The organism is Pseudomonas sp. TE36184, from assembly GCF_054060055.1.
Genome location: NZ_JBSSCU010000001.1, coordinates 1661021 through 1775862, shown reverse-complemented (window position 1 = coordinate 1775862; position 114842 = coordinate 1661021). Strand labels below are relative to the sequence as shown.

The following is a 114842-nucleotide window of genomic DNA, read 5'->3' as shown; positions in this document are numbered from 1 at the left end:
AGCACCAGGCCGGCGTTTTCATCCTCGATCTCGGCGATGCGTTTGACGTCTTCGGCCTTGGCGCGGATGGTCAGCCACAGCATCAGCACCAGGTAGATCCAGACGCCGGCATTCCAGCCGATCAGGATTTTGCTCACGAGTGTATCGGCGGGTACCAGGATGCCAACGGCAAGGCCCAGGACGGCGGCGCAAGAGAGGCGAGGGTGGGTGCGGGCGAGGAAGGGCATGGGTGCTCACAACAAGGGCGGTTGTGAGCACCATAGCGCATTTTTGCGCGGGTTATGGACGCTTGCGCACCAGCTTCATGACGACCACAAAGAACACCGGCACAAACACCACCGCCAGCGTCGCAGTGATCATCCCGCCGATCACCCCCGTACCGATCGCTTGCTGGCTCGCCGAACTGGCGCCGGTGGCAATCGCCAGGGGCACCACGCCGAGGATGAACGCCAGCGAGGTCATGATGATCGGCCGCAAGCGCAGCCGCGCGGCCTTCAAGGTTGCGTCGAGCAAGTCTTCGCCCTGCTCGTACAGGTCCTTGGCGAACTCAATGATCAGGATCGCGTTCTTCGCCGACAGGCCGATGATGGTGATCAGCCCGACCTTGAAGAACACATCGTTGGGCATGCCGCGCAAGGTCACGGCCAACACCGCGCCGAGCACGCCCAGCGGCACCACCAGCAGCACCGATGTCGGGATCGACCAGCTTTCATACAGGGCGGCCAGGCACAGGAACACAATCAGCAGCGACAGGCCCAGCAACAGCGGCGCCTGGGAGCCGGACAGGCGTTCCTGCAACGACAGGCCGGTCCATTCCTGGCCCAGGCCCGCCGGCAGTTGGTTGACCAGGCGCTGGATTTCTTCCATCGCCTCGCCCGTGCTGTGCCCCGGTGCCGCTTCACCGGAAATGGCGATGGCCGGGTAGCCGTTGTAACGGGTCAACTGCGTCGGTCCCTGGGTCCACTTGGCTGCGACGAACGCCGACAGCGGCACCATCTCGCCGGCCTTGTTGCGCACGTTGATCTTCAACAGATCCGCGACCTGGCTGCGTTGGTCGCCTTCGGCCTGCACCACCACGCGCTGCATGCGGCCCTGGTTGGGGAAGTCATTGATGTAGGCCGAACCGATGGCCGACGACAGTACATTGCCCACATCGGCGAAGGACACGCCCAGCGCGTTGGCCTGCTTGCGGTCGACCTGCAACTGCACTTGCGGCGCTTCGGCCAGGGCGCTTTCACGCACGTTGGCCAGGATCGGGCTTTTTCCCGCAGCGTCCAGCAGTTCGGTACGCGCCGCCATCAACGCCGCGTGGCCGACGCCGCCACGGTCCTGCAAGCGGAACTCGAAACCGCTGCTGGTGCCGAGGCCGTCCACCGGTGGGGGCAGGATCGCATAGGCAATCGCGTCCTTCAGTTCGGTGAACGCCATGTTGGCGCGGTCGGCAATCGCGGCGGCCGAATCGTCGCTGCTGCGTTGCGACCAATCCTTGAGCGTGGTGAACGCCAGCGCCGCGTTCTGCCCGGAGCCGGAGAAACTGAAGCCCATGATCATGGTGGTGTCGCCAACCCCGGGCTCTTCGGCGTTGTGCGCTTCGATCTGTTCGGCCACTTGCACCGTGCGGTTCTTGCTCGCGCCCGGCGGCAACTGGATATCGGTGATGGTGTAACCCTGGTCTTCCACCGGCAGGAACGAGGAGGGCAGGCGACTGAACATCACCCCCAGGCCCACCAGCAGCACCAGGTAGATCAGCAGGTAACGGCCGCTGCGCTTGAGGGCATACGCCACCCAGCCTTCGTAGCGGTCGGTGAGCCGTTCGAAACGCCGGTTGAACCAGCCGAAGAACCCGCCCTTGGTGTGGTGCTCATCCTTGGCGATCGGCTTGAGCAGGGTCGCGCAAAGTGCCGGGGTCAAGGTCAGGGCGAGGAACGCCGAGAACAGGATCGAGGTGGCCATCGACAGCGAAAACTGCTGGTAGATCACCCCCACCGAGCCTGGCATGAATGCCATCGGCAGAAACACCGCCACCAGCACCAACGTAATGCCGATGATGGCCCCGGTGATCTGGCCCATGGCCTTGCGCGTGGCCTCTTTGGGCGACAGGCCCTCGCTGACCATGATCCGCTCGACGTTCTCCACCACCACGATCGCATCGTCCACCAGGATACCGATGGCCAGCACCATACCGAACATGGTCAGCACGTTGATCGAGAACCCGAGCAACAGCATGGTGGCGAAGGTGCCCATCAACGCAATCGGTACCACCAGGGTCGGGATCAGCGTGTAGCGCACGTTCTGCAGGAACAGGAACATCACCGCGAACACCAGCGCCATCGCTTCGAGCAGGGTGTAGACCACCTTGGTGATCGAGACTTTGACGAACGGTGAGGTGTCATACGGGATCTTGTATTCGACATTGGCCGGGAAGTAGCGCGACAGCTCATCCATCTTCGCCCGCACCATGTTCGCGGTGCTCAGCGCATTGGCGCCCGGCGACAGTTGCACACTGACGGCGGTGGACGGCTTGCCGTTCAGGCGTGTGGAGAACTGGTATTCCTGGCTGCCGACTTCCACCCGTGCCACATCGCCGATACGCACGGTGGAACCGTCGGGGTTGGCCTTGAGCACGATGTCGGCGAATTCGGCCGGCGTGGACAACTGGCCCTTGACCAGGATCGCCGCGGTGATTTCCTGGGTCTTGGTGCCCGGCAAGTCGCCGATGCTGCCGGCGGAAACCTGGGCGTTCTGCGCGCTGATCGCGGCATTCACGTCGGCCGGGGTCAGGTTGAAACCGATCAGCTTCTGCGGGTCGATCCACACCCGCATGGCCCGCTCGGCGCCATACAGCTGGGCCTTGCCCACCCCGTCGAGGCGCTTGAGTTCGTTCATCACGTTGCGCGCCAGGTAGTCGCTGAGCGCCACGTCATCGAGCTTGCCGTCGCTGGAGGTCAGGGTCACCAGCAGCAGGAAAGCCGGCGGAGACTTTCTCCACCTGTAAACCCTGCTGGGTCACCGCCTGGGGCAAGCGCGATTCCACGGCCTTGAGGCGGTTCTGCACGTCGACCTGGGCCATCTCCGGGTTGGTGCCCGGCTGGAAAGTCGCGGTGATGGTGGCCGAGCCGAGGCTGCTCTGGGATTCGAAATACAGCAGGTGATCGGCGCCATTGAGCTCTTGCTCGATCAGGCTGACCACGCTTTCATCCAGGGTCTGCGCCGAAGCGCCGGGGTACACCGCGTGGATTTCGACTTTCGGCGGTGCGACGTTGGGGTACTGGGCCACCGGCAACTGCGGGATGGCGAGCGCGCCGGCCAGCAGGATAAACAGGGCGACCACCCAGGCGAAGATCGGGCGGTCAATAAAGAACTGCGGCATGGTCAAAGATCCTTATTGGCCGGAAGCCTGGGCGGGCGGTGGCGGGCTGTCATCCACTTGAACTTTTTCACCGGGACGCGCGTGTTGCACGCCCTCGACGACGATGCGGTCACCGGCCTTGAGCCCGGCGCTGACGACCCAGCGGTCATCGATCACCGCGCCCAATTCCACCGGTTGCAAACTCACGGTTTGTTCGGCGTCCAACAACAGCACCATCGGGATGCCGGCGCTGTCGCGGGTGATCGCGCGTTGCGGCACGCTGATGCCTTGGCGGTCGACCGCCTGTTCCAGGCGCACGCGCACGAAACTGCCGGGCAGCAGGTCGAGGTCCGGGTTGGGGAACTCGCTGCGCAGGATGATCTGCCCGGTGCCGGGGTCGACGCTGATCTCGGCGAAGAGCAATTTGCCCGGCAGCGGATACAGGCTGCCGTCGTCCTGGATCAGCGTGGCCTTGGCCTGGTCCTGGCCGACCTGTTTCAGGCTGCCGGCGCGGAAGGCGCGGCGCAGCTCGTTCAACTCACGGGTGGACTGGGTCAGGTCGGCGTGGATCGGGTCCAATTGCTGGATGATCGCCAGCGGCGTGGCCTCGTTCTGGCCGACCAGCGCGCCTTCGGTCACCAGCGCACGCCCGATGCGCCCGGAAATCGGCGCGGTGACGGTGGCGTAGCCCAGGTTCAGTTTGGCCCGTTCGACGGCGGCCTTGTTCGCGGCGACCTCGGCGTTGGTCTGGCGCAGGGCGGCGCGGGCGTTGTCGTAGTCCTGGCCGCTGATGGCGTTGCCTTCGACCAACTGGCTGTAGCGCTGTTCTTGCAGGCGCGCCTGGAACGCATTGGCCTCGGCCTTGCTCAGGTTGGCCTGAGCGCTGTCCAGATCGGCCTTGAACGGGGCTGGGTCGATGCGAAACAGCACGTCGCCCTGTTTCACGTCATGGCCTTCCTTGAACACCCGCTGCATCACCACCCCGGCGACCCGCGCGCGCACTTCGGCAATGCGCGGCGCGGCAATGCGCCCGCTCAGTTCACTGCTGATGGACAGGGGTTTGGCCTCGAGGGTTTCGATGCGGACTGTGGCCAGGGGCATTTCCGGTGCTTCGGCGGACGACTCGTCACACGCACTCAGGGCGAGTGTCAGTGCCAGCAAGCAAAACGGCGCAAACAGATTCTTCGACATGCTCTTATCCCAATATTGACTGGTGCATCCTAATGTCGCCGGCACTGCGCTGCTGTGAAGCTGTGTAGGTCGTCTGTGAAGAAATGTAAGGTGCAGCCCACGTTCGGCCGCGGGCGTATATCCTTGCACAACCTTGCAAACACTGAAGATCAAATGTGGCAGGGCGCAAGTCCCCTCCCACATGGGATTTGTGTAAGACCCATAACTGCATTATTTGGAAACACCATGCCCAACATCCTCCTGGTCGAAGACGACGCCGCGCTCTCCGAGCTGATTGCCAGCTACCTGGAGCGCAATGGCTACCACGTCAGCGTGCTGAGCCGGGGCGACCATGTTCGCGAACGCGCGCGGCTCAACCCGCCGGACCTGGTGATCCTCGACCTGATGCTGCCCGGCCTCGACGGCCTGCAGGTGTGCCGTTTGCTGCGCGCCGATTCGGCGGGCCTGCCGATCCTGATGCTGACCGCCCGCGATGACAGCCACGACCAGGTGCTGGGCCTGGAAATGGGCGCCGACGACTACGTCACCAAACCCTGCGAGCCCCGCGTGCTGCTGGCCCGGGTCCGCACGCTGTTGCGCCGCAGCAGCTTGTCCGAACCGCAGGTGGCCAACGACCAGATCGTCATCGGCAACCTGTGCATCGACCTGTCGGAACGCACCGCGACCTGGCGCGAGCAGGCGGTGGAGTTGTCCAGCGGCGAATACAACCTGCTGGTGGTGCTGGCGCGGCATGCCGGTGAAGTGCTCAGCCGCGATCAGATCCTGCAACGCCTGCGCGGGATCGAGTTCAACGGCACCGACCGCTCGGTGGACGTGGCCATCTCCAAGCTGCGCCGCAAGTTCGACGACCACGCCGGGGAAGCGCGCAAGATCAAGACGGTGTGGGGCAAAGGCTATCTGTTCAGCCGATCAGAGTGGGAATGCTGAGTCATGTTTCGTGTGCTGCTGCGTCTCTATCTGATCACGATCGTCACCTACAGCGCGGCGATCTTCCTGATTCCCAAGCTGGTGATCCAGGTGTTCGAGCACCGCTACGTGGACTACAACGTCGAACAGTCCCGCGGCCTGCAGAAACTCATCGTCAAGCAATACCAGCGGGCGCCGGTGGAGCGCTGGTCCCAGGTCACCGAACAACTGGGCCGTGACTTCGCGCCGCTCAAGGTCGAACTGCTGTTGCACCAGGACGCGCGCTACACCCCCGAAGAAGAGCAGCTGCTGGCCCAAGGCAAGCCGGTGATCCGCCTGGGCGAGTGGGGGTGGATGGCCGAGGTCAGCTCACCGATCAACCCGCAGTTTGCGGTCAAGCTGACGATCCCGCCGGACTCGCTGGACATGAACCTGCTGTACTGGTCGATGAACGTACTGATCGGTGCCGCGCTGCTCGCCTGCCTGCTGGTATGGCTGCGCCCGCACTGGCGCGACCTGGAGCGCCTGAAAAGCACTGCCACGCAGTTGGGCAAGGGGAATTTTGGCGAACGCACGCGCATTCCGCCAAGTTCCAATATCGGCAGCCTGGCGACGGTGTTCGACACCATGGCCGACGATATCGAACACCTGTTGAACCAGCAGCGTGACTTGCTCAACGCGGTCTCCCACGAACTGCGCACGCCCCTGACGCGCCTGGACTTCGGCCTGGCCCTGGCGTTGTCCGAAGACCTGCCCCAGGCCAGCCGCGAGCGCCTGCAAAGCCTGGTGGCGCATATCCGTGAGCTGGATGAGCTGGTGTTGGAGTTGCTCTCCTATAGCCGCCTGCAAAACCCTGCGCAGCTGCCGGAGCGGGTCGAGGTGGTGCTCGACGAGTTTGTCGACAGCGTGCTGGGCAGCGTCGACGACGAACTGGAGCACCCCGAGATTGTGATCGACGTGGCGCTCGACTGCAGCGTCGAGCGCTTCAGCCTCGACCCGCGCCTGACCGCCCGCGCCCTGCAAAACCTGCTGCGCAATGCCACGCGCTACTGCGACAAACGCATCCAGGTGGGGGTCAAGGTATGTCCCACGGGCTGCGAAATCTGCGTGGACGATGATGGCATCGGTATTCCGCCGGACCAGCGCGAACGCATCTTCGAGCCGTTCTATCGCCTGGACCGCAGCCGCGACCGCTCCACCGGCGGGTTTGGCCTGGGCCTGGCGATCAGCCGACGCGCCCTCGAAGCCCAGGGCGGCACCCTGACCGCGCAGGCTTCACCGCTCGGCGGTGCGCGGTTTCGTGTGTGGTTGCCGAGTGTGACGGATTAGAAAAACCGGGTGGGAAGGCGCACACTGTGTCCCCGCTTTACCCGAGGAGAGATTGGCAATGACCGGTGTTCACACGTCTGCGCAACAGGGTTTTTCGACCCAGGCCGTCACTTACGCCCAGGGCCGACCGAACTATCCGCGGCAACTCACGGGCTGGCTGGCTGACGTACTGCGCATCGACGCGCAGTCGACGGTGATCGACCTGGGTGCCGGCACCGGCAAGTTCACGCGCCTGCTGAACGCCCTGGCGCCGACGCTGATTGCCGTCGAACCCGTGCAGGCGATGGCTGCGCAATTGGCCAGGTTGTTGCCGGATGTGCGCTTGGTCAACGGCACCGCTGAATCCATCCCCCTGGCGTCCGCCTGCGCCGATGCGCTGGTCTGCGCCCAGTCCTTCCACTGGTTCTCCACCCAGGCTGCGTTGGCGGAAATTCACCGCGTGCTCAAGCCCGACGGGCGTCTGGGGCTGGTGTGGAATGTGCGGGATGAATCGGTGGACTGGGTGGCAGCGATCACCGCGATCATCACGCCTTACGAGGGCGATACGCCGCGCTTTCACAGCGGAAAATGGCGCGAGGCGTTCACCGGCGAGTATTTTTCCGCCCCCGAGATGACCTGTTTTCCCTACAACCACGTCGGCAGTCCGCAGGAAGTGATCATGGATCGCTTCCTCTCCGTCAGCTTTATCGCGGCACTGCCCGCCGCTGAAAAAGCCGAGGTCACCGCGCAATTACGCAACCTGATCGCCACTCACCCGGCGTTGAAAGGCCGCGATACCGTGGCCTTTCCCTATCAGACCCAAGCCTACGTTTGCCAGCGACTGACGTAAAAGGCATAAAGTCAGATCATATTGATATAAGTGGTTATAAGAAAAATCGCTATCCTGCGGCCAGAATTTTACAAGGCCGCAGGTAGCTGTGATGGATGTGGGTAACGTTGGTTTCGTAGTTGCAGGCCTGATCGTTGGTTTTATCGTCGGCATGACCGGTGTCGGCGGGGGCTCCTTGATGACCCCGATCCTACTGTGGTTCGGCATTAACCCGGCCACCGCCGTGGGCACCGACTTGTTGTACGCCGCCATCACCAAGTCCGGTGGGGTGCTGGTGCATGGCAAAAACAAGAACATCGACTGGACCATCACCGGCTGGCTCACCTTGGGCAGCGTGCCCGCGGTGCTGCTGACCCTGTGGTTCCTCGCCAGCCTGCACACCGACCCCAGCGCGATGAACGCGGTGATCAAACAGGCGCTCGGCGTGGTGTTGCTGCTGACCGCCCTGGCGATTCTGTTCAAGCATCGCCTGTTGGCCTTCGCCCAGCGCCATGCTGGCGACGATTACCACATGCACCCGCGCAACCTGAACGCGCTGACGGTGGTCACGGGGGCGGTCCTCGGCACCATGGTGGCACTGACCTCAATCGGCGCCGGAGCCCTCGGCACCGTGGCGCTGTTTATCCTTTACCCGTTCCTCGCCACGCGGCGCCTGGTCGGCACCGAGATCGCCCACGCCGTACCCCTGACGCTGGTAGCGGGCCTGGGCCACGCCGGCATGGGCAATATGGATTGGCACCTGCTGGGCTTTTTGCTGATGGGGTCGCTGCCGGGTATCTACATCGGTAGCCACATGGCCGGTAAAGTCCCGGACGGCGTGCTGCGCCCGTGTCTGGCGATCATGTTGATGAGCATCGGTTATAAGCTGGCTTTCTAAGGTACGCGGTCGCGTATTGCCGCTGCTCACCGCCTCGATCAAGCAGGTGGCTTGAACAGCACCACCGCCGCGCGCAATTTGTTGTTGCCGAACCGGCACATGCGCTCGAACTCCGCGTGGCTGACCGGCAGGTGCTGGCAGTCCAGGGGCTGGCGGTGCTGGCTGTGGTCCACATCCGGGTCGTGCAGGTAGACAAAGTCGTCGTCGCAGTCGGTGACCATCACCCAGTGCGGCGACTTGGAGCGGGTCAGCCGATAGCTGCTGATCAGCACCAACGGCTGCCCGCCGTCGCGCAGTACCCTGGGCAGATCCAGCGCGCCGCCGAGCACTTGCTCGACCGTGCTGGTGGCCAACTCTTCCTCGAAGGCGTCATGCACTAAACGCATGACGTCCTTTTTATGTTGATCGCGCACGCCGTCGAGAAACAACGGCCCGCGTACATTCACCTGCATCCGCACACGAAAGCCCCGACGCCAGGCGGCCAGCGCCAGGCCTTGAGGGCTGCAACCGCCATGGCCGGCGGTCATGAACACGGTGGTCGCTTCACGCCAGATTTGCAGTTCTTCGCGGCGTGTGGCGACGCGCTCCGGCACCAACGCGCCCATGGCCATCAGCAGGCAGGCGGCGCCACAGGTGAAGTCGGTGGTTTGCGGGTAATACGGCACACGCTCCACGCGCGCGTCCTGGTGCTGGACGATGCGTTTTTCCAGGCGCAGGGCGGGAGCGTGGTCTTCGTAGTAATCGTTGATCAGCGCAAAGCGCCGGTAGCCGTTGCGTTCATACAGGGCGAGGGCGCCGGGGTTGTCGCTGCGCACTTCGAGGCGCAGGTACGCACAGTCGTGCTCCACCGCGCAGGCCTCGATGCGACTCAGCAACTGCTTGCCCAGGCCGAGGCCGCGCGCGTGTTCGGCGATGGCAATCGAGTACAGCCGCGCCAGGGACGTGCCGCGATGGAACAACACCAGCGCATACCCGAGCAATTGGCCGTCCTGTTCAGCCACCAGCAACTCGCCATGGGCGCGGCTGATCATCCAGTGGAAGCTGCGCGGCGACAGTCGATCGGTGGTGAAACAGTGCTGTTCCAGTGCCACCAATGTCGGCACATCGCTGGGGGTTGCAACGCGAAAGAAAAGAGCCATATGACCGCCGTAAAAGTTGCGTAATGAAACGGGACTTCTCTAAAAGATCGTGCTTAATAGAAAAGGTCGAGTTCTCTAAAGCGGATCAAATATTATGTCGGCGGTACAAAGTCATTGGCGTGAAGTATCCGAGCAAACAGTCGCGGCGACAATAACTTCCAAAGGTTATTTTTCTGCTCCGCCCAGAGGCACGAGCCAAGTGGTGATCATTGTCGAACGCAAGGAAGACTGGGCCTCCTACTTCCCCAGCGAAGACATCGTCACGGCCCAGGAATATCTCGAACAAACCCGCGAAAGCGAGACCGGCAAGCGTGTGCAGGTGATCAACCTGTGTCGCGGCTACAAGTACCTGGGGCACGGTTACTACTGCTCACTGTTGGCCGAGGCTCGCGGGCACAAGGTGATTCCATCGGTGCGGACCATCAGTGAACTGACCAAGAAGTCACTGTACGGGCTGGCCCTGGACGACCTGGATAAAACCCTCGATAAAGCCTTGAGTCATCATCTTTACAGCAATACCGAAGGTTTTACGCTGACACTTTATTTTGGTCGAGCCAATATAGAACCGTTGCAGGAGTTGGCCCGCCAACTGTTTGAAGCGTTCCCGTGCCCGATCTTGTTAGTTGAGTTCAAAAAGAATAACGGCTGGCATATCGAAGGGGTCAAGTCTGGCATCTTGCACAAGTTGCGCGATGACCAGGAAGACCAATTCGCCCACGCCCTCGACAACTTCAGCCGCAAGATCTGGCGTCAGCCGCGCTCACGCCGATTGGCCCGCTATGACCTGGCGATCCTGCATGATCCCCAGGAGCAATTGCCGCCGTCCAACGCCAGGGCCCTGGAAAATTTCATCAGGGTCGGCAAGGGTTTGGGTATCGATGTGGAGCTGATCGAGCGCAAGGACTACGCGCGCCTGGCCGAATACGACGCCTTGTTGATCCGCGAGACCACCAGCGTCGACAACCATACCTACCGTTTCGCCAAGAAAGCCGAAAGCGAAGGCCTGGTGGTGATGGACGACCCCGCGTCGATCCTGCGCTGTACCAACAAGGTCTACCTCACCGACCTGCTCAACAGCCATCAACTGGGCATGCCGGCCACCGAGATTCTCTACAAGGAACGACCGGAAGACTTCGAACGGGTCGGCGAACGCCTCGGCTTCCCCCTGGTGCTGAAAATCCCCGACGGCTGTTTCTCCCGCGGGGTGATCAAGGTCGAAAGCCAGGAAGCGTTGCTCAAGGCCACCGCCGAACTGTTCGAGCATTCGGTGCTGCTGTTGGCCCAGGAGTTTTTCTACACCGAGTACGACTGGCGCATTGGCGTACTCAACCGCAAGCCGATCTTTGCCTGCCAATACTTCATGTCCAAGGGCCATTGGCAGATCTACAACCACAAGGCCATCGGCGCGGACATCAACGGCGAATGCCGCACCCTGGCGGTCCACGAGGCGCCCAAGGCCGTGGTGGAGCTGGCGGTGAAGACCGCCAACCTGATCGGCGACGGCCTCTACGGCGTGGACCTCAAGCAATCGGGGGACAAAGTGGTGGTGATCGAGGTCAACGACAACCCCAACCTGGATGCCGGTATCGAAGATGCCTACTTGCAGGACGACCTGTATGGCCTGGTGCTGGAGGAATTCGTCCGACGCCTGGAGTTGAAGCGTCAGGGCCAGGTCTGGTGAGTCGCGATGATCCAGCGCTTTGAATTGATCGATGGCAAGTTGCGCAGCGGGGACAGTGACGAGGCCCCGATCATGTTGTTCAGCAACCCTGACCATGCCGAGCGCAACTGGCTGCTTGAGCACCACAAACTGGACGAGCATGCCCTGGCCTCGGCGCTCGACCCCGACGAAGTCTCGCGCATCGAATTTCACCCCGACAACCTGTTTCTGATCTGGAAGCGCCCGGAGAACTACTCCGGCGGTGGCAACCTGGTGTTTGAAGTGTCGTCCTGCGGCCTGCTGTTTTCACCCGGCCGGCTGTTGGTGATCGCCACCGATGAAACCCCGCTGTCCGGGCTCGGCGCCCGCCGTCCGTTGCACACGCCGCTGGATGTGCTGCTCGATCTGCTGCTCAACAACATCCACCACTACCTCGGCCACCTCAAGGTGATCAAGCTGGTCGCGCGGGAGTTGCAGCAACAGTTCAACGCGTCCATGAGCAACCATCATCTGATGCAGATGTTCAACCTCAGCGAAAGCCTGATCTATTACATCAACGCGCTGCACAGCAATGGCGCCGTGCTGTCGCGGCTGCGCAACCACGGCGAGAAGGAGCATTTCAGCGCCGAGATTCTCGGCCTGATCGACGACCTGATCATCGAGAACCATCAGTGCTACAAACAGGCGGAGATTTATTCCAACGTGTTCTCCGGGCTGATCGACGCGCGCGGCAACCTGATGAACAACAGCATGAACAACCTGTTGCGCAAGCTGACGTTGATCAACGTGGTGTTTCTGCCGCTCAACCTGATCGCCAGCATTGGCGGCATGTCGGAGTTCAGCATGATGACGGCGGGTACGCCGTGGTGGGTGTCGTACCCGCTGTTTTTGTTGGCGATGGGCTTGGGCGCGGGGTTGATGGTGCTGGGGCTCAAGCGGATTGCAGGCGGCGCGAATGGGAGGTGACCCCCCATCCCTGGGGGGCCGGCTCAGGACGTGGCTTGCAGGGTCAGCACCTCGAACCCGTCCGCCGTCACCGCCACGGTGTGTTCCCACTGGGCCGACAGGCTGTTGTCCTTGGTCACCACCGTCCAGCCGTCCTTCAGGCTGCGCACCTTGGCGCTGCCCTGGTTCAGCATTGGCTCGATGGTAAACACCATGCCTTCGCGCAGCTCCAGCCCGGTGCCGGGGCGGCCGAAGTGCAGGATCTGGGGGTCTTCATGCATCTGCCGGCCGATGCCGTGGCCGCAGTATTCACGTACCACGCTGTAACCATTGGCCTGCGCATGGTGCTGGATCGCATGGCCGATGTCGCCCAGGCGGGCTCCGGGCTTGACCTGGCGGATACCGGCCCACATCGCCTCGAAGGTCATCTCCACCAGGCGGCGTGCCTTTGGCGAGACGGTACCGATCATGTACATCTTGCTGGAGTCGGCGATAAAGCCGCCTTTTTCCAGGGTGATGTCGATGTTGACGATGTCGCCGTCCTTGAGGACTTGCGTGGCGCTGGGCATGCCGTGGCACACCACTTCGTTGACCGAGGTGTTGATGGAGAAGGGGTAGTCGTATTGCCCGAGGCTCGCCGGGCGGGCTTTGAGCTCGTGGCGGATGAAGGCTTCGACGGCGCTGTCCAGCTCCAGGGTGGAGCGTCCGGCGGCGACAAAACCGTCGAGCATGCTGAACACCTGGGCCAGCAGGCGCCCGGATTCGCGCATCACGGCGAGTTGTGCGGCGGTTTTGATCATCAGCTGCGCCCCCGGATCAGGTCCGGCTTGTCCAGCAACAGCTTGTTGATCAGCTCGTTGTAGGGCAAATGCGGGTTGAGTTCGGCGAGCAGGCCGATCTTGATCCAGAACTCGGCCTGGGCGTTGATGGAACGGTCCATGGCCGCACTGGCCAGGCGTAGTTGTTCATGCAGTTGGTCGGTGATCTTGACGATGCCCATGTGCTTCACTGTGTCAGATGAATATACGGATCGTATACGTTTCGTATGTCCATCGTAAAGCCCGGTCAACGAAATGGCCCCTTGCCATTGACTTGACCGGCCACCGCCGGGTAATTTCGTGACATGACATTTCAAACCCTGCATTGCCAGCCAATTATTATTACCGCCATTCCTCATTTGGCGGGATAGCGCTCGGCTGCACCCAAACCCGCCCTAGAGGCGGGTTTTGTTTTTCCGTCTCCAGGTGCCCTTACCCAAGCCAGGAGACTCCCATGAGCACTTGCCCCGTCCCATCTACCGCTGTCTCGGGACTGCTTGAGCACTACGTCAAAAAGATCCTCGCCGCGCCGGTCTACGATTTGGCCGTGCGAACCCCCTTGCAGGTCGCCCCGGCGCTGTCGCTGTTGCTCGACAACCAGGTGTTGCTCAAGCGCGAAGATCTGCAGCCGACCTTTTCCTTCAAGATCCGTGGCGCCTACAACAAGCTGATGCAACTCAGCGCCGAGCAGAAGGCCTGCGGCGTGATCACCGCATCGGCCGGCAACCATGCGCAAGGCGTAGCGCTGGCGGCGCGGGAATTGGGGATCAAGGCCACGATCGTCATGCCGTGCAGCACGCCGGAGTTGAAGGTGCTGGGTGTGCGCTCGCGAGGGGCGCAAGCGGTGCTGCACGGTGAGAGCTTTCCGTTTGCCCTGGCCCATGCGTTGCAACTGGCCGAAGCCTGCGGTTGTACGTTTGTCTCGCCGTTCGACGATCCGGACGTGATCGCCGGCCAAGGCACGGTGGGCATGGAAATCCTGCGCCAGCAGCAGGGCGCGCTGGACGCGATCTTCGTGCCGGTGGGCGGTGGCGGCCTGATCGGCGGGATCGCCGCCTACGTCAAATACTTGCGGCCCGAGGTACGCATCGTCGGCGTCGAAGCCGAAGGCTCGAGTTGCCTGTTGGCAGCCTTGCGCGCCGGTGAACGCGTGGTGCTGCCCAGTGTGGACGGGTTTGCCGATGGCACGGCAGTGGCACAGATCGGCGCCTATGGCTTTGAGATCTGCCGGGATTGGGTGGATGACGTCATCACAGTCAGCAACGATGAACTGTGCAGTGCCATCAAGCTGATCTACGACGATACGCGTTCCATCGTCGAGCCGTCCGGCGCCTTGGCTGTGGCGGGCATTCGCCGCTATGTGGGGCAACACCGCGTGCGCGGGCAGACGCTGGTGGCGGTCAACTCAGGGGCCAATATCAACTTTGATAGTTTACGACATGTTGCTGAAAGAGCCGCAGCACACAGTGCCAGTTAACGCAAAGCCCAGGGTTAAACGTTTAATCGAAGCTGTTCGGCGATGATGTTCGTCGAGTGAATTTGAGTTGAACAAAGTTATACAAGACTGGGTACTGCTTATGAGGAAAGGTTACAACGAGAACGGATTTTGCCGAGTAGGCTTATTGATTGTAAACGTCTTCCAGGGTTGGCAGGACGTGGCGGGCGAGTGCCTGCAAGACTTATAACAATCGATTGGCAGTCTCAAGAAAGGAGAGGTTGACCATGCTTTCGGAATTAGAACTTCGCAGTATCATTGAAGGAAGTTTCCTGCCTAAACGGTGCGAATGCACCAAAGCTGAAGATGCCTCGTTGACGATCAAGGTCTATGACGATCGCGACCGTGATCGGGTGGATCTGGAAGTCAAAGGCATCAATGCTGACAAACTCGACAGCAGTCGAGCCATTTGCAACCTGATCACCGGGTTGCGCGAAGACCTCAAGCAATCGCAGGGGCCTGCACTGCAAAGAGCAGCAGGGCGCGGCCACTACTAGATAGCGAGCGTTGCTTTCACCGATCTGCGGGCCTGGTAAATACCAGGCCCGATGCTGTTGCTACCCGTCAATCCATGCTGAACGCCGCAGCCTGTGATCGTTTGTTCACCCCAACTGTTGCCGATAGGGCAGGTCCGGGCCCGTTTTGCCGCAGGTCATGGCGGCCGCACGGATCGCAAAGCCCAGCATCGCGTCGATCTGGGCGCGGGTCAGTTGCTGCAGGCCCTCTACCGAATCCAGTTGCTGCTCGGTCAGCCAGGCAATCAACGCCGCCTGGAAGGTGTCCCCGGCACCCACGGTATCGGCCATCACCACCTTCACCGCCGGTTGCGACCAGTGTCCGTGCTGGCGGCTGAACACGCTGGCGCCGTTACCGCCGCGAGTGAGGAAGACCAACTGGCAGCGGTGTTGCAACCAGCCCTCAAGCACGCTTTCCGGCGATTGGTCGGGGTAGAGCAGGTGCAGGTCTTCATCGCTGACCTTGATCAGGTCGGCGTACTTGACCAGTTCGGCCACGCGCTCGCGCCACAGCTGGATATCCGGCTGCGGGTTGAGCCGCACGTTGGGGTCGAGGCTGATCAAGCGCTTGCCGCTTTCGCGCTGGACCAGGGCCAGCAGGGTGTCGCCAATCGGTTGCACCACCAGGGAGAACGAACCCACATGCAGCCCGCGAACCTCATCGCCCAGGGTTGGCAGGTGTGCGCGCGTCAATTGGCGGTCGGCGCAGCCTTCGCCGCGAAAGCTGTATTGCGGGGATCCATCGGCGCCCACGGCGACCATCGCCAGGGTGGTCGGCGCGGCGAATTCCACCAGGAACTGCGGGTTGACGCCTTCGTCCCTGAGCACCTGCAACAAGCGCTGCCCGAGGAAGTCAGTGGACACGCCGCCGAACAGCGCGGCCTCGATGCCGAGCCGGCGTAAACCGACGGCGACGTTGAACGGCGAACCACCGGCAATCGCCTTGTAATTGAGTTTGGAGGCTTGCCCGCTGGGATCGTCCTCGCTGAAAAAATCAAACAGCGCTTCACCGCACACCAGATACATAGTCGTTCGCTCTTAAAGGGTTGCCACGTGCTGTTGATAGCGCTCGTAGGCGTGTTGATAGGCGCTGACATTGTCGGCCACCGGCAGGGTCCGGCTGGCCGGGTCGACGCTCACGCATTTTTCGCACAGGCTGGCCAGGGACTCGCCGGACTGGCTCCACGCCGCCTGGATCGCCGCGCCCAGGGCCGCCGCTTCGCTTTGTTCGGTGCAGATCACTTCGGTGTGCATGATATCGGCAACCATCTGCCGCCACACCGGGCTTTTCGAGCCGCCGCCGATCAGGCGGATGCTCTGGCTGTGCAGGCCGGTCTGGCGCAACAGATCAAGGCCGTAACGCAAGCCGAAGGTGGTGCCCTCGACCACCGCGCGACACAGGTTGGCGCGGGTCAGGTTGGTCATGGTCAAGCCATGCAGGCTGCCGGTGGCGTGGGGCAGGGCGGGCACGCGTTCGCCATTGAGGAACGGCAGCATGCTCACGCCGTCGGCACCGATCGGCGCCTGCTCGACCAGGGCGTTGAAGGCGTCGAGGTCGAGGTCGAACAGTTCGCGAATCACCCCGGTCGCGTTGGTCAGGTTCATCGTGCAGATCAACGGCAACCAGCCGCCGCTGGAGGAACAGAAGGTCGCGACCGACGCCTGGGGGCTGACGTTGGGCTGGTCGGCGAAGGCATACACGGTGCCCGATGAACCCAGGCTCATGGTGATCACGCCGGGGGCGATATTGCCGGTGCCGATGGCGCCCATCATGTTGTCGCCGCCGCCGCTGGACACGATGGCGTCGGGGTTGATGCCCAGGCGTTCGGCGATGGCCGGCAGGATCGTGCCGACGGCTTGGTCGGCTTCGATCAGCGTCGGCAAGGCAGCCCGCAGGCGGCCGCTGGGGTCGATGTGCTGGAGCAGCGCCACGTCCCAGGTACGGCTGCGCACGTTGAAGTAGCCGGTGCCCGAGGCATCGCCGTATTCCGCGACGGCGCGGCCGGTGAGCCAGTAGTTGAGGTAGTCGTGGGGCAGCAGGATATGCGCGATGCGCGCGAACACCTCGGGGTGCTGCTCGCGGGTCCACAGCAGTTTGGACACGGTGTAACCCGGCGCGATCGCGACGCCGAGACGCTCCAGCGAAGCGCTTTCGCCCCCCAGGTATTGCAACAGGCGCTCGTTTTCGGCGGCGGTTTCGGTGTCGCACCATAGCTTGGCCGGGCGCAGCACCTGGCCGCTGTCATCGAGCAACACCAGGCCGTGTTGCTGGCCGGACACGCCGATGCCGAGGATATCCTGGCCGTCCACGCCGGCCTGTTGCAGGGCGCGGTGGGTGGCTTCGGTAAAGGCGTCCAGCCACTCCTGGGTGTGCTGCTCGCGCCGGCCGTTGGCGCCGCTGATCAGTGTGTGTGCCGCGGCGCCCAGGCCCAGCACCTTGCCGCTGGAGGCGTCGAGGACGATGGCTTTGGTGCCTTGGGTGCCGCAGTCGATGCCGAGGAACAGGTTTTGCTGGGTCATGAGGGTTTGCTCAGCATTGTTGTTGGATTGTAAATGCGCTTCAAATGTGGGAGGGGGCTTGCCCCTGATGGCGGTGTTTCAGTGTAAATGTTCTTTACTGACCCACCGCTATCGGGGGCAAGCCCCCTCCCACAGGTTTAAACCGGTTTCTTCAGGAGTTGCTGCAGTGTTTTTGTGACGCCGTTGTCGCGCAGGCTCGCATAGCACCGCTCGAACGCTGCCACAAACGCAGCCGACTTGGGAATAGCTGTGCCGAAAATCTCCTCCACGCCGAGCAGGCGCTGACTGATTTGCGCATCGTCACTCACCAGGCCCTGGCAAAACTCGGCACGCGGGTCGGGAATTTTGTAGACCGCGCCAGTCTCGTCGACACCCTTGAGGTACAACGCCCACGCGGCCACCACCAACGCTGCGCGCTCGGTCTCGCGCCCATCGGCAATCAGGCGGTTGATCGTTGGCACGGTGAACTTGGGAAATTTCGATGAGCCATCGGAACACACGCGCTCCAACTGGTCGGCAATCGCCTGGTTGGAGAAGCGATCGACCAGGGTCTGCTTGTACTGCGTGAGGTCGATGCCCGGCACCGGCGCCAGGTTCGGCGTGACGTCCAGGTCCATGTAGGCGCGCATGTACGCGACGAACAACGGGTCATTCATGGTCTCGTGAACGAACCGATACCCCTTGAGAAACCCCAGGTAAGTCAGGGCCAGGTGACTGCCGTTGAGCAGGCCGATCTTCATTTCTTCATAGGGCGTCACGTCATCGGTGAACTGCACGCCGACCTTTTCCCAGGCCGGGCGGCCGTTGACGAAGCGGTCTTCCAGCACCCATTGCACAAACGGCTCGCACACCACCGGCCAGGCATCGTCGATGCCGTGCTCATCGTGCAATTGCAGGCGATGCGCGGTACTGGTCATCGGCGTGATGCGGTCGACCATGGCGTTGGGGAACGTCACGTTGGCCTGGATCCAGTCATGCAGTTCGGCGTCGTGCAGGGCGGCGAAGGCCAGCAGGGCCTTGCGCGTGACGGCGCCGTTGTGCGGCAGGTTATCGCAGGACATCACGGTAAATGCCGGGGTGCCGGCGGCGCGACGTTGGGTCAGTGCGGCGCAGATAAAGCCGAACACGGTTTTCGGCGCCTGCGGGTGTGCCAGGTCGTGCTGGATCTGCGGCAGGTGGGCCATGAACTCGCCGTTGCTGTCGTCGATGCAGTAGCCGCCTTCGGTGATGGTCAGCGAGACGATGCGGATGTGCGGGCTGGCCAGTTTGTCGATCAGCCCCTGGGCGCCGTCCTCGGCCAGCAGCATGTCGCTGATCGAGCCGATCACGCGCACTTCGGTGTCGTCGCTGTCGCCCAGTTCATACAGGGTGAACAGGTAGTCCTGGCCGGCCAGGTCGTCGCGGGCCTTGCGGTCCTCGCTGCGCAGGCCGATGCCGCAAATGCTCCAGTCCAGGCCCTCGCCGGTATTCATCAGCGCATCGGTGTAATACGCCTGATGCGCGCGGTGGAAACCGCCGACGCCGATATGGGCGATGCCCTGGCGGGTATCGGCAATGGCGTAGGTCGGGATTTTCACTTCCGGCGCCAATTGGGTGAGGTTGTGTTTATTCAGTTTCATCATAACTCTCGCGAAATCAGGCGGCGGCGCGCAGTGGTCGGGTGACGGCCACGCCGTCGGTGTCGAACAGGTGGCAGTGCGCCGGGTCCAGGTGCAGGTGCAGCGTCTCGCCATACTGGCTGGCCATGTCGCCGCGAATCCGCATGGTCAGCGGCTCGCCGTTGGCGGTGATGACGTGGCAGAAGGTGTCGCTGCCCAGGCGCTCGCCGACGTCGGCGGTGACGGTCAGGCCGGCCTGGCCCGGTGCGGCGATCTCCAGGTGTTCCGGGCGAATGCCCAAGGTCACCGCGCTGCCCACGCTCAAGGTGGCGCCGCTCAGCGGCAGGCTGATCAAGCTGCCGGCGTCCAGTTGCACGTCGCAGCCCAGGCCCTCGACCCGCGTGACCTTGCCCTTGAGGAAGCCCATTTTCGGCGTGCCGAGAAAGCCCGCGACAAACAGGTTGGCCGGCTGGTGATACAGCTCCAGTGGCGAACCGACCTGCTCGATGCGGCCGCTGTTGAGCACCACCACTTTGTCGGCCAGGGTCATGGCTTCGACCTGATCGTGGGTCACATAGATCATGGTTGCTTGCAGCTCTTTATGCAGGCGCGCCAGTTCCAGGCGCATCTGCACGCGCAGCGCAGCGTCGAGGTTGGACAGCGGTTCGTCGAACAGGAAGATCTTCGGGTTGCGCACAATCGCCCGGCCGATCGCCACGCGCTGGCGTTGGCCGCCGGACAGCTGCTTGGGCTTGCGCTCCAGCAGTGGGCCCAGTTCGAGGATGCGCGCCGCTTCGCTGACTTTGCTCTCTACCAGCTTTTTGTCGACGCCGGCCAGGTCGAGGGCAAACGACATGTTCTTGCGCACGCTCATGTGCGGGTACAGCGCGTAGGTCTGGAACACCATCGCCAGGTCGCGCTTGGCCGGGGTGACTTCGGTGATGTCGCGGCCATCGAGCTCAATGGTGCCTTCGCTGACTTCTTCCAGGCCGGCGATCAGCCGCAGCAGCGTGGATTTACCGCAACCCGACGGGCCGACGAAGACCACGAACTCCTTGTCGTTCACTTCCAGGTCGATGCCCTTGATGATGGAAAAGCCTTCGAAGCCTTTTTGCAGATTCTTGATTTTCAGGTTGGCCATGGGATGGGCCTCCGCTTCTGAATTCGTTTTTGTTAGAGAGAAGCCGTTATTTCACGGCGCCGAAGGACAACCCGCGCACCAGCTGTTTCTGGCTGATCCAGCCAAAAATCAGGATCGGCGCGCAGGCCAGGGTCGACACGGCCGACAATTTGGCCCAGAACAAGCCTTCGGGGCTGGAGTAGGAGGCGATCAGCGCGGTCAGCGGCGCGGCAGTCGACGAGGTCAGGTTCAGCGACCAGAACGCCTCGTTCCAGCACAGGATCAGCGACAGCAGCACCGTGGACGCCAGCCCGCCCTTGGCAATCGGCAGCAGCACGCGGACCATTTCCTGCCACAGGGTGGCGCCGTCCAGGCGGGCGGCTTCGAGGATGTCTTTGGGGATGTCCTTGAAGTAGGTGTAAACCATCCACACCACGATCGGCAGGTTGATCAGGGTGTAGATGATGATCAGCGCGATACGCGTATCCAGCAGGCCAAAGCTCTTGGCCAGCAGGTAGATCGGCATCAGCACGCCCACCGGTGGCAGCATCTTGGTCGACAGCATCCACAGCAGGGTGCCCTTGGTGCGTTGGGTCTCGTAGAACGCCATGGAGTAGGCCGCCGGCACCGAGATCAGCAGGCACAAGGCGGTGGCGCTGAACGAAATCAGCACCGAGTTCCACGCGTAGCTGAAGTAGTTGCTGCGTTCGTTGATGTGCAGGTAGTTCTCCAGCGTCGGCGTGAAGATGAACTGCGGCGGCGTGGCGAACGCGTCGATCTCGGTCTTGAAGCTGGTCAGCACCATCCAGAAGATCGGGAAGAAGATCAGGATCGCGATGGCCCAGGCCAGGGTGCCGAGCAGCAGGCTTTGCAGGCGGCGGGATTGTTGAAGCGTCATGGCGCGGCCCTCAAGGCTTGTCAGTCAGGTTTTTGCCGATCATCCGCACCAGGATGATCGCCGCGATGTTGGCGATGACCACGGCAATCAAGCCGCCGGCCGAGGCCATGCCCACATCGAACTGCACCAGCGCCTGGTTGTAGATCAGGTAGGCGAGGTTGGTCGAGGCGTAGCCGGGGCCGCCGTTGGTGGTGGTGAAGATTTCGGCGAACACCGAGAGCAGGAAGATCGTTTCGATCATCACCACCACGGCAATCGGGCGCGCCAGGTGGGGCAGGGTCAGGTGCCAGAAGATCGCGATGGCGCCGGCGCCGTCCAGGCGTGCGGCTTCCTTTTGTTCCTGGTCGAGGGACTGCATGGCGGTCATCAGCAGCAGGATCGCGAAGGGCAGCCATTGCCACGAGACGATGATGATGATCGACAGCAGTGGGTAATGCGCCAGCCAATCCACCGGCTGCGCGCCGAACAGCTTCCACACGGCGGCGAGAATCCCCGACACCGGGTGGAAAATCAGGTTCTTCCAGATCAGCGCACCGACGGTGGGCATGATGAAGAACGGCGAGATCAACAACACCCGCACCAGGCCGCGGCCGAAGAACTCACTGGCCTCCAGCAGGGCGCTGATCAATACGCCGAACACCACGCTGATCAGCAGCACGCTGCCCACCAGCAACAGGGTATTGGTGGCGCCGGGCAGGAAGCCCGAATCGGTGATGAAGTAGGTGAAGTTCTCCAGCCCCACGAACTGGTTTTCGCCGGGGTAGAGCAGGTTGTAGCGGATCAGCGAAAAGTACAGGGTCATGCCCAGCGGCACGATCATCCACAGTAGCAGCAAGGCTACCGAGGGGCTGACGAGAAACCAGCCGGGGTTGGCCAGGCGGCTTTTGCGTGTTGTATTCATGGTGATCAAGACCGATTAGAGGCAGGTGCGCAAAACTCCTGTAGGAGCGAGCTTGCTCGCGAAAAAGGTACATCCGACGCCGACATGCGCCTGAAATACCTTCGCGAGCAAGCTCGCTCCTACAGAATCGGGGGTTACTTGGGATAACCGGCCCGCTTCATTTCACGCTCGGTGGTGGTCTGCGCGGCGCTCAAGGCTTGATCCACGGTTTGCTGACCGGTCAGCGCACCCGAGAAGAACTTGCCGACCTGTGTACCGATCGCCTGGAACTCAGGAATGGTCACCAGTTGGATACCGATATACGGCACCGGCTTGAGCGTCGGTTGGGTCGGGTCGGCGACTTTCAGCGATTCCAGGGTGACCTTGGCGAACGGCGCGGCCTGCATGTACGCGTCGCTGTAGGTCGACTTGCGCGTCCCTGGTGGGACGTTGGCGATGCCGTCGGTCTTGGCAACCAGGGCGCCGTATTCCTTGGAAGTCGCCCAACTGGTGAACAGCTTGGCGGCGTCCTTGGCTTTGGAGCTGGTCGGGATCGCCAGGCTCCAGGAGTACAGCCACGAGGTGCCTTTGTCGGTCTTCTCGTGGGGGGCGAAGGTGAAGCCGACGTGGTCCGCCACCTTGCTTTGGGTCTTGTCGGTGACGAACGAGCCGGCCACGCTGGCGTCGACCCAGATCGCGCACTTGCCGCTGTTGAACAGCGCGAGGTTTTCGTTGAAACCGTTGCTCGAAGCGCCCGGCGGGCCGGATTTCTTCATGTTGTCGACGTAGAAGTTCAGCGCGTCCTTCCATTCGGGGCCATTGAATTCAGGCTGCCATTTTTCGTCGAACCAGCGCGCGCCATAGCCGTTGGCCAGGGTGGTGATCAGCGCCATGTTTTCACCCCAACCGGCTTTGCCGCGCAGGCACAGGCCGTATTGCTCTTTGGTTTTGTCGGTGAGTTTTGCTGCGTATTCGCCGATCTGCGTCCAGGTCGGGTGCTCGGGCATGCTCAGCCCGGCGTCCTTGAACAGGTCGGTGCGGTAATAGGTGATCGAACTTTCGGCATAGAACGGTAGGGCGTACAGCGAACCCTTGACGGACAAACCGTCACGCACAGAAGGGAACACATCGTCGAGGTCGTAGGACGCCGGTAGGTCCTTCATCGGTTCCAGCCAGCCCTTGGCGCCCCAGAGTGCGGCTTCGTACATGCCGATGGTCAACACGTCGAACTGCCCGCCCTGGGTGGCGATGTCGGTGGTCAAGCGTTGGCGCAGGACGTTTTCTTCGAGCACCACCCAATTCAACTTGATGTCCGGGTGCTCGGCCTCGAAGGTCTTCGAGAGCTTTTGCATGCGGATCATGTCGCTGTTGTTGACGGTGGCAATGGTCAGGGTTTGCGCGCCAAGGCTGACGGCGCTGAGGGTCATGCATGCCGTCATGCAAGAACAGGCAAGCAGTGTTTTTGCTGTGAACTTCATCGCGCACTCCTTTTCTGCGCCCAGGGGCTGCAGAAGGACAGTTATTGTTGTTGTGTCTTCCCACGCGGAGCCAGGAAGAGTGTGCGTTGATTACAGCCCTCAAATGGGGGGTGTGACAAATCCTTGGGTGCACTGGGACTGATACTTTTTTGTACTCGCTCACCAAAAGCCGAAACGATTAAGCCAGGTTCTGTTCGGTGAGCCGCTGCACCGCCAGGCGCCGGTAGTGGGAAGGCGTCATGCCTTTAAGTTGCTGGAAGCGGCGATTGAAGTTGGAAATGTTGTTGAACCCCGACTCGAAGCACACATCGGTGACGGCCTTGTCGCCATCGGCCAGCAGTTCGCAGGACTTGCTGATGCGCAGGCGATTGACGAATTCGATAAACGTGCGCCCGGTGGCCTGCTTGAACACCCGCGAGAAATACGTCGGTTTCATCCCCAGGTAATCGGCCACTTCCTCCAGTGACAACTCCCGTGCGTAATGCGCAAAGATGTAGTCCACCGCCCGGTTGGTGCGGTCGATGCTGTGTTCGTCGGCCAGTTGCGGCGTGGTCACGCCGGACAGCAGTTGGTAATCCTCACACGCGCTCAACACGTCCAGCAGGATAAAGAAGTGCCCCAGGCGCGCCATGCCCTGGGCGTCCTCGATGCGTTGCATGAGTGTCATGGCCTGGGCGATGGTCTTCTTGCAGCGAAACTCGATGCCGGACTGCGCCCGCTCCAGTAGCGGCGCGAGGGTCTTGAGCTCAGTAAAAATGTGACTGCCGTTCTCAAGCAGCTCATCGGTGAAATTCACCAGCATGTCGCGCTTGGGCACCACTTCGTCTTCCTCGACCTGGCTGATCCAGTTGTGAGGCAGGTTGGGGCCGGTAAGGAACAGGCTTTCCGGGTAGAAGTTGCCGATGTAGTCGCCGATGAACACCTTGCCGGAACTGGCGACGATCAGGTGCAGCTCGTATTCCTTATGGAAATGCCAGCGCACCAACGGGCAAGGGAAACCGTGCTGGCGATAGATGATGGACAGACCGTTGTGATCGTCCATCAGCTCGTAGGAAGGGTCGGTGATTCGCGTTGCTCGGGTCATGCTGCCGTCGCTTTATTGTGGTTGCGCTCCGCAATAATGCCCCCTTGTGTGCTGTCGCTGCCAGCGGCAAGTTGGTTGGAGTATCCCTGAAGGCCGTTTTGGGTTATCGGCGACTTAATATATTTCACTGGCCTGTGCTATTAACAAAAGCGTTTACGAGCAGGCGTCGTGCTAATCGAGAGGGCATGGTCGCTAGGAGCAAAGAAGCGTTTTATCTGAAACAGAACACGAACAAGGAGTTGGTTATGATTCGTGATGCGATGCCCAAGGACGCGAAGAGCATTGCTGATGTTCATGTCAGTAGCTGGCAACACGCTTATGCGAATCTGATGCCGGCTGATTTTTTGGCCTCGCTGACTGCGACATTGCCGAAAAGGGAGGCTTATTGGGCTCAGGCAATCGAAAGCAAAGACTCTGACGTTTTAGTTTCAGAGGTGGATGGAAACGTTGTCGGTTGGATTTCAGTGGGCCGTTGCCGTGATGAAGACAAGCCCGCAGCGGAGTCGGGAGAGGTCATGGCTATCTATATTTTGGCAGAGTATTGGGGTAAAGGAATCGGTGCCAAATTGTGGGAGTCAGGTTTAAACCGTTTGTTTGATCAAGGTTATAAAAATATTACCTTATGGGTTTTATCTGCAAACGAAAGAGCTGTTCGCTTTTATCAGGGGCTCGGCGGAAGAGAAGAGCCTGGCAGCCGTCGCACGCTGGTCCGTGGTGGCGTGTCGCTGGATGAGGTGAGGTATGTTTGGGGCCGTTAAGGTTTAGGGCTGCCCCGAGTGACGTGCCGCGCAGCGGCGGCACGTCGAAGTTACGATATTCACGCTTCCTGATGCGCTAAAGGTTACGGTTTTTTGCCTCGATCCACTGCGACATGTATTGCGTACTTTTGTGGGCATGGTGGCGCAGCATGCCGCCGGTGAAATTATTTCGGCGGTGGGCGGCGAGGTCGTTGCGGCACTGCTCCAGGCATTCCACCAACGCGGGGCCGTGGATGTTTTGGTCATACCGGCGGGCCAGGAGTTGGCGCCCGTGCTCCTGGGCCTGGGTCCAGCGTTCGCGGTCTTGGTAAAGGCTCACGGCGGCATCGGCCAACGCCATGGCGCTGTGGGCGATTGCCCCCGGCCACGGTTGCTCGTCGCCCATGGCTTCGGCGCCGACCGGTGTGGTGATATTCGGCGTGCCGCAGAGCATGGCATCCACCAGCTTGCCCTTGATCCCCGCACCGAAGCGCAACGGCGCCAGGCAGATGCGCGCCGCTGTCATCACTTGCAGGGCATCCTCGGCCCAGTTCATCACATGAAACCCCTGGGCCGCGTTGTGTAGGGCCGTCGCCTTGGGCGGGGTGTAGGCACCATAGATATGCAACTGGGCGCCTGGCAGTTGCTGGCGGATCAACGGCCAGACACTGTTCTTCATCCAGAGCACGGCATCCCAGTTCGGCGCGTGACGGAAGTTGCCGATGCTGAGGAAGTGCGCGCGCTCGTCAAAGGGGGCGAATGCTTCGGTTGGCGGCTCGAGCATCAATGGGCACCAGTGGAGCAGGGCGGCGGGCACCTTGAAGTGCTCGGTGAGCAGGCGGATTTCCACGTCGGAGATCATCAGGCTGATGTCGCAGCGATAGATGGCCGCGATCTCGCGCTTGGCCAGGTCGGTGTCGGCCATGCGCTGGAACTCGTCTTCCAGGCCCGGTGCGAACAAGGCGCTGAAGTCATCGTTGCCCGGTTGCGCCTTGAGGTCGTCCTTGAGCCGCTGCTGGCGTGCGTCGCGCAGGCTTTGCAGGTCGGAGGTTTCCAGCACCCGCAAGGCCGCGGGGCAGTGCTTCTCGACGCGCCAGCCGAACTGTTCTTCCATCATGAAGCGGTCGAACAGCACGATGTCCGGGGCCAGTTCGCGGATAAAGTCGTCGAAACTGCTGTTATTGAGTTCGATGGCGCACTCGGTGATACCGAGTGCCGGCAGGTCGGCTTTGTGCTCGCCGATGGTCGCCGGGCTGCTGAAGGTAATATCCCAACCTTGTGTAAGAAAAGTTTCGAGAATCTGCATCATATGCCCGCCGGCAGCCGAGGAGCGCGGTTCCGGCCAGACATAACCAATGACCAGGACTTTGGTGGCGGGCTGATTCATCAACAACAGATTCCTTGAGCGGGGACGAAAACCGCGCAATTAAACCACAACCGCCCGCGTGCCCGGCGAGACATGACAATTTGTGTCTGGCGGTAGGTCGCCACGGCACTTTGTGGTTAACTTCCGCCTCTCGAATTCGTTTAACCAAACCCAGCATAAGGATTCCGTTCATGGCTCAAGTCACCCTTCGTGGTAACCCCGTCCAAGTTGAAGGCGAACTGCCGCAAACCGGCTCCAAGGCGCCAGACTTCACCCTGACCGCCGGCGATCTGTCGGACGTGACCCTGGCCACCTTCGCCGGCAAGCGCAAAGTGCTGAACATCTTCCCAAGCGTCGACACCCCGACCTGTGCCACGTCGGTACGCACGTTCAACGCCCAGGCCGACAAAGTGGCCAACACCGTGGTGCTGTGCATCTCCTCTGACCTGCCGTTTGCCCAGAAGCGTTTTTGCGGCACCGAAGGCCTGGACAACGTGCAGAGCCTGTCGGACTTCCGCAACGCCGATTTCGCCGTTGACTACGGCGTTTCGATTGCTGACGGCCCGCTCCGGGCTCTGACCGCCCGTGCCGTCGTTGTGCTGGATGAAAACGACAATGTGCTGCACAGCGAACTGGTCCCTGAAATCGGCCAAGAGCCAAACTACGAAGCAGCCCTGGCTGTTTTGAAGTAACTGTTTCTGCGCATTACTGTCGTTATGCAGTAACACTGCGCGGTACATAATTGCGGCCTGGCCTAGTCCAGGCCGTTTTTATTTGCTGGTCAGATGTTTAGCGAAATAGCCGGTGGACTAAGCTCAAAAGTTAAAAGTTGTAAGCCCAAGGTAAATAGCCGGTAAAGGCGCTTTTCTTAACGCGCCCCAGTGCTTATCTTTCAGCCTCCCAAAGAAGAAGCCCTCGCGCCCAATGGTTGATCACTCCATGCAATCCTCCCCCCGCAACTCCCGTCGCTGGCTGTTCGGCCTGCTCGTGCTGCTGGTTATCGCCGGCCTGTGCTGGAAATTCTGGCCCACCGGCGCGCCCCATCCAGAAGCGCCAGCCGGCCGCACCGGTAAAACCGGCATGGCGCGCCCTGGTTTCGGCGGCTCCACCGGCCCGGTGCCGGTGCGCGTGGCGCCGGCGGTGCTGGGGGAGTTCCCGGTGTACTACAAGGCATTGGGGACGGTCACCGCGCTCAACACTATTAATGTACGCAGCCGGGTGGGCGGCGAGTTGGTGAAGATCGCCTTTGAAGAAGGGCAGATGGTCAAGGCCGGCGACCTGCTGGCGGAAATCGACCCGCGCAGTTACCAGAACGCCTTGCTTCAGGCCCAGGGCACGCTGATGCAGAACCAGGCCCAGTTGAAAAACGCCCAGGTCGATGTCGAGCGTTATCGCGGCTTGTATGCCCAGGACAGTATCGCCAAGCAAACCCTGGACACCGCCGAAGCGCTGGTCCTGCAATACCAGGGCACGGTCAAGACCAACCAGGGCGCGGTCGACGACGCCAAGCTCAACCTCGAATTCACCAAGATCCGCGCGCCGATCACCGGGCGCGTCGGCCTGCGTCAGCTCGACGTCGGTAACCTGGTGGCCGCCAACGACACCACGGCGCTGGCGGTGATCACTCAGACCCAGCCGATCAGCGTGGCCTTCACTCTGCCGGAGAACAGCCTGGAAACCGTGCTCGCCCGTTACCACGCCGGCAACAAGCTGCCGGTGGAAGCCTGGGACCGCGGCGACGCCAAGCGCCAAGCCACCGGCGTGCTGCAGAGCCTGGATAACCAGATCGACGTCACCACCGGCACCTTGAAGTTCAAGGCGCGCTTCGATAACAAAGACCAGGCGCTGTTCCCCAATCAGTTCGTCAACGTGCATCTGCTCGCCGACACCCTGCACAACGTCGTACTGGCACCGTCCGCCGCCATCCAGTTCGGCAACGCCGGCACCTTTGTCTACAAGCTCGACGGCGACAAGAAGGTCAAGGTCCAGCCCCTGGTGGTCGGCGATAGCGACGGCGACAACACCGTGATCAAGCAAGGCCTGGTCGCCGGCGATCGCGTGGTGCTGGAAGGCACCGACCGCCTGAAGGACGGCAGTGAAGTCGAAGTGGTCAACGACAGCAGTCAAGTCCCGACCACGCCGACCGAGCACCTGCAAGGCAAGCCCGCGGCCAAAGGGGAGACCGGCGCTGACGCCGGCAAGGCGCAAAAGGTCGGTTCATGAACCTGTCGCGGCTGTTTATCCTTCGCCCGGTCGCTACCACGCTGAGCATGCTGGCGATTGTCCTGGCAGGGATCATCTCGTACCGCTTGTTGCCGGTCTCGGCCTTGCCCCAGGTGGACTACCCGACCATCCGGGTGATGACCCTGTACCCCGGCGCCAGCCCGGATGTGATGACCAGCGCAGTCACCGCGCCCCTGGAGCGCCAGTTCGGGCAAATGCCCGGCTTGACCCAGATGGCCTCCACCAGCTCCGGCGGGGCCTCGGTGCTGACCCTGCGCTTCAACCTCGACATCAATATGGATGTCGCCGAGCAACAGGTGCAGGCCGCGATCAACGCCGCGACCAACCTGCTGCCCAAGGACTTGCCGGCGCCGCCGGTGTACAACAAGGTCAACCCGGCGGATACCCCGGTGCTGACCCTGGCGATTACCTCCAAGACCATGCTGCTGCCCAAGCTCAATGACCTGGTCGACACACGCATGGCGCAGAAGATCGCGCAGATCAGCGGCGTCGGCATGGTCAGCATTGCCGGTGGCCAGCGCCAGGCCGTGCGTATCAAGGTCAACCCCGAGGCCCTGGCGGCCAACGGCTTGAACCTGTCGGATGTACGCACGCTGATTACCGCGTCCAACGTCAACCAGCCCAAGGGCAACTTCGACGGGCCGACCCGCGTGTCGATGCTCGACGCCAACGACCAACTGGTGTCGCCGCAGCAATACGCCGAACTGATCCTGGCCTACAAAAATGGCGCGCCGCTGCGTCTGAAGGACGTCGCGCAGATCGTCGACGGCGCCGAAAACGAACGCCTCGCCGCCTGGGCCAACGAAAACCAGGCCGTGCTGCTGAATATCCAGCGCCAGCCCGGTGCCAACGTGATCGAGGTAGTCGACCGTATCAAGGCCCTGCTGCCGAGCATCACCGATAACCTGCCGGCCGGCCTGGATGTGACGGTGCTGACCGACCGTACCCAGACCATCCGCGCTTCGGTCACCGACGTGCAGCACGAATTGCTGATCGCGATTGCCCTGGTGGTGATGGTGACCTTCCTGTTCCTGCGCCGCGTCAGCGCGACGATCATCCCGTCGATCGCCGTGCCACTGTCACTGGTGGGCACCTTTGGCGTGATGTACCTGGCGGGTTTCTCGATCAACAACCTGACGCTGATGGCCCTGACCATCGCCACTGGCTTCGTGGTCGACGATGCGATCGTGATGCTGGAGAACATCTCGCGTTATATCGAGGAAGGTGAAACCCCGCTGGCCGCCGCGCTCAAGGGCGCCAAACAGATCGGCTTCACGCTGATTTCCCTGACCCTGTCGCTGATCGCCGTATTGATTCCGTTGCTGTTCATGGGCGATGTGGTCGGGCGGCTGTTCCGCGAGTTCGCCATCACCCTGGCGGTGGCAATCCTGATTTCCCTGGTGGTGTCCCTGACCCTGACGCCGATGATGTGCGCGCGCCTGCTCAAGCGTGAGCCCGAGGAAGCAGAACAGAGCCGTTTCTACAAGGCCAGCGGCGCCTGGATCGATTGGTTGATCGCGGCCTACGGGCGCAAGTTGCAGTGGGTGCTCAAGCACCAGCCGCTGACGTTGCTGGTGGCCATCGCCACCCTGGGCCTCACCGTGGTGCTGTACCTGGTGGTGCCCAAGGGCTTTTTCCCGGTGCAGGACACCGGGGTGATCCAGGGCATTTCCGAGGCGCCGCAGTCGATTTCCTTCGCGGCCATGAGCCAGCGCCAGCAGGAGTTGGCGAAGATCATCCTGGCCGACACGGCGGTGGAAAGCCTGTCGTCCTACATCGGTGTGGATGGCGACAACGCCACCCTCAACAGCGGTCGCTTGCTGATCAACCTCAAGGCCCATGGGCAGCGGAACTTGAGCGCGGCCCAGGTGATCACCCGCCTGCAGCCGCAAATCGACAAACTGGTGGGCATCCGCCTGTACATGCAGCCGGTGCAGGATCTGACCATCGAAGACCGCGTCAGCCGCACCCAGTACCAGTTCAGCATGTCGTCACCCGATGCCGAACTGCTGGCGTTGTGGAGCGAAAAGCTGGTCCATGCCTTGAGCCAATTGCCGCAGCTCACCGACGTCGCCAGCGACCTGCAGGACAAGGGCCTGCAGGTGTACCTGGTGATCGACCGCGATGCGGCCTCGCGTCTGGGCGTCAACGTGTCGACCATCACCGATGCGCTGTACGACGCCTTCGGTCAGCGGCAGATTTCCACCATCTACACCCAGGCCAGCCAATACCGCGTGGTGTTGCAGGCCCAGTCGGGCGAGACCCTGGGGCCGGATGCGCTGAACCAGATCCACGTCAAGACCACCGACGGCGGCCAGGTGCGGCTGTCGAGCCTGGCCCATGTGGAACAGCGCCAGGCGCAGTTGGCGATTGCGCATATCGGCCAGTTCCCGGCAGTGATGATGTCGTTCAACCTGGCCCCTGGCGTCGCGCTGGGCAAGGGCGTGGAGTTGATCAACCAGACCCAGAAAGACATCGGCATGCCGGTCGGCGTGCAGACCCAGTTCCAGGGCGCGGCCCAGGCGTTCGAAGCCTCGCTGTCGAGCACCTTGCTGCTGATCCTGGCGGCGGTGGTCACCATGTACATCGTGCTCGGCGTGCTCTACGAGAGCTACATCCACCCGGTCACCATCCTCTCGACCCTGCCTTCGGCGGCGGTGGGGGCGTTGCTGGCGTTGCTGCTCAGCGGCAATGACCTGGGCATGATCGCGATCATCGGCATCATTTTGCTGATCGGTATCGTCAAGAAGAACGCGATCATGATGATCGACTTCGCCCTCGACGCCGAACGCAACCAGGGCCTTGACCCGCAGACCGCGATCTATCAGGCGGCGCTGTTGCGCTTCCGGCCGATCCTGATGACCACCCTGGCCGCGCTGTTCGGCGCGGTGCCGTTGATGCTGGCCACCGGTTCCGGTGCGGAGCTGCGTCAACCCCTGGGCCTGGTGATGGTCGGCGGTTTGCTGGTGAGCCAGGTATTGACCTTGTTCACCACGCCGGTGATCTACCTGTACTTCGATCGCCTGGGGCGGCGCTGGCGCAAAGAGCCGCAACGCCTGGAGCCGGTTGAGTCATGAACCTGTCCGGACCTTTCATTCGCCGCCCGGTCGCGACCATGCTGTTGAGCCTGGCGATCATGTTGCTGGGCGGTGTCAGCTTCAATCTGCTGCCGGTGTCGCCGCTGCCGCAGATCGACTTCCCGGTGATCGTGGTGTCGGCCAGCCTGCCCGGCGCCAGCCCCGAGGTGATGGCGTCCACCGTGGCCACGCCGCTGGAGCGCTCGTTCGGCGCGATTGCCGGTATTACCACCATGAGCAGTTCGTCGAGCCAGGGTTCGACCCGGGTGATCCTGGCGTTCGATTCCGACCGTGATATCAACGGCGCGGCGCGGGAAGTGCAGGCGGCGATCAACGCTTCGCGCAACCTGCTGCCCAGCGGTATGCGCAGCATGCCGACCTACAAGAAGATCAACCCGTCGCAGGCGCCGATCATGGTGCTGTCGCTGACCTCGGACGTATTGCAGAAGGGCCAGCTGTACGACCTGGCGTCGACCATCCTGTCGCAAAGCCTGTCCCAGGTGCCGGGCGTGGGTGAAGTGCAGATCGGCGGCAGTTCCCTGCCGGCGGTGCGGATCGAACTCGAACCCAAGGCCCTCGACCAGTACGGCGTGGCCCTCGACGATGTGCGCAACACCATCGCCAACGCCAACCAGCGTCGGCCCAAGGGTTCCCTGGAAGACGCCGAGCGCAACTGGCAGATCCAGGCCAACGACCAGCTGGAAAAAGCCAAGGACTATGAACCGCTGCTGATCCGCTACCAGAACGGCGCGGCCCTGCGCCTGGGCGATGTGGCGAAGATCAGCGACGGTGTGGAAGACCGCTACAACAGCGGCTTCTTCAACAACGACTCGGCCGTGCTGCTGGTGATCAACCGCCAGTCCGGTGCCAACATCATCGAGACCGTCCGGCAGATCAAGGCGCAGTTGCCGGCATTGCAGGCGGTGCTGCCGTCCAGCGTCAAGCTGAGCCTGGCGATGGATCGCTCGCCGGTGATCACCGCCACCCTGCACGAGGCCGAGATGACCTTGCTGATTGCCGTAGGGCTGGTGATCCTGGTGGTCTACCTGTTCCTCGGTAACTTCCGTGCGTCGCTGATTCCAACCCTGGCGGTGCCGGTGTCGCTGGTCGGCACCTTCGCGGTGATGTATCTGTTCGGTTTCTCGCTGAACAACTTCTCGCTGATGGCGCTGATCCTCGCCACCGGCCTGGTGGTGGACGATGCCATCGTGGTGCTGGAGAACATTTCCCGGCATATCGACGAGGGCGTGCCGCCGATGAAGGCGGCGTACCTGGGCGCCAAGGAAGTTGGCTTTACCTTGCTGTCGATGAACGTGTCGCTGGTGGCGGTGTTCCTGTCCATCCTGTTCATGGGCGGGATCGTCACCAGCCTGTTCCGTGAGTTTTCCATCACCTTGTCGGCGGCGATCATCGTGTCGCTGGTGGTCTCGCTGACCCTCACGCCGATGCTCTGCGCGCGTTGGCTCAAGCCTCATATCAAAGGCCAACTGACCGGTTTGCAGCGTTGGAGCCAGAAGGTCAACGACCGCATGGTCTCGGCCTACGCCACCAGCCTGGACTGGGTGCTGCGCCATCGGCGCCTGACCTTGCTCAGCCTGCTGATCACGGTGGGGGTGAATATCGCGCTGTATGTGGTGGTGCCGAAAACCTTCATGCCCCAGCAGGACACCGGGCAATTGATCGGCTTTGTGCGCGGCGACGATGGGCTGTCGTTCAGCGTGATGCAGCCGAAGATGGAGATTTTCCGCAAGGCCGTGTTGCAAGACCCGGCGGTGCTCAGCGTGGCCGGTTTCATCGGCGGCAACAGCGGCACCAACAACGCGGTGATGCTGGTTCGACTCAAGCCCATCAGCGAACGCAAGGTCTCCGCCCAGGCGGTGATCGAGCGTCTGCGCAAGAACGTGCCCTTGGTGCCGGGCGGGCGGCTGTTCCTGATGGCTGACCAGGACCTGCAATTCGGTGGCGGGCGTGACCAGACCAGTGCGCAGTATTCCTACATCCTGCAAAGCGGTGATCTGTCTGCGCTGCGCCTGTGGTACCCGAAGGTCGTGGCCGCACTGCGTGCGTTACCCGAACTCACCGCCATCGACGCCCGCGAAGGCCGGGGCGCGGCCCAGGTGACGCTGGTCGTCGACCGCGACCAGGCCAAGCGCCTGGGTATCGACATGAACATGGTCACCGCGGTGCTGAACAACGCCTACAGCCAGCGGCAGATCTCCACGATCTATGACAGCCTCAACCAGTATCAGGTGGTGATGGAGGTCAACCCGAAATACGCCCAGGACCCGATCACCCTGAACCAGATGCAGGTGATCACCTCCACGGGCGCGCGGGTGCCGTTGTCGACCATTGCCCATTATGAGAGCAGCCTGGCGGACGACCGGGTCAGCCACGAAGGCCAGTTCGCCTCGGAAAACATCGCCTTCGACATAGCGCCCGGCGTGACGGTGGAGCAGGGCACTGCGGCCATCGAGCGGGCGATTGCCAAGGTGGGCTTGCCGGAGGACGTCATCGCCAAGATGGCCGGCACCGCCGATGCCTTCGCGGCGACCCAGAAGGGCCAGCCGTTCATGATCCTCGGCGCGCTGGTGGCGGTGTACCTGGTGTTGGGTATTCTGTATGAAAGTTATATCCACCCGCTGACGATCCTCTCGACCTTGCCGTCGGCCGGCGTCGGAGCCTTGCTCTCCATCTACCTGCTGGGCGGCGAGTTCAGCCTGATCTCCTTGCTCGGCTTGTTCCTGTTGATCGGGGTGGTGAAGAAAAACGCGATCCTGATGATCGACCTGGCGCTGCAACTGGAGCGCAATGATGGCCTGAGCCCGCTGGATTCGATTCGCAGCGCCTGCCTGTTGCGTCTGCGGCCGATCCTGATGACCACGCTGGCGGCGATTCTCGGTGCCTTGCCGTTGTTGCTCGGCAGGGCCGAAGGTGCGGAAATGCGCCAGCCCCTGGGCCTGACCATTATCGGCGGGCTGGTCTTCAGCCAGATCCTGACCCTTTACACCACCCCGGTGGTTTACCTTTATCTCGACCGCGCGCGCCATCGTTTCAACGCTTGGCGCGGCGTGCGTACCGATGCTGCCCTGGACACTGCGCTATGACCGATTCAATTTTCGCCACATTGGCCATGCCCCGTGGTTCCCGCGTCGCCAGCCTGGTGCTCTGCGGGGTGTTGCTCAGCGCTTGCGCCGTCGGCCCCGACTACACGCGCCCGGAGGTCATCGAGCCGGCGCAGTTCAAGCAAGCCCAGGGCTGGCGCCAGGCTACGCCGAGCGATGCGCTGGCCCGTGGCGCCTGGTGGGAGCTGTACGGCGACCGTCAGCTCAATGACCTCGTGGTCCGGCTGAACAACGCCAACCAGACCGTCGCCCAGGCCGAAGCGCGCTTCCGCCAGGCCCAGGCGCTGGTGCGCAGTTCCCGTGGGGCGTTTTACCCGACGGTGGACCTGAGCGTCGGGAAAACCCGCGCCAGCCAGGGCACCGGCAGCAGCAACGCCAGCCTCAGCAGTTCCAGCAGCGGCATCCGCGACACCCTCAACGCGCAGTTGGGCGTGAGCTGGGAAGCCGATGTCTGGGGCAAGTTGCGCCGGGGCCTGGAAGCCAAAGAGGCCAGCGCCGAAGCCAGCTCGGCGGACCTGGCCGCGATGCGCTTGAGCCAGCAGTCGGAGTTGGTGCAAAGCTACCTGCAACTGCGCGTCATGGATGAGCAAACCCGGTTGCTGCAAGCCACGCTGGACACCTACCAGCGCTCCCTGCAGATGACCGAAAACCAATACCGCGCCGGCGTCTCCGGCAAGGAAGCCGTGGCCCAGGCGCAAACCCAGCTCAAGTCCACCCAGGCCAGCCTGATCGACCTGATCTGGCAGCGTGCCCAGCTGGAAAACGCCATCGCCGTGTTGATCGGCGAGGCACCGGCCAACTTCAACCTGGCTGTGAGCAAGGACATTCCGGCGTTGCCGCAGATTCCGGTGAGCCTGCCGTCGCAATTGCTCGAACGGCGCCCGGACATCGCCTCGGCCGAACGCTCGGTGATCGCCGCCAACGCCAATATCGGCGTGGCCAAGGCCGCCTATTACCCGGACCTGAGCCTGAGCCTGGCTGGCGGTTATTCCAGCAGCACCTATTCAGACTGGATCAGCCTGCCGAACCGCTTCTGGTCGGTCGGGCCGAAACTGGCGATGACCCTGTTCGACGGCGGCCAGCGCTCGGCGGAAGTCGACCGCACCGTGGCCAGTTACGATGAAACCGTGGCCAAGTACCGCCAGACCGTGCTGGATGGTTTCCGCGAAGTGGAAAACTATATGGTCCAGCTCAAGGTGCTGGAAGACGAAGCCGTGGTCAGCAACGAAGCCCTGGAGGCCGCTCGCGAATCGCTGCGCCTGACCCAGAACCAATACAAAGCGGGGCTGATCGCTTACCTGGATGTGGTCACCGTGCAGGCAACGGCGCTGAGTAACGAACGCACCGTGCTGACCTTGCTGCAGACGCGATTGGTGGCCAGTGTGCAACTGATCGCCGCGTTGGGCGGTGGTTGGGATGGGCAGACTCAAGTGGCGGAAAAGGAGTGAAGTCCGGGCCTTTTTGAATGGGCAGATTGACCTCAAAATGCCGGTGCTGGTCCTATTATAATTAATCGCCTGTTCAATAATTATTCTCGCTACAATCCGCGGCTTTGCCACCCGGGGCGGGTGTTTACAACCCGTCGCTCTCGAGAAGTTCCATGCTCATCGGTAGTTATTCTCCCTCTCTGGTCGTGATCTCCCTGTTCGTCGCGGTGCTTGCTTCCTACACCGCGCTCGACCTCTCCGGTCGCATCGCCACGGCCAAGGGTCGCGCCATCTACTTGTGGATGCTGGGCGGGGCATTGGCCATGGGCGTGGGCGTGTGGTCCATGCACTTTATCGGCATGTTGGCGCTCAGGCTGCCGTTCGCCCTGGGTTTTGACCTGGACATTACCGCGTTGTCGCTGTTGATCGCGGTGTTGTCCTGCGGCTTTGCCTTGTGGCTGGTCAGCCAGCAGCGCCTGCCTATGTGGCAACTGGGGTTTGGCGCGCTGATCATGGGCGCCGGCATCAGCAGCATGCATTACACCGGCATGGCCGCGATGCGGATGCTGCCGGGCATCGATTACGACCCCGCGTTGTTTGGCGCCTCGTTGCTGATCGCGGTGGCGGCGTCTGGCGCGGCACTGTGGATCGCCTTCAATCTGCGGCGCAACACGCCTTATGTGCGTCTGGCGCGCGGTGGCGCCGCCGTGGTGATGGGCGTGGCCATCGTCGGCATGCACTACACCGGCATGGCGGCGGCGCGTTTTGCCGACGACAGTTTCTGCGGCGCCGCGCTGACCGGCTTGAGCGGCAAGGGCCTGGATAACCTGGTGTTGGTCACCAGCCTGGCCGTGCTGGTTATCGCGCTGCTCACGTCGTTGCTCGACGCGCGCCTGGAGGCGCGTACCGCGGTGCTGGCCGACTCGCTGACGTTGGCCAATCAGGAACTGACCCACCTGGCCCTGCACGACACCCTGACCGGCCTGCCCAATCGCACCCTGCTCGCCGACCGGATTCAGCAAGCCATGCAGGCGGTGAAAGAGCAGGGCGGTTGCCTGGCCCTGATGTTTATCGACCTGGACGGCTTCAAGCCGGTCAACGATGCCTTCGGCCATCACATGGGCGACCAGTTGTTGCGCGAAGTCAGCCAGCGCCTGCGTGAAGATCTGCGCAGCCAGGACACCCTGGCGCGTATCGGCGGTGATGAGTTTGTGCTGCTGGTGCAACTGACGCAGCCCAATGATGCCCTGGGCCTTGCCGAACGCCAGGTGGTGCTGATCAATCGCGCGTTCCAGGTGGCCGAACACGTGCTGAAAATTTCAGCCAGCGTGGGTATCGCGATGTTCCCGGGCAACGGCAGTACGCCCCAGGAACTGCTGATGAACGCCGACGCCGCGATGTACCACGCCAAGGGCATGGGCAAGAATGGCTACAGCTTCTTCGATGTGTCGATGAACTCTAACGCGCGCAAGCAACTGCAGTTGTTGCAGGACTTGCGCAACGCAGTCGAGCAGCAGCAGTTCCGCTTGTACTACCAGCCCAAGTTCGACGCCGTCAGCGGTGCCCCGATAGGCGCCGAAGCCTTGCTGCGCTGGGAGCATCCGCAAGAGGGCTTGTTGCTGCCGGCGGCCTTTATCGAGCTGGCGGAAAAGACCGGGCTGATCATTCCGATTGGCGAGTGGGTGCTCGACGAAGCCTGCCGTCAGATGCGCGTGTGGTACGCCCAGGGTTATGAAGACTGGCGAATCGCGGTGAACCTGTCGGCGTTGCAGTTTTGCCACGCCGGCCTGGTCAAGAGTGTCGCCACCGCGTTGGATCGCCACCAGTTGCCGGCCAACAGCCTGACGCTGGAGATTACCGAAACCACCGCCATGAGCGATGCCGATGCGAGCATGACGGTGTTGCAGCAGCTGTCGGAAATGGGGGTCGATCTGTCCATTGATGACTTCGGCACCGGCTATTCCAGCCTGATGTACCTCAAGCGCCTGCCGGCCAACGAACTGAAGATCGACCGTGGCTTTGTGCGAGACCTGGAACACGACGGCGACGACGCCGCCATTGTCTCGGCCATCGTCGCCCTGGGCCAGGCCCTTGGGCTGCGGATTGTCGCCGAAGGGGTGGAAACCGATGTCCAGCAGAGCTTCCTCACCCGCCTGGGGTGCAACGCGTTGCGGGGCTATTTGCTCGGGCATCCGTTACCGGCGGATGGCTTCATGGCCGACATCCTGCGGGCACAAGCAGCGCTGGCGCCTGACAAGCAGCGTGCTTGACGGGTATTCTTGGGGCCAACTCTAAACATTTGGTTGATTCAGGAGAGCGTAGGCATGGACAAAGTCCTCATCATCACCGGGGGCGGTCGTGGGATTGGCGCCGCGACGGCATTGCTGGCGGCTCGCCAGGGCTATCGCATTTGCATCAACTTCCAGTCGGACGAAGAGGCCGCTCATCGCGTGCTCGACCAGGTCCGTGCGCTGGGTGCCCAGGCCATTGCGGTGCGCGCCGATGTGAGCATCGAGGATGAGGTGATCGCGCTGTTCCATCGTGTTGACAACGAGTTGGGGCGGGTGACGGCACTGGTCAACAATGCCGGCACCGTGGGGCATAAATCCCGTGTCGATGAAATGTCCGAGTTCCGCATCCTGAAGATCATGAAGACCAACGTGCTCGGCCCGATTCTGTGCGCCAAGCACGCGGTGCTGCGTATGTCGCCCCGGCATGGTGGGCAGGGCGGCAGCATCGTCAATGTGTCGTCGGTGGCGGCGCGCCTCGGTTCGCCGGGTGAATATGTCGACTACGCCGCCTCCAAGGGCGCGCTGGACAGCTTTACCATCGGGCTGTCGAAGGAAGTGGCGGGCGAGGGCATTCGTGTCAACGCGGTGCGCCCCGGCTATATCTACACCGACTTCCATGCCCTGAGCGGTGATCCGGACCGGGTCAGCAAGCTGGAGTCCGGGATTCCCATGGCCCGTGGCGGCCGGCCGGATGAGGTGGCGGAGGCGATTGTCTGGTTGTTGTCGGACAAGGCGTCCTATGCCACCGGGACGTTCGTCGACCTGGGCGGCGGTCGTTGAGGCCCTCGGCCTTCAGCTCGGCAGATGGCGCAGCACTTCATAGCCTTTAAAGGAAAACGCCTTGAGCCGGCTGGCTTCGGAGTTTTCCAGGGTGCTGTAGCCGTCGTTGAAGAACCCATCGATACGCCCGTTGCGGGCATGGCTGCCATTCAAGGTGCGGTCGTCAAGGTTGTCGAGAAACTGCAGCACTTTTTCCAGGTTGTAAGCCGCGTCAGCACGCGCATCCGGGTCTGCGTTGGATGGGGTCCAGTCACCGACCTGCTGCTTAAGATCATCAGCGATCGCGTAACTGTCGCGGCCTTGCAGGAAGTGCGTCATGACCGGGCTCTGGTCGATGATCTGCTGTGCCGAGCGCAGGTCGCCGGCCGGTCGGTCCAGCGGAGCGTACATCTCGCGAACCTGCTTTTGTTCGACGGCACGCATGTAGTTGGGCGGGATGGGCAGGTGTGCAGGCCTTGGGGGCACAGAAACGCTCATAGTAAACCTCTGGTTCGAACCAGGAATAGTGAGTGTCCTGTGTGGTACGTGCGTCGATCTGGTTCCGCGTCAAAACGAGCGCACAATGCGTCCCAACGTCTCCATCGCTTTTTCCGATGCTTCCGACCACGGGCTGCCGTAGTTCAGGCGGATACAGTTCCTGAAACGCTGGGTCGCCGAAAAAATCGGCCCCGGCGCGATACTGATGCCCTGGGCCAAGGCCATCTGGAATAACTTCAATGAATCCGTCTGCTCCGGCAATTCCAGCCAGAGGAAATACCCGCCGGCCGGCTGGCTGACCCGCGTCTGCGCCGGAAAATACCGGGCAATGGCCGCGAGCATGGCGCTTTGCTGTTCTTCCAGGGCGTAGCGCAATTTGCGCAAGTGCCGGTCATAGCCGCCATGTTGCAGGTAGTCGGCAATCGCCGCCTGGGCGGGCATCGACGGGCACAACGAGGTCATCAGCTTCAAACGCTCGACCTTCTGCGCATAGCGCCCGGCCGCCACCCAGCCAATGCGATAACCCGGTGCGAGGCTCTTGGCGAAGGAGCCGCAGTGCATCACCAGGCCCTCGGTGTCGAAGGCCTTGGCGGGTTTCGGTGCCTGTTGTCCGTAGTACAACTCTGCGTAGACGTCGTCCTCGATCAACGGCACCTGATGGCGGCGCAGCAGCTCCACCAATTCCTGTTTCTTCGCTTCCGGCAGCGTGGCGCCCATGGGGTTCTGGAAACTGGTCATGGTCCAACAGGCTTTGATCGGGTAGCGCTCCAGGCTTTGCGCCAGGGCGTTGAGGTCGATGCCGTCACGCGGATGCACGGGGATTTCCACCGCTTTGAGTTTCAGGCGTTCGAGCACTTGCAGGCAGGCATAAAACGCCGGTGCTTCAATGGCCACCAGATCGCCCGGCTCGGTGACGGCCTGCAGGCACAAGTTCAGGGCTTCGAGGGCGCCGTTGGTGATCAGCAGCTCTTCCATCGGCAACATCAGGCCGCCGACCATATAACGCAGGGCAATCTGCCGGCGCAGTTGCGGGTTGCCCGGCGACATGTCGGTGACCACCAGGCGCGGGTCCATCTCACGGGCGGCGCTGGCCAGGGAGCGGGCCAGGCGGGGCAGCGGGAACAGCATCGGGCTGGGGAAGGCCGAGCCGAACGGTACGGTATTCGGGTCTTTGATGGACTCGAGCACCGAGAACACCAATTCGCTCACATCGACTTCGGTGGATTCATGCACGTGTTCACTCACCACCGGTTCGGAGAACGGGCTGGGCGCATGGGTGTTGACGAAGTAGCCGGAACGCGGTCGTGCCCGGATCAGGCCGCGGCGTTCCAGCAGGTAGTACGCCTGGAACACCGTGGACGGGCTGACGCCGTAGGTCTGGCTGGCATAGCGCACCGAAGGCACTCGCTGGCCAGGGCCGAGCACGCCGGAGCGGATCAGTTCTGCGATGTCGTCGGCGAATTTTTCGTAGCGTTTCATGGTAGCCAAATTAATCTTCTCAAGATGTACGCAGGGCGAAATGTGGCCGCCGGCTGAGCGGCTGCCACATTTGATCTCTTATGCCGGCCAACCCTCAGCGGTTCAACGGTGCCACGAAACGGCTGTCGGCAGCGCTGTAGACCCATGGTTCGTCGACGTCGGTGACCTTGAAGCGCAGGATCTGCGAACTGCTCGCCGGCTTGTCCGCCAGCAACGCCACCGACACCGGCACGTCGCTGATTTCCCCCGGGGCCAGGCTGATCTGGGTCTTGCCTTGCAGCTGGAAGCCTTCGCCATCCAGCAGTTCCAGGCGGTAGTCCTGGGGTTGCTGGGTCTTGTTGATGACCTTGAGGCTGTAGATGTTTTCGATCAGGCCCTGGCTGTTTTCGCGGAACATGCCGCGGTCCTTGGTCACGTCCAGCGACACCATCGGCCGCTGCACCAGTGCCACGACCAACGCCGCGATCATCACCAGCAGCACCGCACTGTAGCCGATCAGACGTGGTCTGAGCAGGTGGGTCTTGCCGCCTTGCAGTTGATGTTCGCTGGTGTAGCTCACCAGGCCGCGGGCGTAACCCATTTTGTCCATGATCGAGTCGCAGGCATCGATGCACGCCGCGCAGCCGATGCATTCCATTTGCAGGCCGTCGCGGATATCGATGCCGGTGGGGCACACTTGCACGCACAATTGGCAATCGATGCAGTCGCCGAGGCCGACGTCCGCCGGTTTGGCTTCACGCTTGCGCGGGCCGCGGTGTTCGCCACGGGCCGCATCGTAGGAGATGGTCAGCGTGTCTTTGTCGAACATCACGCTCTGGAACCGCGCATACGGGCACATGTGCATGCACACCGCTTCGCGCAGCCAGCCGGCGTTGAGGTAAGTGGCGGCGGTGAAAAACACCACCCAGAACAGGCTCACGCCGCCCATCTGCCAGGTCAGCAGTTCGCTGGCCAGCGGGCGAATGGGTGTGAAGTAACCGACAAAGGTCAACCCGGTCAGCACGCTGATACTCAGCCACAGCGTATGTTTGGCCGAGCGCCGTGCCAGTTTGTTCAGGCTCCAGGGTGCCGCTTGCAGCTTGATACGCTGGTTGCGCTCGCCTTCGGTGACTTTTTCGCACCACATGAACAGCCAGGTGAACGAGCTTTGCGGGCAGGTGTAGCCGCACCACACCCGGCCGGCGAACACGGTGATCGCAAACAGGCCGAAGGCGCAGATGATCAACAGCGCCGACAGCAGGATGAAGTCCTGCGGCCAGAACGTGGCGCCGAATATGTGGAACTTGCTTTCGGCCAGGTCCCACAGTACGGCCTGGCGACCGCCCCAGTTCAGCCACACCGTGCCGAAAAACGCCAGGAACAGAAAGCCTGCACCGGCCACGCGCAAGGTGCGGTACAGGCCGGTGAAGCTACGGGTATGGATCTGGTTATCGCTGGATTTGGCCGTCACCTTCTTCGGGTGCGCAGGCTCGTGGATTTCCACGGTTCGGACGGGGATCATTTCGCTCATGGTCGTTTGCTCATCAGCCTCCATCAGGCCGGTGAACTATGCTCGTCGTGCTGTTTGCATAACAGACTCAGGTGTGGCGATAAAAAGCGGATCAGATGCGCTGCAAAGGCCCTGCTGCGACAATGTGCTGCACCCCGTGGCGCCTGGGGCGCAGCTCGATTCAGCGTGTGCTGATACAGATCAATCAAATCACCGAATCACTGTCGCTGGCCTTCAGGTGTTTGCGCCCATCCTGGGCGCCGGCGACGGTCAGCGCGTCGGCCTCGACCTCGGTGATGTAGATCCGGTCGTCGTTCAGCGCCACAAAAGACATGGATTTTTCGCTGTCGGTACTGACGGTGACCTGGGACGCCGGCAGGCTTTGTTCCTGGCCGTTGTCATCGACCGTGAAGTAGCAGATCTGGTTTTCGATACGTACAGGCATGGTGAACTCCTTGTCATCGTCTGGTGATGGTGAGGGGATAGCATTGGGCTGAGGGTTCCTCCACCCGCACGGGCGGGTCTTGCGGCGGTTCCTCCTCAGGCGGCGCAGCCGGTTCGGTGGGCGGCAGGGTCGGCTTGTCGATATTCGGATCGGGCGTTTGCGCGGGAATCGGGATATTCATCGGTGTGGCCTCCTTTGTGCTTTGCTCTATCGGTGGACAGCCGCCCGGGGGAATTGATTCCCCCCGTCGATGGCGGCACATCCACCTGAACTTTTCACCCGGCCCCGGGCTCGGACCTTATGTGGCCCTGCTCAGGGAGAGCGGTGCCGTATCAGAATTCGGATCAAGCAAAGAGCGTCCACAGGGCGTAAGGGGAAGATGCTCGATGACTGCTGAAACACTGACTCCAGACGATTGTGTATTGCCGCTGTCCCAGGCGTTGTTGCTGCCTCGCATAGCGATTGAAAGCACCATGCCGGTGATCGACGGCGGCGAATTTGCGGTCAAGGCCGTGGTGGGCCAACGCATCAATGTCACCAGCAAGGTGTTCGCCGACGGCCACGACACGCTCGCGGTGCTGATCCGCTGGCGCGCCTTGCACGATGAAAGCTGGCACAGCGAGGTCATGGCCGATATCGGCAACGACGGTTGGGAGGGCGCGTTTACCGTCACCGCCCAAGGGCCCCATGAATATTGCATCGAAGCCTGGATCGATACCTTTGCCAGCTTCTGCTACGAACTGCGCAAGAAACATGAGGCTGGCGTGCCGGTCAGCCTTGAGTTGCAGGAAGGCCGCAGCCTGGTGCTGCTGGCCGCCGAGCGCAGTGACAGTGAGCTGCGCGAGCGCCTGATGCGCTTGCACCACGAGCTCTCTGGCCTGCTGGAAACCGAGCAGGTTGCGCTGTTCCTGCACGAAGACAGTGCGTACCTGATGACCCGGGCCGATCACCGCGCCTATTTGAGCATCAGTCCCGCGTACCCACTCGACGTGGAGCGCGAGCGTGCGCAGTTTGCCAGTTGGTATGAGCTGTTTCCGCGCTCTATCACCGACCATCCAGCGCGTCACGGTACGTTCCTCGACGTGCATTCGCGGCTGTCGATGATCCATGACATGGGGTTCGACGTGCTGTACTTCCCGCCGATCCACCCCATCGGCCGCAGCCACCGTAAAGGCAAAAACAATGCCTTGAGGGCCGAGCGGCACGATCCGGGCAGCCCCTACGCGATCGGCAGCGAGGAGGGCGGCCACGACGCGATTCATCCGCAACTGGGCAGCCGCGACGATTTTCGGCGCCTGGTCAAGGCCGCCGCCGACCATGGCCTGGAAGTCGCCCTGGACTTCGCCATTCAGTGCTCCCAGGACCACCCGTGGCTCAAGCAGCACCCGGGCTGGTTCAACTGGCGCCCGGACGGCACGATCAAATACGCGGAAAACCCGCCGAAAAAGTACCAGGACATCGTCAACGTCGATTTCTACGCCGCCGATGCGATCCCCAGCCTATGGACTGAACTGCGTGACATCGTGCTCGCTTGGGTCGAGGAGGGCGTGAAGACATTCCGCGTCGATAACCCTCACACCAAGCCGCTGCCATTCTGGCAATGGCTGATCAGCGATGTGCGGTCCAAGTACCCGGAGGTGATCTTCCTCGCCGAAGCATTCACCACACCGGCGATGATGGCGCGCCTGGGCAAGGTCGGTTACTCCCAGAGCTACACCTATTTCACCTGGCGCAACACCAAGGCCGAGCTGAGCGAGTACCTGGCGCAATTGAACGAGTCGCCCTGGCGCGAGTGCTACCGGCCGAACTTCTTCGTCAACACCCCGGACATCAACCCCGCTTTCCTGCATGAGTCCGGGCGCCCGGGTTTCTTGATCCGCGCCGCGCTGGCGAGCATGGGCTCGGGGTTGTGGGGCATGTATTCCGGCTTCGAACTGTGCGAAGCCGCGCCGGTGCCGGGCAAGGAAGAGTACCAGGACTCGGAAAAATACGAGATCCGCCCGCGGGACTTCACCGCACCCGGCAACATCATCGCCGAGATCGCCCAACTCAACCGCATCCGCCGGCAAAACCCGGCATTGCACACGCATTTGGGGCTGACGCTCTACAACGCCTGGAACGAGAACATCCTGTACTTCGGCAAGCGCAGCGAAGACGGCAGCAATTTCATCCTGGTGGCGGTCAACCTCGACCCATTCAATGCCCAGGAAGCGCAATTCGAATTGCCGCTGTGGGAGCTGGGCTTGCCGGACGACGCCCACACCCAGGGCGAAGATTTGATGAACGGCCATCGCTGGACGTGGTACGGCAAGACCCAATGGATGCGGCTGGAGCCGCAGATGCCGTTCGGGATCTGGCGCATCACCACGTACTAAGGATCGACATGTGGGCGGGGGCTTGCTCCCGAAAGCGCTATGCCAGCCAATGGATCAAGTGACTGTCCTGCCGCTATCGGGCGCAAGCCCCCGCACATCGACCCGCTTCAGTCTGCAAGAATCCTCGAGTTTTCAGGAGTTTCCAATGGCGAAGAAACCCAAGGCTGCCACCTTTATCAAAGACCCGCTGTGGTACAAGGACGCGGTGATCTATCAGGTTCACGTCAAATCCTATTTCGACTCCAATAACGACGGCATCGGTGACTTTCCCGGGCTGATCGCCAAACTCGACTACATCGCCGACCTCGGTGTGAACACCATCTGGCTCCTGCCGTTCTACCCCTCGCCACGTCGCGACGACGGTTATGACATCGCCGAGTACCGCGGCGTGCACAGCGACTACGGGACCATGGCCGACGCCCGGCGCTTTATCGCCGAAGCCCACCAACGCGGGCTGCGGGTGATCACCGAACTGGTGATCAACCACACCTCCGACCAGCACCCGTGGTTTCAGCGCGCACGCAAGGCCAAGCCCGGTTCGGCGGCGCGGGACTTCTACGTGTGGTCCGACGACGATCAGAAGTACGACGGCACGCGCGTCATCTTCCTCGATACCGAGAAGTCCAACTGGACCTGGGACCCGGTGGCCGGCCAGTACTTCTGGCACCGTTTCTATTCGCACCAGCCCGACCTCAACTTCGACAATCCGCAAGTGATGAAAGCCGTGCTGTCGGTGATGCGCTTCTGGCTCGACATGGGCATCGACGGCCTGCGCCTGGACGCGATCCCGTACCTGATCGAGCGCGACGGCACCAACAACGAAAACCTGCCGGAGACCCACGACGTCCTCAAGCAGATCCGCGCCGAGATCGACGCTCATTACCCCGACCGCATGCTGCTGGCCGAAGCCAACCAGTGGCCGGAAGACACGCAGATGTACTTCGGTGACAAAAAGGGCGACGACGGCGATGAATGCCACATGGCCTTTCACTTCCCGCTGATGCCGCGCATGTACATGGCGCTGGCCCAGGAGGACCGTTTCCCGATCACCGACATCCTGCGCCAGACCCCGGAAATCCCGGCCAATTGCCAATGGGCGATCTTCCTGCGCAACCACGATGAACTGACCCTGGAAATGGTCACCGACAAAGAACGCGACTACCTGTGGAACTACTACGCCGCCGACCGTCGCGCGCGGATCAACCTGGGCATTCGCCGGCGCCTGGCGCCGCTGATGGAGCGTGACCGGCGTCGCGTCGAACTGCTCAACAGCCTGCTGTTGTCGATGCCGGGCACGCCGACCCTGTATTACGGCGATGAAATCGGCATGGGCGACAACATCTACCTGGGCGACCGCGACGGCGTGCGAACGCCGATGCAGTGGTCCATCGACCGCAACGGCGGCTTTTCCCGCGCCGACCCGGCCAGCCTGGTGCTGCCGCCGATCATGGACGCGCAATACGGCTATCAGTCGGTCAACGTCGAAACCCAGGCCCAGGACCCGCATTCGCTGCTCAACTGGACCCGCCGCATGCTCGCGGTGCGCAAGCAGTCCAAGGCTTTCGGCCGCGGCAGCTTGAAGATGCTCTCGCCGAGCAACCGGCGCATCCTCGCCTATACCCGTGAATTCACCGGGGACGACGGCCGCACCGAGATCATCCTGTGCGTGGCCAACGTCTCGCGCAGCGCCCAGGCGGCCGAGTTGGACCTCTCGGCCTTCGCCGGCATGGTGCCGGTGGAGATGCTCGGCGGTAATGCGTTCCCGCCCATCGGCCAGTTGAATTTCCTGCTGACCCTGGCGCCGTATGGCTTCTACTGGTTCGTGCTGGCGGCGGAAAACCAGATGCCCAGCTGGCATGTGGAACCGGTGCAAAGCATGCCGGACTTCACCACCCTGGTTCTGAAAAAACGCATGGAGGAGCTGCTCGACGCACCGTGTCGCGCCGTCCTGGAGCACACCTCGCTGCCGGCCTGGCTGCCCAAGCGCCGCTGGTTCGCCGGCAAGGAGACGGCCATCGACAGCGTGCATATCGCCTACGGCGTGCGGTTCGGCGACCTGCAGCACCCGGTGCTGCTCAGCGAAATCGAGGTGAGCGCCGGGGGGCAGGTCAGCCGTTACCAGTTGCCGTTTGGCTTTCTCGGCGAAGACCAGTTCACCAGCGCCTTGCCGCAACAACTGGCCCTGGCCCGTGTGCGGCGCGTGCGTCAGGTGGGGTTGGTGACCGATGCGTTCAGCCTGGAACACTTTATCCGCGCGGTGATCCAGGCCTTGCAGGCCGGCACCGTGTTGAACAGCAGCGAGGGCGAGCTGCGCTTTGAAGCCACGCCGCAGCTGGCCAGGCTGCCGCTGACCGATGAGTCGCCCGTGCGTTACCTGGCCGCCGAGCAGTCCAACAGCTCGGTGGTGGTGGGCGAGAGCCTGGTGCTCAAGTTGATCCGCAAGGTCAGCGCCGGGGTCCATCCGGAGCTGGAGATGAGCGCCTACCTGACCGCAGCCGGTTACCCGAACATTTCGCCGTTGCTCGGTTCGATGATTCGGCGTGACGGCCAAGGCCAGGACAACCTGTTGATGATTGCCCAGGGCTACCTGAGCAACCAGGGCGACGCCTGGGGCTGGACCCAGAACAACCTGGAGCGCGCGATCCGCGACGAACAGGCCGAAGCGATGTCCGAACAGGAGCAGCATTACAACGCCTTGGGCGAGCTGGCCGACTTTGCCGCTTTGCTCGGGCAGCGCCTGGGTGAAATGCACGGCGTGCTGGCGGCGCCGACGGCCAACCCAGACTTCCAAGCCGAAGTCACCACCGCCAAGGATGCCGAGGCCTGGGCCAAGGACATCGCGGCGCAGATCGAGCGCGCCCTGCAATTGCTCAAACTGCATCAAAACCAATTGAACCCGGCCGATCAGGTGCGGGTCAGTGAATTGTTGGAGCAGAAAAAAGCCATCGGCGCTCAGGTCCGGGCGTTGGCGCAGGCCACGTTGGGCGGCTTGCGCATTCGCGTCCACGGTGACTTGCACCTGGGCCAGGTGCTGGTAGTGAAAGGCGACGCTTACCTGATCGACTTTGAAGGGGAACCGGCGCGGCCGCTGCACGAACGGCGCGGCAAGCACAGCCCGTATAAAGACGTCAGCGGCGTGCTGCGTTCGTTTGATTACGCGGCGGCCATGGCCCTGAATGTGCAAGGTGTGGACCACTCACCCGCAGCGGACGCGGCGCGCCAGCGTGTGACCGAGCGCTACCTGATTGAGGCGCGTCTGGCATTTATCAAGGCTTATCACGCGGCGACGGCTACACTGGCGCATGACTGGCAGGATGCCAAAGGCCAGGACGCAGCGCTGACCTTGTTCAGCCTGGAAAAGGCCGCGTATGAAGTGGCTTATGAAGCGGAAAACCGCCCGACCTGGCTGCCGGTGCCCTTGCAGGGTTTGCACGGTTTGCTCAGCGGGCTCATACCTGGATCGAAATCTGTACGCGGTGGGGAGACGTCATGAGTTTTACGAATAAAGAACCGCTGCAGCCGAAACTGACAGCAATGCCGGCGTCCAACGACGTCGAAGCGCTGGTGCGCGCCGAACACCATGATCCGTTCTCGATTCTCGGGCCCCATGGTGACGAGCAGGGCGGCCAGTTTGTCCGTGCGTTCCTGCCGGAGGCCTTGAGCGTCCAACTGCTGAGTCGCGACACTGGCGAGCCGATCGGCAGCCTCGACGCGACCCAGGTGCCGGGTCTGTTTATCGGGCATTTCAGCAGTCGCCAGGCCTACCTGTTGAAGATCCAATGGGCCGGTGGCGAACAGATCACCGAAGACCCTTACAGTTTCCAGCAACTGCTGCTGGGGGAAATGGACCTGTACCTGTTTGCCGAAGGCAATCACCGTGACCTCAGCAGTTGCCTGGGCGCCCAGTTGACCACGGTCGATGGCGTGCAGGGCGTGCGGTTTGCCGTGTGGGCACCGAACGCCCGGCGCGTGTCGGTGGTCGGTGACTTCAATATCTGGGACGGCCGCCGCCACCCGATGCGCCTGCGCCATCCGGCCGGTGTGTGGGAGATCTTTATCCCACGCTTGCAAGCGGGCGCGGCCTACAAATACGAGATTCTCGGGGCCCACGGCATTTTGCCGCTCAAGGCCGACCCGATGGCCCTGGCCACCCAGATGCCGCCCGACACGGCATCGAAAGTCGCGTCGCCGTTACAGGTCGACTGGCAGGATCACACGTGGATGCAGGCGCGTGCGCAAAAGCAGAAGCCCACGGCGCCGCTGTCGATTTATGAGTTGCACCTGGGCTCCTGGCAGTGCGAACTGGACGAGGCCGGTGAGGTTTCGCGCCAGTACGGCTGGGGTGAACTGGCCGAGCGGCTGATTCCGTATGTGCAACAGCTGGGCTTTACCCATATCGAGCTGATGCCGATCATGGAACACCCGTTCGGCGGCTCCTGGGGCTATCAAGCGTTGTCCCAGTTCGCGCCGACTGCGCGCTTCGGTTCGCCGCAGGCATTCGCCGAGTTCGTCAATGCCTGTCACCAGGCCGACATCGGCGTGATCCTCGACTGGGTGCCGGCGCATTTTCCCACCGATGCCCACGGCCTCGCGCAATTCGATGGCACGGCGCTGTACGAATACGCCAACCCGCTGGAAGGCTTCCACCAGGATTGGGACACACTGATCTACAACCTGGGTCGCACCGAAGTACATGGCTTTATGCTGGCCTCGGCGCTGCATTGGCTCAAACACTTCCACGTCGATGGCCTGCGCGTCGATGCCGTGGCCTCGATGCTGTATCGCGACTATTCGCGCAAGGCCGGCGAATGGGTGCCCAACCGCCATGGCGGCCGCGAGAACCTCGAAGCCATCGACTTCCTGCGGCACTTGAACGACGTGGTCGCCCTCGAAGCCCCCGGCGCGCTGGTGATCGCCGAAGAATCCACGGCCTGGCCGGGCGTCAGCCAGCCAACCCAACAGGGCGGCCTGGGCTTCAACTACAAGTGGAACATGGGCTGGATGAACGATTCCCTGCATTACATCCAGCAAGACCCGGTGTACCGCGCCCACCATCACAATGAACTGAGTTTTGGCCTGGTGTATGCCTGGTCCGAGCGTTTCATCCTGCCGATCTCCCACGATGAAGTGGTCCACGGCAAGCACTCGCTGATCGACAAGATGCCCGGCGACCGCTGGCAGAAATTCGCCAACCTGCGCGCCTACCTGAGTTTCATGTGGACGCACCCGGGCAAGAAGCTGCTGTTCATGGGCTGCGAGTTCGGCCAATGGCGCGAGTGGAACCACGACCAGCAACTGGACTGGTACCTGCTGCAATACCCCGAACACCGTGGGGTGCAGAAGCTGGTGAGTGACTTGAATCGCCTGTACCGCGAGGAACCGGCCCTGTATGAACAGGACGACGCGCCCCAAGGCTTCCAGTGGCTGATCGGCGACGATGCGATCAACAGCGTCTACGCCTGGCTGCGCTGGAGCAAGGACGGCAGGCCGGTGCTGGTGGTGGCCAACTTCACCCCGGTGCCGCGTGAAGCCTACAAGGTCGGCGTGCCGTTCGCCGGGCGTTGGAGCGAGGTGATCAACAGCGATGCGGACACGTATGCCGGTTCGAATTATGGCAATGGCGGAGGGGTCTTCACCGAGGATGAACCGCATCATGGTCAACCGGTATCGCTGTCGTTGAATCTGCCGCCATTGGGCGTGCTGATTTTGCGTCCGCAAGACAGTTAACGGCGCTAAGGTGCTGGCGTCTATTGTCCGCGCTAGTGGCAGGGTGCCACAATGGCACCTTTGTCGCGGCAGTCGAATCAGGCGGTTTTCATGAATGGCCTTGGGCATGAGCAAGACCAGGATTGCGTTATTGAGGAGCAGGTGCGAACCGACCGTTTGCATCAGCTGTTTCGTCAGTCATTTGCCGCCATTTTCGGCAGCTATCTCGCGGCGGCGATGCTTTGCTGGCTGTGTTGGGACCGTTTTGACCACCAGGTCATGCAGGTATGGCTGGCGGTGCTGGCGGCGTCATCGTTGCTGCGGGTGAAAATGTTCCTCGAATGGTTTCGCAGCCCCTACAGCGAGCGCACGCCGGAACGCTGGGAGCGCCGTTACTGGCTCACCTTGATACTGTCCGCGAGCATCTGGGGCGCCGGTGCCTTTGCCGTAATGCCCAGCGACGACCGGATGTCCCAAGTACTGGTGATGTTGTTTACCGTGGGCATGTCCGTCAGCGCTGTCTCGTGCTATTCGGCCTATCGCTACATGACCATGGTGTCCATGGGCCTGGTGTTGCTGCCGTGTACGCTGTGGCTGCTGTTTCAGCCGTCGTCGATGCAGGTCGGCGTGGCGATTGCGGTGCTGGTGTTTTCCTCGTTTGTGGTCAGTGCCACGCGCAAGTTGTCCGGCGCCCTGGAAAAAGCCTTCCGCCTGACCAGGCAGATGGAACGCGCCCACACTATTTCCGCGCGCGCCGCACAGACCGATGAACTCACCGGGCTGATGAACCGTCGCGCGTTTTTCGAACATGCACAATTGCTGTACGCGCAGTGCCGCCTCAACCGGCAGCCGCTGTGTGCGTTGATGATCGACATGGACCACTTCAAGCAAATCAACGACACCTACGGCCATCAGGCCGGCGACCAGGTATTGCGGCAGATCGGCGGAGTGATCACCGCGTCGTTTCGCCAGGCCGATGTGTACGGCCGCCTGGGGGGCGAGGAGTTTGCGGTGTTGCTGCCCAATACCTCGCTGGAAACCGCCCGGGGTATCGCTGAGCAGTTGATCAAGGCCATCTCCTGCATGGCTTCCGAACCTGTGCAGGGCATGACCGCCAGTCTCGGCGTGGCGTCGACCTGCACCTTGGATGGCGACCTGCACGCGTTGATGAACACCGCCGACAAGGCGCTGTACCGCGCCAAGGCCCTCGGCCGCAATCAAGTGGTCGTGGCGGAGTAGGGCTCAGTCCTTGAACATGGCCTTGGCCAGCACCCGCGCCACCTGGTCGGCGGAGTAGGGCTTGGCGAGGAACTCAAACCCTTCGTAGCCGCTTTCCGCGAGTTCTTCGCTGTAGCCGGAGGTGAGCACCACCGGCAGGTCGGCGCGACGTTGGCGCAGGAGCTTGGCCATCGCCACGCCGGTCATGCCCGGCATCACCACGTCGGAGAAAATCGCGTCGAAAGCCGCGGCATCCGGACCGGCCAGCGCCAGCGCCTGTTCGGCATCGGTCGCCCAAGTGGTCTGGTAACCGAGGTCCTGGAGGATCTGGTTGGCGAAACGGCCTACGTCCAGGTTGTCTTCCACGATCAGGATATTGCGCAGGCTCGTATCGTGGGGCGGTGCCGGGTCACTAGGGGAGGGCTCGTGGCGGGCGTCCTCCGGTTCGACCTCGGGCAGATACAGGGTAAACACCGTGCCCTGGCCAAGACGGCTGGCCACGTCGACATTGCCACCGGACTGCTTGGCGAAGCCGAACACCTGTGACAACCCCAGGCCCGTGCCTTTGCCCACGGCCTTGGTGGTAAAGAACGGCTCGAAAATGCGCTCGAACGTTTCCCCCGGAATGCCGCTGCCGGTGTCGGCCAGGGCCACCGTGACAAACGGCTGGCAGGCTTGGGCATCGCCCCGGATGCGCGGCATCGCGTCCACCGTGCCCACGCGCAGGGTCAAGGTGCCCTGGCCGTCCATGGCATCGCGGGCGTTGAGTGCGATATTGATCAGCGCGGTTTCGAACTGGCTCGAGTCGACCCGGACATGGCACGGCCGCTCGGGCAATTGAACCTGCACATGAATGCGCGCACCGGTGACACTCTCGAGCATCTCGCCAATGTCCTTGACCCGCTGCGCCACATCGAAGACTTCCGGGTTCAGCGGTTGGCGGCGCGCGAACGCAAGCAACTGGCTGGTCAACTTGCTGGCGCGCTCGACGGTGTCGGATACCGCGCGCATGTAGCGTTGGCGCCGTTCTTCGGGCAGCCCGGGCTGACGCAAAAAGTCCACCGACGAACGAATGATGGTCAGCAGGTTGTTGAAGTCATGGGCCACGCCGCCGGTCAATTGGCCGATGGCTTCGAGTTTCTGCGATTGACGCAACGCCGCTTCGGCCTGGGCCAGCGCAGCGGTGCGTTCTTCCACACGCTGCTCGAGGGTGGCGTTCAATTCGGTAAAGGCCGCCAACCCTTCGCGCACGGCGGCATCGGCGCGCACCCGTTCGATGTGCGCCCAGGACCGCTCGGTGACTTCGGCCAACAGCGCCAGGTCATACGGCGACCAGGTCCGCTCTGCTGTGCTGTGAACCGCCATCAAGGCCGTAAGGCGACCGTGTTTGATCAGTGGTATGCAGATCGTGGCGGTGATGCCCAGGGCCTGGAACGCCGCGGCTTCCTGCGCGGGCAGTTCAAGCCGGTTGTTGCCGATCACCAGTGGCTCACCGGCCCGCAGGCACTTGACCGCGGTCTGCCCGAAGGCCTGCAGGCGGTAGTGGCCGACGATGCTGGGCGAGCCGGGAGCCGTCCAGTTGTCACGGATGGTGAAGCCGTCTTCATCGGCGTCCATATCGGCGTAGGCGCAGATGGACACTTGCAGGTGCTGCGCCAGCAGGTGCGTGGTGGCGGTCATGATGGCTTCGGCATCGGTGGCATTGGCGACCGTGCTGCCGATGGTATCCAGCACCGCAAGGCGGCGCGAAAGGAACACCGTGGCGGTGGTTTCGGTCACGGTGTCGAGCATGCCGACGACGTGGCCCCGCGGGTCGCGGATCGGGCTATAGCAGAACGTGAAGTACGCTTGTTCCGGCGCCGCGCCGCGTTCGATCACCAGCGGGAAGTTTTCGATATAGGTCGCATGGCCCTGGAAAGCCGCATCGGCGATGGGGCTGATGTCGTCCCAGACCTCGCTCCAGATCTCACTGAACGGACGCCCCAGGGCATAGGGTTTATTGCCCAGTATCGGAATGAACGCGTCGTTATAGAGGGTCGTCAATTGAGGTCCCCACACGATGGCTTGGGGGAAACTTGAAGCAAAGCACAGCGCCACGGTGGTCTTGAGCACATCCGGCCAGTGTTCCAGCGGACCCAGGGGCGTACTGGCCCAGTCGTGCTGGCGTACCCGCTCGGCCATGTCGCTGCTGCTTTGCAGCCAATTCATCATCGGGTGAACACCTTGTTTGCCACGGTCTGTTTGGATGCCTGATGCGTCAGGCCAATAAGCAACAGACAGAAATGATTGCTGCCGGTTCAGCGCAATTATCCATGAGATGGCACTTTGATGCTTCACCCGCTGGGATAGATCTCATCGCGGGTGTTCACTTACTGTTGTGTTCCGAACACCGCTGTCCAATAAATGCCTGCATCGCTCTTCGGGTCCATCGCGTAGGCGGCGCCCACTTCACGGAATTGCGGGTTCATCAGGTTGGCGCAATGGCCGGGGCTGGCGAGCCAGCCGTCCACCACTTTGCGCGGGGTGTCGAGGCCGGCCGCGATGTTTTCGCCGATGTTCTTCGCGCTGTACCCGGCCAGCTCGGCACGGTCGCCCGGGGTGCGGCCGTCGTGGTCCAGATGGTCGAAGAAATTGCCGTTGGCCATGTTGCGTGTGTGGCTGTTGGCGGCACTGGCCAAGGTGTCGTTCCACGACAGTGGCGTGGTCGCGGTGAACGCCTGGGGACCGCATTGGCGCGGTTGTGTGCGGGCGGCGTTGATCAGGTTCAGCAATTGCCTGCCTTCGGTCTGCCAATCGCCCAGGCCGCTGGACAGCAGCGGGCGGGCGAGCACGATGCGCCAGTCCTGGCCGCTGTTGCTCACGCCGATGTCGACGAATTGCGGGTCCAGCACCACGCGGCAGAAACTCTCGCGCACGGCTTTCATGGCCGCCTGGGCATCCTTGGGCCCGGACAGGCTGATTGCCTGCACGTTGACCATCGGGTACGCCGCGCGGGCCAGGGCCTGCTGCAAGTCGCCGACATTACTGGCCGGCAGCACCAGGCGTGTATCGCTGGCCAGCGGTGGCAGTTCCTGGGAACCTTGGTCGCCGCAGCGTTGCACCTGGCTGCGGTAAGCGTTGATCTGTTGCACCAACTGACTTTCTTCATTCGCCATCGCGCTGGCGCAGAACACCAGGCTGGCGGCCAGCGTCGTCAGACCCATCATCAATGACAGCACGCGCATGGACGTTACCCTTGAACTTGAAAGTGCCCATGATGCGCGATGTAGGGGCGTCCATGCACCCGTTGGTCCGAACTTTTTTCCTCGGGTTTTGAATGCCGGATGTTCACGGCCCTGGTCATACAAGGCAAACGCCACCACCCGCCGCGCCGGCATGGTGAGGCTGATCAACCCGCCATGAGCGAGGATATTCGGCTCACGCCAGCTGACGCGCGGGCTGCCGCCGCCATGCCATGGCGCTGGCGAGCAGGATCAAAGCGAATGCCGCGGTAAAGGTTGCGTGCAGACCGTCAGCCACGGATTGTGGCGTGGCGTGGGTGACATCGGGAGTGGTCCAGGCAAACATCGCGCCCAATGCCGACGCACCGAAAATCAGCCCCAGGTTGCGTGACAGGTTCAGCAGGCCTGAGATCGTGCCTCGGCGTGCCGCATCGGCTTCGCTCATCACCGCAGTGTTGTTGGCGGCCTGGAACAGGCTGTAGCCCGCCGTCAGCGTAATCAGTGAGGCAAGATAAGTGACCAGCCCGGACGCCAGGCACAGCGACAGGGCGCCACTGCCGCAGACAGCCAGCCCCACGAGTGTCATGACGTGGCTGCCAAAGCGTTCGCTCAGACGACCGGCCGGAATGCCGGTGAGCGCCGCGACACCAGGGCCGACGGCCATTGCCAGGCCCATCCCGGCCGGATCGAGCCCAAGCCCTCGGGACAAGTAGAACGGCCCGACGACAAAGGTGGCCATGATCACCGCCGACACCAACGCACTCATCACCAGGCCGGCGCGCAACGAGGTCGACTGCAATAAGCGCCAAACGCCACCGCCGCCGACCAGTGGCGCGGGTGGCTGATCCACCGGCAAGTAGCGCCAGGCGAGGGCGGCCGCGAGCAAGCCCAGCGGCATCCCCACCAGAAACAGCGCGCGCCAGCCCCACACACTGAGCAACAGGCCGCCCACGCCGGGGCCCATGGCGGTACCGACGGCTGACATCGTGCCGAGCAAGCCCATGACACGCGCAATGCGCGCTTGGGGGACGGTGTCGCCGACCATCGCTAACGTCATCGCCATCATGATCGCCGCGCCCAAACCTTGCAGGCTGCGCGCTGCAATCAGCCACCGCAGGCCAGACGCGACACCGCATAGCCCGCCGGCCAAGGCGAACAGCAGCAAGCCAGCGATCAACAGCCGCCGTCGCCCCAGCCGATCGCCCAGGCGCCCGGCATTGACGATGACTGCCGTGATCGCCAGCAGGTAGGTGAGCACCACCCATTGCGTCGCGTGAAAGGATGCATTGAAGGCCTGCGCGAGGCTGGGCAGGCCGACATTGGCGATGCTGGTGCCAAGGGCGGCCAGCAACATGGACAGGCACAGGCTGACAAGACCGCCACGGGAAGAGGTATGCATGGAAGATTCCTTGAATGAACGTAACTGTCGCAAATCTACGGCGTGACCTAACATGGCGGAAGACGCATGAGTTGCACTAAATACCTGCATATGACGCCTGCCATGGAGCGCTGATGCCCGATCTCAATTTACTGATCACCCTGGATGTATTGCTCGCCGAAGGCAGTGTCGCCCGTGCGGCCAAGCGCCTGCGGTTGAGCCCTTCGGCCATGAGCCGGGCGTTGGCGCGCTTGCGTGCGACCACCGGCGACCCGCTGCTGGTCCGCGCTGGCCGTGGCCTGGTGCCGACGCCCCGGGCGTTGGCACTGCGCGAACAGGTCAGCCAACTGGTACAGGGCGCCCAGGCGGTGTTGCGCCCGGCACAGGCGCTGGAGATGGCCCACGTGGTCCGCACCTTCACCCTGCGAACCAGCGAGGAGTTTGTCGAAGGCTTCGGTTCGGCGTTGCTCGCCCGTCTCGCCGAGGACGCCCCCGGCGTGCGCCTGCGCTTCGTCAGCAAGACCGACAAGGACACTGCGCAACTGCGCGAAGGCCGCGTCGACCTGGACATCGGCGTGGTCGACCCCACGGCCAGCCCTGAAGTGCTGACCCAGGCGCTGTTTCGCGATCGCTTGATCGGCGTGGTGCGCAGCGGCCATCCCCTGAGCCAAGGCGAGATCAGCGCTGCACGGTTTGCCGAGGGCCGACACCTTTACGTATCGCGGCGCGGCCAGGACCGCGGCCAGATCGACGACGTCCTCGAAGCCCAGGGCCTGACGCGGCAGATCGGCAGCATCGTCGCGAGTTTTTCCAGCGCCATCGCCCTGGCACGCAACACCGACCTGATTGCCTCGGTGCCCGAGCGCTATACCCCAGACCGGCGCGACCTGTTCTGTTTTGCGCTGCCGGTGGCGTTACCCGCGTTTACCGTGGCAATGCTCTGGCACCCACGGTTGGACGCCGATCTGGCCCATCGTTGGTTGCGCGGGTGTTTGCGCGAGGTGTGCGGACGATGACAGTGCGGCCCGTCCCCGGGGCGATGTGCATGCGAGCCGCCAGGCGTGCAGAGCGTGGCGGGTATGCCTATCGATCCCGAACCTGCTGCAACAGGTACAATCCCATCTGCCTTGACGCGAAACTCCAGGAATTTGCATGTTCAGCCTTACCCGCTACACCACGCCGTGCCCCGAACCGATCAACAGCCAGATCCTGCAGATGGTGGTCGACAACCTCACCGACATCAGCAGCGTCGCGCTGCCGCCGAGTAACCTGCTCTACAACATTTACCAATATGCCATCGGCTTTGAGGTGCATTTGTACCTGCAGGCGCTGGACGGGTCGAAGGGGATCGCGGTCGAACTGATCGTCGCGACGTCTGCGCAAGACCCGGAAAAAGTCATTGGGTTTTTGCTGTACTTGCCGGTCAAGGACGACCCAGAAGCCTGCGGTGTGGCGTTCATGGCCGTACAGGCAGGCAGCCGGCGCCAGGGCGTGGCGCGGGGCATGATGCAAGAGGTGCTGGCACGTTACCCTCACGCCGAACTGGCCTGCGCCGTGGACAAAGTGCCGGCCTTCGCGGCGATGGGCTTTCAGGTGCGCGGCGCGCGCGGCACGCAGGTGCTGATGAACACCCGCGCCTACGCCACCGATGGCTTGATGGGCGTGCTGGATGTGGCCGCTATCTATAGCTCATTGGAAGTGCGGCAGATTCATACCTACCTGCTGCAAAAACATGGCAAGCGCGCCATGGTGGATGCCGAGAAGCAACGCGACCGGCACCTGGATCAACTGGCGCACAAGGTCCGCTTGTTTGTGCAGGGGCGAGGCTGAAAAACGCCTCTCAACGGGCGCTGTGCGCCCCGCGATTGACCATTGCCAGAATGCTCGCCAGCAACTCCTGTTGCGCCTCTTCACGGCTGAGCTCACCGCTGGCCGCCGCATGAGACAAGGCCTCCGCCGCCCCGAGCATGGCCCGCAGCCCCGCCTGGGACACGCTGCCGCCCGGCGCGAAGGGGGCCATGACGTCGCGGCACTTATCGAGAAAGAGTGCTTCGTACTTGCGCTTGAGGCTTTCCAACTCCGGCGAGCTGCTCAGCGCCGCGATCACCCCCGGAATTTCCCGGCCCTGCAACAACACGCAGTCGACATAGGATGAGGCGATCACCCACGCGCGATCTTCCAGGGTCGGGCTGCTGGCTTCGAGGGCGTCGGCAAGCACCTGATTCTGGCGCCCATCGAAATCCTCATACAACGCCGCCAGCAACCCCGCGCGGGTAACGAAATGGTCATAGACCACCGGCTTGGTCACGCCCGCTCGTTCCGCCAGGTGGCCGAGGGTCAGGGCTTCGGTGCCTTCTTCACGCACCAGTTGCCAGGCCACGTCCAACAATTGGCGCAGACGATCTTCACGCGACAGGCGACGACGTGGGGCAGGGGATTCACTGCTTGACATGCTTATATACCAAAAGTAACTTACCAAAGGTAACTTAAGCCCAGCATAAACCCAATGGGAGTCACTGTCATGCACGCACTGATCGTTGTAGCTCATCACGACCCGCAATCCCTCACCCACAGCCTCGCCGCGCAAGTCGCCGCCGGGCTGAGCGCGTCTGGCCATACGTTCGAAATCGCCGACCTTGCCGCCGAAGGCTTCGACCCGCGCTACAACGCTGCCGACCAGCGCGTACATCGCACCCGCGCCGAACCGCCGGCTGACGTCGCCGCCGAACAAGCCCGCATCGACCGCGCCGACGCCCTGGTCTTGGTGTTCCCCATTTACTGGTGGTCGCTGCCAGGCCTGCTCAAGGGGTGGATCGACCGCGTGTTCGTCAACGGCTGGGCGATCGACTACGGCCCCGACACTCCGGTGGTGAAGAAACTGCGGCACTTGCAGGTTCACCTGCTGGCCCTCGGTGCTGCAGATCAAAGCGCGTTTGAGCGCCATGGTTATGCCAAGGCCATGCACACGCAGATCGATTACGGGATCTTCGATTACTGTGGCGCGCAGGTGCTGACGTCAGCGTTGCTGCTGGAGTCGGAAAGCGGCCAGGTGCAGGTGCATCTGGATCACGCCAAGGCAGTGGGCCAGGGTCTGTTCGAAACCGAGACGGTCGCCGGATGATTTCGTTGCGAGCAGGGAACCAGAAACCGTTCGACGACCAATCAAGGCGTTCACAATCACTGGAGATTTGATAATGACTTCAATTTCTGCTGCATCTGGATCCGCACCGATTGCTCCTCCCATTGACACATCCCAGGGAAAACCCACGCAAGATCAAGTGAGACAAGAGCAGGAAAACAATGCGAACGAAGACAGTCCGTTTCCAAATCTATCGAATGGCGACCTGCAAAACTTGACCTTTGACCAACACAATACGCTCGATAAATATCCCAATATGAACTTTCAGCAAGTGGTGGATGCACATGGGAAAGAGTTTCCAAATATATCGCCTAGAGAAGTTCAAGATTTGAACTCCGAGCAAGTGGACAGGCTTATCAAGTATCCCACTATGACTTACCGGGACGTGCTTAATGGGCATGGCGTGAAAGGCGGCGATAATTTCATCTGGTAACTACGTTAGTTGCGGCACGCCTCAGGCCTGGAGCCGCAGCTTGGTGCCGATGCACTGAAAGGACCGACTAGAGTCCAAGCAGGTCATGTGCATCCAGCAGCCGGTAGGCAATCTCCGGTCGTTTCTCCAGGCCTCGGCGAATCGCCGCCGGGATCGATTGCCGGGTCTTGCGGCACAGGCCGGGCAGTTCGTCGATGACGATCTGAATCCCGCGCATGCTCTTGACCTCGGTGTGCCCCGGCGCGACCTGCACGCGGATACCCAATAGCGCGTACATGCGCTGCTGCATGTGTTCGAGGTCTTGCAGGCTTTGCAGGTCTTCCAGGCGTTCGATCAGGCGTTTTTCTTCCTGTCGCGTCAGGTTGAGGATGCGCAGGTCGGCGCCTGGGGTTTGCAGCAGCTGTTCGCGGTCACAGACACAGGCGCCGGGCGGGGCAGGGTTGGCGAATGTTCATGATCAAGCCCTCCCCATCTCGACGTCGCGGACTCAGTAGCGCAGGGCGACACCCAGGCTGCCCAGTGCCTTCCAGTAGTCAGGATAGGTCTTGGCCACGCAGTCCGGGTCCTGAATACGAATACCCGAGACCTTCAGCCCGGCCAGGGCGAAACACATGGCGATGCGGTGGTCGGCGTGGGTGTCGATCAGTGCAGTGCAGGCCGTGCCTGCCAGTGCCGGATCGCTGGCCACCAGCAGGTCATCGCCTTCGATGCGGGCCAGGCCTGGGCGGATCTGGTTGAGGCCGTCGTGCAGCGCCTGCACGCGATCACATTCCTTGACCCGCAGGTTGGCCAGTTCGGTGAAGCGCACCGGGCTGTTGTTGAATGCGGCCAGTACGGCAAGCGTCGGGATCGCGTCCTGCATTTGCGAACCCACCACTGTGGCCTGCATGTTCGGGAACTGCGCGATCAGCGCCTGGGCCTTGGCGTCCGGCTGGGTAAAGTCGTGTGCGGCGACGCCGATATCGATGTGCCCGCCGGTCAGCACTTCAGCCGCCCACAGGTAGGTGGCGGCGGAGGCGTCCGGTTCGATCAGGTAGTCATGGGCGGTGTAGCCGCTGGGAGCGACGCGCCAGGTGGTGTCGTCGACCACCTCGACCTGCGCGCCGAATGCACGCATGCAGTCGAGGGTCAGGTCCACATAGCCGCGGGCGCCGATGTCCTTGCCGGTCAGCGCCACTTCAATCGGCGCTGCGCCGCAGGCCGCGAGCATCAGCAAGGCCGATACATATTGGCTGGACAGACCACCGTCGATCTCAAAGCGCTTGGCCTGGACCTTGCCCACGCCATGCACGGTAACCGGCGGGCAACCGGTCGGGCTGTCGACCTGGATGCCGTTCTGGCCGAGGGTGGCGAGCAGCGGGCCGATCGGGCGTTTGCGCATGTAGTCGTCGCCGTCCAGCACCACGGTGCCTTGCACGGTGGCGACGGCGGCGGTGAGAAAACGCATCGCGGTGCCGGCATTGCCGAGGAACAGCGGCTGCGCAGGCAATTGCAGCTGGCCTTGGCCCGTGACCACGAAGGTGGTGTCGTCCGGCTCGTCGATGATCACGCCCATCTGGCGCAGGGCCACCGACATGTGCCGGGTGTCATCGCTCTTCAACGCGCCGCTGAGGCGGCTGGTGCCCTTGGCCAGGGCGGCGAGCAACAGCGCGCGGTTGGTAATGGATTTGGAGCCGGGGGGCGCGACCTTGCCATTGAGGGGGAAAGTGGGCGGTGTAACGGTCACGGTTTTCTGCGAACTCAAGGTACAAGGCTCCTGATTCAAGGCAAGGTGGCACGGAGTGGCCGACGGGCGGACCCGAATAATCGGGCATAGACGTCACGCTTGTCGAGGCTTAGCGCTGGGCGAGCGAGTAATCATGCAGCGCCCGCGCCGCCGGTTCGATCTCGCTGACGCGCTGCTGATGCGCCTGTACATCGAGGTCCGCCGGCAGTTCGAAGTTGTCCTGTTCGGCGCACCAGGAGATTTTCTCCAGCAGTGCGGCCTGTTCGGCAGGCAGTTCAGGCCAGTTGCCGATAGCGGCGCCACGGATATAGCCAAAGCACCATTCCTCGGCGAGGGTCAGGGTCTGGCCCTGATGCTCCGTGTCGTCGAAGCGCGCCCGGAAACCTTTGGCGTCGGTGGCCAGTTGGGCGGCGCGGGCGTTCATGTGGCGAACGCACAGTTCGAGGAACTGCTTGGCTTCTTCGGCACTTTCCCACTGCGGGTTCTGCCCGCCCCAGATCGCCGGGAACCACTCGGCGATATCGACCGGTGCCGGGCTGGACACCAGTGCGCAGAAGTAACCATCGAGTTCGGCGAGGTTCAGCACCGAGTGGTCGTCACCGTACTTGAGCAGGGTTTCTTCGATCAGGTCGAAATCGGCGGGGGCCAGAGGTTGGGTGAGCATGGGGCGTATCCTTTAAACGTCGAGCGCCGCTGCGGCAGCGGCTTAAAGCGCGAAGGATGGCGCCTGAGGCGGTTTTTATCCAGCCTTTTCCAAGGCCGACGGCCCGTCCCGGATGAATTTTAGCAGTCCCGTTTTTGGCTGATGCGCCGTGGCTCACCCTTGTTATAGTTCGGCTCTTATTACTCGCCAGTCAGGGATCACTGCCATGTCCGAATACCAAGCCTTCGTCGTCGAGCTCATTGGCAGCGTTGCCCATGTGCAGATCAACCGCCCGGAAAAGATCAACGCCATGAACGCGGCGTTCTGGACCGAGATCATCGATATCTTCCGCTGGGTCGACGACACCGACGCCGTGCGCGCCGTGGTGCTCAGCGGTGCCGGCAAACATTTTTCGTCCGGCATCGACCTGATGATGCTGGCCTCGGTGGCCAATGATTTTGGCAAGGACGTGGGCCGTAATGCACGCCTGTTGCGGCGCAAGATCCTCGAACTGCAAGCCTCGTTCAACGCCGTCGACACCTGCCGCAAGCCGGTGTTGGCCGCGATCCAGGGCTACTGCATCGGCGGTGCCATCGACCTGATCAGCGCCTGCGACATGCGTTACGCCGCCGAGGACGCGCAGTTTTCCATCAAGGAAATCGACATCGGCATGGCGGCCGACGTCGGCACCCTGCAGCGCCTGCCGCGCATCATCGGTGATGGCATGCTGCGCGAGCTGGCCTACACCGGTCGCCAGTTCGGCGCCGAGGAAGCGCGCAGCATCGGCCTGGTCAATCGCGTGTATCCCGATCAGGAAAACCTGTTGGCCGGCGTACTGGACATCGCCCGGGAAATCGCCGCCAAATCGCCGATTGCCGTGACCGGCACCAAGGCCATGATCAGCTACATGCGTGACCATACAGTCAATGACGGTCTGGAATACGTTGCCACCTGGAACGCGGCTATGTTGCAATCCAACGACTTGCGCGTGGCCATCGCGGCCCATATGAGCAAGCAGAAACCCGAATTCGTGGATTGACTGATATGACCCCAGGCTGGATTACCACCACACTGCTGGACAACCAAACCCCCGGCGGCTGGGCCGTCGCGCGCAGCCGCGAGGGTTTTTTACACGACACCAATGGCGCGCTGTTCCCGCGGGAATGGCTCAAGCGCCAGGACCTGGCGGTGTTCGCCGAACACGGTATCGGCCATCTTGACGGCGAGCCGGTGTACCTGCTCGAACTCAATGCCGCCAGCGACGTGCCCGGATGCAGTTGGCAAGGCCTGCGCGGCTTCATGCTGCAAGGCGATCACCGGCTGTACAAAGTGCTGGCCTATGCCGCGCAGATCGGCACCTGGGCGCGGGAACACCGTTTTTGTGGCAGTTGCGGCCAGGCCATGGTCCAGGTGCCTCGGGAGCGGGCGATGTTCTGCGAGGCTTGTGACCTGCGCAGCTACCCGCGCATCTCGCCGAGCATGATTGTGCTGGTGACCCGTGGCGACGAGATCCTGCTGGCGCGGTCGCCGCGCTTTGTCCCCGGGGTCTACAGCACGCTGGCGGGGGTTTGCCGAGCCGGGTGAGTCGGCCGAAGACTGCCTGATCCGCGAAGTTCACGAAGAAGTGCAGCTGGAAGTCCGCAATATCCAGTACGTGGGCAGCCAGTGCTGGCCGTTTCCCCATTCGATGATGCTGGGCTTCCATGCCGAGTACGCCGGTGGCGATATCGTGCCCCAGGCCGATGAGATCGAGGACGCGCAGTGGTTCAACATCCACGACTTGCCGCCGTTGCCGGCGTCACGCTCGATTGCGCGTTACCTGATCGACCTCTACGTGGCCCGCCGCTTAGGCCACGCTGAACCAGTGCTGCCAGGCTAGGCGCACCGTCAGGCCGAGGACCACGGTGATAAACACCGGGCGAATGAATTTGGCGCCGCCGCTGATTGCGCTGCGTGCGCCAAAGAACGCGCCCACCATCACCGACACGCCCATGGCCAGCCCGACGATCCAGTCCACCGAACCGTTGATGATAAACACCGACAGCGCCGCCGCGTTGCTGACGAAGTTCATGCTGCGCGCCACGCCGCTGGCTTTGACCAGGTCGATGGGGTGCAGCAGCATCGTGCTCACCGTCCAGAACGCGCCGGTGCCGGGGCCAGCCACGCCGTCGTAGAAGCCCAGGCCGAAGCCTTGGGTGGCCTGCCATTTCTTCTTGATCGGTGCGTCGCCCTCCAGCGGCGCCTTGGGCGTGCCGCCGAACAACAGGTACAGGCCACAACCGAAGACGATCACCGGGAGCATCTTGTTCAGGGTTTCGGCGGGCAGGTAGTGGGCGACGATGGCGCCGGCCAGGGCGCCGATAAACGTACCGACGATGGCATGTACCCACTGGCGCGGGTGAAACAGCTTGCGTCGGTAAAAGGTGAAACTGGCGGTGGCCGAGCCGAAGGTGGAGCTGAGTTTGTTGGTGCCCAGTACCAAATGGGGCGGCATGCCGGCGGTGAGCAGGGCCGGGGTGGTGAGCAAGCCGCCACCGCCGGCGATGGCGTCGATGAAGCCGGCGATGAACGCAACGACGGCCAGGATGGCGAGGGTAGTGAGGTCTACGCTGAGTTCGAAGGGCATGGGCAGGGCTTATGGTTGGCAGGGCGCTATGCGAAAGGCGGCCATCTTACCTGCCCGATGTACGCAAATCCAAATGTGGGAGGGCGCAAGCCTCCTCCCACATTCAAACGGTGCCGGCCTGGCTATTTGTGGGTGCCCAGCCACTCCAGCGCGGTGCGCCAGATGCAGATCCCGAGGAAGTACGCCGACATCAGCGACCACAACCCAAACGTCCACGGGTTGGTGTTCGGGTAATCCACCACCATCAAGAAGCTGCACAGCAACCAGAGCGTGGTCACCGCGATGTTGATCGGCATGAACCGCTTGACCCGGAACGGGTGCAGGAACTTCATCGGCGTCACGGTCAGCAGCGCCAGGCCAATCACCGTGAGCAACGTCACCCACGCGTCGGGCTGGATGATATACACGCAGAGGGCCACCACGTTCCAGGCGGCGGGGAAGCCGACGAAGTAGTTGTCCTTGCTTTTCATGTTCACGTTGCAGAAGCAGAACAGCGACGACACCAGGATCACCGACACCGTGAACAGGTGGGTAAAGTCCGGCAGGTCGATATAGCGGTAGATAAACAGTGCCGGGATAAACACATAGGTCAGGTAATCGATCACCAGGTCCAGCACCGAGCCGTCAAAGCTGGGCAGTACCGTGCTGACATTCACGCGGCGGGCCAGGGAACCGTCGACGCCATCGACCACCAGTGCCAGGCCCAGCCACAGCAGGCACGCCTTGGGTGAGTTCTCCAGCAAGGCCAGCGTGGCCAGGAAGGCCAACACCACTCCGGTGGCAGTGAAGCCGTGGGCGCCCCAGGCTTTCAGTCTGGCTACATGCAGGGTCGATATCACGGGCGGTTCTCCAAAGGGTGAAACGGGGCAGCCGACGCTGTGGCAGCGTCGAGTCTGGCCAGGGGATGCAGGTATCGACCGGGAAGGGGAGGATAAGGTTCACCACCCCGGTGATTGCTTAGCGTAGCAAGCGTCGGACGTTTCGGCATCAGCCTTGGCGGAACACCAAGGCTTTCAAGCCGCTTTGCCGATCGATATCCGGGAATTCCGGCGGGTTTTCCAGCCGCTCGACAAAGCGCAGGCCCGGTGCTTCGCGGGTCACGCCGTCGATCAGGAAGTCCTCGCCGAACGCCGGGTCATTCATGCACGCCAGCACCGTGCCTTGTGGCGTGAGCAAATCCGGCAGGCGGCGCAGCACGCGCTGGTAATCCTTGGTCAGCAGGAAACTGCCTTTCTGGAAGGACGGCGGGTCGATAATCACCAGGTCATAGGGGCCGCTGTGGATGACCTTGGCCCAGGACTTGAACAAGTCGTGGCCAAGAAAGGTAACGCGGCTCAGGTCATGCCCATTCAGGCGATGGTTGTCGCGACCCCGGCTCAGAGCGCCGCGGGCCATGTCCAGGTTCACCACATGCTCGGCGCCGCCTTCGATGGCCGCCACGGAAAACCCGCAGGTGTAGGCGAACAGGTTGAGTACCCGCAGCCCCTTGGCCTGTTCGCGCACCCAGTTGCGGCCGTAGCGCATGTCGAGAAACAGCCCGCTGTTCTGTTTTTTACCGAGGTCGATCAGGTAGCGCAGGCTGCCTTCGGTAATCGTCAGCTCATCGATCGCATCGCCCACCAGCCATTCGGTGGTGCTTTGCGGCAGGTATCGGTGCTGCAGGGCTACCGTGTGGGCGCCGGACTGCGCCCATTCGAACTGAACCAGCAGCTGTTTCAGCGCGTCGAGGTGCGCCGCCTCCGGCTCCTTGAACAGCGCGACCAGCACCACGCCCTGCAGCCAGTCCACGGTCAGTTGCTCCAGGCCCGGCCAGCAACGGCCGCGCCCGTGGAACAGGCGCCGGGTTTCGGTCGGTGGCGTGGCCAGGGCGGTCAGCAGGTGGGCGTGCAGTGTGGCGAGGGCGTCGGGGTTCATCGTTGAGCGTCGTTCGTTGAGCGGGCGGCATTTTAAACACAATGGCGAGGTTTCGGGGGGTTAGAGCACAACGTGCTGGGAAACGTCTGATTGGCAGCGATTCATGCTCAAAATACGCTTTGGTACGCCTGACATCAGGCAAAAAATCCTCAGTCATCGACATAAACTGGAAAAAAAGCCTGGAGGTGCCCATGAACGGTTTTGCGAGCGCAGTGAATCACACCACAACGGATCAGCTCGCCGGTGATCAAATCGAGCAGGACGAGTGGCGCGACGCCCTGGCCTCGCTGGTGGCCAACGCCGGCCCCGCGCGGGCGCGGCAGATCCTCGACGTACTGGCCCGTGAAGGCGGCGCCCCGCACATCGACTGGAAACCCCGTCACGGCACTCCGTATATCAATAGCATCAGCGTCGAGCAGCAGCCGGCGTTTCCCGGCGACCTGGCCACCGAAGAGCGCCTGGCCTCGCTGGTGCGCTGGAACGCCCTGGCCATGGTGGTGCGCGCCAACCAGGCGTATGGCGAACTCGGCGGTCATATCGCCAGCTACGCCAGCGCGGCGGATTTGTTCGAAGTGGGCTTCAATCACTTTTTCCGTGCCCGCCACGAGGGCTTTGGCGGCGACCTGGTGTTCTACCAGCCGCATTCCGCGCCGGGCATTTATGCGCGGGCGTTCCTGGAGGGGCGCCTGAGCGAGCAGGACCTGGCGCACTACCGGCAGGAAATCGGCGGGGCCAAGGTCGGCGCGCGCGGTTTGTCGAGTTACCCGCACCCGTGGTTGATGCCGGACTTCTGGCAATTTCCCACCGGCTCCATGGGCATCGGCCCGATCAGCTCGATTTTCCAGGCGCGCTTTATGCGCTACCTGCAGCACCGCGGCTTGCAGGACACCACCGAGCGCCACGTCTGGGGCGTATTCGGCGACGGCGAAATGGACGAGCCGGAAAGCATGTCGGCCCTGACCCTGGCCGCCCGCGAAGGCCTGGACAACCTGACCTGGGTGGTCAACTGCAACCTGCAACGCCTCGACGGCCCGGTGCGTGGCAATGGGCGGATCATCGATGAGCTGGAGGCGTTGTTCGGCGGCGCCGGCTGGAACGTGATCAAGCTGGTGTGGGGCTCGGACTGGGACGCCTTGCTCGCCAAAGACAGCGACGGCGCCCTGGTCAATACGCTGTCGCAGACCGTGGACGGGCAGTTCCAGACCTTCGCCGCCAAGGACGGCGCCTACAACCGCGAGCACTTCTTCGGCCAGAGCGCGTCCCTGGCCAAGCTGGTCGAGGGCATGAGCGACGAACAGATCGACCGCCTCAAGCGCGGCGGCCACGACATGGTCAAGATCCACGCCGCCTACCACGCGGCGCGGCGGGTCAAGGGCAAGCCCACGGTGATCCTGGCCCAGACCAAAAAAGGCTTCGGCATGGGCGAAGCCGGGCAGGGCAAGATGACCACCCACCAGCAGAAGAAACTCGATCGCGAGGCGCTGATCGCCTTCCGCAATCGTTTCCAGTTGCCGCTGACGGATGAGCAGACCGAGTCGTTGAGTTTCTTCAAACCGGCCGCTGACAGCCTGGAGTTGCGCTATCTGCATCAACGGCGCAACGCCCTGGGCGGCTATGTGCCCAGTCGCTGCCAGGCCGCCGCGCCGGTCAGTGTGCCGCCTCTGGCCGGTTACGCCGGCTTCGCCACGGCTGCCGCGGGTAAGGAAATGTCCACCACCATGGCCTTCGTGCGTATGCTCACCAACCTGCTCAAGGACAAGCACCTGGGGCCACGCATCGTGCCGATCGTCGCCGACGAGGCGCGTACCTTCGGCATGGCCAACCTGTTCAAGCAGATCGGCATCTACTCCAGCGTCGGCCAACGCTACGAGCCGGAAGATATCGGCTCGATCCTCAGCTACCGCGAAGCCACCGACGGGCAGATCCTCGAAGAGGGCATCAGCGAAGCCAGCGCCATCAGCTCCTGGGTCGCGGCGGCCACCAGCTATTCGGTGCATGGCCTGCGCATGTTGCCGTTCTACATCTATTACTCGATGTTCGGCTTTCAGCGCGTGGGCGACCTGATCTGGGCCGCCGCCGACCAGCGCGCCCGTGGCTTCCTGCTGGGCGCCACTGCCGGCCGCACCACCCTCGGCGGCGAGGGCCTGCAGCATCAGGACGGCAGCAGCCACCTGAGCGCCGCCAGCGTCCCCAACTGCCGTGCCTACGACCCGGCGTTCGCCGGGGAATTCGCAGTGATCCTCGACCACGGCATGCGCCAGATGCTGGAGCACGATGTCGACGAGTTCTACTACGTGACCCTGATGAACGAGAACTACCCGCAGCCGAGCCTGCCCGAGGGGGTGGAAGCGGCGATCATCAAAGGTATGTACCGCTTGCAGGGCGCGCCTGACGCCCAGGTGCGCCTGCTCGGTTCGGGTACGCTGGTGCGTGAAGCCCAGGCGGCTGCGCAGCTATTGGCGGACGATTGGCAGGTGGCGAGTGAGGTCTACAGCGTGACCAGCTTCAGCGAACTGGCACGGCAGGCGCGGGAGGTGGAGCGTTGGAATCGCTTGCATCCGCAGGCGATCCAGCGCGTCAGTCATGTGAATGATTGCTTGCCCAAGGGCGCCCCGGTGGTTGCGGTGTCGGACTACGTGCGGGCGGTGCCGCAGATGATTGCTTCGTATCTGGATTCCCCCTACACCGTGCTCGGCACCGACGGCTTCGGTCGCAGTGATACGCGGGCGGCGTTGCGGGATTTTTTTGAGGTGGATCGCCATCACCTCGTGCTGGCCGCGCTGACGGCATTGGCGGAGCAGGGCAGTCTGGCGCGCAAGGTGTGCCAGCAGGCGATTGAACGCTATGGCCTCCAGGCGGAGCGTGCAGCGTCCTGGACCTAAATGTGGGAGGGGGCTTGCCCCCGATTGCGCCGGGTCAGTGCGCCATAAGCTGACTGACACACTGCTATCGGGAGCAAGCCCCCTCCCACATTTAGAGCGTGGCGATCAGGGCTGGCCCAAAGGCCTCTTTCAAGAACACGGGGGCGATATACCGCTGGTAATGCGCCTCGGACAGCAGGAAAAACTCGCGATCAATTCCATCGCGCAAATCCGCCAGGCTGTGCTCGCGAAACTCCGGCAGCAACACCAGGCCATATGCATCCAGCCTGGTAATCACCCGCGCACCCCGGGCGATCAACTGGTAGGCCCAGCAGTACGGCGACTGGTGCGGCATAAAGCGAATCTTGCGGCTTTCCAGTTGCTGGCGCAGGCGCTGTGGGTCGAACACGTCCAGCTTGGAGGCCATCACCTGCACCAGCAGTTGCTCTAGGCGCAGCCACACCGCCTGTTTTTCCTCGGCGTTGTAGCCATTCCACTGGATGACTTCATGGTGATAACGCTTGCAGCCGCGGCAGACCAGATCACCGTAAACGGTGGAGCACAGGCCGACGCAGGGGGTCTTGATGGTTTGATTGGGCATAAAAAAACATCGACAGGTGAAACAACACGGCCCCTGAAGGGGCCGTTTTTTTCAATCAATCCCAGCTCAACGCACCGCCAGTCTGGTACTCGATCACACGGGTCTCAAAGAAATTCTTCTCTTTCTTCAAGTCCATGATCTCGCTCATCCATGGGAACGGGTTAGTCGTCCCTGGATACTCTTCCTTCAAACCGATCTGCGACAGACGACGGTTAGCGATGAACTTGAGGTAGTCCTCCATCATCGCCGCGTTCATGCCAAGTACACCGCGTGGCATGGTGTCGCGCGCGTATTCGATCTCCAGCTGGGTCCCTTGCAGGATCATCTGGGTCGCTTCTTCCTTCATCTCGGCGTCCCACAGGTGTGGGTTTTCGATTTTGATCTGGTTGATCACGTCGATGCCGAAGTTCAGGTGCATCGACTCGTCGCGCAGGATGTACTGGAACTGCTCGGCCACGCCGGTCATTTTGTTGCGGCGGCCCATGGAGAGGATCTGGGTGAAGCCGCAATAGAAGAAGATGCCTTCCAGTACGCAGTAGTAGGCCACCAGGTTGCGCAGCAGTTCTTTGTCGGTGTCGACGGTGCCGGTTTCGAATTTCGGGTCGGAGATGGAGCGCGTGTATTTCAGGCCCCAGGCGGCTTTTTTCGCGACCGATGGGATCTCGTGGTACATGTTGAAGATCTCGCCTTCATCCATGGCCAGCGATTCGATGCAGTACTGGTAGGCGTGGGTGTGGATCGCCTCTTCGAAGGCCTGGCGCAGGATGTACTGGCGGCACTCCGGGTTGGTGATCAGGCGGTACACGGCCAGGACCAGGTTGTTGGCGACCAGCGAGTCGGCGGTGGAGAAGAAGCCGAGGTTGCGCATGACGATGCGGCGTTCGTCGTCGGTCAGGCCTTCGGGGTTTTTCCACAGCGCGATGTCGGCGGTCATGTTGACCTCTTGCGGCATCCAGTGGTTGGCGCAGCCGTCGAGGTATTTCTGCCAGGCCCAGTCGTACTTGAAGGGCACGAGCTGGTTGAGGTCGGCGCGGCAGTTGATCATGCGCTTTTCGTCGACAGCGACGCGGGCGGAGGCGCCTTCGAGCTCGGCGAGGCCTTCGGCGATGTCGAGTTTGTCGAGGGCAGCCTTGGCGCGGATGATCGCGGCGGAGTCGTTGGCGGTGACGGCGCGGGCTTCGATGGCGGCAGCGGCGCCGGCACCGTCGAGGCGGTCCATGTTGGCTTCGGTGGCGTGGCCGGCGTTGGCGCCTCTGATCACCGCTGCACCGGTGTCTTCGTTGTCGACTTCATCCCAACTCAGCATTGAAATACTCCTTCCTGGTCTGTGCTGACGGTGTGTGAACCCGTCCAAAAATAAGTGATTTGCAGGCTTCAAGGCATTGAAATACTGCGCATAGTGTGGTCAGCGTTTTACGAGTTCGCACACTATGTAGTGGTTGTTTGTTGGTGTGGGCACACTATATGGGGTGTGATCAGCATGGTCAACGGACAACGTGTGCGGTTTTAGGTCGCTGCCAGGCACACCTGTGGTGGCAAAGCCTGGGTTCACTGGCCTTTGATGCCCGTATGAACGCCCCGTTGAAAAGAACGTGGTGTCTCGTCGCGATATTAATTAGAATTAATATCATTTGAGACTCAATCGCGCTGCGCAGGTTGCTTGCCATGAATGATGCTGTTGTCCCTTCGCACGCCGCCGAACCGACGTTGTCGAGCCTGTATCGCGACCATCGCAGTTGGTTGGAAAGCTGGCTGCGGCGGCGCCTGGGCAATGCCTGGGATGCGGCTGACCTGAGCCAGGACACTTTCGTGCGGGTGCTCGCCAGTGCCCAGCCGCTCGCGCAGATGCAGGAACCGCGGGCCTATCTGGTGACGGTGGGCAAGCGCCTGCTGGTCAATTTTCATCAGCGCCGCAGCCTTGAGCAGGCTTATCTGACGGCTCTTGGCAACCTGCCGCCAGCCTGCGTGCCATCTCCCGAGCAGCGCTGGCTGGTGTTGGAAACCCTGCAAGCCCTGGATGAATTGCTCGACGGCTTGCCTGCACTGGTGCGCCGGGCGTTTCTTTGGAGTCAGCTGGAGGGCCTGGGCTATCGAGAGATTGCCGAGCGGCTTGAGGTGTCGGAGCGCACGGTGAAGCGTTACATGGCGCAAGCCTATGAACATTGCCTGCTGGTGGACCTGTGAACCGTGAGGTTGCGCGAGCGGCCGCGCAATGGCTGGCGCTGCTGGAATCGGGGGCGGCCACTGAACGCGATCATGCCGCGTTGCAGCACTGGCGCGACAGTCATCCGCAGCACGAACACACCTGGCAGAAAGCCCAGGCCCTGCGCCAGCGCTTCAGCGCGCTGCCCCAGGCGTTGGCGATGGCCAGCCTCGACCGCCCGCAAGTGGGGCGGCGGGCGTTGCTCAAGCGTGCGTTGGGCGTGGCGGCGCTGGTGCCGACGGCCTGGTTGATCAGTCGCCAGTTACCTATAGATAGTTGGCGCGCCGACCTGCACACCGCCACCGGCGAGCGCAGACGCCTGCCGTTGGCCGAGGGCGGCAGCCTGCAACTGAACACCGCCACGGCCGTGGATGTGGACCCGGCGCAACGATGCATCACGCTGGTGGACGGCGAACTGGCGCTGAACGTGCCGGGCGCACACGCGATGACGCTACGCACGCGCTACGGCGAGGTGCGGGTCAGTCAGGCCGAGGTGTGCGTGCGCCAACTGGCCGCCGGCTGCCGGGTGTCGGTGCTCAAGGGCCGCGTGCAGGTGCGCGACGTGAACGGGCAACTGGCGACGTTGCAGGACGGCCAGCAAGCGCCATTGAGCGCCGGCGGGCTCGGTGCGCGGGTGCCGTTCGATGTGTTGCAACTGGGCTGGCGCGACGGCGTGCTGACCGCACAGAACCAGGCGCTGGGGGATTTTCTGCGTGAGCTGGCGCGCTATCGCCCAGGCGTGTTGCGCTGGGCGCCGAACCTGGAGACGTTGCGGGTGACGGGCAGTTTTCGCCTGGATGACACCGACCGCATCCTCAGCCTGCTGGCCTCGAGTCTAGGGTTCGAGGTGCAGGCGCGGACGCGGTATTGGGTCACACTCACTTGAAGACACTGGCGATCAAAAATGTGGCAGTTGTTTTGTTTCGTTTCGACGGAAGGTTTCAGACACTGGGGCCCAGCAGGCTGACGGCTTCGCGTGGTTGCAAGGCCGGCCCACGCATGTTTACGTGGTTTCGAGCGGAGAAGGCTGTAGCGGGGAGGGCAAGCTGTTGATCGACTGTTGGCGGTGAAACAGTCTTGATATACCCTTATGGAATAAACAAATAGTTATATATTCCTTTTAATGTTTTTGTGGGTGGCGCACTTTGAGGCTCTGCACATTCGTGCAGATCGACCTAACAGCCAAAAGGAAAGCCGACATGACCATTAAAGCGATCAACGTGCGTAATCAGTTCAAGGGCGTGATCAAGGAGATTCTGCTGGGGGAAGTGGTGTCGGAAATCGACGTGCAGACCGCGTCCGGCATCGTTACTTCAGTGATCACTACGCGCTCGGTGCGTGACCTGGAGTTGAAGGTGGGCAGTGAAGTGATTGCCTTTGTGAAATCGACTGAAGTTTCCATCGCCAAACTCTAAAGACTTGCGTAATTCACTGTAGGCGCCCGCTTGCCGGCGATGGCGGCGCTGTTGACGCCGAGGCTCTGGTCGCCGGCGTTATGGCTGGCAACTACGCCGCAGAGGGACTCGAAGTCCTGGCTGAGTCGAGCCTGTCGGAGTATTCAAAGGGTGCATGGTTTTTATGAGCGTTGGTGCAGGGTATAAAATAAGATAAATGCCTGGAACTTAGTGAGGGGGCGCTGCAGGTAGTCAAACAGTTTGGGAGTGTCGTTGTGGGTTTCGACCTTCTTACTGTTGGCGCTGTTTTTGAGCCGCGTATGGAGCTGCGTACCGATCTTGGGTGGAAGGGGGCAAGGGCATTGGTCGCGCGTATTCTTTAGTGTTTGAGTTTCAGGCGTTCAGTCGAAATATATTGTTATCAAACGATAATGACGGTAAACAGATAAGTCTGACAGTTGAATGCTTTTTGCTTTGCTAGTGTTTTCCGATCAAGGCATTCATCTATACAGGGAAGTTAAGTCGATAATATCATACTAACGACCCCCTATAAAGAAGATGGAGCGGACAAAGTAGCCCGATACGCGGGGCACGTCGTTAACTTCAAGACGAATACGATCTCGATAAAAACCCAGGAATCGAATACGGAAGGGGTGAAGAAAATCGCGCATTTCCAATCTTTTTCCAATGTGACTACGGTTGAACGACTGCAAAGTTTTATCCAGGGTGATGATGAGAACCATATGTTCACGCTCAACGGTCAACTCTGGCTGGCGTGTTTCGCCCACCGGTGATTTATCCGTTGATACGAGCGGCGATATGCCGTGGAATAGCCGCGCACTTGTCTTCAATAATGCCTTTTCCAGCGATACGGAGGATGATCGGGCACGACCAATGTTCATCACCAACGACGGTGTGACTATGGTGATAAATGCGCCACGCCAAGCGGGCTCATCCATCCGGACTGTGCAGGTGAGCAGCGTGAAGGTTGAAACTGGTCATCCTCAAACCTGACGCACGCCCAAGGGTGGGTCAACACCATCGAACGACTGGCCCCGGGAAGGAGCCAGTCAGTTTTAACGGGTGAGCAAGCTGCGCTCCATCCGCTGCAGACCCTCTTCCAGCAACGCCCGCGGGCAGCCGAAGTTCAGGCGCACGAACTGCTGGCAGTCATCGCCGAATTCGATCCCCGCGCTCAAACCGACCTTGGCCTGTTCCAGGAAGAACTGTTGCGGGTCGTCCAGGCCCAGGGCGCTGCAATCCAGCCACGCCAGAAAGGTGCCTTGAGGCGCATGCATGACCACGCCGGGCAGGCGGCTTTTTACCGCGTCGAGCAGGTAGTCGCGGTTGGCCTGCAGGTACTGCAGCAACGCCTCGAGCCAGTCGCTGCATTGGCTGTAGGCCGCGCGGGTGGCTTCCAGGCCCAGGGGGCTGACGCTGTCGACCATGCCGCAACGCGCCTGGTTGAAGCGCTCGCGCATCTCGGCGTTTTGCACTACGGCAAAACAGGTCTTCAGGCCGGCCACGTTGTAGGCCTTGCTCGCGGACATCAGCGTGATGGTGCGCTGGGCGATTTCCGGGCTGAGGCTGGCGGTGGGGATGTGGCGACGGCCGTCGAAGCACAGCTCGGCGTGGATTTCATCGCTGATGATCAGCGCGCCCTGTTCCAGGCAGGCATTGGCCACTGCGAGCAGTTCTTCGCGGGGGAAGACTTTGCCCACCGGGTTGTGCGGGTTGCTCAGCAATAATGCGCCGGCCCCTGTCAGCGCCTGGCGCAGCAGCGGCATCGGCGTGATGTACTGCGCGTTGACCAGCTTGAACGGCACTTCGATGCGCGGCAGGTTCCAGTTTCCGGGCGCCAGGCGAATCGGCCGATAGTTGGGGGTTTGCAGCACCACCGCTTGGCCGGGCTGCACGAAGGCATGCAGCGCCATATTGAAACCGGGTTCTACCCCAGGCAGAAACAGCAGCTCGTCCGGCTGCACGCGCCAGGCGTATTTGGCCCACAGGTCGGCAACGATGGCCGCGCGCACGTCCGGGCCGGCCACGCTGTAGCCGAGAATCTGCTGGTCGAGGCGCTGGTGCAGGGCTTGAAGCACGGCGGGTGGCGCGGCGATGTCCATGTCGGCGATCCACATCGGCAACACGTCGGGCGGGTAACGGTTCCACTTGGTGCTGCCGGTGCCGAGGCGGGGGTGGATCGTGTCGAAATCAAAGCTCATGGGGAGGCTCGTGTCGGAGAGTCAGGTGAAGAATGGCGCCGATTCTAGCGCCATTGGCCGTCGAGGCCAGCGCTGAATCGTTCCGTGACCGACAGGTTCTGTCATAAAAACGCCACTGCGCTGGGGATTGCATCCAAGTCGGGCTATTTTGGTGCATCTCAATAACCCGAGTAGCCAAGGATGAAATACCAACCCTTCAGCCGTACTTTGATTGCCACTGCGCTGGTGTTGACGGTCAGCGGCGTGCAAGCCGCCTCCCAGGCCCCGGTGGCCGGTGAAAATGGCATGGTGGTAACGGCCCAGCATCTGGCCACGCATGTCGGCGTGGATGTGCTCAAGGCCGGCGGCAACGCGGTGGATGCCGCCGTGGCCGTGGGCTACGCGTTGGCAGTGGTGTACCCGGCGGCGGGTAACCTGGGCGGCGGCGGCTTCATGACAGTGCAACTGGCCGACGGGCGCAAGACCTTCCTCGACTTCCGCGAAAAAGCCCCGCTGGCCGCCACCGCCGATATGTACCTGGACAAGGCCGGCAACGTCGTCGAAGGCCTGAGCGCCAAGGGCCACCTGGCCGTCGGCGTCCCCGGTACCGTGTCCGGCATGGAACTGGCCCTGAGCAAATACGGCACCCTCAAGCGCGCCCAGGTGATTGCCCCGGCGATCAAACTGGCGGAAAACGGCTTCGCGCTGGAGCAGGGCGATATCGACCTGCTGCACACCGCCACCGGCGAGTTCGAAAAAGACAAGGACCTGCGCGCAATCTTCCTGCACAACGGCCAGCCGTTGCAGGTCGGCCAGAAGCTGGTGCAGAAAGACCTGGCCAAGACCCTCAAGGAAATCTCCGCCAAGGGCAGCGACGGTTTCTATAAAGGCTGGGTCGCCAAGGCGTTGGTGGATTCCAGCCAGGCCGGCAAGGGCATCATCACCCAGGCCGACCTCGACAAGTACAAGACCCGTGAACTGGCGCCCATCGAGTGCGACTACCGGGGCTACCACGTGGTCTCGGCACCGCCGCCGAGCTCCGGTGGCGTGGTGATCTGCCAGATCATGAACATCCTTGAAGGCTACCCGATGGCCGACCTGGGCTACCACTCGGCCCAGGGCCTGCATTACCAGATTGAAGCCATGCGCCACGCGTATGTGGACCGCAACAGCTACCTCGGCGATCCGGACTTCGTCAAGAACCCGATCGAACACCTGCTGGACAAAAACTACGCCACGAAACTGCGTGACGCGATCGAACCGAACAAGGCCGGCGACTCCCAGGCGATCAAACCGGGCGTAGCGCCCCATGAAGGCAACAACACCACCCACTATTCCATCGTCGACAAGTGGGGCAACGCGGTCTCGGTGACCTACACCCTCAATGACTGGTTCGGTGCCGGTGTGATGGCGAGCAAGACCGGGGTGATTCTCAACGATGAAATGGACGATTTCACCGTCAAGGTCGGCGTGCCGAACATGTACGGCCTGGTCCAGGGTGAAGCCAACGCCATCGCACCAGGCAAGGCGCCGCTGTCGTCGATGAGCCCGACCATCGTGACCAAGGATGGCAAGGCGGTGATGGTGGTCGGCACGCCGGGCGGCAGTCGCATCATTACCGCGACCTTGCTGACCATCCTCAATGTCATCGACTACAAAATGAACATTCAAGAGGCCGTGGACGCGCCGCGTTTCCACCAGCAGTGGATGCCGGACACCACCAACCTCGAGACCTTCGCGGTCAGCCCGGATACGCAGAAAATCCTTGAGAGCTGGGGCCACAAGTTTGCCGGGCCACAGGATGCCAACCACTTGGCGGCGATCCTGGTGGGCGCGCCATCCCTGGACGGCAAGCCGGTCGGCAACAACCGTTTCTATGGGGCCAACGACCCGCGTCGCAATACCGGCCTGTCCCTGGGCTACTAAGCGCGGCAACTCACTGTAGGAGCGAGCTTGCTCGCGAAGAGCGTCAACGATAACGCGGGCATTCTGGATTAACGCGGTGTTCTTGCGTTTTTCGCGAGCAAGCTCGCTCCTACAGTATCTGTTTGACGGCTGCGAAGGCTTTGGCGCGGCGTTCTTCCCAATTTCCCCTGATCACCACCAGGGCCTGGCGATGCTGCTGCATCCAATCCAGGCTGTGCTGGAAAAACGCCTGGCGGTCGGCCAGTTCCGGCTGGCAACGCTGGCCGTCGGCGGTCCATTCCACGTCGTCGGGGGACAGCAGCAGGTGCAGGTCGTAGTGGCGGGCCAGCAGTTCGTCGTCAAGCCATGTCGGATAGTCGCCGAACAGGGTCTGGCTCCAGAGTCTGTTGGTCAGCAGGTGCGTGTCGAGGATCAACAGAGCAGGGCGCTCGGCGCGGGCGGCATCTTCCCAGGCCAGTTGTCCGCGGGCGATGGCCGGGATGTCGGCCAGCGTGGTGTCGTGCTGATGGTGGTCGATGAAGTGCCGCACGTACTCGCCCACCATCAGCCCGCCGAACTGCGTTTGCAACTGCGCGGCCAACCAGCTTTTACCGCTGGATTCGGGGCCGGCCAGGACCACTACCTTCATGCGCGCAACGCCGGGTCGGCACGCCATTCGCGCCAGCCTTGCACGGCGATCGCGGTGAACAGCGCATAGAGCGCGGCGGTGAGGTAGAGGCCTTTATAGAGGAACAGCCCGACGAAAATTACATCCACGGCAATCCACAATGGCCAGCACTGCACGCGCTTTTGCGCCATCCACATCTGCGCCACCAGGCTGAAACCGGTGAGGGCGGCGTCGAGCCAGGGTTGGGCGGCGTCGGTCCAGTGAGCCATGGCGGCGCCGAGCAACAGGCTGCCGACCGCGCCGATAGCCAGGCTGGTAAGGATCGCGGACCAGCCCAGGCTGGTGACTTGGCGACCTGGCTTGATGTCCCCGGCGCGTCGGGTCCACTGCCACCAGCCGTAGACTTGCAGGGCGGCGTAGACCACCTGCAACAGCATGTCGGAATAGAGTTTCACGTCGTAGAACACCCAGGTGTAGAGCAGCACCATCACCAGGCCGATGGGCCAGCACCAGGGGTTTTGTTTGACCGTCAGCCAGACAGCGATCACCCCCAGCGCGGCGGCGAACAGTTCAAGCCCGGACATGGTGGTTCCTTGGGAGAGAGGGAAAGGGCGGGGATTGTAACCAATCTTCAAAACACAGGAAGGCAAATGTGGGAGGGAGCAAGCCCCCTCCCACAGTTTGAGTGGCGTCAGACTTTGAATTGACGCAGCAGGCCGTCGAGCTGCTCGCTCAACCCGCGCAAGTGTGCGCTGGCCACGCTGGACTGTTCGGCCGCCACTGCCGTGTTGTGGGACAACCCGGCGGCCTGGGTCACGTTCTGGTTGATGTCCTCGACCACGTGGGCCTGTTGCAGGGTGGCGCTGGCGATCGAGGCATTCAGGCCATTGAGGTTGCGCAGGGCCTGGCCGATGGCGGTGAGGCTGGCCCCGGCCTGGCCGGCCTGTTCGATGGTCAGTTGCGACGCGCTGTGGCTGTCGCTGATGACCTTGACCGCCGCTTCCGAGTGACCTTGCAGACGCTCGATCATGACCTGGATTTCAGCAGTGGATTTCTGCGTGCGTTGGGCCAGCAGCCGTACTTCGTCCGCCACCACCGCAAACCCGCGGCCTTGCTCACCGGCACGCGCGGCTTCGATGGCGGCGTTGAGGGCGAGCAGGTTGGTCTGGTCAGCGATGGAGCGGATCACTTCGAGCACGCCACCGATCTGCGTGCTTTCGCTCGACAGGGTGCGAATCACTTCCACGGCCTGGCTGATGGTGGTGGACAGTTGGTCGATCTGCTGCAAGCTGCTGTCGATGTTCACTTGGCCTTGCTCGGCCTGGGCCTGGGCATCGCGCATTTCGCTGGCGGCGTGCTCGGCATTCTTGGCCACGTCCTGCACGCCGTAGGTGACTTCATTGACCGCGGTGGCCACCAGTTCCATCTGTTGCGACTGTTGCTGGCTGCGGTCGTGGGCCTGGCTGGCGTTGTTGCCCAGCTCAGTGGAGGACTGGCCCAGCGCATTGGCGCACATCTGCAACTGGCCGACGACGTGGCGCAGCTTGGCGGTGAAGCTGTTGAAGTGCTGGGACAGTTGAGTGACTTCGTCACGGCCATGGGTGTCGAGGCTGCGCGTCAGGTCGCTCTCGCCGCTGGCGATATTGGCCATGGCATTCACGGCGGCCTGCAGCGGGCGCACGATGCTGCGCACAATCAACGAGACCAGCAGGGCCATGACCACGGCGATGCCCAGGCCGACACCCGAGGCTTTCCACACTTGCGCGTTGAATTCGGCTTGCACGTCATCCACATACACGCCGGAGCCGATGATCCAGCCCCACGGTTCGAACAACTGGATATACGAGGTTTTTTCTATCGGCGTATCGGCACCCGGCTTCGGCCAACGGTAATTGACGATACCGGCACCCTTGGCCTTGGCCAGGCTCACGAACTCGTTGAATATCGCAAAGCCGTCCGGGTCGCGAATCGACGAGAGGTTCTGGCCATCGAGCTTGGGGTTGGCCGGGTGCATGATCATCACCGGCGTCAGGTCGTTGATCCAGAAATATTCGTCTTTGTTATAGCGCAGGCCGCGCACCGCGCTCAGGGCTTGTTTTTGTGCCGCTTCACGGGGCATGACGCCGCTGGTTTCGAGGCTGTGATAAAACGTCAGGATTCCACTGGCGGTCTGTACGACGTGTCGGGTCTGCAGGCTTTTGGCTTCATAGAGGTCGTCATGGATCTGTTTGAGCATCAGCAAACCCAGGGCCAACAGCATCAACACGGCAACTACCAGGATCAACCAGAGACGGCGGCTGATCGACATATTGCGTAAACTGTTCATCGTCCTGTCACTCCGTGCTTTTTATAATTGTCGGCGCTGCATCGACTTTTACGCCTTGTCTGATAGGCTTTCGGCCTGAAATCGAAAAACCTGAGTACTGCCTGATTTTTCACGGAATTTTTGCAGACCGGCGTTGATTATCAGCACCGGGCCTTTTTGTGCGCTCGTCGTCAGTGAACCATTAAAAAGACTAACGAGGCTTGTCTTAGAACAAGACCTTTGGGGGACGTATGGATTTGTGGACCGCCGCACAGGCGTTGATACTCGGCGTGGTAGAAGGGCTGACGGAGTTTTTGCCGATCTCCAGTACCGGCCACCAGATTATCGTCGCCGATTTGCTCGACTTTGGTGGCGAACGCGCCATGGCGTTCAACATCATCATTCAGCTCGGTGCGATTCTGGCGGTGGTCTGGGAGTTTCGCCGCAAGATCCTCGACGTGGTGACCGGTTTGCCGACCCAGCGCAATGCACAGCGCTTTACCGTCAACCTGCTGATCGCGTTCCTGCCGGCCGTGGTGCTGGGGGTGATTTTCGCCGACCTGATTCACCATTACCTGTTCAACCCGATCACCGTCGCCACGGCGTTGGTGGTGGGCGGCATCGTGATGTTGTGGGCCGAGCGGCGCGAGCATGAAGTGCATGCCGAGAGCGTCGATGAGATCAGTTGGAAGGACGCGCTCAAGGTCGGTTTTGCCCAGTGCCTGGCGATGATCCCGGGCACCTCGCGCTCGGGCTCGACCATTATCGGCGGCCTGCTGTTCGGCCTGTCGCGCAAGACCGCCACCGAGTTTTCGTTCTTCCTGGCCATGCCGACCATGGTCGGTGCGGCGGTGTATTCGGGCTACAAGTACCGCGACCTGTTCCAGCCGGCTGACCTGCCGGTGTTTGCCATCGGGTTTGTCACCTCGTTCATCTTCGCGATGATTGCGGTCAAGGGCCTGCTCAAGTTCATCGCCAGCCATAGCTATGCGGCATTTGCCTGGTATCGGATTGCATTCGGCTTGCTGATCCTGGCGACCTGGCAGTTTGGCTGGATCGATTGGTCCGCGGCCAAGGCATGATGATTCAGCACCCACGCCTGAAGGCGCTGATCTTTGCGCTGTTGTGCGCGGCGCCGTTATTGGGCTCGGTATTGGTGTGGCATCGCGGCGAGACCGTACTGCCGCTGGCGGCCTATGGCGTGGTCAGCGTGATCGCGTTTTTGCTGTACTGGAGCGACAAGCACAAGGCGCGCACCGACGCTCGGCGCATCCCCGAAAACATCCTGCACGCCGTCGAGCTGGCGGGCGGATGGCCGGGGGCGCTGATTGCCCAGCAGGTGTTCCGGCACAAGACGCGCAAGGTCTCGTATCAGGTGCTGTTCTGGGCAATCGTGCTGTTGCATCAGGTGTTCTGGCTTGACCAGTTGTTCCTCAGCGGCACGCTGGGGTCAGTCCTCTAGCAACAACCCGACCTGCGTGCGCTTGGGCAACTTGCTCACCACCAACTGGTGAGAGCGCTGCAACAGGCCACGCAACTCCTCGGTGCCCAGCGGGTAGGGCGTGTTCATGATGATCCACTGCGCGCGCGCCAGGTACGGCGCCGGGTGGATGCCCGGGCGGTCCACATGGCCGAGGAACAGTTCCTTGTCGACCTTGAACGCCAACGAGTCACCCCGCAGGTTCTGCAAGGCGAACATCTTGTTGCCGGCAATCGAAAACACTCGCACGCCACCCCATTTATAGTCTTCCCGCGCGCCGGGCAGGCTCAGGCAGAAGTGCGCGACTTGTTCTTCGGTCATGCTCATAACAGGCGGTCTCCACAGCTTTTAAAGCCTTCTTCCAGGTAATCGATCCACGCGCGAATCGCCGGCAGCACGCCACGGCGATGCGGGTACACGGCCTGCAACCAGCCGCCCGGCAGCGACCATTGCGGCAGCAGTTGCACCAGTTGGCCGCTGGCCAGTTCTTCTTCGCAATACATCATCGGCAGCACGGTGAAGCCCAGGCCCTTGAGTGCGCTGGCTTTGCGCACGATGAAATCATCGATGCCCAGGCGGGCTTCCATCACCAGGTCTTCGGCGTTGCCTTGGGGGTCGAGCAGGCGCAGGTGGACCATGCGGTCGGCTTCCAGGGCGCCGAGCACCGGCAATTGCTTGAGGTCGTCGAGGTTGTCGACCTGTCGGCCGCGCATGAAGTCCGGGCTGGCGACCAGCAGCGTCTGGGCCTGGCGCAGGCGCTTGGTGACCAGCAGCGGGTCTTCATCGCCGAGCTCGCGCACCCGCAACGCCACGTCAATGCCTTCGGCCACCAGGTCGACGCGGCGGTTGACCAGGGTCATTTCCAACTGCACCTGGGGGTGGGCGGCGAGAAACCCGGCGACCAGCTCCGGCAGGATGTGCTGGGCCATGCCCACCGGGCAACTGACCCGCAGCCGCCCGCGGGGTTCGCTGGACATGCTGGCCACGGCCTCGTCGGCCATTTCCGCTTCCAGCAGCATCGCCTGGCAATGGCGCAGGTAACGCTCGCCGACGGCGGTCAGGGTCAGTTGCCGGGTGGTGCGCTGCAGCAGACGCGCGCCAAGGCGTTCTTCCAGCTCGGCGATCCGCCGCGACAGGCGTGACTTGGGAATCCCCAGCAGGCGCCCGGCCGCCGCGAAGCCGCCGGCTTCCACGACTTTGGCGAAATAGTAGAGGTCGTTGAGGTCTTGCATGCTCAGCCTATTGTCCTGTCAGTAGGACGAACTATCGCATTTCAACTACCTTATCGGCTATTGGTTTCATGCGTAGGCTTAACACCATCTGATTCGCACCGCTGATCTTATTTGGAGCTTACCCATGAAACTGTTGCACATCGATTCCAGCATCCTCGGCGACAACTCGGCTTCGCGCCAGCTCAGTGCCGGCGTGGTCAAGGCCTGGCAAGCGGCCGAGCCGGGTGTGGAAGTGACTTACCGTGACCTGGCCAGCGAAGGCATCAACCACTTCTCCGGCGCCACCCTGGCTGCGCTGGGCACGCCGGCCGAACTGCGCGACGCCGCGCAGCAGCACGAAGCCGACCTCAGCGCGTCGACCCTGGCTGAGTTCCTCGCCGCCGACGCCGTGGTGCTGGGCGCGCCGATGTACAACTTCACCATCCCGTCCCAGCTCAAGGCCTGGATCGACCGCATTGCAGTGGCCGGCCAGACCTTCCGCTACACCGAAGCCGGCCCGGAAGGCCTGTGCGGCAACAAGAAAGTCATCATCGTCTCCACGTCCGGCGGCCTGCATGTTGGCCAGGCAACCGGCGTGGCCCACGAGGAATACTTGAAAGTCATGCTGGGCTTCCTCGGCATCACCGACATCGAATTCGTCCGCGCCCAGGGCCTGGCGTATGGCGATGAGTTCCGCAGCAAGTCCCTGAGCGACGCCAACGTTGTCATCAACGAACAATTGTTCGCCGCCGCGTAAGGCTTGTGTAAATTTCGCTGTTGCTCGGTTTCAATCTGAAGCCGGGCGCCTAAACTCTGTATTCTGCTCGCCTGAACGCGACCGGAGTACGGAGTTTTTTCGTTGGCCCGCTGTTTTTACTTTGGCCCAGGTTATGCACGCATGGGTTTATCACTCGGTGCGAGTACCTTGAACCATGGACATCTTGAATAGACATGCCGGTTATCGCGCAGCAAAGGTGGACATCCTCATGATGCGTCTTTGTGCTGTTTTGGTTCTTTCCCTGCTTGGTGGCCTGGTTTCAGTGCACGCCGCGCCTGCGCCGCACCCGCATTGGAGTGTGGGCTTCCACCGCATGAGTTTTCTCGACCCGCTGGATCTGCAGCCGATGAATGCCATCGCGTTCTATCCGTCCACCGACGTTGAGCACACCACCCGGGTGGGTGGGTATCACGTGGCCGCCACGGAAGATTCGAAGATCGCTATCGGCCGTTTCCCGATGCTGATGCTGTCCCACGGCAACACAGGGACGCCGCTGGCCCTGCATGACCTGGCGACCTCCCTGGCGCGCAAGGGCTTTGTAGTCGTGGCGGTGCTGCACCCCGGCGACAACTACAAGGATCACAGCCGCCTGGGCACGTTGAGCAACCTGTATGGGCGGCCGATCCAGATTTCCGAAGCGATCACCGCGACCCTGGGCGACCCGATGCTGTCACCGTTCGTCAACGTCGACCAAGTGGGTGTCATCGGCTACTCGGCCGGTGGCGAAACCGCGTTGATCCTGGCGGGCGCCAAGCCCGATTTCGACCGCCTGCGCCGCTATTGCCAGGAGCGTCCGGAAGACCGCGACGCCTGCACCACCAAAGGCGAGCTGGTGGTGGACCGTGATGACCTGCAGCCACAAGCCGACCCACGTATTCACGCGTTGATGTTGATGGCGCCGCTGAGCTTGATGTTCGGGCGCCACACCCTGGCCGACGTCCACGTGCCGGTGCTGCTCTATAGCGGTGATGGCGACAAGCTGGTGGCGGTGGACAAGAACGCCGCCGCCCTGGCGCGCAAGCTGCCCGAACCGCCGGACTTCAAATTGCTGGCCGGGGCCGGGCATTTCGTGTTCATGGCGCCCTGCGACAGCGATCAACTGGCGCTGATGCCGGCGATCTGCACCGATGCCGATGGCGTCGACCGCGAAGGCATTCACCGCGATCTGACCTCCGAAGCCGGGCGCTTTTTCGCTCACACCCTCGGGCGATCCACCCGTGCCGGCCTGCAGACGGCGGATCAGTAAGCGCGACGTTTGAGCAGCACGGTCACGCCCAAGGCGCTGAGCGACAGCAGTGCGGCGCAGAAGAAGATCCAGCCGTAGCCGAGGTTCAACGCCACCGCCCCCATCAAGGGCCCGGCAATCGCCAGGGCCAGGTCGAAAAACACGGCGTAGGCACTCAGCCCCGCGCCACGGCTGCTGTTGGGCACCTGCTTGATCGCTTCCACGCCCAGCGCCGGGTACACCAGCGACAAACCGAAGCCGGTCAGCCCTGCACCGATCAATGCCACGCCGGTAGACGGCGCGAGCCACAACAGCGTCAGGCCCAGGGTCTCGATGATCATGCACCCAATCGCCGCGCGGAAGCCGCCAAAGCGGCTGATGGCCGAGATAAACACCAGGCGCGAAACGATGAAACACACGCCAAATACCGTCAGGCAATAGGCCGCGCCTGCCCAGCCGCGATTGAGGTAATACAGGGTGATAAAGGTGGTCAGGGTGCCGTAGCCGATGGACGCCAGACACAGGCTGGCGCCAAACGGGGCGATACGCCCGAACACCGCCCAGAACGGCAGGCGCTCGCCGCGGACCACCGGCACGGACGGTTTATTGCGGATCAGCACCAGGCCCAGCGCCGCCAGCACCGACAGGGCGATGCCAAGGCTGTTGTAGCCGTATTCGGCGACCATTACCACGCCCAGCGGCGCGCCAATCGCGATGGCGCCGTAGGACGCAATGCCGTTCCAGGAAATCGAGCGCCCCGTATGCTCGGCGCCGACCTGGCCCATGCACCAACTGATGGTGCCCACGCCAATCAGGCCCTGGGCCACGCCGAGCAACAAACGAGCGACGATCAGGATGCCCAGGCTCAACAGCGGCAGGCTTTGCAGCAGTGTTGCCAGCAGCGTCAGCCCGCCGCTGGCCAGGATGCCGCCCAGGCCGAGCACGATTGCGCGTTTGGTGCCCACGTTATCGGACATGCGCCCGGCCATGGGGCGGCTGAGCAGGGTGGCGAGGTATTGCGAACCGATGGTCAGCCCGGCCACCACCGCACTGAAACCCAGTTGCTCGTGTACGTAGCCTGGGATCACCGCGATCGGCAGGCCGATGCAGATAAAGGCAATAAAGGTGTAGAAGACGATGGAGACGATCTGCAGGGTGATCGACAGTGAACTCGGGGCGGCGGCAGACATGAGCACTCGTTCGCGGGCGGGCGGTGAGGGCATCATCGCAAGGGCTCGGGGGAAAAGAAAGCACCCTAACTATCAACCCGGCTGACCGACAGATACAAAAAAGCCCCGTCGCAGTGGACGGGGCTTTTTCTTGTCGCTAACAGCTGATCGCAGTGCTTAGAAGACCACGCCTTGGCTGCGCAGGTAGTCGTCATAAGTGCCGCTGAAGTCGATCACGCCGTTGGCGCTCAACTCGATGATGCGGGTGGCCAGGGACGATACGAACTCACGGTCGTGGCTGACGAAGATCAGCGTGCCCGGGTAGTTTTCCAGTGCCAGGTTCAGCGCTTCGATGGATTCCATGTCCAAGTGGTTGGTCGGTTCGTCCATGATCAGCACGTTCGGCTTTTGCAGGATCAGCTTGCCGAACAGCATGCGACCTTGTTCGCCACCGGAGATGACCTTGACCGACTTGAGGATCTCGTCGTTGGAAAACAGCATGCGCCCCAGGGTGCCGCGGATCACTTGCTCGCCCTGTGTCCACTGGCCCATCCAGTCGAACAGGCTCATGTCGTCTTCGAAGTCGTGGGCGTGGTCCTGGGCGTAGTAGCCCAGTTCGGCGGCGTCGGTCCACTTGATGCTGCCGGCATCCGGGGTCAGTTCGTTGACCAGGGTACGCAGCAGGGTGGTCTTGCCGATACCGTTCGGGCCGATGATCGCCACGCGCTCGCCGGCTTCAACCTGAAAGCTGAAGTCCTTGAACAGCGGCTTGCCGTCGAAGCCTTTGGCCATGCGATCGACGATGACCGCCTGGCGGTGCAGCTTTTTGGTTTGTTCGAAACGGATGAACGGGCTCACACGGCTCGAAGGCTTGACCTCGGCCAGCTGGATCTTGTCGATCGCCTTGGCACGGGAAGTGGCCTGCTTGGCTTTCGAGGCGTTGGCCGAGAAGCGGCTGACGAAGGATTGCAGTTCGGAGATCTGTGCTTTTTTCTTGGCGTTGTCCGACAGCAGTTGCTCGCGGGACTGGGTCGCCACGGTCATGTACTCGTCGTAGTTGCCCGGGAACAGGCGCAACTCGCCGTAGTCCAGGTCAGCCATGTGGGTACATACGCTGTTCAGGAAGTGACGGTCGTGAGAGATGATGATCATCAGGCTGGAGCGCTGGGTCAGGATGTTTTCCAGCCAGCGGATGGTGTTGATGTCCAAGTGGTTGGTCGGTTCGTCGAGCAACAGCACTTCAGGGTCGGAGAACAGCGCCTGGGCCAGCAATACGCGCAGTTTCCAGCCGGGGGACACTTCGCTCATCGGGCCGAAGTGCTGTTCCAGCGGGATACCCAGGCCCAGCAGCAGTTCACCGGCGCGGGATTCGGCGGTGTAGCCGTCCATCTCGGCGAACTCGGTTTCCAGCTCGGCCACGGCCATGCCGTCGTCTTCGCTCATTTCCGGCAGCGAGTAGATGCGATCGCGCTCGGCCTTGACCTTCCACAGTTCTTCGTGACCCATGATCACGGTGTCGAGCACGGTGAATTCTTCGTAGGCGAACTGGTCCTGGCGCAGTTTACCCAGGCGCACATTCGGTTCCAGCATGACCTGGCCACCGGACGGATCCAGGTCGCCACCGAGGATTTTCATGAAGGTCGACTTGCCGCAACCGTTGGCACCGATCAAACCATAACGGTTACCGGCGCCGAATTTGACCGAGACATTCTCGAAGAGCGGCTTGGCGCCGAACTGCATGGTGATGTTAGCTGTGGATATCAATTACTTTACCTATCAATAGCTTAGGGTGCGCTTATTTGAGCTGGGACCAATTTGGGACCAATCTGGAGCTCTTCCGATTCGCTCCAGTCCGAGCTTGGGTTGATCCAACGCGCATAAGTCGAGAGCAGCATCTGCGCACGATGGCCGAGCTGCTGGGAAATGAAGGCGGGGTTCATGCCAGACATACTGCATATTGTCGCATAGGTGTGACGACAGTTGTATGGCGGTCGATGACGGATGTTCAATGCTTTCGGTGTTGGAACCCACTACGGTGCAGGTCGGTCGTCTGCTTCACGCACTCCGAGTGCGTCGGTGGCGAGAAAATCAACGGCATTTTCAAGTCGGATAAAAGGTCCAGTCGGAGTCGCAACTTTTTGGGCAGAGCGAAACGCGTACCGCTCAGTTGCTGCCGCATAAGTGAATCCCCGTTTAACCACACGTAGTCGATCGAGCAGAGTCGTATGGCTGGCTAAACCAGCGACTTTTGAATTTGATGATCAAATGTCTCTAGAAAGTCGTGCATGCTGAGTTCTCCGAGATCTACGGTTTTAGCGCCGCCGGCCGCGATAAAGGTCACGTCAGTGATACCCAGGACGTTCAGGATCAGTTTCAAATAGTGGGTCGCAATGTCACGGTCTTTAATCGGCGAGTCGTCGGTATATACACCTCCCGAGGCGAGCAGCACTGTTGCTTTTTTACCGGTCACCAGTCCTTTGCCATCAACGCCCAGGGTCAGGCCTTTACGCACCACATGATCGACCCAGGCCTTGAGTGCCGCAGGGACGTTATAGTTGTAGACGGGTGTTGAAATAACCAAGTGATCGGTTTCCAGCAACTCGGCCGCAAGTTCATCGGATAGTTGCAACACCGCTTTCATTTCAGGCGAATGTTGGGGGGCGGGGGTGAAGTAAGCCTGTAACCAGGGAGCTGTCACGAAGGCCAGCGGGGTGTCCGTTAGATCCCGTATTTTGATGGCACCTTTAGGGTGCGCAGCTTTCCAGGCGGCCACGAAGCGGCGAGTGAGCTGTCGGGAAATCGAAGCATCCCCACGTGGGCTGGTTTCAATGGTGAGAAGCCTGGACATGAAAGTAACTCCTGCGCGGTGAGGGGGCGGTATGTTTTGCGTTGTCGCGGTAGGCGATGTGCGACACACTCTACCCAATGCGATCTATAAGCAGGAGTGATGTAAATATGATTGAGTCCATCTGTTTAAGTGATGGAGCATGATCGGAAATCTCAGCCTGGATCAATTGCGGATCCTTGTAACCATTGCCGATACAGGTAGTTTTTCGGCCACGGGACGTCACCTGCGGCGCGCTCAATCTGCCATTAGCCAGTCGATTGCCACGCTTGAGTCAGTTCAAGGTGTGAGGCTGTTTGATCGCAGCGGTCATCGTCCAACGCTCACTGAGGTCGGTAGAGTGCTGGTGGTTCAAGCGCGCGCCGTGCTGGCGAGCGCTGCCCAATTTGAAGCAATGGCTGCAAGTACTGCAGCAGGGGTTGAGCCGGAGTTGGCGCTCGCCATAGACCCTTTAGTCCCCAGCGCCCCGCTCATCGAAAGCCTTGGCGCGCTCCGTGAGGCTTTTCCGCATCTGGCCGTGAGTTTCTCTACAGAAGGCTTAGGCGGCGCTGAGCGCCGATTGCGCAACGGCGATGCGGCACTGGCGCTTTGCACATTGATCCCGACGGTGCCCGACGATATCACCGCGCTGGCGCTGCTCAGCGTCGACTTGAGGCCAGTCGTCGCCAGCGGGCACCCCTTGGCCATGTTAGGCCGCCGGGCAACACGGGCAGACCTCAAGCCCTATGTGCAACTGGTGCTTTCCGATCCGGTTTCTCCCGACGGCCCTAGCTATGGGGTGACGGGCAGTCACCAGTGGCGGTTTGTCGATTTGGCACGGCGCCTGGATTTCTTACTCGCCGGGTTCGGTTGGTGCCGAATGCCAGAGCATCTGATTGCGGATCATCTGGCTTCAGGGCGCCTCCGGCCGCTTGAGTTAACCGCCGAACTTCAACGCACACCAGACACGCTTACGATCTATGCCGCGCACATGCAAAATCGCTCTTTAGGCAAAGCAGGCCGATGGTTGCTGAATGACCTGACCCGTCGTCTGTGCCTGTGAGGGTACGAAGATGACCGAGGTCGGCGGTTTGGTGACCTGGGCCGAGAGATAAGTTCGGCCGCAGGCGAGGGTTTCATCTGACGGGCAATTGGCTTATTTTCCGTAGCTCACTGTAACCGACTTTCTGGAGACGCAATGGACATGCCCTCAGCCCAACAGGCGATTGCCAGTAACAAGGACGCCTGGGACGAATCCGCCCGGCTGCACAAAGACACGGATACCTGGAGGACGCTGCTGGCCTCGGTCGCCGAACCGGATTTTTCGTGCCTGGACCCGACTCTCACCGCCTTGTTGCAAGATGTCGGTGTTGCCGGCAAAGACGTGGTGCAACTGTGTTGCAACAACGGCCGCGAAAGCTTGTCGTTATTCGGCCTGGGCGCACGCACGGTCGTCGGCGTGGACCAATCCCGTGCCTTTCTCGATCAGGCTCGGGAACTCGCGGCGCTCTCACCCTACAGCCCGGAATTCATCGAAACCGAGATCCACCATTTGCCCGAGCGCTTGCACGCACGCTTCGATATCGCCCTGGTGACCATCGGCGTATTGGGCTGGATGCCGGATGTGGCGCGGTTCATGCGCCAGGTCGCCACAACGCTGAAGCCCGGCGGCACCCTGGTGATGTACGAAACCCACCCGTTCCTGGAAGTGTTCGACCCGCTGGCAGCCAATCCGCTGTTGCCTGCCAGTTCGTACTTCCAGCGTGAGCCTTTTGTGCTGCAAGAGTCGATCGTCTATGAAGGGCAGAGCGCAGTCGCGGGGCCGACGTCCTACTGGTTTGTACACACGCTGGGCAGTGTGGTCAGCGCAGCGATTGCGGCGCGGTTGCAGATCGCTCATCTGCAAGAGTACCCGCATTCAAATCGCGAAGAACTCTACGACCAGTACGAGGATCAGGCGGCCCAGTTGCCGCTGTGTTTTACCCTGACGGCGACCAAGCGCCTGCCCTGAGCTGTTTTGCGCGTAAAAAAAGCCCGCCGGGGGAGGCGGGCTAAGGGATTCACTGGAGTAGGTAGGCTTCACCCTATAGACCGGAAGGTGAATGCTTTGTGAAAATCCCGTCGCAAGTTCAGATGGGCGCGGGGCTCAGGATCGACGCACGAATGTACGCATTGTCTGCCCGGGGCCGGTGCTGAATACACACGGTCGCGGCATGCCTTCATCCGCCGCGATGAATACGAACTCGTCTCCTTCCAGGCGGTAGCTGGCCGGCAGCAGCTTGCCCGCGTCATCCCCCATGGCATCGATCCAGGTGATGCTTTTGGGATGGGTGGTGCTGTCCAGGAAGAATCGGCCGGCCAGTAGTCGTTTGCCATCAACGGTGAGCACTTCAAAGTGGTCGTCGGTAATGGCGGTGATTGCACCGGGGGCGCTGTGGGCGTCGGGTGGGTTGAGTACGCCGCTGTCTTCGAGCGAGACCTGCTGCCATGTGCCCTGCAGGGCTTGGTAGTCCGAGTCGGAAATGGATGTCATACAAATTCCTTTTTGTTGGAGCTCATAGGCTGAATAGCGCGACCGAACGGTCAGAAAAAGCCGGGTATATACAGGTTTATCCGTAGGAAGCTTCGTGTTATCAGGCTTTTATCGCGATTTTTTCGAGTGAGAGCAGCTATTTAACAAACTTTTGACTACTCTTGTGACAAGAATATTCCTACTTGATGAACGCCAGTGGCAATGATCGCTTGAATGAAGGGAAACAAACTTTAATAGCGTGGGATTTTTCGGCTGACTGAGTGGTCAGATAGCGATTGGTTAGCCTGCTCTGTGGGCTTCAGGGCGTTGTCCCTGATTCTTTACTGGGGTATTCAGGTTTTTGACGGTGGTGGCCGTTTAGTATCATTTTTAAGGTGCTTTCATTTTGAATCGAACTTCCCCGCATACTGTTTCTAGCTCTTCAGATGAAATCGACCTGCTTGAACTGTTTCACTCGATTTGGCAGCAAAAAAAACTGGTAGTGGGGTGTACGATTCTGGCGGGCGTGCTGGGCGTCGGTTATGCCTTCCTGGCGCCGCGGACATATGAGGTCAGCAGTGTCTTGCGCCCGGCGGCGATCAATGAACTGGATGCATTGAACCGTTCCGAAGTCTACAAGTTGCCACCGGCCGATGCGTTGTCGAAGGTGGGCGCGCAGTTGGACTCTTATGAGGCGAGGCTGGGCTTTTTCAGATCCCATGAGCAATTGTTCACTGCGTTCCAGAAGCCTGGGCAAAGCCTGGAGCAGAGTTTTGAAGACTTCAACCGCAACTCGGTCAACTTGATTCTGCCGGACCCGAAAAAGTCAGACTCGTTGAGCAGTTATATCCGCCTGGAGTTGCAGTACCCGAACGATGTGGACGGTGTGGCGATTCTGAACGGCTTTGTCGACTACGCCATTGCGGCGGAGCGCGAACAAGTCGGTGCGGACCTCAAGGTGATCGTCAACAACCGCCTGAATGAACTCAAAGGCAAGATCGACGCTGCGCGCGCCAACTACGATACCGATAAGGAATCGAAGATCGCCAAGCTGTTGGAAGATGACCGACTCAAGCGCGCCCAGTTGCAAGATGAACTCAGTGCCCTGCGCCTGCAGATGAAAATGGAGCGTACCAACCGCCTGGCAGAGCTGTCGGAAGCCATTGCCATCGCCAAGTCCATGGGTATCAAAACGCCGACCACGCCATCGTCCATGGCGGATGCCGCACGAGGCGGTTCGAGCCAGGTGATGCGTACCGAGGTCAACAACCAGAAGATCCCGCTTTACTTCCTCGGCACCGAGGCCCTGGAGGCCGAGCGCGTTGCGCTACAACAGCGGACCAGCGACGACTTTACCAACCCTCGCGTCGCCGAAATCGGCAAGGAGTTGCAACTGCTGGAGGTCAACCGTGAGGTTGAAGTGCTGCGCAAGCGTGGGAATGAAGACATCTTCCTGCAGGATGTTGAACCGCTTCGTGCTGAAGTTGCGCGCTTGCGTAACCTCAACATCGACATGAGCAACCTCAAGCTGGTCACCGTCGACCGCCGCGCCCAGGAGCCACTGGCGCCGATCAAACCGAAAAAAGCCCTGGTGATCGCCTTGAGCCTGGTCGCGGGGTTGATCCTCGGCTTGTTCGTCGCACTGGTCCGCCATTTTGTGCTGACCCGGCGCGAAACCGTGCCTTATTCGAGCTTGGAAGACGGGCGCTTTTCCCGGCGTGAGCGCAAGGATGATCAGCCGCTGCCGTAACGTTTAATGCGCAAGGGCTTGTCCCATGACAAGCCCCCGTGCCCCCCTCCAATTACAATCAGTGGACAGCTTTTCACAATTCTTAGTTAACCTTTAGTTACAAATTGTGGCTAAATATCGGGCGATGGTTATGAACCGAAGGGCTATCCGCCGGTCGTGCCGCCTATATGTGAATTGTGATTTCATGTGCTGCTATCCAACCTCGGCCGTCGTGGGCCCGCAGGAGCAGCCTGTTTTCTCCTGACTTGTGACGAAATCCATTGAAACTCATTATTGTTTTCCTCTACGTTGCCTCTATTGCGTATGTCCACCTGCGTGGCCGGGTGCGGCATAAACTGAGACGCCAGCTCAGCGATCACTCTACGTTCCTGGCGCCGATCAACTGCTTTCTCTACTTATTCTCCAAGCTACCCAGCCGACCGTATCTCTCACCCAGCGACTTCCCGGACCTGAGCCCACTGCAGGAGCATTGGGAAGAAATCCGCCAGGAAGCCCATACCCTGATGCAGGCGGGCGCGATCAAGCGTTCGGACCAATACGACGATGTTGGTTTCAACTCGTTCTTCAAGTCGGGTTGGAAGCGCTTCTACCTGAAATGGTATGGCGACAGCCACCCCTCGGCGATGAAGCTGTGCCCGCGCACCACCGAGTTGCTGCAGAGCATCGGCTCGGTCAAGGCCGCGATGTTCGCCGAGTTGCCGCCGGGCTCCAAGCTGGTGCGCCACCGCGACCCTTACGCCGGTTCCTATCGCTACCACTTGGGCCTGGATACCCCCAACGATCCGGGGTGCTACATCAATGTGGACGGCGAGAACTACTCCTGGCGCGACGGCGAACCGGTGATGTTCGACGAGACCTATATCCACTACGCAGAAAACGCCACCCAGAAGAACCGCATCATTCTGTTCTGTGACGTCGAGCGGCCGATGAAGTACCGCTGGGCGGCCGCGTTCAACCGCTGGTTCAGCCGCACGGTGATGGCTGCCGCCGGCGCGCCGAACGACGCGGGCGACAAGACCGGCGGCCTGAACCGTGCGTTTAGCCGCTTGTACAAAATCCGCCTGCGCGGCAAGGAACTCAAGAAGCGTAACCGCACGCGCTACTACCTGGAAAAGTGGGCGATCTTCGCGGTGCTTGCACTGATCTTCATCCTGATCTGAACCTCGACGTGGCGCGACTCACTGCGGTGGCGTCGCGCCCAACGTGTCCCACATCTGTTTGCTGAGCCTCTGCCTGTTGGCATAACCGGCCCACGGGTCGCCCTTCAAACCCTGCAACCGCTGTTGCAGGTTGGCGACCGTCCACTGCTGGGCACCGCGCAACCCCTTCAACTCCTCGCGCCTGACCGGCACCGACACCGGCAGGCCGGGGCGTGCGCGCACTGAATAGGCCGCCACCGTACTGGCACCGCGCGCGTTACGCAGGTAATCGATGAAGATCTTGCCCTGTCGATTCTTCAGCCCGGAGGTGGCGGTGAAGCGTTCCGGCAGGCGTTGAGTCATGAACTGGGCGATCGCTTTGGCGAAGGCTTTCACGGTGGCCCAATCATCGCGGCGCGCCAGCGGGATCATCAGGTGCAGGCCTTTGCCGCCGCTGGTCTTGACGAAGGCTTGCAGGCCCAACTCGTCGAGCACCGACAAGGTCAACTGCGCCGCCTCCAGCATGGCTTTCCACGGCAGGGCCGGATCGGGGTCGAGGTCGAGGACGAACAGGTCCGGGGTTTCGATCTTGTCCGAGGTGGCACCCCAGGTGTGCAGTTCGACGGTACCCATCTGCACCGCACCGATCAGGCCGGCGAGGCTGTCGATCTGCATCAGGCGCGCATGGTCAGGGTCCAGGCGCTGGTCCAGTTGCTTGATATGGGGAATCGCCAGGTGCTCCGAGTGCTTCTGGAAAAATTGCTCGCCGTCGATGCCCTCCGGCGCCCTCAGCAAGGAAACGGGGCGGTGACGCAGGAAGGGCAGCAGCCATTCGCTGATGCTCTGGTAAAACTGCGCCAGTTGCAGCTTGCGGGTGCCGCTGGCGAGATCGATGACGCGCTCGGCATGGGTGATCTGCACACCGGCGAGGGTGACCGACGCGGCGGTTTTTTGCGGCGCGGGCGTGGGCCTGGCGTTCGCCACGCAGGCACCGCTGAGCACGCTTTGCGGCTGGGCTTCGGTGATGTCGTAGTCGCTGGTCGGGCGGGCGTGCCGGTCGTTTTCCTTGATCAGCAGCCACCGTTCCTTGTCGCCGCTGCCTTTGAGGTGGGTGCGTACCAAGACCCAATCGCCTGAGAGTTTTTCGCCGGCCAGGGTGAATTCCAGTTTGCCGGCGGCGTAGGCGGTTTGTGGATCGTCGTGGGGGTGCCAAATGCCACGGTCCCAGACGATCACATCGCCGGCGCCGTATTGGCCGGCCGGAATGCTGCCTTCGAAACTGCCGTAGCTCAAGGGGTGGTCTTCGACTTGCACCGCCAGGCGTTTCTGGCTGGGGTCGAGGCTGGGGCCCTTGGGCACCGCCCAGCTCTTGAGCACGCCATCGAGCTCAAGGCGCAAGTCGTAGTGCAGATTGCGTGCGTCGTGCTTCTGGATCACGAACGTCAGCGCCGATGCATTGCGCTGCGCGCCCGACGCGGCGCCGGAAGGTTCGGCGGTGATCTTGAAGTCGCGTTTGCGGTTGTATTCGCTCAGGGGCTTTGCCATATCGTGCTCCCTACCTTGGTCGGCTCAAGAGGCCTTTTCGCTGGCTTTTTACACACCTTGCACCCGTGCGATCGCGGGCGTGGAAGTTGCGGTGCGCGGATGCTCGGACAGAACGTGTTACATCTGATGAGAAACTATTTAGTTACCAAAGGCGAACCCAAAGCGTAGCGTGGTATCGAAAGCACGTACTCCTCGTCCCAAGAGGCTTTGTCATGATCACCTGTGTGCGACATCTTGCAGCGTTGGCGCTAGGCCTGGCACTTTGCGCCAGTGCCCAGGCGCAAAACCTGCCCGGCAGCAATGACGCCAACAATAGCCCGATCCACCGGGCCAATCCCAACAGTATGCAGGGCACCCAGCCCAATGCGCCGGCGATTCGCGGCATCCAGACCGGGCCGACCACGCGCACGCCGACCCTGGAAAACGGCGGCATCGGCAATCGCTATCCGCAACGCCAGGCTGCGCCCAGCCGCCCGGCGACGGAAACCAAAGCCCCCACGGTTGACGCCAACGGCAATCGCCGGCCTTGAGCGCCGGTAAGGACCCCGTCTTATGTCTCTACGCAAAACCCTGCTTGCCGCATGTTGCGCAAGCGCCTTCTTGCCGCTGACAACGCTGTATGCCGCCGAAGCCCAGCAGTTTCCCAGCGAACAAGGCAGCATCAGCGCCACGCCGATCGCCAAAGGCCTGGATCATCCGTGGGCCGTGGCGTTTTTACCGGACAAACAGGGCTACCTCGTCACCGAGCGTCCCGGCCACCTGCGGGTCGTCAGCCCGGATGGCAAATTGTCGGCGCCGCTGACCGGCGTGCCTGAGGTCTGGGCCAAGGGCCAGGGTGGTTTGCTCGATGTGGTGCTGTCGCCGGACTTCAAGCAGGACCGCCTGGTGTACTTGTCATATGCCGAAGGCGGCGGCAAGGGCGGCACAGCCGGCACTGCGGTCGGTCGCGGGCGGTTGGCGGATGACCTGAGCGGTTTGCGCGACTTCAAGGTGATCCTGCGCCAGGAGCCCAAGCTCTCCACCGGCAATCATTTCGGCTCGCGCCTGGCCTTTGACCGCGACGGCTACCTGTTCGTCACCCTGGGTGAAAACAACGACCGGCCCACCGCCCAGGACCTGGACAAGCTGCAAGGCAAGGTGGTGCGGATCTACCCGGACGGCCGCGTGCCGGATGACAACCCCTTTGTCGGGCAGCCGGGCGTGCGCCCCGAAATCTGGTCCTACGGCCAGCGCAATCCGCAGGGCCTGGCGTTGAACCCGTGGAACGGCACGCTCTGGGAAAACGAGCACGGGCCGCGTGGCGGAGATGAAATCAACATCATCGAACGCGGCAAGAACTACGGCTGGCCCATGGCGACTCATGGCATCAACTATTCGCTGACACCGATCCCCGAGGCCAAGGGCAAGGTGGTGGACGGTACTGTGGCGCCGCACCATGTGTGGGAGAAATCCCCGGCGATCAGTGGCATGGCATTCTACGATGCCGACCGCTTCCAGGCATGGCAGCACAATCTGTTCATTGGCGCCCTGGCCAGCCGGGAGCTGATTCGCCTGCAGTTCGACGGCGACAAGGCGATCCATGAAGAGCGCTTGCTCGGCGGCTTGAATGCGCGGATTCGCGACGTGCGGCAAGGGCCGGATGGCTTTTTGTATGTGTTGACCGATGAGGATGATGGGGTGTTGTACCGAGTGGGTTTGAACCAGGATTGAGCAATAAGCCGCAAGCTTCACGCTTGCGGCTACAGGCTAGAGTCCCAACTCCGACAGCCCCGGATGATCGTCCGGACGCCGCCCCAGCGGCCAATGGAACTTGCGCTCGCTGTCCTTGATCGGCATGTCGTTGATGCAGGCAAAACGGTTGGCCATCAGGCCGTGCTGGTCAAACTCCCAGTTTTCGTTGCCGTAGGAACGGAACCAGTTACCCGAGTCGTCGTGCCACTCATAGGCATAGCGCACCGCGATACGGTTATCGCTGAACGCCCACAACTCCTTGATCAACCGGTAATCCAACTCCTTGGCCCATTTGCGGCTGAGGAAGTCTTTGGCTTGTTCGCGGTTGTAGGCGAATTCAGCGCGGTTACGCCATTTGGTGTCCAGGGTGTAGGCCAGGGACACCCGATGCGGGTCGCGGGAGTTCCAGCCGTCTTCGGCCAGGCGGACTTTTTCGATGGCCGACTCGCGGGTAAACGGCGGCAGGGGTGGGCGGGTTTCTGCAGGGGATGACATTGGGCGGCTCCTTAAAACAATAAGGGTTGATCGAAAGTTGCGATGCCTGTGGGCTTAAAGCCCCAATAACGTTCGTGCCATGGATTGCGCCGTATCCGCTGCGATGGCATCGCCCGTCACCAGGGCCACGGTAATGGCGCCATCGATCAGGATCAGCAGTTGCGCGGCCTGCCGTTGCGGCTCGGGCGTGCCATGGGCTTGACACAGTTCGAGCAGGTACTCGAAGAGTTTGTGTTTATGCGCCTTCGCCAGCAGGCGTACCGGGGCTTGCGGGTCGCCGGTTTCGCCGCTGGTGTTGATGAATGCGCAGCCGCGAAAGTCCGCCGAACCGAACCAGGCCTTGAGCGCGTCGAACACGGCGAGCAGGCGCTCGCCGCTGTCTTCACGGCGTTCCACCTCGGCCCGCAGCCAGCGCATCCAGCGCGCGTCGCGACGTTGCAGGGCCGCGATCACCAGTTCGTCCTTATTGGCGAAATAGCGGTAGATGCTCTTTCGGGAGACACCGGCGGTTTTCACCAGGAAGTCCATGCCAGTAGCGGCGATGCCGTGGCGATAGATCAGCTTCTCGGTGACGTCGAGGATAATGTCGCGGGTAATATCGTTCATGTGTCATACAGTAGAACGATCGTTCTTCTTTCGCAACAAGGTTTTTCACTGACTGGCAACGAGACCTGAGCACCCCCATGGTGTAAGCTCTGGGCCTCTTCGGATTCGACCCATTGCGAGCCTTATGCCGTCGTTCTTCAAACGTTCCCTGTTGCCCAAACTGCGCGCTTTCCCACTCTCCACCGAGGCGATTGAGGTGCTGTCCGGCGCCGCTGCGTTTCGTCGTTGCCTGCTGGAGAAAATTTCCCAGGCTACCCAACGCATCTATATCGTCGCGCTGTACTTGCAGCAGGACGAGGCGGGGCAGGAGATCTACGACGCCTTGCACGCCGCCAAGGCCGCACGCCCGGAGCTGGACATCGTGGTGCTGGTCGATTGGCTGCGCGCCCAGCGCGGGCTGATCGGCGCCGGTAAACAGCCGGGCAACAGCGCCTGGTACCAGGCCATGACCCAAAGCCATGCCACCGAGGTGCCGGTCTACGGCGTGCCGGTGCAGACCCGCGAACTGTTCGGCGTGTTGCACCTCAAGGGCTTTGTGATCGACGACAGCGTGCTGTACAGCGGCGCCAGCCTGAACAACGTGTATTTGCACAAATTCGACAAGTACCGTTTCGACCGTTACCACCTGATCCACAGCGCACCGCTGGCGGATTCGATGCAACACCTGGTGGAGCACGGGCTGATGGCATCCAAGGCCGTGCATCGCCTCGACTTGCCCAACCCGCCGACGACCCGCAGCTTGCGCAACGATATCGGCGACCTGCGCAGCCGCCTCAAGCACGCGGCCTACGACACCACCAGCGGCCAGTTGCCCAACGGCCACCTGTCTGTCAGCCCCTTGCTCGGCGTCGGTAAGAACAACCCCCTGAGCCGGGTGATCCTCGAACTGATCGCCAGCGCCCAGCATCAACTGACCATTTGCACGCCATACTTCAACCTGCCGCTGCCGGTGACCCGGGAAATCAACCGCGCCCTGGCGCGCGGGGTGAAGATCGACATCATCGTCGGCGACAAGACCGCCAACGACTTCTACATTTCGCCCAGCGAGCCGTTCAAGGTGATCGCGGCCTTGCCGTACCTCTACGAGATCAGCCTGCGCCGCTTTGCCAAGCGCCATCAGCCGATGATCGACAGCGGCCAGTTGAACCTGCACCTGTGGCGCGACGGCGACAACACTTACCACCTCAAAGGCATGTGGGTCGACCAGCGTTATACGTTGCTGACCGGCAACAACCTCAACCCACGCGCGTTCCGCCTTGACCTGGAAAACGCCTTGCTGATCGATGACCCCAAGAGCGAGTGGCTGGAACCCCGGCGCACCGAGCTGGCGCAGATTTTCCAGCACACCACGCGCATCGAAGGTTATCAGCAGTTGCAGACCCTGGTGGATTACCCGCAGGCAGTCGGCAAGTTCCTGCGCCGCGTCAGCCGCGTGCGGATCGAGCGGTTGTTGTATCGCATTCTGTAACACGGGCATCGCGCAACGAACTCTCTTGCTGCCTTCAAAGCCTTGAGAGTTCGCCTACACGCAGCGCTGGCCCAGGCGGGTATGTTTTCTCTCGACAGTTCTTAAGGACAAGAACTCTTGCCATTCACTGGTAGAGAGGAACTAGAAATGTCGCCCGTCTCCCCAATCCTTCATGCCCGTTCGCCAATTCCGCTGGCGCTGAGCGCCGCGCCGGCGCCGATTGGCAGCATCATCCCCGAAACCGTTGTGCGCAACCGGCGCGCGGCGCCATCCGATCTACCGGCCAGTGCGGCGCCGCCATGGACCTTGCAGCCAGCCCCGGCCACGTCGGCGGAGGCCGATCATCAGTTACACACGGCGTTGAGCACCTCGGCCCTGCGTCAGTTAGCAGACTCGAGCGTCCAGATTCCCCATGGCGCCACGATTCGTCCAGGCTTCGAGGCGCTGCGCAGTGCCTTCAATACCGCCGAGATGCGGGCCTGGGTCGCCAGCAAAGGGATGGCCCTGGATACCGTCGTGGTCAAACCCGACTCGGTCAGTGGTTGGGTCGTCGACAGTGGGGTAGCGACACAAAAGACCTTCACCTTGAACGACACCTCGGGATGGTGGCAGGTCAGCACCAGGCTGCGCGCCGCCGCTGCCACCCTGGATGTGGCCGGCAACGGGCTTGCGTATGTGCATCCCGAGAGCGAAGGCTTGTCTCGCAACGCGGTGTTGCAGGGGTATGGTATGACCCCGCCGCACACCGCCGACGAACTGCACACCGTGCGCCAGGCACTCTCGACGGCGGATTGGTCTGCCTTGTCGCCGGAGGTCAAGGGGCGCCTGGAGCAGCGCAACCTGAGGGCTAGAAAAGTCATCGACGTGATGGACGAGCGCGTGCATCTGGCGGGCACCTTGAGTGAGCGCGTGCGGCACCTCTCCGATGAAGACGAGGTGCTGCTGGCCGACGTGCAAACGCCGATCAGCCGCACCTCGTCGCTGGCGATTGACGGCGCCGAGCAGGCAACGGTCAGCGAGGTGCTGGCGTCCCATGGGTTGTCGGTGCCGAAGACGGCGCGGGAGGTGCGCAATATCCTGCGCTGGCTCGACGCTGCGCTGCCACCAGCGCCGGCGCTGGGGGACTATACGCAGTTGATCGCGCGTCAGTGGGCCCCTGGCGTCTTGTCCGACGCCGACAAACGCTTCGTGGCGGAGTTGAGCGATGACGATACTCCTGGCAACAAGCCTGCGGTGAACCTGCTGCGCGTCCTGGATATCCGCGGGGTGCTTGCTCTCAACAGCGCAGGCACCTTGCGCGCCGACGCTGATCGCTTCCTCGAGCAGGTCCTGAACAGCCCCGTGGCGTTGAACTGGGGCAGGGCCGTGGCGCGCAATCGCCGGTTCCAGGGCGCGTCCGGCAGCGATCAACTCTCGACGCTCGAGGCCAAGCAGTGGGTGCTGGCGGCCATCATGCTGCAAATCGACCCCGACGCCCCGGGACGCCCCGGGACCATTGCCGGCTATGACATCTACCAACCTGCCAACAATGGGCGGACGCTGGCCTCGGTACGCACGGATATCGAAACGCACCTGTGGAAAAAAACCTCACTGGACCCCAAGGTCGCGCCCCTGTTGGCCCACCTGTTTCTGGCCGCTGCCGCCCCTGAGTTTCTGATTCGGGATGTTCCTTCCACGCTGCGCATGGGGTCTGCGGAATGGGCGGATTTGCGCCTGGGTGTGACCTTTGCCGAACGTCAAGGCGGCGCGGGCAGCTCGCGGGCGATGAGTTACCCGGAAATCATGGCGCTTGCCCGACTGGATGCACGCACTGCGGACGAGGCGGCAGTGCTGGATAACCACGGCGTCGACGTGTTGCTGGACTGGGGCTTGATGCAAGGGGTTTACGCCAAGACCGCCGACGGTCGCTATACACCGCAGCACTACGAGCAGGCCAGTGAAGCCTTTCAGGCCCAGCGCGAGCAACTCCTGCAGGCCCTGATGGCGTTCAAGACGCCGCTGCCGACACGCCGGGACCAGGCGGTCGCGAACCTGCAGAAGGTGTTCCCGGAACTCAGCGGGCCCCAGTTGCAAGCGTTGCAGGTCTACGTTGCGGACCCGGACGAGCGCCGCAACATGAAGGTCTCGGAACCCAAGATCCGTTCGCTGATCGAGACCTATATGACAGGCGACCTGGTCAGGGACCGCTGGATGCTGCTGGAGGCTGACACTCCCGGCGCCACTGGCGCTGCAAGAACGCCCTTTTCAAACGCACGCCCAAGTCGCACCGAACAAGCCGCCATCGTCAAAAACGTGCGCGCCCTGAATGCCAGGATCAACCGTTTGCCCAGCCTGCCGGGGCAAGTGGTGAGCGAAGTCGACGGCTACCTGGCGAGCCTCAAGCAAGGCTTGGGCATTACCACCAAGCGCATGATCGCCAACTTGCCCCTGGCTGATCGCCAGGCCCTGGAGTATGGCGCCGTCGAGCTGTTTACCCTGCGCGAACAGATCGACGGGGTGCCCACACTGGACCAGACATCCGCGCAAGTCGAAGCGCGACGAGGGCGCAAAGGCACGCTGATCCGCTGTGACTACAACGGGGAGATCAGCTACTTTGAAGTGTTCCCGGCCAAGATGATGATCGTTAAGCGCACGGACTTACCCGAGCAACTGGTGCTGGGCGGCACCCTCGAAGAGACGCAGCGCACCTACGGACGTTGGGCGCCCTCGACGGTCCTGTTGCAGAACGGCGCAGTGGAGCCGTTCGACTTCACCGCCTACACCTCCGATGCCTTGCCGCGATCGGACGTTTCGTCCGCCGGCATCATTATCGATAAGCTCGGTGATACCTTGCCGGCCGCTCCCGCGGCTGCGAATGGCCGCGTGAGCGCGGCGGTGCCCAACAGCTTTGCATCGCCCCGCAGCCAAACGATTGTCGACCGGATCCTGCAGGGCAATTTCATTCATCACCGCGACAGTGTGCTCAAGTATGCCCAGGGCCAATTACCCCTTGAGCAACAACGAGAAGTGTCGCAACGCAACGACAGTATTTTGCTGAGCATGATTCCGTTTGTCGGGGCCATCGTGGACCTGGCCAAGGGCAATATCATCGAGGGTACGCGGGGCTTGTTGATCGATACGGCCGGTGCGTTTCTAGGTGGCGCGGGAACGGCGGTGCGCTCGTTGGTCAAATCCACCAAGGTTGTCGCGCCTTTTGGCGCCAAGGCGTTCCGCGTGCTGGAAAAGGGCGTGAGCGTGGTCAGCGCGTTTTTGAATCCGGTAGATGGCGCTGCCGATCTGTTGGTCAACAGTGCCAAAGGCGTGCTCGCCTTGCCTCGCGCGTTGAACAGCGCGCCCAACGTGTCGGCGTTCGCGAACATGCTCGCGGCGCAGGAAAAGTTGCGCACATTCTTCGGCGTACACGCGGCAATAGATCGCGCGGTGGCAACGCACAATGGGCACCATCAAGGCGTGCCCATTCGAGCGGTGCAGATGGGCGCGCATTGGTATGCGGCCAATCCTGAAAGCGGCTTGCCGGTCGGTACGCCGTTGGAGGGGTACCGACCGTTGAGCGAGACCTAGAGGGCTCAGTTCAAACCCAGTTTGCCGCGCAGGGTCGACAGGTCTTCAGCCAGGGTATTGACCGGGCCGACCAAGGCTTTGCGGTCGTTTTCCTTGACCTTGTCGTAGGTCTGGAAACCGCCGTCCGCCGTCTTGTACTTGGCCAGGATCGTGTCCACGCTGGCGAAGTTCTTGTCGACCTTGGCCAGGAAGGCCGTGTCCTGTTTCTCGATCTGGCCGCGGAACAGGTCGACGATTTTCTTCGCGCCGTCGATGTTGCCCTGGAAGTCATACAGGTCGGTGTGGCTGTAGCGGTCTTCCTCGCCGGAAATCTTGGTGGCGGCGACTTCTTCGAGCAGGGCTGCGGCGCCGCCCACGACTTTTTCCGGCGGGAAGGTCAGGCCGGCCACGCGCGTCTGCAGGTCCTTGACGTTGTTGTTCAGGCCGTCGGCCAAGGCGTCGAGGCCGTGGGTGGTGTTTTCGGCGAACAGGCTGTACTCGATACGGTGAAAGCCGGTGAAGTCGTCGGCTTTCACGCCTTTTTCGTGGTCGTCGACCCGCGAGTCGATGGCCGCGTCGAGGTCGCTGAACAGCTCGGCGATCGGTTCGATAGCCTCATAATGCACGCGGGTCGGCGCATACAGCTGCTTGGCGGTGGCCAGGTCGCCTTTTTTCACCGCGTCGGTGAACGCCTGGGTCTGGGTCGCCAGCTCAGCGATTTGTTCGGTGACGTAGATCTTGTAGTCCGACACCGGGCCTACCAGGTCCAGCGGCGCCGTGGCGGCGAAGGCCGCCAGGGGGGAGAGGGTGATTAACAGCGACAGCGCGAGAGTCGACTTGTTCATGGGACAGTTTCCGCTTTAAGTGTTGGCAGGGGGTTGAACGTGCGTTGCAGCAAGTAGCGTGCGCCCGATGAAATCCTTCGGTCCCGTTGCCCCCGGCAAGGTGAAGAAATACCCGCCGCCGACTGGCTTGAGGTACTCCTCCAGGGGCTCGCCGTTGAGCCGGGTTTGTACGCTGATAAAACCTTTTTCCAGGTCGGCCTGGTAGCAGATGAACAGCAGCCCCATGTCCAGCTGACCGTTTTTGTTGACACCGTTGGAGTAGTTGAACGGCCGGCGCAGGATCAGGTTGGCCTGGGTCTGCGGCGTGCGCGGGTTGGCCAGGCGGATATGGGCATCGAGCTTGGTCAGCTTGCCTTGCGGGTCTTTGCTGTAATCGGGCACTTGGGCTTCGTGCTGGCCACCCATGGGCGCGCCGGTGGGCTTGATGCGGCCGATGATGCTTTCCTGTTCCTGCAGCGGCGTGCGGTCCCAACGCTCGACAAAATTGCGAATGATCCGCACCGCCTGGTAGCTGCCATTGGCCGCCCAGGCCGGTTCGTCACTGCCGGGCTGCACCCAGACCACTTGGTCCATGGTCTTGGCATCGTTGGAATTCGGGTTGGCCGAACCGTCACGAAAGCCCAGGAAGTTGCGCGCACTCTGCGCAGGCTCGCCGGGGCGGGCGGGCGCCTGTGGCGGCACGCTGCCTTCCTGCTTCCAGCGCACCAGCAGCAGGTCGGGCAGGTTCTTCACGATGTCGCGCAGGGCGTGGATATTGGTGTCCGGGGTGTTGGAGCAAAATTGCAGGCTCAGGTCGCCGTGGCACTGCGCCGCTTCCAACGCATCGTTGGGGAAACCGACCATGCGGATCAGACGCTTGGGTTTGGCTGCGCTGAGGCCGAAACGCTCATCGAACAGCGATTCGCCGACCGATACGGTGATGGTCAGGTTATCCGGCGTAACCACCGGGCCGAGGATGCCCGAATCGGTGGGCGGCAGTTTCGGGTCGACCTGCGGCACGCTGCCGCCGGTCATCAGGAAGCTGATGCGCTCGTTGAGGGTGCGGAACAGCCGCTCCAAATCGTCGCGATCACCAGCCAGGACATCGAAGGCCACCAGCATGCCGCAGGCCGGGCGCGGGGTGACGATGCCGCTTTGGTGCTTGCCGAAAAAATCGTGATGGTCCTGGGTCTTGTCGCTGCGCGGAGCGGTGGTCACTTGCTCGGCGGCAGCAGCCATGGCCGGGCAGCTCAAGGTGCTGCCGGCAAGCGCGGCACCGGTGGCGGCCATGCCCAGCAGGACGCGACGGCGTTGAAGGTCTAACGGTGGTAAATCACTCATGTATGCGGTCGTCTTCACTGTAGGCCGGAGAGGCCAAGGGCGGGGTCGATTCCATCGAGTGCGGCGGCCAGTACCTTGGCCTTGTCGGCGATCTGCTTGCGCTGATCGGCGGTAACACGGTCGTAGCGGCTGAACTGGCCGTCGACTTTCAAACCATCGAGCGCCGTCTCGAACGCGGCGAGGGCCGTGTCGATGTTCGGCAACAGGTCGGCGGCGGACTTGCTCAGCAGCGGACGCATCAGGTCCACCACCTTGCGCGCGGCATCCAGGTTGGCGGCGAAACCGTTCAGGTCGATATGGCTGTAGCGCTCCTCTTCGCCACTGACGGCGCGCACGTCGGCCAGGCTGTTGAGGTTGCGCACTACGATGCTCACCAGTTGCTCCGGTGGCAGCGACTGCGCCAGCAACTGTTGCTTGAGGGTGCCGACGTCGCTCACCAGGCGCTGCGCCAGCGGGGCCAGGCCATCGAGGCTGCGTTGCTGGAACAGGCCGTATTCGAGGCGGTGGAAGCCGCTGAAGGCTGGGTCCTGCTCGCGTTTTTCGAAATAATCGGCGCGGGCGTTGATCGCGTTGTCCAGTTGCGCCAGGCGTTGCGACGCCGCGGCGAGACGCTGATAAGCCTCGCGGGCCGGCACATACAGCGTCTGAGCCTGGGCCAGGTCACCGGCGTCGATCGCTTGTTGCAAGGCGGTGGTGGCGTTGATCAGAACGCTGGCCTGGCTGCTCAGGTACACACGGAATTCCGACAACGGCCCGATAAACGCCACCATCGACGGCTTGGCCTTGGCTTGGGCGTCGGATGCCGCCGTCGGCGTTACGTGCAAGGTGCCGCGCGGGTTGCTTAACAGGCCGCAGGTAATTGCATAGTCGCCGGGCAACAGATTGGCATTGATCACCTGGCTCAGGCCCGGCGCGATGTTTTCGCGTTCTTCGACCACCAGCACGCCGTCGAGGATCTCCCATTCCACCGCGCGGTCGGAGCGGTTGATGATGCGAAAACTCGCGCGCCCGGCCGCAACGGTCAGTGCGTTGGGTTCGCAGGCGTGGCCGTGAATGGTCACGACGGTTTCATCTTGGTGGGTCTGGCGCTTGGTCGCTGCCAGCTGCGAGGCATAGTAGAACAGGCCGCCGGCAGCGATCATCACGACCGCCGAGCCGGCCACCGCCCAGCGCAAGGCGCGTGGCGGCGAGGCCGGTTGAGGAGTTGGGTTGGACAAGGGACGGTCCTTACGGGTGAGAAACGGAAGAGGGCGCGGCGACCGGCTTGGCGGGTGCCGCGGGCAGGAAGAACATCGCCAGGGCCACCACCAGGTAGATCAGGTAGGCCCCCAGCGTGCTGACGGTCGGCGCATCCTGATAGCCGAACATCCCGGCGAGTACCGAGCCCACCGGGCCATCCATCGGCAACGTCGCGCTGACATCGAACAGCACGCTTTGCAGGTGGTTCCACACGCCGGCTTCATGCAGGGCCTGCACGGAGTTGGCGAGGATGCCGGCGGCCACCACCAGGATGAACAGGCCAGTCCAGCGGAAAAACGCGCCGAGGTTCAGGCGCATGCTGCCGCTGTAAATCAGGAACCCGACGATGATCGCCAGCACCAGGCCGAGCAGGGCACCCAGCGGTGCGCCGGGGCCTTCACTCTGCTGGAACACCGCCAACAGGAAAAACACGGTTTCCAGGCCTTCACGGGCCACGGCGAAAAACACCATCAGGATCAGCGCGGTGACTTGGTGGCGCGAGCCGGCCAGGGCATGGTCGAGGGATTGGTGCAGCGAATGTTTGATCGAGCGTGCAACCTTGCGCATCCAGAACACCATGGAACTGAGAATGCCCACGGCGACCAGGCCGACCACGCCTTCGAACAATTCCTGCTGCTTTTGCGGAAATTCGGCACTCATCAGTTCCAGGCCGCCACCGACCAGCAAGGCCAGGGCCGCGGCGAGGAAGACACCGACCCACACGGCGGGCATCCACTGGCCACGGCCGGTCTGTTGCAAGTAACTGGCGATGATGCCAACGATCAATGCGGCTTCAATGCCTTCGCGCAACATGATGAGAAAGGGAACAAGCATTCGACACCGCAGGGAAACTGGATAGGAAGCTAAGTTGTAACATAATGATACTCATTGCCAAACAAGAAACATTGACCTTTACTGAACGGCGGCTGAACGGTGGTGGCAAAACTCAAGCGCCCTTATGATGCACCCCACCTTTTGTGCCGTTGGATTGCCCCACACCCATGTCGGAAAAAGACACCATCTCCATCCATCTTGTGCGCGAAGCCCTGTTGCAGAGCTGCGCGTCGGAGGCAGCGAGCGTTGAGGCCTTGAGCAAGGCGGGCATTGCTCCCGAGCTGCTGTTGCAGCCTGGTGCACGTGTCTCGGCCACGACCTACGCTCGGTTGTGGCGCCTGCTGGCGCGGCGCCTGGACGATGAGTTTTTTGGCATGGACCCGCGCCCGCTCAAGTCCGGCAGCCTGGCGTTTCTGTGCCGCGTGGCCATGGCTCAACCGACGGTGGCGGCCGGGCTGGAAACCGGCTTGGCGTTCCTGTCATTGATGCTCGAGCATCTGCCTGCCCAATTGGTGCGCCAGCAAAGCCTGGCGGAAATCGTGCTGCTCGAAACCGAGCCCGAGCCACGCCGGGCGTTCAGCTATTTCACTTATTGGATGATCGTCCACGGCGTCGCCTGTTGGCTCGCGGGGCGGCGTATACCGATCCTGGCCATCGAACTGCGCTGCCCACAACCGGATTTTTGTGACGATTACCGGGTGATGTTCTCCGACAACCTGCGTTTCGACCGGCCGCGCACGCGCATGATCTTCTCCGCCGATTGCCTCGACCTACCGATCAAGCGCAGCGCCGAAGAACTCAAGCGTTTCCTTGGCCACGCACCGGCCAATATCCTGGTCAAATACCGCGACCCCGACAGCCTGGCCACGCGCATCAAGCACGACCTGCGCCAGATGCCGCCCGACACCTGGCCGGAAACCGACGGCCTGGCCGCCAACCTGTGCATCTCCGCCTCGACCCTGCGCCGCCGCTTGGCGGAAGAGGGGCAAACGTATCAGGGGCTCAAGGACAGCGTGCGCAAAGAGTTGGCGATTGTCTGGCTGGCCGAACCGCAGATCAGCTTTGCCGAAATTGCCACGCGATTGGGATTTGCCGATGCCAGTTCGTTCTACAAGGCGTTTCGTAAATGGGCAGGGTCGAATCCGGGGCATTATCGTAGTTTGATTTTGAACGAGACAAATCGCCTGTGATGGAGTGAGTGTACGGGATAAAGAGCCAAACTCAGGCACGCTCCTCTATCGAGAGATCACTGCGGGAAGAATTAACAAAAAATGCCCGTGCATTGATTGCATGATTGGCAGCGAACATGCCTTGAACATATTCGGGGATGCCTTGTGACCGCTTCACGTTGGGATGGCTTTCAAGAAACGAAAGGTAATCGTCCAGCTTTCGTTAAATAAGGCGATTGCATTGTATTTTACGTCTGTTTCAGCTTGCTGGCCGTTGGTATCAAAAGCACCCAGGCCAGATATGAACATATGAAACGCCTCGCCATCAATTACGTCGTTTTCATAAAACCGTCTGCCGACTTTTTTAGTTCGTTGGTGGTGATCGATGTCATGTCGTAGTCTTTCAAAAATGCTTTCAGATCATCAATCGACTCTTGTTTTCGAAGCTTCAACGCGTCCGAAGCTTTTGATTCTTCCGTTATCGTGAATGTATTGACAACTTGTTCCGGGTTCTTTATCTGGAACGGGTTAGACGCTTTGGCGTACCTCATTTGTTCCGCAGTCAATAAAACGGCCATAGTGAAATCCTCCATTAGTCGAAACGTATACTTTTATATCGGGCCACTCTTGTACCTACTTTAAAAAAGTGCCGTGACCGAATGGGCCGTGGGGCAAAGAATTGGCTGGATGCGACCAATCCAAGGAGATTTTTACATCAGAAGGCGCTGATGGCCTTCGTGCCCGTTGCATTACTGTGGTCATGTTATTTAACGAAAACAGTCTGTTGGAATAGATGCGAGGAAGTGTCTGACAGCGATTAGCTTGAGAGGGGTAGTCCATTTCCCAAATTGATCTACCGCGTGCAAATCCACCGGCTAAATCCGCGACAGCGCTTGAGCCGTTAATTAGATTACGACGCCATCTTCATTCAATCAGGAATGTATGCATGGCAAGCAACAGGCTCACATCAACCGGTTCCCTTCGCCCACTGCGGCTGAGAGGTTTTTAATGTCTCAGCCCTATGCGTTTATCAATGATTGGCAACAAACCTCAGTTGAACTCAAGGCAAGATTGCGCTTGAGCCAGCACGCCGAAGCCAAGTTCGACAGGCTCAATACCCATATTCGAAACGTTGTGGTGCTGCCGGGGCAGTTGGTCATCATCGGTGATGACTCCACGGTGTTGTGCAAGCCGGAAGAGCATCTGCTGATGCAATCCGCCTGGCGTATCCGCCATAGCGTGATGGCCGAAGGGGGCGACGCCTTTGCTTTGCAAAACTACGACCTGCTGCAGAAACTGCTGGGCTACACCTCGCTTGGGGTCGGTACGGCGGGGGATGCTTGGAATCGCCACTTGAAGGCGATCGTCAAAACCCTGGAAGAAATCGATGCCCTGCATAAACAGGCGTTGCGCCGAGGCGGTGGCGTAGCGCGGGATGAGTTTTTGGCGCGTCGCCAAACCCTGTTCAAAAAACTGGAGGCACAACTGCGCGGGTTCGCCCGTTACGGCACGGGTTTGCGTAATGAAGGCTCGATCAAGAAAATGCTCGGTATTTCCACCAAGAGTTATTTGCATACTGGAGAGATCAGCCGGTATGCCGAGAGGATTGCGCGGATTTCCAGGGTGGCGAAAGTGCTCAAGGCAGGGACGCCGTTGGGGATTGCTTTGAGCGCTGCGTCCACTGGGCTGGAGATCAAGGAAGCCTGTTCCACGGGGAGGGAGGAGCAGTGTACGAAGGCTAAGTATGTGGAGGTGGGGAAGCTGGCAGGAGGCGTTTCATTAGGCGCTGCCGGAGGGTTGATTGGATCGAGTTTGTGTCTTGCCGTACTGGTACCAACAACGGGTCCAGGTTCGCTGGCTTGTCTATTAATCGGTGGCGCGGCGGGCGGCGTCGCAGGAGGCGCGCTTGGCAGTAGGGGTGGGGAATTAGTGGGTGAAAAGCTCTATGAATATTAACGATTTCCTAAGTTCTCATATCATTTTCTGGTTTGAAATAGCGTTGTGTATTTCACTCGGCGTTGCCTTGCTGATCTATGTTTTTCTGGCCTATCGGCGTTTGGAATACATGGAGCGCCTTCTGAATAAATGCAGTTTCGTTGTGTTTCACGCCCAGTTTTGGGGCAACTCACCGCGAGGGAGAATGATGCGATTCGGCGCGGTCGCAGTAGCAGTATTGCTGCCAAAGCGGAACTTAAAACGTGGTGTCATTGACTGGCAGCAAGTCCAGGAATTTCCTCGCTGCCTGAAAAACTTGTTCCGTGGTATCTATTTCGTCATCGTCGTTGTCTTTATGTACGGCATCGTTTTTTGGCTGCATAAATGAAACAATGTTCAGTAGGACTATTTTTTTCAGTTGAGGAGCCAAAAAAAGCATCGTGATTGAATGGAGTGCGGGGCAAAAACTGGCTGGTTGCGACCAACCAAAGAAACTCTTTACATCATCTGGTGCTGCTGGTATTTCGCGTCAGTTACGTTGCCGCAGTCATATTGTTTAACGAAATTATTCCATTGGAATAGCTATTAGGAAGTGTCTGGCAGCTATTGGTAGGCGAGGGGAAGTCCATTTCCAAAGTTGATCGACGATGCGCGAATTTATCTGGTAAATCCGCGACAACGCTTGAGCCGTTAATTAGATTACGACGCCATCTTCATTCAATCAGGAATGCATGCATTGCAAGCAACAGGCTCACATCAACCGGTTCCCTTCGCCCACTGCGGCTGAGAGGTTTTTAATGTCTCAGCCCTACGCGTTTATCAATGGTTGGCAACAAACCTCAGTTGAACTCAAGGCAAGATTGCGCTTGAGCCAGCACGCCGAAGCCAAGTTCGACAGGCTCAATACCCATATTCGAAACGTTGTGGTGCTGCCGGGGCAGTTGGTCATCATCGGTGATGACTCCACGGCGTTGTGCAAGCCGGAAGAGCACCTGCTGATGCAATCCGCCTGGCGTATCCGCCATAGCGTGATGGCCGAAGGGGGCGACGCCTTTGCCCTGCAAAACTACGATTTGTTGCAGAAACTGCTCGGCTACACGTCGCTCGGTATCGGCACGGCGGGGGATGCTTGGAATCGCCACTTGAAGGCGATAGTCAAAACCCTGGAAGAAATCGATGCCCTGCATAAACAGGCGTTGCGCCGAGGCGGTGGCGCAGCGCGGGAGGAGTTTTTGGCGCGTCGCCAAACCCTGTTCAAAAAACTGGAAGCACAATTGCGCGGGTTCGCCCGTTACGGCACGGGTTTGCGTAATGAAGGCTCGATCAAGAAAATGCTCGGTATTTCCACCAAGAGTTATTTGCATACTGGAGAGATCAGCCGGTATGCCGAGAGGATTGCGCGGATTTCCAGGGTGGCGAAAGTGCTCAAGGCAGGGACGCCGTTGGGGATTGCTTTGAGCGCTGCGTCCACTGGGCTGGAGATCAAGGAAGCCTGTTCCACGGGGAGGGAGGAGCAGTGTACGAAGGCTAAGTATGTGGAAACGAGTAGGTTAGTAGGCGGGGTTGCTGGTGGTTTAGTGGGGGGGCTATGCGGCGGCCACGTTATGTTTCGTTGTGTTGGGGCCCACTACAGGACCGCTATCATTAAGTTGTTTGTTGATCGGCGGCGGGACCGTAGGCGCTGTCATGGGCAGTCGTGGAGGGGATCTGGGCGAGCATTTAGGAGAGAAACTATATGAGTATTGATTGTTTTATTTATCATCCGCTGAAGCTCTGGTTTGATTTGACTCTGTTTTTTTTGGTCTTCATCGCCTTTGTGGTTTTGATATACCTGGCTTATCGAAGACTCGACGAAATGGAATATCTTCTAAACAAATGCAGTCTTATCACACCCAATCAACGTGTTTGGGGTAATTCGATTCGAGGAAGAATGATTCGACTATCTGCCGTCACCGCAGCGGTTGTTCTACCAAAGTGGAACGTAA

96 protein-coding genes and 4 pseudogenes (2 of these 100 running past the window's edge) are annotated in these 114842 nt (G+C 61.6%); 48 read left to right on the top strand and 52 right to left on the bottom strand.

The genetic code is table 11. From position 1 onward, the window contains the following. From ACVWZP_RS07775 to ACVWZP_RS07765, 3 genes and pseudogenes are all read right to left on the bottom strand, one after another. On the bottom strand, positions 1-227 hold the 5' portion of the coding sequence (locus ACVWZP_RS07775) for a DUF1345 domain-containing protein (protein ID WP_017848412.1). 415 nt of this gene lie to the left of the window's left edge; 227 of the gene's 642 nt are visible here — the first part of the coding sequence; its start codon is at positions 225-227; its stop codon lies beyond the left edge, outside the window. Between the two features lie 52 nt (positions 228-279). Then, positions 280-3370, bottom strand: a pseudogene (locus ACVWZP_RS07770) (multidrug efflux RND transporter permease subunit). Positions 3371-3382: 12 nt separating this feature from the next. Next, entirely contained in the window at positions 3383-4540 is a 1158-nt protein-coding gene (locus ACVWZP_RS07765; RefSeq protein WP_046383181.1) for an efflux RND transporter periplasmic adaptor subunit, read from the bottom strand. Positions 4541-4765: 225 nt separating this feature from the next. Here ACVWZP_RS07765 and ACVWZP_RS07760 point away from each other — a divergent pair, with 225 nt between their 5' ends. The 4 genes from ACVWZP_RS07760 to ACVWZP_RS07745 all read left to right on the top strand — a co-directional run bounded on the left by ACVWZP_RS07760 (position 4766) and on the right by ACVWZP_RS07745 (position 8481). Further along, complete coding sequence (locus tag ACVWZP_RS07760; protein WP_017848415.1) at positions 4766-5467, top strand: response regulator transcription factor; 702 nt, start codon at positions 4766-4768, stop codon at positions 5465-5467. Between the two features lie 3 nt (positions 5468-5470). Further along, entirely contained in the window at positions 5471-6775 is a 1305-nt protein-coding gene (locus ACVWZP_RS07755; protein ID WP_046383182.1) for an ATP-binding protein, read from the top strand. Between the two features lie 58 nt (positions 6776-6833). Continuing rightward, positions 6834-7604 carry a class I SAM-dependent methyltransferase gene (locus ACVWZP_RS07750; RefSeq protein ID WP_017848417.1) on the top strand — a complete coding sequence of 257 codons (771 nt, stop codon included), beginning with the start codon at positions 6834-6836 and terminating at the stop codon, positions 7602-7604. 91 nt (positions 7605-7695) lie between these two features. Continuing rightward, the gene (locus ACVWZP_RS07745; protein WP_046383183.1) at positions 7696-8481 is read left to right on the top strand and encodes a sulfite exporter TauE/SafE family protein; all 786 of its coding nucleotides are present in this window, start codon (positions 7696-7698) and stop codon (positions 8479-8481) included. A gap of 38 nt (positions 8482-8519) precedes the next feature. Here ACVWZP_RS07745 and ACVWZP_RS07740 read toward each other — a convergent pair whose 3' ends face one another. Continuing rightward, on the bottom strand, positions 8520-9620 hold the full coding sequence (locus ACVWZP_RS07740; protein ID WP_046383184.1) for a GNAT family N-acetyltransferase/peptidase C39 family protein: 1101 nt from the start codon (positions 9618-9620) through the stop codon (positions 8520-8522). Positions 9621-9714: 94 nt separating this feature from the next. On the opposite strand from ACVWZP_RS07740, the gene ACVWZP_RS07735 reads away from it, so the two are divergent. Then, positions 9715-11301: a RimK family protein gene (locus ACVWZP_RS07735; RefSeq protein ID WP_457369632.1), complete on the top strand. Its 1587-nt coding sequence runs from the start codon at positions 9715-9717 to the stop codon at positions 11299-11301. Between the two features lie 6 nt (positions 11302-11307). Further along, the gene (locus tag ACVWZP_RS07730; RefSeq protein WP_057005248.1) at positions 11308-12246 is read left to right on the top strand and encodes a magnesium transporter CorA family protein; all 939 of its coding nucleotides are present in this window, start codon (positions 11308-11310) and stop codon (positions 12244-12246) included. Between the two features lie 23 nt (positions 12247-12269). On the opposite strand, the gene map is transcribed toward ACVWZP_RS07730, so the two are convergent. Next, complete coding sequence (map, locus tag ACVWZP_RS07725) at positions 12270-13025, bottom strand: type I methionyl aminopeptidase (RefSeq protein ID WP_046383187.1); 756 nt, start codon at positions 13023-13025, stop codon at positions 12270-12272. Next, a complete protein-coding gene (locus ACVWZP_RS07720; RefSeq protein WP_003190946.1) occupies positions 13025-13225 on the bottom strand; it encodes a ParD-like family protein in 201 nt (66 codons plus the stop codon). Before ACVWZP_RS07720 ends, map begins: the two co-directional genes overlap by 1 nt. Before the next feature lie 272 nt (positions 13226-13497). On the opposite strand from ACVWZP_RS07720, the gene ilvA reads away from it, so the two are divergent. Together ilvA and ACVWZP_RS07710 are read left to right on the top strand one after the other, a co-directional pair. Further along, positions 13498-14520, top strand: a complete 1023-nt coding sequence (ilvA, locus tag ACVWZP_RS07715; protein ID WP_198717867.1) for a threonine ammonia-lyase, biosynthetic — start codon at positions 13498-13500, stop codon at positions 14518-14520. 245 nt (positions 14521-14765) lie between these two features. Next, on the top strand, positions 14766-15035 hold the full coding sequence (locus ACVWZP_RS07710; RefSeq protein WP_017848424.1) for a DUF1652 domain-containing protein: 270 nt from the start codon (positions 14766-14768) through the stop codon (positions 15033-15035). A 105-nt stretch (positions 15036-15140) separates the two neighbouring features. On the opposite strand, the gene ACVWZP_RS07705 is transcribed toward ACVWZP_RS07710, so the two are convergent. The 8 genes from ACVWZP_RS07705 to ACVWZP_RS07670 form a co-directional block, all read right to left on the bottom strand. After that, positions 15141-16079: a carbohydrate kinase family protein gene (locus ACVWZP_RS07705; RefSeq protein ID WP_046383188.1), complete on the bottom strand. Its 939-nt coding sequence runs from the start codon at positions 16077-16079 to the stop codon at positions 15141-15143. Between the two features lie 12 nt (positions 16080-16091). Next, entirely contained in the window at positions 16092-17573 is a 1482-nt protein-coding gene (gene xylB, locus ACVWZP_RS07700) for a xylulokinase (protein ID WP_457369631.1), read from the bottom strand. 137 nt (positions 17574-17710) lie between these two features. Beyond that, positions 17711-19192, bottom strand: coding sequence for a mannitol dehydrogenase family protein (locus tag ACVWZP_RS07695; protein ID WP_457369630.1), 1482 nt, complete (start codon positions 19190-19192; stop codon positions 17711-17713). 16 nt (positions 19193-19208) lie between these two features. Further along, entirely contained in the window at positions 19209-20312 is a 1104-nt protein-coding gene (locus ACVWZP_RS07690; protein WP_457369629.1) for an ABC transporter ATP-binding protein, read from the bottom strand. Positions 20313-20358: 46 nt separating this feature from the next. Then, a complete protein-coding gene (locus ACVWZP_RS07685; RefSeq protein ID WP_012723930.1) occupies positions 20359-21189 on the bottom strand; it encodes a carbohydrate ABC transporter permease in 831 nt (276 codons plus the stop codon). A gap of 10 nt (positions 21190-21199) precedes the next feature. Then, positions 21200-22090: a carbohydrate ABC transporter permease gene (locus ACVWZP_RS07680; protein ID WP_046385260.1), complete on the bottom strand. Its 891-nt coding sequence runs from the start codon at positions 22088-22090 to the stop codon at positions 21200-21202. Between the two features lie 134 nt (positions 22091-22224). Continuing rightward, the gene (locus tag ACVWZP_RS07675; RefSeq protein ID WP_046383192.1) at positions 22225-23547 is read right to left on the bottom strand and encodes an ABC transporter substrate-binding protein; all 1323 of its coding nucleotides are present in this window, start codon (positions 23545-23547) and stop codon (positions 22225-22227) included. A gap of 178 nt (positions 23548-23725) precedes the next feature. Then, positions 23726-24631: an AraC family transcriptional regulator gene (locus ACVWZP_RS07670; RefSeq protein WP_017848432.1), complete on the bottom strand. Its 906-nt coding sequence runs from the start codon at positions 24629-24631 to the stop codon at positions 23726-23728. Positions 24632-24876: 245 nt separating this feature from the next. Between ACVWZP_RS07670 and ACVWZP_RS07665 the strand changes: the two genes are divergently transcribed. After that, positions 24877-25389, top strand: coding sequence for an N-acetyltransferase family protein (locus tag ACVWZP_RS07665; RefSeq protein ID WP_457369628.1), 513 nt, complete (start codon positions 24877-24879; stop codon positions 25387-25389). Positions 25390-25465: 76 nt separating this feature from the next. On the opposite strand, the gene ACVWZP_RS07660 is transcribed toward ACVWZP_RS07665, so the two are convergent. Then, positions 25466-26755, bottom strand: coding sequence for a glycosyltransferase (locus ACVWZP_RS07660; RefSeq protein ID WP_079443657.1), 1290 nt, complete (start codon positions 26753-26755; stop codon positions 25466-25468). Between the two features lie 170 nt (positions 26756-26925). Between ACVWZP_RS07660 and tpx the strand changes: the two genes are divergently transcribed. The 7 genes from tpx to ACVWZP_RS07625 all read left to right on the top strand — a co-directional run bounded on the left by tpx (position 26926) and on the right by ACVWZP_RS07625 (position 39675). Then, a complete protein-coding gene (gene tpx, locus ACVWZP_RS07655; RefSeq protein WP_017848435.1) occupies positions 26926-27426 on the top strand; it encodes a thiol peroxidase in 501 nt (166 codons plus the stop codon). 232 nt (positions 27427-27658) lie between these two features. Continuing rightward, entirely contained in the window at positions 27659-28957 is a 1299-nt protein-coding gene (locus tag ACVWZP_RS07650) for an MdtA/MuxA family multidrug efflux RND transporter periplasmic adaptor subunit (protein ID WP_046383194.1), read from the top strand. Beyond that, positions 28954-32055 (top strand): MdtB/MuxB family multidrug efflux RND transporter permease subunit, encoded by a 3102-nt coding sequence (locus ACVWZP_RS07645; protein WP_457369627.1) that lies wholly within the window; start codon positions 28954-28956, stop codon positions 32053-32055. The genes ACVWZP_RS07650 and ACVWZP_RS07645 overlap by 4 nt, the downstream gene beginning before the upstream one ends. Continuing rightward, complete coding sequence (locus tag ACVWZP_RS07640; RefSeq protein ID WP_057005254.1) at positions 32052-35159, top strand: efflux RND transporter permease subunit; 3108 nt, start codon at positions 32052-32054, stop codon at positions 35157-35159. The genes ACVWZP_RS07645 and ACVWZP_RS07640 overlap by 4 nt, the downstream gene beginning before the upstream one ends. After that, the gene (locus tag ACVWZP_RS07635; RefSeq protein WP_017848439.1) at positions 35156-36625 is read left to right on the top strand and encodes an efflux transporter outer membrane subunit; all 1470 of its coding nucleotides are present in this window, start codon (positions 35156-35158) and stop codon (positions 36623-36625) included. The genes ACVWZP_RS07640 and ACVWZP_RS07635 overlap by 4 nt, the downstream gene beginning before the upstream one ends. Before the next feature lie 152 nt (positions 36626-36777). After that, positions 36778-38874: a putative bifunctional diguanylate cyclase/phosphodiesterase gene (locus tag ACVWZP_RS07630; protein ID WP_457369626.1), complete on the top strand. Its 2097-nt coding sequence runs from the start codon at positions 36778-36780 to the stop codon at positions 38872-38874. Positions 38875-38928: 54 nt separating this feature from the next. Next, positions 38929-39675 carry an SDR family oxidoreductase gene (locus ACVWZP_RS07625; protein WP_046383198.1) on the top strand — a complete coding sequence of 249 codons (747 nt, stop codon included), beginning with the start codon at positions 38929-38931 and terminating at the stop codon, positions 39673-39675. A 12-nt stretch (positions 39676-39687) separates the two neighbouring features. Here the strand turns inward: ACVWZP_RS07625 and ACVWZP_RS07620 are convergent, their stop codons facing one another. From ACVWZP_RS07620 to ACVWZP_RS07600, 5 genes are all read right to left on the bottom strand, one after another. Further along, positions 39688-40152, bottom strand: coding sequence for a hypothetical protein (locus ACVWZP_RS07620; RefSeq protein ID WP_457369625.1), 465 nt, complete (start codon positions 40150-40152; stop codon positions 39688-39690). A gap of 69 nt (positions 40153-40221) precedes the next feature. Continuing rightward, on the bottom strand, positions 40222-41631 hold the full coding sequence (gene mapR / locus ACVWZP_RS07615; RefSeq protein WP_017848443.1) for a GntR family transcriptional regulator MpaR: 1410 nt from the start codon (positions 41629-41631) through the stop codon (positions 40222-40224). A 94-nt stretch (positions 41632-41725) separates the two neighbouring features. After that, positions 41726-43141 (bottom strand): cytochrome c oxidase accessory protein CcoG, encoded by a 1416-nt coding sequence (gene ccoG / locus ACVWZP_RS07610; RefSeq protein WP_457369624.1) that lies wholly within the window; start codon positions 43139-43141, stop codon positions 41726-41728. Between the two features lie 184 nt (positions 43142-43325). Continuing rightward, a complete protein-coding gene (locus tag ACVWZP_RS07605) occupies positions 43326-43565 on the bottom strand; it encodes a DUF3203 family protein (RefSeq protein WP_017848445.1) in 240 nt (79 codons plus the stop codon). 13 nt (positions 43566-43578) lie between these two features. Further along, on the bottom strand, positions 43579-43746 hold the full coding sequence (locus ACVWZP_RS07600) for a hypothetical protein (protein WP_164887046.1): 168 nt from the start codon (positions 43744-43746) through the stop codon (positions 43579-43581). A 205-nt stretch (positions 43747-43951) separates the two neighbouring features. On the opposite strand from ACVWZP_RS07600, the gene ACVWZP_RS07595 reads away from it, so the two are divergent. The 4 genes from ACVWZP_RS07595 (at position 43952) to ACVWZP_RS07580 (ending at position 52885) form a co-directional block, all read left to right on the top strand. Next, positions 43952-45940 (top strand): alpha-1,4-glucan--maltose-1-phosphate maltosyltransferase, encoded by a 1989-nt coding sequence (locus ACVWZP_RS07595; RefSeq protein ID WP_261754941.1) that lies wholly within the window; start codon positions 43952-43954, stop codon positions 45938-45940. A 145-nt stretch (positions 45941-46085) separates the two neighbouring features. After that, positions 46086-49433: a maltose alpha-D-glucosyltransferase gene (gene treS / locus ACVWZP_RS07590; protein ID WP_457369623.1), complete on the top strand. Its 3348-nt coding sequence runs from the start codon at positions 46086-46088 to the stop codon at positions 49431-49433. After that, positions 49430-51667, top strand: coding sequence for a 1,4-alpha-glucan branching protein GlgB (glgB, locus tag ACVWZP_RS07585; protein ID WP_457369622.1), 2238 nt, complete (start codon positions 49430-49432; stop codon positions 51665-51667). Before treS ends, glgB begins: the two co-directional genes overlap by 4 nt. A 51-nt stretch (positions 51668-51718) precedes the next feature. Beyond that, a complete protein-coding gene (locus ACVWZP_RS07580; protein ID WP_108526611.1) occupies positions 51719-52885 on the top strand; it encodes a GGDEF domain-containing protein in 1167 nt (388 codons plus the stop codon). Positions 52886-52888: 3 nt separating this feature from the next. Here the strand turns inward: ACVWZP_RS07580 and ACVWZP_RS07575 are convergent, their stop codons facing one another. From ACVWZP_RS07575 to ACVWZP_RS07565, 3 genes are all read right to left on the bottom strand, one after another. Further along, positions 52889-55075 carry a GAF domain-containing protein gene (locus ACVWZP_RS07575; protein ID WP_256823214.1) on the bottom strand — a complete coding sequence of 729 codons (2187 nt, stop codon included), beginning with the start codon at positions 55073-55075 and terminating at the stop codon, positions 52889-52891. A gap of 158 nt (positions 55076-55233) precedes the next feature. Next, the gene (locus ACVWZP_RS07570; RefSeq protein WP_017848452.1) at positions 55234-56088 is read right to left on the bottom strand and encodes a CAP domain-containing protein; all 855 of its coding nucleotides are present in this window, start codon (positions 56086-56088) and stop codon (positions 55234-55236) included. 193 nt (positions 56089-56281) lie between these two features. Beyond that, on the bottom strand, positions 56282-57484 hold the full coding sequence (locus ACVWZP_RS07565; RefSeq protein WP_057005259.1) for an MFS transporter: 1203 nt from the start codon (positions 57482-57484) through the stop codon (positions 56282-56284). 113 nt (positions 57485-57597) lie between these two features. On the opposite strand from ACVWZP_RS07565, the gene ACVWZP_RS07560 reads away from it, so the two are divergent. Both ACVWZP_RS07560 and ACVWZP_RS07555 read left to right on the top strand, forming a co-directional pair. After that, positions 57598-58479 carry a LysR family transcriptional regulator gene (locus ACVWZP_RS07560; RefSeq protein ID WP_017848454.1) on the top strand — a complete coding sequence of 294 codons (882 nt, stop codon included), beginning with the start codon at positions 57598-57600 and terminating at the stop codon, positions 58477-58479. Between the two features lie 136 nt (positions 58480-58615). Continuing rightward, complete coding sequence (locus ACVWZP_RS07555) at positions 58616-59293, top strand: GNAT family N-acetyltransferase (protein ID WP_046383207.1); 678 nt, start codon at positions 58616-58618, stop codon at positions 59291-59293. 10 nt (positions 59294-59303) lie between these two features. On the opposite strand, the gene ACVWZP_RS07550 is transcribed toward ACVWZP_RS07555, so the two are convergent. Further along, entirely contained in the window at positions 59304-59915 is a 612-nt protein-coding gene (locus tag ACVWZP_RS07550; protein WP_046383208.1) for a TetR/AcrR family transcriptional regulator, read from the bottom strand. 69 nt (positions 59916-59984) lie between these two features. On the opposite strand from ACVWZP_RS07550, the gene ACVWZP_RS07545 reads away from it, so the two are divergent. Then, positions 59985-60584 carry an NAD(P)H-dependent oxidoreductase gene (locus ACVWZP_RS07545; protein WP_017848457.1) on the top strand — a complete coding sequence of 200 codons (600 nt, stop codon included), beginning with the start codon at positions 59985-59987 and terminating at the stop codon, positions 60582-60584. A gap of 73 nt (positions 60585-60657) precedes the next feature. Beyond that, a complete protein-coding gene (locus ACVWZP_RS07540) occupies positions 60658-61035 on the top strand; it encodes a hypothetical protein (protein WP_102618714.1) in 378 nt (125 codons plus the stop codon). A gap of 67 nt (positions 61036-61102) precedes the next feature. Here the strand turns inward: ACVWZP_RS07540 and ACVWZP_RS07535 are convergent. The 3 genes and pseudogenes from ACVWZP_RS07535 to ACVWZP_RS07525 all read right to left on the bottom strand — a co-directional run bounded on the left by ACVWZP_RS07535 (position 61103) and on the right by ACVWZP_RS07525 (position 63425). After that, positions 61103-61490, bottom strand: a pseudogene (locus tag ACVWZP_RS07535) (hypothetical protein). A gap of 32 nt (positions 61491-61522) precedes the next feature. Next, positions 61523-62779: a 3-phosphoshikimate 1-carboxyvinyltransferase gene (gene aroA / locus ACVWZP_RS07530; RefSeq protein WP_017848460.1), complete on the bottom strand. Its 1257-nt coding sequence runs from the start codon at positions 62777-62779 to the stop codon at positions 61523-61525. 91 nt (positions 62780-62870) lie between these two features. After that, positions 62871-63425: a UPF0149 family protein gene (locus tag ACVWZP_RS07525; protein ID WP_017848461.1), complete on the bottom strand. Its 555-nt coding sequence runs from the start codon at positions 63423-63425 to the stop codon at positions 62871-62873. A gap of 205 nt (positions 63426-63630) precedes the next feature. Between ACVWZP_RS07525 and ACVWZP_RS07520 the strand changes: the two genes are divergently transcribed. Both ACVWZP_RS07520 and nudC read left to right on the top strand, forming a co-directional pair. Next, positions 63631-64443, top strand: a complete 813-nt coding sequence (locus ACVWZP_RS07520; protein WP_457369621.1) for a crotonase/enoyl-CoA hydratase family protein — start codon at positions 63631-63633, stop codon at positions 64441-64443. Positions 64444-64448: 5 nt separating this feature from the next. Continuing rightward, positions 64449-65283 (top strand): annotated as a pseudogene (nudC, locus tag ACVWZP_RS07515) (NAD(+) diphosphatase). On the opposite strand, the gene ACVWZP_RS07510 reads toward nudC, so the two are convergent. The 3 genes from ACVWZP_RS07510 to ACVWZP_RS07500 all read right to left on the bottom strand — a co-directional run bounded on the left by ACVWZP_RS07510 (position 65251) and on the right by ACVWZP_RS07500 (position 67944). Beyond that, positions 65251-66030 carry a TSUP family transporter gene (locus ACVWZP_RS07510; protein WP_046383211.1) on the bottom strand — a complete coding sequence of 260 codons (780 nt, stop codon included), beginning with the start codon at positions 66028-66030 and terminating at the stop codon, positions 65251-65253. The pseudogene nudC and the gene ACVWZP_RS07510 sit on opposite strands and share 33 nt — an antisense overlap. A 122-nt stretch (positions 66031-66152) precedes the next feature. Then, the gene (gene pcsA / locus ACVWZP_RS07505) at positions 66153-66869 is read right to left on the bottom strand and encodes a phosphatidylcholine synthase (RefSeq protein ID WP_017848465.1); all 717 of its coding nucleotides are present in this window, start codon (positions 66867-66869) and stop codon (positions 66153-66155) included. Between the two features lie 148 nt (positions 66870-67017). Then, positions 67018-67944 (bottom strand): class I SAM-dependent methyltransferase, encoded by a 927-nt coding sequence (locus ACVWZP_RS07500; RefSeq protein WP_457369620.1) that lies wholly within the window; start codon positions 67942-67944, stop codon positions 67018-67020. A 191-nt stretch (positions 67945-68135) separates the two neighbouring features. On the opposite strand from ACVWZP_RS07500, the gene mdeB reads away from it, so the two are divergent. Beyond that, a complete protein-coding gene (mdeB, locus tag ACVWZP_RS07495) occupies positions 68136-70826 on the top strand; it encodes an alpha-ketoglutarate dehydrogenase (protein WP_457369619.1) in 2691 nt (896 codons plus the stop codon). Positions 70827-70917: 91 nt separating this feature from the next. Here mdeB and ACVWZP_RS07490 read toward each other — a convergent pair whose 3' ends face one another. Then, positions 70918-71406: a DUF1289 domain-containing protein gene (locus ACVWZP_RS07490; RefSeq protein WP_017848468.1), complete on the bottom strand. Its 489-nt coding sequence runs from the start codon at positions 71404-71406 to the stop codon at positions 70918-70920. A gap of 55 nt (positions 71407-71461) precedes the next feature. Continuing rightward, entirely contained in the window at positions 71462-72712 is a 1251-nt protein-coding gene (locus ACVWZP_RS07485) for a ribonucleotide-diphosphate reductase subunit beta (RefSeq protein WP_079443666.1), read from the bottom strand. 359 nt (positions 72713-73071) lie between these two features. On the opposite strand from ACVWZP_RS07485, the gene ACVWZP_RS07480 reads away from it, so the two are divergent. The 3 genes from ACVWZP_RS07480 to ACVWZP_RS07470 all read left to right on the top strand — a co-directional run bounded on the left by ACVWZP_RS07480 (position 73072) and on the right by ACVWZP_RS07470 (position 75024). Continuing rightward, entirely contained in the window at positions 73072-73590 is a 519-nt protein-coding gene (locus ACVWZP_RS07480; protein WP_017847246.1) for a sigma-70 family RNA polymerase sigma factor, read from the top strand. After that, positions 73587-74495: a FecR domain-containing protein gene (locus ACVWZP_RS07475; RefSeq protein WP_256822977.1), complete on the top strand. Its 909-nt coding sequence runs from the start codon at positions 73587-73589 to the stop codon at positions 74493-74495. Before ACVWZP_RS07480 ends, ACVWZP_RS07475 begins: the two co-directional genes overlap by 4 nt. Before the next feature lie 313 nt (positions 74496-74808). After that, positions 74809-75024: a TOBE domain-containing protein gene (locus tag ACVWZP_RS07470; RefSeq protein ID WP_003173733.1), complete on the top strand. Its 216-nt coding sequence runs from the start codon at positions 74809-74811 to the stop codon at positions 75022-75024. A gap of 515 nt (positions 75025-75539) precedes the next feature. On the opposite strand, the gene ACVWZP_RS07465 is transcribed toward ACVWZP_RS07470, so the two are convergent. After that, positions 75540-75962: a hypothetical protein gene (locus ACVWZP_RS07465; protein WP_457369618.1), complete on the bottom strand. Its 423-nt coding sequence runs from the start codon at positions 75960-75962 to the stop codon at positions 75540-75542. 117 nt (positions 75963-76079) lie between these two features. Continuing rightward, positions 76080-77225 carry a MalY/PatB family protein gene (locus ACVWZP_RS07460; protein ID WP_457369617.1) on the bottom strand — a complete coding sequence of 382 codons (1146 nt, stop codon included), beginning with the start codon at positions 77223-77225 and terminating at the stop codon, positions 76080-76082. 180 nt (positions 77226-77405) lie between these two features. Here ACVWZP_RS07460 and ggt point away from each other — a divergent pair, with 180 nt between their 5' ends. Continuing rightward, positions 77406-79130, top strand: coding sequence for a gamma-glutamyltransferase (gene ggt / locus ACVWZP_RS07455; RefSeq protein ID WP_017847249.1), 1725 nt, complete (start codon positions 77406-77408; stop codon positions 79128-79130). A 109-nt stretch (positions 79131-79239) separates the two neighbouring features. On the opposite strand, the gene ACVWZP_RS07450 is transcribed toward ggt, so the two are convergent. From ACVWZP_RS07450 to ACVWZP_RS07440, 3 genes are all read right to left on the bottom strand, one after another. After that, positions 79240-79758 carry an AAA family ATPase gene (locus ACVWZP_RS07450; protein WP_457369616.1) on the bottom strand — a complete coding sequence of 173 codons (519 nt, stop codon included), beginning with the start codon at positions 79756-79758 and terminating at the stop codon, positions 79240-79242. Further along, the gene (gene pnuC / locus ACVWZP_RS07445; RefSeq protein WP_046383216.1) at positions 79755-80321 is read right to left on the bottom strand and encodes a nicotinamide riboside transporter PnuC; all 567 of its coding nucleotides are present in this window, start codon (positions 80319-80321) and stop codon (positions 79755-79757) included. Before pnuC ends, ACVWZP_RS07450 begins: the two co-directional genes overlap by 4 nt. A 107-nt stretch (positions 80322-80428) precedes the next feature. Then, entirely contained in the window at positions 80429-82063 is a 1635-nt protein-coding gene (locus ACVWZP_RS07440) for a methyl-accepting chemotaxis protein (RefSeq protein ID WP_079443668.1), read from the bottom strand. A gap of 230 nt (positions 82064-82293) precedes the next feature. On the opposite strand from ACVWZP_RS07440, the gene ACVWZP_RS07435 reads away from it, so the two are divergent. Both ACVWZP_RS07435 and ACVWZP_RS07430 read left to right on the top strand, forming a co-directional pair. Next, positions 82294-83124: an undecaprenyl-diphosphate phosphatase gene (locus ACVWZP_RS07435; protein WP_046383218.1), complete on the top strand. Its 831-nt coding sequence runs from the start codon at positions 82294-82296 to the stop codon at positions 83122-83124. Next, the gene (locus tag ACVWZP_RS07430; RefSeq protein WP_017847254.1) at positions 83121-83504 is read left to right on the top strand and encodes a DUF1294 domain-containing protein; all 384 of its coding nucleotides are present in this window, start codon (positions 83121-83123) and stop codon (positions 83502-83504) included. The genes ACVWZP_RS07435 and ACVWZP_RS07430 overlap by 4 nt, the downstream gene beginning before the upstream one ends. Here ACVWZP_RS07430 and ACVWZP_RS07425 read toward each other — a convergent pair. Together ACVWZP_RS07425 and ACVWZP_RS07420 are read right to left on the bottom strand one after the other, a co-directional pair. Continuing rightward, positions 83493-83849, bottom strand: coding sequence for an MmcQ/YjbR family DNA-binding protein (locus ACVWZP_RS07425; RefSeq protein WP_046383220.1), 357 nt, complete (start codon positions 83847-83849; stop codon positions 83493-83495). The two genes, ACVWZP_RS07430 and ACVWZP_RS07425, sit on opposite strands and share 12 nt — an antisense overlap. Then, positions 83846-84754 (bottom strand): LysR substrate-binding domain-containing protein, encoded by a 909-nt coding sequence (locus ACVWZP_RS07420; protein WP_017847256.1) that lies wholly within the window; start codon positions 84752-84754, stop codon positions 83846-83848. The genes ACVWZP_RS07425 and ACVWZP_RS07420 overlap by 4 nt, the downstream gene beginning before the upstream one ends. 124 nt (positions 84755-84878) lie before the next feature. Here ACVWZP_RS07420 and ACVWZP_RS07415 point away from each other — a divergent pair, with 124 nt between their 5' ends. Both ACVWZP_RS07415 and ACVWZP_RS07410 read left to right on the top strand, forming a co-directional pair. Next, positions 84879-85490 carry an FMN-dependent NADH-azoreductase gene (locus ACVWZP_RS07415; protein ID WP_046383222.1) on the top strand — a complete coding sequence of 204 codons (612 nt, stop codon included), beginning with the start codon at positions 84879-84881 and terminating at the stop codon, positions 85488-85490. A 229-nt stretch (positions 85491-85719) separates the two neighbouring features. Continuing rightward, a complete protein-coding gene (locus ACVWZP_RS07410) occupies positions 85720-86757 on the top strand; it encodes an alpha/beta hydrolase family protein (RefSeq protein WP_026140063.1) in 1038 nt (345 codons plus the stop codon). Here ACVWZP_RS07410 and ACVWZP_RS07405 read toward each other — a convergent pair. The 4 genes and pseudogenes from ACVWZP_RS07405 to ACVWZP_RS07390 form a co-directional block, all read right to left on the bottom strand. Then, complete coding sequence (locus ACVWZP_RS07405) at positions 86751-87926, bottom strand: MFS transporter (RefSeq protein ID WP_046383223.1); 1176 nt, start codon at positions 87924-87926, stop codon at positions 86751-86753. The genes ACVWZP_RS07410 and ACVWZP_RS07405 overlap by 7 nt on opposite strands. A 156-nt stretch (positions 87927-88082) precedes the next feature. Beyond that, positions 88083-89669 carry an ABC-F family ATPase gene (locus ACVWZP_RS07400; protein WP_026140064.1) on the bottom strand — a complete coding sequence of 529 codons (1587 nt, stop codon included), beginning with the start codon at positions 89667-89669 and terminating at the stop codon, positions 88083-88085. 20 nt (positions 89670-89689) lie between these two features. Then, positions 89690-90006, bottom strand: a pseudogene (locus ACVWZP_RS07395) (site-specific integrase); the annotation flags it as partial. Positions 90007-90138: 132 nt separating this feature from the next. Further along, positions 90139-90753 (bottom strand): FMN-dependent NADH-azoreductase, encoded by a 615-nt coding sequence (locus tag ACVWZP_RS07390; RefSeq protein ID WP_457369615.1) that lies wholly within the window; start codon positions 90751-90753, stop codon positions 90139-90141. Between the two features lie 139 nt (positions 90754-90892). Between ACVWZP_RS07390 and ACVWZP_RS07385 the strand changes: the two genes are divergently transcribed. Next, positions 90893-91792 (top strand): LysR family transcriptional regulator, encoded by a 900-nt coding sequence (locus ACVWZP_RS07385; RefSeq protein ID WP_177031508.1) that lies wholly within the window; start codon positions 90893-90895, stop codon positions 91790-91792. Between the two features lie 135 nt (positions 91793-91927). Beyond that, positions 91928-92740: a class I SAM-dependent methyltransferase gene (locus ACVWZP_RS07380; protein ID WP_046383226.1), complete on the top strand. Its 813-nt coding sequence runs from the start codon at positions 91928-91930 to the stop codon at positions 92738-92740. A gap of 135 nt (positions 92741-92875) precedes the next feature. Here the strand turns inward: ACVWZP_RS07380 and ACVWZP_RS07375 are convergent, their stop codons facing one another. Next, a complete protein-coding gene (locus tag ACVWZP_RS07375) occupies positions 92876-93262 on the bottom strand; it encodes a TIGR03067 domain-containing protein (protein WP_457369614.1) in 387 nt (128 codons plus the stop codon). A gap of 385 nt (positions 93263-93647) precedes the next feature. On the opposite strand from ACVWZP_RS07375, the gene ACVWZP_RS07370 reads away from it, so the two are divergent. Together ACVWZP_RS07370 and lpxO are read left to right on the top strand one after the other, a co-directional pair. After that, positions 93648-94991: an LPS O-antigen chain length determinant protein WzzB gene (locus ACVWZP_RS07370; protein ID WP_046383228.1), complete on the top strand. Its 1344-nt coding sequence runs from the start codon at positions 93648-93650 to the stop codon at positions 94989-94991. A gap of 260 nt (positions 94992-95251) precedes the next feature. After that, the gene (gene lpxO / locus ACVWZP_RS07365) at positions 95252-96151 is read left to right on the top strand and encodes a lipid A hydroxylase LpxO (RefSeq protein ID WP_017847265.1); all 900 of its coding nucleotides are present in this window, start codon (positions 95252-95254) and stop codon (positions 96149-96151) included. 18 nt (positions 96152-96169) lie between these two features. Here lpxO and ligD read toward each other — a convergent pair whose 3' ends face one another. Next, positions 96170-97675, bottom strand: coding sequence for a DNA ligase D (gene ligD, locus ACVWZP_RS07360; RefSeq protein ID WP_457369613.1), 1506 nt, complete (start codon positions 97673-97675; stop codon positions 96170-96172). A gap of 212 nt (positions 97676-97887) precedes the next feature. Here ligD and ACVWZP_RS07355 point away from each other — a divergent pair, with 212 nt between their 5' ends. Beyond that, the gene (locus tag ACVWZP_RS07355; RefSeq protein WP_017847267.1) at positions 97888-98205 is read left to right on the top strand and encodes a hypothetical protein; all 318 of its coding nucleotides are present in this window, start codon (positions 97888-97890) and stop codon (positions 98203-98205) included. 22 nt (positions 98206-98227) lie between these two features. Then, positions 98228-99385, top strand: coding sequence for a PQQ-dependent sugar dehydrogenase (locus ACVWZP_RS07350; protein ID WP_372813039.1), 1158 nt, complete (start codon positions 98228-98230; stop codon positions 99383-99385). A gap of 36 nt (positions 99386-99421) precedes the next feature. Here the strand turns inward: ACVWZP_RS07350 and ACVWZP_RS07345 are convergent, their stop codons facing one another. After that, complete coding sequence (locus tag ACVWZP_RS07345; protein ID WP_046383231.1) at positions 99422-99901, bottom strand: nuclear transport factor 2 family protein; 480 nt, start codon at positions 99899-99901, stop codon at positions 99422-99424. Between the two features lie 54 nt (positions 99902-99955). Continuing rightward, complete coding sequence (locus tag ACVWZP_RS07340; protein ID WP_457369612.1) at positions 99956-100507, bottom strand: TetR/AcrR family transcriptional regulator; 552 nt, start codon at positions 100505-100507, stop codon at positions 99956-99958. 124 nt (positions 100508-100631) lie between these two features. Here ACVWZP_RS07340 and pssA point away from each other — a divergent pair, with 124 nt between their 5' ends. Both pssA and ACVWZP_RS07330 read left to right on the top strand, forming a co-directional pair. After that, the gene (pssA, locus tag ACVWZP_RS07335; RefSeq protein ID WP_017847271.1) at positions 100632-101975 is read left to right on the top strand and encodes a CDP-diacylglycerol--serine O-phosphatidyltransferase; all 1344 of its coding nucleotides are present in this window, start codon (positions 100632-100634) and stop codon (positions 101973-101975) included. 147 nt (positions 101976-102122) lie between these two features. Continuing rightward, complete coding sequence (locus ACVWZP_RS07330) at positions 102123-105536, top strand: hypothetical protein (protein WP_457369611.1); 3414 nt, start codon at positions 102123-102125, stop codon at positions 105534-105536. Positions 105537-105541: 5 nt separating this feature from the next. Here the strand turns inward: ACVWZP_RS07330 and efeO (ACVWZP_RS07325) are convergent, their stop codons facing one another. From efeO (ACVWZP_RS07325) to efeU, 4 genes are read right to left on the bottom strand one after another with little or no spacing between them, the layout of a single operon-like run. Then, positions 105542-106360: an iron uptake system protein EfeO gene (efeO, locus tag ACVWZP_RS07325; RefSeq protein WP_017847273.1), complete on the bottom strand. Its 819-nt coding sequence runs from the start codon at positions 106358-106360 to the stop codon at positions 105542-105544. A gap of 15 nt (positions 106361-106375) precedes the next feature. Further along, on the bottom strand, positions 106376-107680 hold the full coding sequence (gene efeB, locus ACVWZP_RS07320) for an iron uptake transporter deferrochelatase/peroxidase subunit (RefSeq protein ID WP_026140066.1): 1305 nt from the start codon (positions 107678-107680) through the stop codon (positions 106376-106378). 14 nt (positions 107681-107694) lie between these two features. Then, a complete protein-coding gene (efeO, locus tag ACVWZP_RS07315) occupies positions 107695-108897 on the bottom strand; it encodes an iron uptake system protein EfeO (protein ID WP_457369610.1) in 1203 nt (400 codons plus the stop codon). A gap of 10 nt (positions 108898-108907) precedes the next feature. Then, a complete protein-coding gene (efeU, locus tag ACVWZP_RS07310; RefSeq protein WP_017847276.1) occupies positions 108908-109753 on the bottom strand; it encodes an iron uptake transporter permease EfeU in 846 nt (281 codons plus the stop codon). Between the two features lie 167 nt (positions 109754-109920). Here efeU and ACVWZP_RS07305 point away from each other — a divergent pair, with 167 nt between their 5' ends. Next, complete coding sequence (locus tag ACVWZP_RS07305; protein ID WP_457369609.1) at positions 109921-110943, top strand: AraC family transcriptional regulator; 1023 nt, start codon at positions 109921-109923, stop codon at positions 110941-110943. 308 nt (positions 110944-111251) lie between these two features. Here the strand turns inward: ACVWZP_RS07305 and ACVWZP_RS07300 are convergent, their stop codons facing one another. Then, a complete protein-coding gene (locus ACVWZP_RS07300; RefSeq protein WP_256822970.1) occupies positions 111252-111500 on the bottom strand; it encodes a hypothetical protein in 249 nt (82 codons plus the stop codon). A gap of 430 nt (positions 111501-111930) precedes the next feature. On the opposite strand from ACVWZP_RS07300, the gene ACVWZP_RS07295 reads away from it, so the two are divergent. The 4 genes from ACVWZP_RS07295 to ACVWZP_RS07280 all read left to right on the top strand — a co-directional run. After that, the gene (locus ACVWZP_RS07295) at positions 111931-112878 is read left to right on the top strand and encodes a hypothetical protein (RefSeq protein WP_457369608.1); all 948 of its coding nucleotides are present in this window, start codon (positions 111931-111933) and stop codon (positions 112876-112878) included. After that, entirely contained in the window at positions 112868-113245 is a 378-nt protein-coding gene (locus ACVWZP_RS07290; protein ID WP_079443681.1) for a hypothetical protein, read from the top strand. The genes ACVWZP_RS07295 and ACVWZP_RS07290 overlap by 11 nt, the downstream gene beginning before the upstream one ends. A gap of 409 nt (positions 113246-113654) precedes the next feature. Continuing rightward, positions 113655-114596: a hypothetical protein gene (locus ACVWZP_RS07285; RefSeq protein WP_457369607.1), complete on the top strand. Its 942-nt coding sequence runs from the start codon at positions 113655-113657 to the stop codon at positions 114594-114596. After that, positions 114593-114842, top strand: the 5' portion of a protein-coding gene (locus tag ACVWZP_RS07280; protein WP_079443682.1) for a hypothetical protein. 140 nt of this gene lie beyond the right edge of the window; only the first 250 of its 390 coding nucleotides appear in the window; the start codon lies at positions 114593-114595; its stop codon lies beyond the right edge, outside the window. The genes ACVWZP_RS07285 and ACVWZP_RS07280 overlap by 4 nt, the downstream gene beginning before the upstream one ends.

Coding starts and splice junctions, on each gene's coding strand:
- efeO (WP_017847273.1), bottom strand. CDS start 106,360: ATGAACAAGTCGACTCTCGCGCTGTCGCTGTTAATCACCCTCTCCCCC.
- ACVWZP_RS07435 (WP_046383218.1), top strand. CDS start 82,294: ATGGATTTGTGGACCGCCGCACAGGCGTTGATACTCGGCGTGGTAGAA.
- ACVWZP_RS07710 (WP_017848424.1), top strand. CDS start 14,766: ATGCTTTCGGAATTAGAACTTCGCAGTATCATTGAAGGAAGTTTCCTG.
- ACVWZP_RS07510 (WP_046383211.1), bottom strand. CDS start 66,030: ATGCCCTTCGAACTCAGCGTAGACCTCACTACCCTCGCCATCCTGGCC.
- ACVWZP_RS07520 (WP_457369621.1), top strand. CDS start 63,631: ATGTCCGAATACCAAGCCTTCGTCGTCGAGCTCATTGGCAGCGTTGCC.
- ACVWZP_RS07660 (WP_079443657.1), bottom strand. CDS start 26,755: ATGAATCAGCCCGCCACCAAAGTCCTGGTCATTGGTTATGTCTGGCCG.
- ACVWZP_RS07690 (WP_457369629.1), bottom strand. CDS start 20,312: ATGGCCAACCTGAAAATCAAGAATCTGCAAAAAGGCTTCGAAGGCTTT.
- ACVWZP_RS07755 (WP_046383182.1), top strand. CDS start 5,471: ATGTTTCGTGTGCTGCTGCGTCTCTATCTGATCACGATCGTCACCTAC.
- mdeB (WP_457369619.1), top strand. CDS start 68,136: ATGAACGGTTTTGCGAGCGCAGTGAATCACACCACAACGGATCAGCTC.
- ACVWZP_RS07735 (WP_457369632.1), top strand. CDS start 9,715: ATGTCGGCGGTACAAAGTCATTGGCGTGAAGTATCCGAGCAAACAGTC.
- ACVWZP_RS07490 (WP_017848468.1), bottom strand. CDS start 71,406: ATGCCCAATCAAACCATCAAGACCCCCTGCGTCGGCCTGTGCTCCACC.
- ACVWZP_RS07290 (WP_079443681.1), top strand. CDS start 112,868: ATGAATATTAACGATTTCCTAAGTTCTCATATCATTTTCTGGTTTGAA.
- ACVWZP_RS07430 (WP_017847254.1), top strand. CDS start 83,121: ATGATGATTCAGCACCCACGCCTGAAGGCGCTGATCTTTGCGCTGTTG.
- ACVWZP_RS07640 (WP_057005254.1), top strand. CDS start 32,052: ATGAACCTGTCCGGACCTTTCATTCGCCGCCCGGTCGCGACCATGCTG.
- ACVWZP_RS07285 (WP_457369607.1), top strand. CDS start 113,655: ATGTCTCAGCCCTACGCGTTTATCAATGGTTGGCAACAAACCTCAGTT.
- ACVWZP_RS07545 (WP_017848457.1), top strand. CDS start 59,985: ATGCACGCACTGATCGTTGTAGCTCATCACGACCCGCAATCCCTCACC.
- ACVWZP_RS07525 (WP_017848461.1), bottom strand. CDS start 63,425: ATGCTCACCCAACCTCTGGCCCCCGCCGATTTCGACCTGATCGAAGAA.
- ACVWZP_RS07385 (WP_177031508.1), top strand. CDS start 90,893: ATGATCGGAAATCTCAGCCTGGATCAATTGCGGATCCTTGTAACCATT.
- ACVWZP_RS07670 (WP_017848432.1), bottom strand. CDS start 24,631: ATGACCCGAGCAACGCGAATCACCGACCCTTCCTACGAGCTGATGGAC.
- ACVWZP_RS07620 (WP_457369625.1), bottom strand. CDS start 40,152: ATGAGCGTTTCTGTGCCCCCAAGGCCTGCACACCTGCCCATCCCGCCC.
- ACVWZP_RS07345 (WP_046383231.1), bottom strand. CDS start 99,901: ATGTCATCCCCTGCAGAAACCCGCCCACCCCTGCCGCCGTTTACCCGC.
- ACVWZP_RS07550 (WP_046383208.1), bottom strand. CDS start 59,915: ATGTCAAGCAGTGAATCCCCTGCCCCACGTCGTCGCCTGTCGCGTGAA.
- ACVWZP_RS07300 (WP_256822970.1), bottom strand. CDS start 111,500: ATGGCCGTTTTATTGACTGCGGAACAAATGAGGTACGCCAAAGCGTCT.
- ACVWZP_RS07745 (WP_046383183.1), top strand. CDS start 7,696: ATGGATGTGGGTAACGTTGGTTTCGTAGTTGCAGGCCTGATCGTTGGT.
- ACVWZP_RS07720 (WP_003190946.1), bottom strand. CDS start 13,225: ATGGGCATCGTCAAGATCACCGACCAACTGCATGAACAACTACGCCTG.
- ACVWZP_RS07680 (WP_046385260.1), bottom strand. CDS start 22,090: ATGAATACAACACGCAAAAGCCGCCTGGCCAACCCCGGCTGGTTTCTC.
- ACVWZP_RS07575 (WP_256823214.1), bottom strand. CDS start 55,075: ATGATGAATTGGCTGCAAAGCAGCAGCGACATGGCCGAGCGGGTACGC.
- ACVWZP_RS07305 (WP_457369609.1), top strand. CDS start 109,921: ATGTCGGAAAAAGACACCATCTCCATCCATCTTGTGCGCGAAGCCCTG.
- ccoG (WP_457369624.1), bottom strand. CDS start 43,141: ATGAGCGAAATGATCCCCGTCCGAACCGTGGAAATCCACGAGCCTGCG.
- ACVWZP_RS07685 (WP_012723930.1), bottom strand. CDS start 21,189: ATGACGCTTCAACAATCCCGCCGCCTGCAAAGCCTGCTGCTCGGCACC.
- ACVWZP_RS07580 (WP_108526611.1), top strand. CDS start 51,719: ATGGCACCTTTGTCGCGGCAGTCGAATCAGGCGGTTTTCATGAATGGC.
- ACVWZP_RS07565 (WP_057005259.1), bottom strand. CDS start 57,484: ATGCATACCTCTTCCCGTGGCGGTCTTGTCAGCCTGTGCCTGTCCATG.
- ACVWZP_RS07480 (WP_017847246.1), top strand. CDS start 73,072: ATGAATGATGCTGTTGTCCCTTCGCACGCCGCCGAACCGACGTTGTCG.
- ACVWZP_RS07695 (WP_457369630.1), bottom strand. CDS start 19,192: ATGAAACTGAATAAACACAACCTCACCCAATTGGCGCCGGAAGTGAAA.
- ACVWZP_RS07705 (WP_046383188.1), bottom strand. CDS start 16,079: ATGTATCTGGTGTGCGGTGAAGCGCTGTTTGATTTTTTCAGCGAGGAC.
- ACVWZP_RS07410 (WP_026140063.1), top strand. CDS start 85,720: ATGATGCGTCTTTGTGCTGTTTTGGTTCTTTCCCTGCTTGGTGGCCTG.
- ACVWZP_RS07350 (WP_372813039.1), top strand. CDS start 98,228: ATGTCTCTACGCAAAACCCTGCTTGCCGCATGTTGCGCAAGCGCCTTC.
- ACVWZP_RS07420 (WP_017847256.1), bottom strand. CDS start 84,754: ATGCAAGACCTCAACGACCTCTACTATTTCGCCAAAGTCGTGGAAGCC.
- ACVWZP_RS07740 (WP_046383184.1), bottom strand. CDS start 9,620: ATGGCTCTTTTCTTTCGCGTTGCAACCCCCAGCGATGTGCCGACATTG.
- glgB (WP_457369622.1), top strand. CDS start 49,430: ATGAGTTTTACGAATAAAGAACCGCTGCAGCCGAAACTGACAGCAATG.
- ACVWZP_RS07750 (WP_017848417.1), top strand. CDS start 6,834: ATGACCGGTGTTCACACGTCTGCGCAACAGGGTTTTTCGACCCAGGCC.
- ACVWZP_RS07380 (WP_046383226.1), top strand. CDS start 91,928: ATGGACATGCCCTCAGCCCAACAGGCGATTGCCAGTAACAAGGACGCC.
- ACVWZP_RS07340 (WP_457369612.1), bottom strand. CDS start 100,507: ATGAACGATATTACCCGCGACATTATCCTCGACGTCACCGAGAAGCTG.
- ACVWZP_RS07375 (WP_457369614.1), bottom strand. CDS start 93,262: ATGACATCCATTTCCGACTCGGACTACCAAGCCCTGCAGGGCACATGG.
- ACVWZP_RS07470 (WP_003173733.1), top strand. CDS start 74,809: ATGACCATTAAAGCGATCAACGTGCGTAATCAGTTCAAGGGCGTGATC.
- mapR (WP_017848443.1), bottom strand. CDS start 41,631: ATGAAACGCTACGAAAAATTCGCCGACGACATCGCAGAACTGATCCGC.
- ACVWZP_RS07355 (WP_017847267.1), top strand. CDS start 97,888: ATGATCACCTGTGTGCGACATCTTGCAGCGTTGGCGCTAGGCCTGGCA.
- ACVWZP_RS07560 (WP_017848454.1), top strand. CDS start 57,598: ATGCCCGATCTCAATTTACTGATCACCCTGGATGTATTGCTCGCCGAA.
- ACVWZP_RS07675 (WP_046383192.1), bottom strand. CDS start 23,547: ATGAAGTTCACAGCAAAAACACTGCTTGCCTGTTCTTGCATGACGGCA.
- ACVWZP_RS07600 (WP_164887046.1), bottom strand. CDS start 43,746: ATGAATATCCCGATTCCCGCGCAAACGCCCGATCCGAATATCGACAAG.
- pnuC (WP_046383216.1), bottom strand. CDS start 80,321: ATGTCCGGGCTTGAACTGTTCGCCGCCGCGCTGGGGGTGATCGCTGTC.
- ACVWZP_RS07460 (WP_457369617.1), bottom strand. CDS start 77,225: ATGAGCTTTGATTTCGACACGATCCACCCCCGCCTCGGCACCGGCAGC.
- ACVWZP_RS07625 (WP_046383198.1), top strand. CDS start 38,929: ATGGACAAAGTCCTCATCATCACCGGGGGCGGTCGTGGGATTGGCGCC.
- ACVWZP_RS07390 (WP_457369615.1), bottom strand. CDS start 90,753: ATGTCCAGGCTTCTCACCATTGAAACCAGCCCACGTGGGGATGCTTCG.
- tpx (WP_017848435.1), top strand. CDS start 26,926: ATGGCTCAAGTCACCCTTCGTGGTAACCCCGTCCAAGTTGAAGGCGAA.
- ilvA (WP_198717867.1), top strand. CDS start 13,498: ATGAGCACTTGCCCCGTCCCATCTACCGCTGTCTCGGGACTGCTTGAG.
- ACVWZP_RS07500 (WP_457369620.1), bottom strand. CDS start 67,944: ATGAACCCCGACGCCCTCGCCACACTGCACGCCCACCTGCTGACCGCC.
- ACVWZP_RS07730 (WP_057005248.1), top strand. CDS start 11,308: ATGATCCAGCGCTTTGAATTGATCGATGGCAAGTTGCGCAGCGGGGAC.
- ligD (WP_457369613.1), bottom strand. CDS start 97,675: ATGGCAAAGCCCCTGAGCGAATACAACCGCAAACGCGACTTCAAGATC.
- ACVWZP_RS07650 (WP_046383194.1), top strand. CDS start 27,659: ATGGTTGATCACTCCATGCAATCCTCCCCCCGCAACTCCCGTCGCTGG.
- map (WP_046383187.1), bottom strand. CDS start 13,025: ATGATCAAAACCGCCGCACAACTCGCCGTGATGCGCGAATCCGGGCGC.
- ggt (WP_017847249.1), top strand. CDS start 77,406: ATGAAATACCAACCCTTCAGCCGTACTTTGATTGCCACTGCGCTGGTG.
- xylB (WP_457369631.1), bottom strand. CDS start 17,573: ATGACCCAGCAAAACCTGTTCCTCGGCATCGACTGCGGCACCCAAGGC.
- treS (WP_457369623.1), top strand. CDS start 46,086: ATGGCGAAGAAACCCAAGGCTGCCACCTTTATCAAAGACCCGCTGTGG.
- efeU (WP_017847276.1), bottom strand. CDS start 109,753: ATGCTTGTTCCCTTTCTCATCATGTTGCGCGAAGGCATTGAAGCCGCA.
- pssA (WP_017847271.1), top strand. CDS start 100,632: ATGCCGTCGTTCTTCAAACGTTCCCTGTTGCCCAAACTGCGCGCTTTC.
- ACVWZP_RS07440 (WP_079443668.1), bottom strand. CDS start 82,063: ATGAACAGTTTACGCAATATGTCGATCAGCCGCCGTCTCTGGTTGATC.
- ACVWZP_RS07330 (WP_457369611.1), top strand. CDS start 102,123: ATGTCGCCCGTCTCCCCAATCCTTCATGCCCGTTCGCCAATTCCGCTG.
- ACVWZP_RS07415 (WP_046383222.1), top strand. CDS start 84,879: ATGAAACTGTTGCACATCGATTCCAGCATCCTCGGCGACAACTCGGCT.
- ACVWZP_RS07405 (WP_046383223.1), bottom strand. CDS start 87,926: ATGTCTGCCGCCGCCCCGAGTTCACTGTCGATCACCCTGCAGATCGTC.
- efeB (WP_026140066.1), bottom strand. CDS start 107,680: ATGAGTGATTTACCACCGTTAGACCTTCAACGCCGTCGCGTCCTGCTG.
- ACVWZP_RS07450 (WP_457369616.1), bottom strand. CDS start 79,758: ATGAAGGTAGTGGTCCTGGCCGGCCCCGAATCCAGCGGTAAAAGCTGG.
- ACVWZP_RS07635 (WP_017848439.1), top strand. CDS start 35,156: ATGACCGATTCAATTTTCGCCACATTGGCCATGCCCCGTGGTTCCCGC.
- ACVWZP_RS07760 (WP_017848415.1), top strand. CDS start 4,766: ATGCCCAACATCCTCCTGGTCGAAGACGACGCCGCGCTCTCCGAGCTG.
- ACVWZP_RS07295 (WP_457369608.1), top strand. CDS start 111,931: ATGTCTCAGCCCTATGCGTTTATCAATGATTGGCAACAAACCTCAGTT.
- ACVWZP_RS07485 (WP_079443666.1), bottom strand. CDS start 72,712: ATGCTGAGTTGGGATGAAGTCGACAACGAAGACACCGGTGCAGCGGTG.
- ACVWZP_RS07630 (WP_457369626.1), top strand. CDS start 36,778: ATGCTCATCGGTAGTTATTCTCCCTCTCTGGTCGTGATCTCCCTGTTC.
- ACVWZP_RS07425 (WP_046383220.1), bottom strand. CDS start 83,849: ATGAGCATGACCGAAGAACAAGTCGCGCACTTCTGCCTGAGCCTGCCC.
- ACVWZP_RS07595 (WP_261754941.1), top strand. CDS start 43,952: ATGACTGCTGAAACACTGACTCCAGACGATTGTGTATTGCCGCTGTCC.
- ACVWZP_RS07765 (WP_046383181.1), bottom strand. CDS start 4,540: ATGTCGAAGAATCTGTTTGCGCCGTTTTGCTTGCTGGCACTGACACTC.
- ACVWZP_RS07665 (WP_457369628.1), top strand. CDS start 24,877: ATGATTCGTGATGCGATGCCCAAGGACGCGAAGAGCATTGCTGATGTT.
- ACVWZP_RS07645 (WP_457369627.1), top strand. CDS start 28,954: ATGAACCTGTCGCGGCTGTTTATCCTTCGCCCGGTCGCTACCACGCTG.
- ACVWZP_RS07570 (WP_017848452.1), bottom strand. CDS start 56,088: ATGCGCGTGCTGTCATTGATGATGGGTCTGACGACGCTGGCCGCCAGC.
- ACVWZP_RS07555 (WP_046383207.1), top strand. CDS start 58,616: ATGTTCAGCCTTACCCGCTACACCACGCCGTGCCCCGAACCGATCAAC.
- ACVWZP_RS07465 (WP_457369618.1), bottom strand. CDS start 75,962: ATGGATGAGCCCGCTTGGCGTGGCGCATTTATCACCATAGTCACACCG.
- ACVWZP_RS07605 (WP_017848445.1), bottom strand. CDS start 43,565: ATGCCTGTACGTATCGAAAACCAGATCTGCTACTTCACGGTCGATGAC.
- ACVWZP_RS07540 (WP_102618714.1), top strand. CDS start 60,658: ATGACTTCAATTTCTGCTGCATCTGGATCCGCACCGATTGCTCCTCCC.